Raw genomic sequence first — 115,343 nt, 5'->3', positions numbered from 1 at the left:
TATCGTTGCGGAAGAAGATGGGTTGTGCCTTTAAATGGGGCTTTTGCGCGTTGGCGATCGCCTCGTCTATCAGGTGACGATGGGGTGACTTGGTACATACGGGGTCGGCGGCTTCAGCATCACCAGAAAGCAGGAAAGCCTGGCATCGGCAGCCGCCCAGATCTTTTTCTTTTTCATCGCAGCTGCGGCATGGCTCCTTCATCCAGTCATCGCCACGATATTTATTGAAGGCTGGAGACTCTTCCCACACCCATTTGAGGCCGTTCGCCTTGACGTTGGGAAAGGTCATATTGGGCAGCACACGGGCCGAGTGACATGGCAGCACGTCACCGTTGGCAGTGACAATCATGAACACCTCGCCCCAGCCGTTCATGCATTTTTTCGGGCGGTCGGAGAAATAATCAGGCACAACAAAATAAATCTTCATTTTGTTGCCGACTTTTTTGCGGAATTCATTGGTGACGGCTTCCGCTTCGTCGATCTGTTCCTTGGTAGGCATCAACTGGCTACGGTTGACGAGGGACCAGCCGTAATACTGGGTATTCGCCAGTTCAACGAAATCTGCCCCCAGCGCCTCTGCCATTTCCAGAATTTCCTTGACGTGCTGGATGTTGTAGCGGTGTATCACCACGTTGAGCACCATGGGGTAGCCATGGTCCTTGATCATGGCCGCCACTTTTTTCTTCAGCTCAAAGGTACGGGTGTTGGTGATGAAGTTATTGATCTCTTCAGTGATGTCGTGCATGGAAAGCTGGATATGGTCCAGCCCGCCCTCCTTGAAGGCGCTGATGCGTTTTTCAGTCAGTCCCACACCTGAGGTAATGAGGTTGGTGTAATAACCCAGGCGGCCGGCTTCAGCCACAATCTCCTCAATGTCATCGCGTATCAGGGGTTCCCCACCGGAAATGCCCAGTTGCAATGCGCCGAGTTTGCGCGCATCGCGCAGCGCCTGTATCCACTGCTCGGTGCTCAGCTCGTTCTTGGTGTGCTTGTCATAATCGGTAGGGTTGTAGCAGAAGGCACAATGCAGCGGGCAGCGATAGGTGACCTCGGCCAGCAGCCACAAGGGCTGGGTATTGGTCTTGGAAGCGGCTACGCCGTTGTTCTGAACTTGGGTACTCATGGTTTCTGCTCCTTAACGTAATGCACCTGCCCCAGGTTGCCTAGTTACGTTTTTCCAGCCAGGCTTTTTCTACCGCAAGATCCAGCATTGCTATGATATCGGACTGCAAGTCAGCTACATCGGGGAATGCTTGTTGCAGATCGCTCACGATATCACCGACAGTGCGCTGGCCATCTACACGCTTGATCACTTCACCTGCCCCGCCGTTCAACTTGATCATGCCTTCAGGAAACAACAACACATAGCATTGCTGTGCGTCTTCCCACTGAAAGCGGTAATGACGCGCCAAGGCATAAATATCGCCAGCGGCGACGGTGGCATTATCTTGGTTGTCTGAGATAGTCGACATTATTCTCAACCTTTATATCTGTGGATGCCAACATGATGGCATCGGCAATCACCCAAAGCACGTCCAGCTTGAACTGGAGGATATCCAGCGCTTTTTCCTGCAGCTCGCGGCTCTGGCTAAAATAATCCAAGGTTACGGCCAACCCTTGCTCAACATCACGCCTGGCTTCAGTCAGGCGCTTCTTGAAGTAAATCAGGCCTTCTTCCTTCACCCATGGGTACATGCTGGGCCAGGAGCTGATGCGCTGTTGATGGATATGTGGTGCAAACAATTCGGTCAACGATGAACAGACTGATTCCTGCCATGGACGCTGCTTGGCAAAGTTGACATAGGCATCAACAGCAAAGCGTACACCCGGTGCAACGAACTTGAGTGAAGTGACATCTTCACGGCTCAGGCCAACTGCCTGGCCAAGCTGTATCCAGGCCTCAATGCCACCAACATTATTGGCATCGCCATCATGGTCGATAATGCGCTGTATCCAGCCCTTGCGAATTTCCTTGTCCGGGCAGTTGGACATAATGGCCGCATCTTTTTGGGGGATGCTGATTTGGTAATAAAAACGGTTTGCCACCCAGCACTGCAATTGCTCACGTGTAAGCTTGCCTTCATACATCATCACATGGAATGGATGATATATATGGTAGCCCCTGCCTTTTTCCCGCAGTTGCTGTTCAAACTCTTCACGTGTCCAGGGGGTGTTGCCGATAACAGGTGCATTCATGCTTGGCTCCTAGAGAATAATATCCATGCCATCGTAGGCGACCTCGATACCATGTTTTGTCAGTTCTGCACGCTCGGCAGAATCTTCACGCAGTATCGGGTTGGTGTTGTTGATATGAATCAGCACGCGACGCGCATTGGGGTATCCATCCAGTACTTCTATCATGCCGCCCGGGCCGGATTGCGGGTTATGCCCGATATCTCGCGCCTTCTTGGTCATCAGCCCCATGTCGATCATTTCAGTATTGGTCCAGAATGTGCCATCCACCATGATGCAATCGGCCTGCTCCATCAATGCGGGCAGGTGCGGCTCAATCTCGCCAAGGCCCGGTGCATAGAAAGCTTTCTTGCCATTCTTGATGTCTTCAATCAGCACGCCTATCGTGTCGCCAGGGTGTGGATCATTGCGGTGCGGAGAGTATGGCGGTGCCGCACTCTTGAGGGCCACCGCGGTAAACCTGAGGTTGGGCGCGCCTGCTATTTCAAAAGTGCCCTTGCCGTCTATTGGCACATCATGGCGGTTGATACCGCAATAATGGCCAAGAATATTCAGTAATGGGTTACCAGTGGTCAAATCCTGATAAACCATGTCGGTACAGTAAATTTCACGTTTGACTTGGCCTTCTCTCAGCATCAGGAGGCCGGTAGTGTGGTCAATTTGCGCATCTATCAGCACTATGCCGACAATGCCGCTATCGCGGATAGCGCGGCCAGGCTGTAGAGGACCAAAGTCCTGGATTTGTTGCAGAATATCGGGAGAAGTATTGAAGAGAACCCAGTTGACTCCGTCACCGCTGACACAGATTGAAGACTGTGTACGCTTGCTTGCCTTGATAGTGCCTTTACGCAAACCATCACAATTCGGGCAGTTACAGTTCCATTGAGGAAAACCGCCACCTGCTGCCGATCCTAAAACATGAATATGCATGAAAGCCTTTTCGATTACTCTTGTGTTTCAAAAACCAGCCGGGCTGCCAAAGCACCCCGGCCATTGCAATTTAGCGATTGCAAACGTACATAGTTACTTCAAAACCGAAACGCATTTCAGTTACTTCTGGCTTGGTCCACATGATAAATCTCCTCAAAGTTGATTAAGATTAGAACGCCACAAACATCAGAATACAAGTATCTGTAACGTGAATGCATTGTGCTCGTGCGCAGAAATTGGCAACAGTGCAAAAATACCGAAACTCGCCTCATGATTATCATGAGTCCATCAGCCTGGAATGGCCTTTGATGCAGGCACTCAGGGCTTACAGGACATAAAAAAAGCGCCGTTAAATAACGACGCTTTCGCTTTCATTGCAAAGGTGACCAGATTTCCCCGCACTGTCTGGAAATATGCCAACGCATATCAAGAGGTTACTAAACTCACAGCTCAACCTTGGTTTCTTTCAGTATTTGCGCCAATACATCAAGGAAACGAGAGTTCTCCGAAAACAAGCCGATACTCACGCGCAAGTAATCAGGCATTTCGTAAGCGGCTATTGGCCTCACAATCACGCCATTTTGCAACAACTGCTGGTACACCACGGCAGCGTTGTTCACCTTGAAGCTGACAAAATTGCCAAATGAAGGAATAAAGCTCAGGCCAAGCTCCTGCAGTGCCTTGGTGATCTGCAGCATGCCCGCCTGATTCAACGCACGGGTGCGCTCGACAAACTCTTCATCCGCCAATGCTGCCACTGCTGCAGCCTGTGCCACACTGTTAACGTTAAAAGGCTGGCGCACGCGGTTCATGAGGTCGGCAATTTCCCTGGCTGCCATACCAAACCCCACACGCAGGCCTGCCAAGCCATAAGCCTTGGACAAGGTACGGGAAATCAGCAGGTTTTCAAACTCATCCAGCCAGCTAATCGCCTCAGACTTGAGATCGGCCTCAAGGTATTCATCATAAGCCTCATCCAATATCACCAGAACGCTCTTCGGAACCTGGCCTAGAAAATCCCGCAAGGCTTGTTTACCAAGTAAAGTGCCTGTCGGGTTATTTGGATTGGCAATGAAGACTATCCGGGTTTTTTCCGTAATCGCGGCCAGCATGGCATCCAGGTCATGGCCAAACCCCCTGGCTGGCACGGTCACTCCCGTGGCGCCAGTCGCCTGTGTTACCAAGGCATAAACCGCAAATGCATGTTGGGAATAAACTGCTTCAGAACCAGGCGTGAGGAAGGCTCTGGCTGCGAGTTCCAGAATGTCATTGGAGCCGTTGCCAAATACCAGTTGGCCCGGGTTCAAGTCAAACTTGCGGCAGACGCTGTCCCGCAAGGCAAAGCTGTTGCCATCCGGATAACGGGCAATTTCTTGCAGCGCATCCTGCATGGCTTCGTAGGCTTTGGGGCTGACTCCGAGCGGATTTTCATTGGAGGCCAGCTTGATGATCTGCTCTGGCTGCAAACCCATCTCGCGTGCAAGCTCTGTGATGGGCTTGCCCGGCTGGTAAGGAGCAATGGAACGAATATTGGACGGCGCAAGGTCGCACAGTCTGGTCACGATGATATCCTTTATTAAATAGTATTGACTGCTTGCTTGCTCTCGCGCTTCGCATCATACATGGCATGGTCGGAACGCCTGATGACATCTACCGCGGTAACATCACGATACGGGAAGACACAAACCCCTATACTGGCTGACAAGTCCTTGATTGGCGGCAAGCCATCCAGGATGATGGGGGCGATCAATTGCATGCGCAACTTGTCCGCCAATAACTCCGCTGCTTCCGGTGAGCCGATATCGCGTGCCAGCACAAAGAACTCATCCCCGCCCAGCCGTGCCAGCGTATCAGCATCACGCATGGTGTATTTAAGGCGGGTTGCCACTTCCTTCAAAACCACATCGCCAATTAAATGGCCATAGGTATCATTGATGGGTTTGAACCGGTCCAGATCAATAAACAGGCCCGCGCACAACTGATCATTGCGTACTGAATAATTAATGGCCTGCTCTATCCGGTCCAGCAGCAACTCGCGGTTGGGCAAACCGGTGAGACGGTCATGCAAGGCACGTTCATGTTGCCGATGCCGTTCGTTATCCAGGTCTTTTTCCCGCAGGAACAGCTCCCGGCTCTGCTTTTCAGCCACATAGCTGGCAAAGGCCCCAACCATATTGGCAGCAAGAATGAACACATCGTAGATCAATAGCTGGAGCAATGGCAAAGGACGCAGCTCAAGAAACATGATATTGAACACAACAAACAATATCAGGCCGACCACGCTGGCATTGAAGAACCTCAAGCCGGAGAATGTATAACTCCAGAACAGGATCACAATCAGGCCAGTGTAGTAATAGCTGATGGCCGCCAGTGGCATGAAGGTCAACTGGGCCAGGAGGCCAAGGCCGCTGAATAGCGACACCAACCCCAATAGCAACTGGTTATATTTGATGAATTGTCGGTAAAAGGTCAGGCCAAACACTGCAAAAAACAGCATTACCACCATAGTGCGTATATACCAGACACTGACCACGGCTTCAGGCACAACAAACAGTGGGTCAAGCAAGCCATACAGCATGTACATGATAGCCCCCACCAATAATGCAAGGCGCGAATATCTGCGAAGGCTGGGGATGGCATAAAGCTGATACAGGGCCTCCAGGCGCTCATTCTGGAAGTGGAGTGTCCATTTACGCAACGAGGCTGACCACAACAAGTTCTGACTGATAGGCATGCGACCCTCTGAAGAACAAACTCAGCTAATGGGAATCATCCAGAGCAGGGAGCCCGCTCCAGACTCAAAGTATCATATTACGGCAATTGGATAAGAGCCAAGCACCTTGAGCAAGGAAGCACATTGCTCAAGCTCATATAGGGCCTTGGCAAGCTGCGGATCCTGATAGTGACCTTCAATATCCACAAAGAACACATACTCCCAGATGCCGAGCTTGGACGGCCGGGACTCGAACTTGCTCATATCGATACCATGCTTGGCCAGCGGCGCAAGCAGGCTGACTACCGCACCTGGCACATTCTTGGCTGCAAGCAATAATGAAGTCTTGTCCTTGCCGGAAGGCGCAACCTCGTGATTGGCCAACACCAGGAAGCGTGTCGTATTCTTGGGATCATCCTCAATGTTCTCTGCCACCAGGGCCATATCAAACAACTCCGCAGCACGCTTGCTGGCAATGGCAGCCCCAAAAGGGTCCCGTGCGGCGAGCTCGGCTGCCTGGGCATTGCTGCCAGTGCTGATGCGCTCGACATGGCCAAGGTTGAGATTCAGCCATTCATGACATTGCCCAAGAGACTGGGCATGTGAGTAAACGCGTTGCACCTCATTGCTGGACTCCTTGCCCCTAAGCAGGCAATGATGTACAGACAGGGTGATTTCACCACAGATATGCAAGCTGGTTGTTGTCAGCAGGTCAAGGGTACGCCCGACAGCGCCTTCGGTAGAGTTTTCTACGGGCACCACTGCATAATCAGCGGCACCGGACTCTACCATGCGAAACACTTCGTCAATGGAAATACAGGGCTTGGGAGAGCTCAGTCCACCAAACTGCTTATTCGCAGCCTCTTCGCTGAAGGTGCCCAAAGGGCCGAGGAATGCTACAGCAAGCTCGCGCTCCAAAGCGCGACAGTTGGACATGACACTGCGGAAAATGGCAGTGACTGCCTCGGCAGATAACGGGCCTGTATTTTTATCAAGCAGCCGACGCAACACCTGAGCCTCACGCTCTGGGCGATATATCGGCCCTTCTCCTTTGAGTGCGCCAATTTCACGAGCTAGCGCAGCACGTGCATTCACCAGATCCAGTATCTGCTCATCAATGGCATCAATCTGGTCACGGCAATTTTTTAGTATGTCGCTCATGATTTACACTCTATGCATATATTGTTGCGAATTGGGCACTGCTCCCTGCAGCGCTCTCGTGGCTAGTTCAAGCGTGAGCGCGCTCAAAGCTTTTCATGAATTCAATCAGCGTCTTCACACCTTCGATTGGCATCGCATTGTAAATCGACGCACGCATGCCTCCCAACAGGCGATGCCCTTTTAACTGGAGCAATCCGGCTGCCTGGGCTTGCTTGAGAAACTCTGCATCCAGGGCACTATCCTTCAATGTAAACGGGATATTCATGCGTGAGCGGTTTTCCACCGCTATCGGCGAACTGTAAAACCCGGTACTGTCCAGGTAATCATATAACAGGCCAGATTTCTCGATATTGAGTTTTTCCATCTCGGCCAAACCACCCTTCGCCTTCAACCATTTGAATACCAGGCCGGCAATATAAATGCCGTAGGTCGGCGGTGTGTTGTACATGGAATCGTTATCGGCATGTATCTTGTAATCCAGCATGGTAGGCGTACCCGCAATCGTCTCACCGATCAGGTCTTCACGCACGATCACGATAGTCAACCCTGCCGGGCCAATGTTTTTTTGCGCGCCAGCATAGATCAGGCCGAACTTGCTGATATCGACAGGCCGCGACAGGATATGCGAAGACATATCAGCCACCAGCGGCACCGGGCCTGTTTCAGGCGTCCAGAACATTTCCACGCCGCCAATGGTTTCATTGGAAGTGTAATGCACATAGGCAGCATCGGAATTGAGCTTCCATTCTGATTGCGCAGGCGCATAGGTGTAATTCTTGTCCGCAGAGGACGCCACCACACTCACCTCACAGTACTTGCGCGCTTCTTCTATCGCTTTCTGCGCCCAAATGCCGGTATCCAGGTAATCGGCCTGCTTCTTGCCGCGCAACAGGTTCATGGGGATCATGGAAAACTGCGCGTGAGCCCCACCCTGCAGGAAAAGCACCTTGTAGTTTGCAGGAATACTGAGCAACTCCCGCAAATCCGCCTCGGCTTCCGCGGCAATGCTCATGAACTCCTTGCCGCGGTGGCTCATTTCCATCACCGACATGCCAGAGCCATGCCAGTCCAGCATTTCGTTGCTTGCTTGCTGCAATACTTCTTTAGGCAATACTGCCGGTCCGGCAGAAAAGTTATAGATTTGCGTCATGAATGCTTTATTAAACCTTATTCGGCAACAGTTTCTTGATCAGTGTCTTCGTCGGTTTCAACCACTTTTTCCAGGCCGGAAAGTTTTTCGCCTGCGCCCAGGTTGATCAGCGTGACGCCCTGCGTGGCACGGCCCAGTTCACGGATTTCCTTCACACGGGTTCGGATCAGCACACCGCCTGTTGTAATCAGCATGATTTCGTCATCATCATTCACCAGGCGCGCACCCACCACGACTCCATTACGCTCGCTGGTAGCAATGGCCTTTACGCCCTGGGTACCACGGCCTGAATGGCGGAAATCCGCCAGCACAGTACGCTTGCCATAGCCATTCTCCGTCGCTACCAGAACGGTCTGCTTGTCATCATCCGCAATCAGCAGGGAAATCACCTGCTGCTTGGCTTGCAGTTTCATGCCACGCACACCACGGGCAGCACGCCCCATGGCGCGTACATCTTCCTCATCGAACCAGACCGCCTTGCCACCATTGGACACCAGGACAATATCATTGACGCCATTGGTAACTTCGGCACCGATCAGGTAATCACCATCGTCGAGGTTAAGCGCAATAATGCCGGAACGGCGTGGGTTGGAGAATTCCGTCAGTGCAGTTTTCTTGACAGTACCCTTGGCGGTTGCCATGAAGACAAAGTGATTCTCGTCGAACTCCTTGACTGGCAGGATGGCATTGATCTTCTCGCCATCCTCCAATGGGAACAGGTTGACGATAGGCTTGCCTCGGCTGATCCGGCTGCCTTGCGGCACTTCATAGACCTTGAGCCAATAAACACGGCCGCGACTGGAGAAACATAGGATGTAATCGTGCGTATTGGCAACGAACATCTTGTCGATGAAATCATCTTCCTTGGTTGCCGTTGCCTGTTTGCCACGGCCACCGCGGCGCTGTGCACGGTATTCCTCCAGAGGCTGGGACTTGACATAGCCGGTATGCGAAAGCGTGACCACCACATCCTGTGGGGTAATCAGGTCTTCCAAGGAAAGATCCTGGGCATTATGCACAATCTCGCTGCGACGCTTGTCGCCAAACTGGTTGAGGATGGCAGCCAGCTCTTCAACGATGATTTCTGTCACACGTTCAGACTTGGCAAGGATATCCAGCAAGTCAGCGATAACATCCATGACCTCCTTGTATTCATTGACGATCTTGTCCTGTTCCAGGCCAGTCAGGCGTTGCAAGCGCATTTGCAGGATTTCCTGCGCCTGCACATCGGACAACCTGTAGCCTTCTGGCGTTAAGCCGAAGTCAACCGCCAGGCCTTCAGGACGCGATGCTTCCATGGCTGCACGCTTCAGCATTTCCTCTACAACAGGCGATGTCCAGAGGCGAGCCATCAACTCACGCTTGGCTTCTGGCGGCGTAGGCGCAGCCTTGATCAGCGCAATCATGTCATCCACGTTGGCCAAGGCAACCGCCAGGCCTTCCAGCACGTGCCCGCGCTCACGTGCCTTGCGTAGTTCGAATACGGTACGGCGGGTGATCACTTCACGGCGGTGGCGCAGGAAGGCTTCCAGCATCTGCTTGAGGTTAAGCAAGCGTGGCTGACCATCCAGCAGGGCCACCATATTCATGCCGAAGGTATCTTGCAGCTGGGTTTGCTTGTAAAGGTTGTTAAGTACCACTTCCGGCACTTCACCGCGCTTGAGCTCTATCACTACGCGCATACCCGACTTGTCGGATTCGTCGCGCAGATCGGAAATACCCTCTATCTTCTTCTCATTGACCAATTCGGCGATTTTCTCGACGAAAGTCTTCTTGTTCACCTGGTAGGGCAGCTCATCAACGATCAATGCCTGGCGGTTGCCACGTTCAAGATCCTCAATGTGGGTACGGCCACGCATCACCACTCGGCCGCGGCCTGTGCGATAACCTTCCCTGACTCCTACTGTGCCGTAGATAATGCCTGCAGTGGGGAAATCAGGCGCGGGGATAATCTCTATGAGTTCATCTACCGTCGTTTCCGGGTTCTTGAGCAATGCCAGACAGGCAGCAATCACCTCGTTCAGGTTATGCGGCGGGATATTGGTTGCCATACCCACTGCGATACCGGAACTGCCGTTAATCAGCAGGTTGGGAATACGCGCCGGCATGATGAGGGGCTCGTGTTCGGAGCCGTCATAATTGGGGCCAAAATCCACCGTTTCCTTGTCGATATCCGCCAGCAGCTCATGCGCAATCCGCGCCATGCGGATTTCGGTATAACGCATCGCAGCCGCATTATCGCCATCTACAGAACCGAAGTTACCCTGGCCATCAACCAGCATGTATCGCAAGGAGAAAGGCTGTGCCATACGAACGATGGTGTCATAAACCGCTGTATCACCGTGCGGGTGATACTTACCGATGACATCGCCAACGATACGGGCAGATTTCTTGTAAGCTCGATTCCAGTCGTTGTTCAACTCGTGCATGGCGTAAAGTACGCGGCGGTGAACTGGTTTCAAACCATCGCGCACATCTGGCAAGGCACGACCCACGATCACGCTCATCGCGTAATCGAGGTATGAACGACGCATCTCGTCTTCGAGGCTGATAGGGAGGGTTTCTTTGGCGAACTGATCCATTGTTTGCTATCGGCTTTAAAGTGGCTTAAAGTCTGGGATTCTAGCACGATACGCATGCCAAAGCATGTGTGGATTTAGCCCTTGATTCCACGGGAAAATCTTGTATCTGGCACCTGATACACCTCCTGCATGTAAGGCAGGATTACCCTTTTCGATAGCAAAAATTAATTAGAAATTTGATCTAAGTTGATTTAGGCTATCGCGTCTCAAAGCCTTAACCACTCAAAAGGAGAATCAATATGGCCGTTCTAGTTGGCAAACCTGCTCCCGATTTTACTGCTGCTGCAGTACTGGGCGACAATTCCATCAAGGAAGACTTCAACCTGTCTGCACACATCAAGGGCAAACATGCCGTTATCTTCTTTTACCCACTGGATTTCACATTTGTCTGTCCATCCGAACTGATCGCTTTTGATCACAGACTGGAAGAGTTCACGAAACGTGGTGTTGAAGTCATCGGCATCTCCATTGATTCCCACTTCACCCACCTGGCATGGAAGAACACCTCTGTAGACAAGGGCGGTATCGGCAAGGTTGGCTATCCTCTGGTGGCCGACATCAAGCACGAAATCGTCAAGGCCTACGATGTGGAAGCAGAGGGCGGCGTAGCTTACCGTGGCTCCTTCCTAATCAACAAGGATGGCGTAGTGGTACACCAAGTTGTTAATGACCTGCCACTGGGCCGCGATATTGATGAAATGCTGCGCGTTGTTGATGCCCAGCAATTCGTTGAAGAGCACGGCGAAGTTTGCCCCGCCGGCTGGAAAAAAGGCAAGGCTGGCATGAATGCCTCACCAGAAGGTGTAGCGAAATATCTGGCTGACAACGCAGCATCGTTGTAGGGCCTGACAGCAATAAATAAAAAACGGGATTAAAATCCCGTTTTTTATTTAGCTGGATATTGGATACAAGCAGAAACTAAAACCTACTTGCGTGCCCCGACCGCAATTACCAGCACTCCGGCAATAATCGCAACAATTCCCAACACATTGGGAATGGCCACGTCATTCTCTACCTCGGCCGTAGCCTTCAAAGGCCCGATCTGAGCAACCGTTTCCTCGGTAGTGAAACTGAAGCCTTTATATACAAGGGCAGCAGCGCCAAGTACGATCAACAACACACCCACAATTACAGAAGCTTTCATTGATACTCTCCTCCCAAGGCTAGATTTAGTTAATTATTCGCCAAACTTCTTTCTTGCTTCTGCCAGTGCGTGCTTGATTGCCTCCCATGCTTCGTCGCTGCCTTTTTTCAGCTCCTGCCATGCCTCACCAGCAGAAGACTGCACCTCGGCAAGCTTGACCTTGGCCAGGTCCCGCTTTTCCTTAAGCGCTATCACCTGCTCATCATACTTGATGCGCAATTCGGCATCTGCCTTGCGGACTTTGGTTTCCAGCACGTCAATATCCGCGCTCCACTCATCCAACTGGGCTTTCAGCTTTTCAACATAAGCATCTTTAAGACTCATTGTTCGCTCCTTATCTTTAAAGTTAGTAACCGGCTCTTTATCCCATTATGACAGCTTAACTCAACAATAGTGCGGCTTACAGAGATTTTGCCAGCAATGCCAAGTCCGCCTTGAGGTCTTCAATATGCTCAAGCCCGACAGCAATACGCACCAAGCCATCGCCGATCCCCGCTGCCGCACGGGCTTCTGGCGACACGCGGCTATGGGTGGTGGTGGCTGGATGGGTAATGGTGCTCTTGGCATCACCGAGGTTGGCAGTGATGGATATCATTTTCGTGGCGTCAATCAATTTCCAGGCAGCCTCCTGCCCTCCTTTGACTTCGAACGACACAATCGCACCACCGCTCTTCTGCTGTTTTCTGGCTAGCTCATGCTGCGGATGTGAAGCCAGGCCAGGATAGTAAACACGGGCAACGCCAGGTTGTTGTTCCAGCCAGCTTGCCAATTCCAGTGCATTGCGTGCATGCGCTTCCATGCGGACGTGCAAGGTTTCCAACCCTTTTAGGAACACCCAGGCATTGAATGCACTCATGGTGGGGCCTGCGGTGCGCAAGAAACCATATACCGGCTCCAGAATTTCCTTGCGGCCCAGCACAGCACCACCAAGGCAGCGCCCCTGGCCATCGATATATTTGGTAGCAGAATGCACAACAATATCTGCACCCAACTCCAAGGGCTTTTGCAAAGCTGGGCTGCAGAAGCAATTATCCACCGCAAGCAAGACCCCTGCCTCATGGGCAATATCTGCCAGCAAGGCAATATCGCAGATTTCGGTCAAAGGATTGGAAGGTGTTTCTACAAAAAACAGCTTGGTATTAGACTTGACAGCAGCCTTCCATTCGTCCGGGTTCGTTAATGACACAAAGGTAGTTTCCAAACCCCAGCGCTTGAGAATATTGCTGAACAATTGCACGGAAGTTCCAAAAATACTGCGGGAAGCCACCACGTGGTCTCCAGCAGAACATACTCCCATGACGCAAGCCAGGATGGCAGACATGCCTGATGACGTAGCTACGCAAAATTCGGCACCTTCCAGAGCGGCCAGCTTGTTCTGGAACATGGTCACTGTAGGATTGGTGAAGCGGGAATAAATATTCCCTGGTTCCTGGCCACCAAATCGCGCAGCAGCCTGGGCGGCGCTATTGAAGACAAAGCTGGAGGTCAGGAACATGGCCTCTGAATTTTCGCCATAGGCGGTATGTTCACTCCCAGCACGTACACTAAGGGTCTCTGGATGCCATTGATGATCGCTCATGATGTCTTGATTACCTTCCCGCCCGATATCGGGCCAAATTCCAAATTACGCGGGCATAAAAAAACCCGCTGTAGCCATCAAGCTAAAACGGGTTTCTTGAATCAACTCGCTTTAGCTGTATTTATATGGCGCCCGCAAGCTGAGTAATATGTAAACTCAAATCGGCGCATGTAGGAATATTAGTCCTGATCCAGCCTGAACGTCAAGAACAGGTTAGACAAACTCCTCTTCACGCGATGCAACCAGATTGAGATCCAACTGGGTAATGGAATCGGCAGGTCTTTTCTGCTTTTCCCCATCACCACGGGCGGCTTCAGTACGATTGAGGTAGGCCTCATCAATATCCCCCGTAATATAATTACCGTCAAAACAGGAGCAATCAAATACCTCGATGTCTGGGTTGCTCTTTTGCACTGCCGCAATCAAGGCGTCAAGATCCTGATAGATCAATGCATCCGCACCGATTTCCTCACAAATTTCCTGATCAGTCCGGCCAGTAGCCAGCAATTCATCGCGGGATGGCATGTCGATGCCATAGACATTGGGATAACGTACGGGAGGCGCAGCTGACGCAAAAAATACCTTGTTAGCACCAGCGTCGCGGGCCATTTGCACGATCTGCTTGGAAGTGGTGCCACGCACAATGGAATCGTCCACCAATAGCACGTTCTTGCCCTGGAACTCCATCCCAATGGGATTAAGCTTCTGGCGCACGGACTTCTTGCGAAGTGCCTGGCCTGGCATGATGAAGGTACGGCCGATATAACGGTTCTTGATAAAACCTTCCCTGTAGGTCAGGTCAAGCGCATTTGCCAACTGCAATGCACTGGGGCGACTGGTGTCCGGGATAGGAATCACTACATCAATCTTGAGATCTTTCCATTCGCGGGCAATCTTCTCTGCAAGGCTTTCACCCATATGCAACCGAGTCTGGTAGACAGAGACATTATCGATCACGGAATCAGGTCGTGCCAGGTAGACATATTCAAATATACATGGGGCCAGCTTGGGCGCTACCGCGCATTGACGTGAAAAGAAGTTACCATTCATGTCGATGAAAATAGCTTCGCCAGGCTCAACATCTCGCACCAGGGTAAAGCCAAGCACATCCAGCGCAACGCTTTCCGAAGCAACAATGTATTCAGTGCCAGACTCGGTTTCATGCTTGCCGATCACCAGAGGGCGAATACCATGGGGATCACGGAATGCCAACAAGCCGAAATTGGCAATCATTGCCACCACCGCATAGGCACCGCGGCAACGCTTGTGCACGCCTTCCACCGCCTCAAAGATCATGTCTGTATTTAACACGACATTGTGGGCAGAAGTCTCGATTTCATGTGCGAGTACATTCAACAGCACTTCGGAATCAGAATTGGTGTTGATATGGCGTAGATCCTGCCGGAACATTTCCTGTTTGAGTTGGGCGGAATTGGTCAGGTTGCCGTTATGCCCCAGCACGATGCCAAAAGGAGAGTTGACATAGAAAGGCTGGGCTTCGGCTGCAGATGAAGACCCGGCTGTCGGGTAACGCACATGTGCAATACCGGCATTACCGATCAGGCTGCGCATATGACGTGTCTGGAACACGTCTTGCACCAGCCCGTTGTTTTTATGCATGAAGAAGGTATTTCCATCACAGGTGACAATACCCGCAGCATCTTGTCCACGATGCTGCAACACCAGCAATCCATCGTAAAGCAACTGGTTGACTGGGTTTTTACCGACTACACCGATAATTCCACACATGAAGTGAGCGCCTTAAGAACTAGAATCCGGAAAAAGCTAAATGAGCGGTTGCTCTCAATTTAGTCATATTTAACATGCTTCGCAATATCCTGCGGGAACCAAGGCAACACGGCAATGACCATTGCCTCCAATGGAGCACTGAACATTGCATTTCGCCAGCGTTGGTCTTGTGGCAATGCTGTCAGCCCAGCCAACAACACCAAGATTCCGACAATCATGATGCCTCGCGCCAACCCAAAAATCACTCCCAAAGAGCGATCGAGCCAGCTCAAACCAATTTTTTTGAATATGTGTGAAATTGCAATTGCCAGCAGGCTACAAACCAATAATGAGGACAAAAATAAAATTAAAAAGGCCGCCAGGAATCGTAACTCCTCACTTGGGATAGACTCAGGCAAGAAAGCTGAAAACTCAACCGTATAAAACCTGGCTACAATAAAGGCAACAACCCAGCTGACCAGCGCCAGGACTTCGCGGACAAAACCGCGCATTACGCTTAATAATACAGAAAAACCGATAATACCCAGCACTGCATAATCAAAACCAGTCATTGCTTATTTATTGGTAATGACCATTCCAGACAAACCAACAGCCTTTACCTTAGCCAAGGCCTGCTCCGCAGCTTCACGACTGGCAAAAGGCCCAACCCTTAGCCGGGTTTTCTCTCCGCTCGCCGTGGGAATACTTTCCGTGTGCGACTTCAAGCCCTGGCCCGACAATTTGTCCTGTAAATTCTTAACGTTAATAGGGTCGGAGAATACGCCGATCTGCACCAAAAAGCTACCGCCAGACACTGGCTTTGGTACTGCCTGTTTTCCCATTACAGGTTTGGACGGCTCTGGCTTATGGCCCTCCGGTTTAGGTGATACTGGCTTGGCTTCTGGCTTTTTGATCTCTTTCGCTGGAGCTGGTACCGGCTTGACAGGCTCGATTGCAACAGGCGCCATCGGGCCTGCTTCAGGGTCTTGATCTTCACCTATATCCTGAGGAGATGACAATATGGGTTCGGACACAACCTCTTCTGTAGTTTCTGACGCAGGTGCCACTTTGGAGGTGAATTCCGGCCCATCCTGACTTGGGATATTGATGGCAATTTCCTGAGGAGGAATCTTGGTGCTGCGATCATCCAGCACCATGGGCAATATCGTTACCATCAACAGGACCAGGGCAATCGCACCAACCAGGCGCCGGCGTGCACGTTTCTTGAACTGAAGTTCCTGCTCATTCGTCTGGTCAGAAGCCATCAAAAATCCTACTTAATCTGAGTGAATTACCGCAAGTTCGCCCATTACATCGGCGACGGTGAAAAATGAACCAAAGACAATGATTCTATCATTTTCGCCCGCATCGATACAGGCCTGTCTATAAGCACTAATGACATTCTCATAACCACAGGCCTGAGCATTCTCTTTCGTTGCCGCTGCAATGAAAGCAAGTAGCTGCGCCTGAGTAGCTCCACGCAAATGTCCTACACTTGCAACGTACCAGGCATCGATGTGGGGTGCCATTACACTCACCACGCCGGCTATATCCTTGTCTGCGAGCATTGAGAATACAGCTATGGTGCGCCCCGCAATGGGACGCTGCTGCAAATTCTCAGCCAGGGCAACTGCCGCGTGAGGGTTATGCGCTACATCAAGAATGACCTGGGGGTTTGTGCGGCAGGACTGGAAACGCCCATTCAGGGTAACCTCTTGCAGGCCTTGCCGGATATGAGCAATATTAACTGGCAGAGTTGACTGCATGGCATGCAAGGCATTGATCACGCAGGCGGCATTATTGAGCTGGAAATCCCCTGCCAATGCTGGCAAAGGGAGAGACAGGCTGGCAGCACCGACGCGATACTCCCAACCATCTTCCAGATGACTGGGGGCAAAATCCTGGCCGATACAACGCAGATCAGCTCCTATTTGCTTGGCATAGGTTTTGAGGGATTGTGGTGGATGTTCGTCGCCACAAATGGCAGCGATGCCAGTGCGGAAAACTCCGGCCTTTTCCCGGCCTATGCATTCCCGGTCATTGCCCAGGAAATCCATATGATCCAGATCGATACTAGTCACAATGGTGCAAGCAGGTGTAAAAACATTGACGGCATCCAGTCTTCCGCCCAACCCCACTTCAAGAATGGCCACATCAACTGCCGCTTGAGTGAAATGCCACACAGCTGCCAAGGTACCGAACTCAAAATAAGTCAGCGAGGTATCCCGCCTTGCAGCTTCCACGGCATCAAATGCCTTGATCAGATCGGCATCAGCAATTTCCTGGCACCCAACACGCACACGTTCGCTATAGCGTACAAAGTGAGGAGATGTATAACAGCCCACGCGATATCCAGCAGCGTGATAAACACGCTCCAGCATGGCACAAGTAGAACCCTTGCCATTCGTACCGGCAACGATGATCACAGGAAATGCAGGATCCAGGTTCAGGTGTTTACGCACCAGATCCACACGCTCCAGCCCCATTTCAATAGATGCTGGATGTAAGGCTTCAATATAGGCAAGCCATCCCGCCAGATCAGCGGGAATAGGTAAAGATGGAGTCACAGATAAATAATATGTCGATTAGACAGGGCTCAAAGGAGTACGCATGAAAGCGGTCAGGATGGTTGCCAGCTTATCGCGCATCTCCCTGCGATCAACAATCATATCAATGGCACCATGTTCCAGCAGGAACTCTGAGCGCTGGAAGCCATCAGGCAGGGTCTCTCGCACGGTTTGCTCAATTACACGAGGACCGGCAAAACCGATCAGCGCCTGGGGTTCGGCAATAATGACATCACCAAGCATGGCAAAGCTGGCTGAAACCCCTCCCATGGTAGGGTCAGTCAGTACCGACACATAAGGCAGGCCCGCCTTGCTTAACTGGGTCAGGGCAGCACTGGTTTTCGCCATCTGCATCAAGGAGAAGAGACCTTCCTGCATACGTGCGCCACCACTGGCAGAAACACAAATAAATGGCGCCCTGTTATCAATGGCGGCCTGTACACCCCGGGCAAAACGCTCACCTACTACGGACCCCATGGAGCCACCCATGAATTTGAATTCAAAAGCAGCTGCTACCACTCCTACCGATTTGATGCTGCCCTGCATGACGATGAGGGAGTCAGTCTCTTCCATTTCAGACTGTGTCGCCTTGAGGCGATCAACATATCGTTTACTGTCCTTGAACTTGAGTGGATCAATTGGCTGCACTTCCGCACCAATCTCAAGACGACCTTCCGCATCAAGCAATAGATCCAGACGTGATCGTGCTGAAATACGATTATGATAAGAACACTTGGGACAAACCTCTGCATTACCCTCGAGATCTGTACGGTAGAGCACTGCTTCACATGAAGGACATTTGCTCCACAGACCCTCAGGCACTGTTTTCCGGCTATTTCCCACAGGGCGGTTAATCTTTGGAGGCAGAAGTTTTTGCAACCAGCTCATGGTCTATCCTTTTACGTTAGGTGGATGCGGGGCCATCAACAACCACGCTTCATCTATGGGCTTGCGATTAGTCTATCGCCTGGCGCAGCTCACTAGTGAGCTGCCTGACATTGTTCAACAAGTTAGCTTCATTAGAGCTCTCAATTTCCTGGATCATGCGGCTGCCCACCACAATGGCATCCGCCACTTCTGCAACAGCCTTGGCAGTTGCAGCATCACGCACACCGAATCCAACCCCTATAGGAAGGTCAGTCTGGGTACGAATGGCAGCAACTCGCTCGCCGACCTCTGTGATATTCAAGTTTTGCGAGCCTGTTACGCCCTTGAGCGAAACATAATAAACAAAACCACTGGCCTGCCCCGTAATCATGGAGACACGCTTGGCATCCGAGGTGGGCGATAGAAGAAAAATTGGATCAAGCTGGCGGGATTTGAGCAATCCGACAAAATCCTCGGACTCCTCAGGTGGATAATCCACAATCAATACGCCATCCACGCCAACCTGGTTTGCACGTTCGGCAAACTGTTGCTGGCCCATAGCTTCAACCGGATTGGCATAGCCCATCAGCACAATGGGAGTTCTATTGTCCTGCTGCCTGAATTCCCCCACCATTTCCAGCACGTCACCCAAGCTGACATGGTGGGCCAAGGCACGCTCTGTTGCACGCTGGATAACAGGGCCATCTGCCATCGGATCGGAAAATGGTATGCCCAGCTCGATCACGTCAGAACCGGCTTCAACCAGGGCATGCATCAGGGCAACAGTGTGTTTTGGATGAGGATCACCAGCAGTAATATAGGGAATCAGGGCTTTTTTTCCTTGCGACTTCAATGCCGCAAATGTTGCTTGAATACGTGACATGTATGCTAGAACCAGAATTTATAGGGTAATGCCGGAAAGGCCGGCAACAGTGTTGATATCCTTGTCGCCACGACCAGACAAATTAACCAGCAACGTCTTGTCCGGAGACATGGTAGCAGCCAATTTCATGGCATATGCCAAGGCATGACTGGACTCAAGTGCAGGGATAATTCCCTCGGTGCGGCACAAAGTATGGAAAGCATCCATGGCCTCATCATCAGTGATCGCGACATATTCAGCACGCTTGATATCCTTGAGCCACGCATGTTCAGGCCCAACCCCAGGATAATCCAGCCCGGCAGACACAGAATGGGTTTCGATAATCTGGCCATTGGCATCCTGCATCAGATAAGTACGGTTGCCATGCAGGACACCAGCCGGGCTGTTGGCTGTCAGCGGTGCGGCATGCCTGCCTGTTTCTATCCCATGCCCTGCTGCCTCTACACCGATCAGACGAACATCCTCCACGTCGATATAAGGATAGAAAATCCCCATTGCATTGGAACCGCCACCTACACAGGCGATAATTGCATCGGGCTGACGGCCGGTCATTTCGAGCATCTGCTCCTTGGCTTCTATTCCAATAACCGCCTGAAAATCCCTTACCATCATGGGATAAGGGTGAGGGCCTGCAACCGTGCCAATGATATAGAATGTATTGGAAATATTGGTGACCCAATCCCGCATGGCTTCATTCAAGGCGTCCTTGAGTGTTTTTGAGCCGCTTTCAACCGGGATCACTGTTGCTCCCAGCAATTTCATGCGATACACATTGGGGGCCTGGCGCTTGACATCCTCGGAACCCATATACACTACGCACTCCAGGCCCAGCCGCGCTGCAATCGTTGCTGTGGCCACTCCATGCTGCCCTGCCCCGGTTTCCGCAATCACGCGCGGCTTGCCCATGCGCTTGGCCAACAATGCCTGGCCTATGGTGTTATTGACCTTGTGTGCGCCAGTATGGTTAAGGTCTTCGCGTTTTAGATAGATTTTTGCACCGCCGATTTTTTCGGACAATCTCTGTGCATAGTAGATAGGGCTGGGCCTGCCGACAAAATGCTTCAGGTCATAGGCAAATTCGGCTAAAAACTCAGGATCATGACGATAACGCTCGTACATGACTCGCAACTCTTCCAACGCCTCAATCAGGGTTTCGGCGACAAAAATACCGCCGTAAGGGCCAAAATGACCACGTGCATCCGGCATATCATAAAGCTGCATTGTGTACTCCTCGCATGAATGCGGTCATCTTGACCGCATCCTTGATTCCTTTGGTTTTCTCGACGCCACCGCTGACATCCACTGCATATGGCCGGACCTGACGTATGGCGGCAGCGATATTTTCAGGGGTAAGGCCACCTGCCAGCACTATCGGCAATGGCATATCGGCAGGGATGAGATGCCAGTCAAAAACCTGCCCAGTCCCCCCTGCAATACCTTCTGCATACGCATCCAATAATAGCGCACGTGCATCATTATATTGAGTTGCGTATTGTAGCAAATTTGTCCCGCTCCTGACGCGAATTGCCTTCATATAAGGCAAGCCATAACGACGGCAGTCTGCCGGTGCTTCATCTCCATGGAACTGCAACATATTCAGCCTGATGCGGGATAGTACATGTTCGATCTCAGCCGGCTCAGCATCAACAAACAAGCCGACCACACTGACAAAAGGCGGCAAGGCAGCAATAATCTCACCAGCCTGTTCCAGATCTACGTTGCGTGGACTGGAAGCATAAAATACCAGGCCGATCGCATCAGTACCACTGACTACAGCAGCCAGTGCATCCTCTACGCGGGTAATGCCACATATCTTAACGCGGGTGCGCAATTCATATCCCTGTCATTTAAAGGCGGTAGCCTACATTAAAGATTGAAACATGTCACAAAAATACGAGATGCCGGTAGCATCAATCAATCCCGATCTCAAGCTTGCGGCTTGTCATAGGCAGACCCCAGCGCTCATCGTAGCCGACTCCTGCCAGATATAACCCATCAGGAGCGAAAGTGGGAGGTGATTTGGTACGGTCACGGCTCGCAAGCAACTCCAGCATGAACTCTGGCGCGTACTTACCCTTGCCGATATATACAAGCGCACCCACCATATTGCGGACCTGATGATGCAGGAAAGCATTAGCACAAAAATCAAAGAGCAGACTGCTACCCACAGCTCGAACACCGGCTATATGCATCTGCTTGATCGGTGACTTAGCCTGGCATTCTGCTGCACGGAATGCACTGAAATCATGTTGCCCAAGCAGATAGGCTGCAGCTTGTTGCATAGGTTCAAGACGTAATGGCTGATGGAACCAGCCAGCCTTGCCAGACATGATAGCCGGAGCCACCGGCTGGTTGATAAGCCAGTATTGGTAACTGCGCTGAAAAGCGTCAAATCGTGCGTGAAAACGCTCATCCACCTCTTGCGCCCAAAGAACCCGCAAGCTTGCTGGAAGATGGGCGTTTACTCCGCGCACCCAAGCACTTAGCGGGCGCACAGCTATGGTGTCAAAATGCACGATTTGCGACAGCGCATGCACCCCGGCATCAGTACGTCCTGCAGCAGCCACTCGCACGGCATGGCCTGCCACTTCAGCTAATGCCAACTCCAGCGCATCCTGTACGGCAAGTCCATTCGGCTGACTTTGCCAACCGCAAAAGCCAGAGCCGTCATACTCCAGCCCAAGCGCAAGCCTCGCCAGATTATCCTGTTCAAAACAATGCTTGTTCATACCTATATTCTATCCTTAGCATCTGCCTATAATAAAACCGCATATCCAAAGCACCACAATAAAAAAGCCGGGAACAATCCCGGCTTTCATGAGCAGGCTTTGATTTATGCCAAGTCATCCAGAATAGCCTGAGCCCTTCGTTTCTGGTTGGGCCCGCCTTCTTGCAGAATTTCTTCCAGCAACTCACGTGCACCTTCATTGTCACCCATATCCATATAGGCCGTAACAAGATCCAGCTTGGTGTCTACATCTGCCGACTCTTCAGCATTACTGCCAGTATCAAGGCTTTCAGCGTCTGGATTATCCGCCACATCAAGACTGATGCCGGAAAGATCAATGTCCGCAACAGACCCCGGTTCATCATCCGGTGCATCAATATCAAATTCAGGAAGCACTAATTCATCTGCAGTAGCAGTATTGTCTGCTTGCACACTATCCCCGCCCTCAAGATCAATATCATCAAAATTGAAATGTGGCACGCTGTCGTTCTGCTCCACTGGAGACTCCAGGGTGATCTCCTCAATCTCGCCTGCAGCCTGCTCTATTTCATTCCCTTCCTCAAGGGAAGGCAGTTCCGGGCTTGCATTTTCGATACTCTCGGCATCTGGAGTATCGGTATCGGCACCATCAAAACTGATTTCCGGCAGATCAAAATCTATAGTCGGCAACTCATCGCCGGCTGTTGCAACAGACTCAGCTTGCGCTTCAGGAGCAGGTAACTCGAATTCGGGCAGTTGAAGCTCGGGCAGGTCAAAATCAACTTCCGCGTTCCCGGACTCTAGTTGCGCAACTTGCTTTTCTTCTGCATCCAGGTCAATAGTAGAGAGAGGCTCAGTCTCTGATTCAGCTGCAGAAAGTTCAGGCAAATCGAAATCAGGAATCGAAGCATCCAGCTCTGCAATATCCAATTGCATGCTATTTTTAGCTGCGGGTTCAGGCAAATCCAGGGAGAAATCCATGGAGTTGTCTTCCAGGCCAAAGTCCGTGCCTGCCTTTGCTACACTGCCGGATGCTATTCCAGCATCAGTCTCCCGAGTGGCAGGAATATCAAAATCCAGATCAGGCAAGGATGCGGATGCGTCATCCACAACAGACGATGTAGATAACGCCGGTTCAAATGTCAGGCCAGCATCTAGCGCACCTTCATTATCTTCCTGCTCAGCAGCATCCTGATCACTTGCAATATTCGCGATTGCGGCACCAGCTACTGCAGCACCGGCCAGGGACAAGGCAGCCGAATCAAGTTCGTCCACCTTGCTGAAATCACTGGCACTCAGCTTGCCAGCACCAGTTGTTCCAGCTGCAATAGTTGCTGGCTTGGAATCTCGGTCTGCTGTATAGAGTGGATTATTAGGCTCCAGCTTGTGCCCCATCTCGGCCACTTTAGCCCAGATCGGGTCCGAAGCGCCCAGCGTGGTATAGATTTCACCAGCTACAGTCTCAAATGCTGAAGCATCATTGCGCGCAGCATAAATTTCCAGCAGCTTGACATGCAATTCGTGACGCTGAGGCTCCTTGACAATAGCGTCTTTGAGAATCTCTTCCGCCTGGGCGTCCCGTCCATACGCCATATACACTTCGGCTTCAGCGATAGGATCGACATCATGGGTATCGATCATACCCCCAGTGTTCTGCGAAAAATCGGTCAGGAAAGAGGTATCGCCTGTATTGATGGTCGCACCAGCAGTATTGCCAAATACGGTATTTGCCTTCAGGCCACCCGAGGTTTGAATGCCTTTTTCAAAGCTATCCAGCTCTCGCTTGCGCTTATTACGCATAAATAGCCATGCTCCAAGCAGCAGGACAAGCGCGCCACCCGCCAGCGCAGGAAGCAAAGGATCATCGCCAAAAACCTCATCCACAAGACTTGTGTCCTCCGCTACCGAAGGAGGCGGGGCCACCACTGCAGGCTTTTTGGCTTCAGGGGCAGCGGCTGGCTCTATCTGTGGCGCCTCACCAGGCTCTTCTGTGGCAGGCGGATTCACTTCAGCTTCGGGCTTTTCTTCTGCTGCAGGAGGCGCTTCTGCTGGCTTGGCCTCGACTGGCGGTGCTGGTGCTGCATTATTGTTTTGTAGGTTAGCGAGAGATTGGTTCTTGATTGCCAACAGTTTCTGCATGTCGGAAATCTGCTTTTCCAGCATTGCAGCTCGTTCAGAGGCTTCAGCCAAACTCTTGTCTTTAGCTGTCAACTCTTCCTGCAAGGCATTCAGTCTGTCCTGCTCTGCCTTGATCCCCTTGGCATCGCTACGGGAAAGCTTGACGACGTCACGAGGGCCGTTATCGGCTGGTGCTGCCTGGTCAGTCGCAGCCGCGGAAATTCTGCCGGATGCAGATTGAGAACTAGTATCTGTAGAAGCTGTAGATTCAGCAGCCAATCCAGCTAGACGGTTGCGATACGCGTTCCAATCAGAGGACTGTATCCGCACTTCCCTGTTTGCCTGTTCCTGACTGATTGCCTGTAGCTCCGTGGCATCAGGAACGCGAAGAATTTGCCCGACCTTGAGGCGATTCATGTTCTTGCCAGCAAAGGCATCTTCATTGGCACGATACAAGCCCACCAACATCTGGTCCAGGCTCACGCCTTCAACCTGGTTCTGTTGTGCAATAGCGCTCAGGGTATCACCGCGCACTGTGGTATGACTTGCCGAAGCTGGCTGTGGTTGCGGCTGGACTTGGGGTGCAGGGGTCGGCTTTCTTGCTGCATTGTTACGTGCGGAATTGTTGCCGTTTGCATTATTGGCTGGGGCCGGAACTGCTGCCTGAGGGCCTGGTGCAGCAGCTGGGGTTGGCGGCAATTGCACGCCATTGTATACCTGGGCCTGATTGTTATTGTATCCAGGAGGATCCAGCAACACTGTGTACTCGCGAAGCAAACGCCCGGTTGACCAGTCAACCTGAATCAACATATCAAGAAACGGGTCGCTGACTGCCTGACGAGTGCTCAGTTTCAGCACAGGCGTCCCGTCGGTACGCCTGGCGACCTCTACCTTGATGGAGCCATGCAATGCCGTACGTTCCACCCCTTGAACGCTGTAGGCTTCTTGCGGTGCAATACTCGCGTTTAAAGAGGCAAGCTCATCAGGGGTGGTTGAAAGCAATTCAATTTCGGCGGATAGCGGTTCACCTAGCCCTGATGTAACAGTCAATCTACCTAGTCCAGCAGCCCCTGCAGCAACTGGCATCAATGCCAATAATACCGCGAGTGTAACCCCCTTTAATTTGGACTTGTGCACCATTCCACCCTTATCAACTTTAAATAGCATTATTAAATTAACATCAATCAGTTACAGTTTCAAGCTGATATAAAACTTTACATTTCTAATGCTAGTTGCAGTGATGATCAAGCTTCGACAAGAATCCGCAGCATGCGACGCAACGGTTCCGCAGCGCCCCACAACAACTGATCCCCCACTGTGAATGCAGACAGATACTCTTCGCCCATGCTCATTTTACGCAGGCGTCCCACGGGCGTACTCAAGGTACCTGTCACTGCCGCAGGACTCAACCGGGCCATAGTCACCGCACGCTGATTGGGGATCACCTCGGCCCAGTCATTTGCTTCGGCAAGCATGCTGTTGATCTCGTCCAGTGGCACGTTCTTTCTAAGCTTGATAGTCAGTGCCTGGGAATGGCACCTCATTGCTCCTATTCGGACACAAAGACCGTCAATTGGCACTGGGGAAGACTCACGGCCCAGTATCTTGTTGGTCTCGGCCTGTCCCTTCCACTCTTCCTTGCTCTGCCCATTACCCAGGTCCTTGTCTATCCAGGGAATCAAGCTACCAGCCAGTGGCGCACCAAAGTTCTCGATTGGGAAACTGGTATCACGCAGACTCTCTGCCACCTTGCGATCTATCTCCAGGATGGCAGACGCAGGATCGGCCAACAGGCCTTCAATCCCGGCGTGGATCACGCCCATTTGCCTGATCAGCTCGCGCATGTTTTGCGCACCGGCGCCGGAAGCTGCTTGATAGGTCATGGAAGTTGCCCATTCCACCAGGTCAGCCTTGAATAACCCACTCAGTGCCATCAGCATCAGGGAAACCGTACAGTTGCCTCCTATCCAGTTGCGTCCGCCGTTCGCCAACGAGTTTTTGATCACATTCAGGTTGACCGGATCGAGAATGATCACGGCATCTTTTTCCATGCGCAATGTGGAAGCGGCATCAATCCAGTGCCCAGCCCAACCCACTGCACGCAGGAGAGGGAAGATGTCAGTGGTATAGCCGCCGCCCTGACAGGAAACAATAATGTCCATGGCCTTCAGTTCGGCAATATTTTTTGCGTCTTTCAGGGGTGGTGTATCCCGGCCTATAGCAGGCCCCGCTCCACCAACTTGCGAGGTGGTAAAAAATACTGGTTCGATGTCATCGAAATCTCGCTCATCACGCATACGTTGCATGAGCACAGAACCCACCATGCCGCGCCAGCCGACAAAACCCACTCTAAACATTATCTCGTCCTGATCTTTTTAAATATGATTTATCACTCTACTCAGCCATCACAACGCTGCCACTACTGCATCGCCCATTTCACTGCACTTTACCTTACGCGTGCCTTCTGTCCAGATGTCCGCTGTACGATAGCCGTCTGCCAGCGCCTTTTTGACGGCAGTCTCGACACGCGCTGCATTGACTTCATCATTGAAGGTATAACGCAACATCATGGCGGCAGACAGGATGGTCGCCAATGGGTTGGCGATATCCTTGCCTGCAATGTCAGGCGCGGAGCCGTGGCTAGGCTCGTACATGCCCTTGTTGTTCTGATCCAGCGAAGCGGATGGCAGCATGCCAATGGAGCCAGTCAGCATGGAAGCCTCATCAGAAAGAATATCACCGAAAATATTACCGGTAACCATCACGTCAAACTGCTTTGGCGCACGGATCAGCTGCATCGCCGCGTTATCCACATACATATGGCTGAGTTCGACATCCGGATATTCCTTGGCCACCTCTATCATGACCTGGCGCCAAAGCTCTGTCGTTTCCAGCACGTTGGCCTTGTCCACGGAACAGACCTTCTTGTTGCGTTTCTGCGCAATGCCGAACGCTACATGGGCAATACGGCGGATTTCGGACTCGTTGTAGCGCATGGTATTGATGCCTTCTCGCTCGCCATTTTCCAACGTGGAAATGCCGCGTGGCTGGCCGAAGTAAATGTCGCCGGTCAGCTCGCGCACGATCATGATATCCAGTCCGGCCACTACTTCAGGCTTGAGGGTGGAAGCCGAGGCCAGTTCTGGATAAAGCAGCGCCGGACGCAGGTTGGCGAACAGATTGAGTTCCTTGCGGATACGCAGCAGACCGCGCTCAGGACGTTGGTCGCGAGGCAGCGTATCGTACTTCCAATCGCCCACGGCCCCCAGCAATACGGCATCAGACTCCTTGGCTAGTGCCAGCGTTGCCGCAGGCAGCGGATCGCCCGCGGCTTCATAGCCTGCACCGCCGATAGGCGCTTCCTGCAATTCCAGGTTGATATTCAGTGCATTTAGCACCTTCACTGCTTGCGCAACAATTTCAGGACCGATGCCGTCACCCGGCAATACTGCAATCTTCATAAAGGAATTTCCAGATTCTTAATTGAATAATTAATTGAAAAGCCAGGGCTGGGCCTGCTTGCGCTTCGCTTCAAACGCCTTGATTTCGTCGACATGCTGCAAGGTCAGGCCGATATCGTCGAGGCCGTTCAACAGGCAATGCTTGCGGAAAGCATCGACTTCAAAGGCATAAGACTGGCTATCCGGCGTGACTACGGTCTGCGTCTCAAGGTCGATGACCAGCTTGTAACCTTCGGTGGACTCAACCGCCTTGAACAGGGAATCAACGATTTCCGCTGAAAGAGTAATCGGCAGTATGCCGTTCTTGAAGCAGTTATTGAAAAAGATGTCGGCATAGCTGGGCGCGATGATCGCTCGAAAACCAAAATCCAGCAAAGCCCAGGGTGCGTGCTCGCGGCTGGAGCCGCAGCCGAAGTTCTCACGTGCCAGCAGCACGCTGGCACCCTGGTAGCGCGCCTGGTTCAGCGGGAAATCCGGGTTGAGCGGGCGCTTGCTGTTATCCATGCCGGGTTCGCCATGGTCAAGGTAGCGCCACTCGTCAAACGCATTGGGGCCGAAGCCGGCACGCTTGATGGACTTGAGGAACTGCTTGGGAATGATGGCGTCGGTATCGACATTGGCGCGATCCAGCGGCACCACTAATCCGTTTAACTGAGTAAATGCTTGCATAATGTTCTGACTATTTGGTTGATCTTTGAATGGCTTCGCCGGCTTTTTCAATATCCTTGCCGACCCCGTGAACGGTATTGCAGGCCGTCAGCGGCAATGCCGCCAGGCAGAACACAATGATGGCAATCCTTCGCTTCATACTGGCCCTTAATTCAACAACAGGCGCACATCAACGAAATGGCCAGCCACTGCCGCTGCTGCAGCCATTTCCGGGCTTACCAGGTGGGTGCGCCCACCCGGGCCCTGGCGGCCTTCAAAGTTACGGTTGGAAGTTGATGCACAACGCTCGCCAGGCTCCAGCCTGTCTGCATTCATGGCGAGGCACATGGAACAACCTGGCTCGCGCCATTCAAAACCGGCCTCCTTGAATATCTTGTCCAGCCCTTCCTGCTCGGCTTGTGCCTTGACCAGCCCAGAACCGGGCACCACCATCGCCAATTTCACGTTGGCAGCCACATGTTTGCCTTTTGCCACAGCAGCAGCCGCGCGCAAATCCTCGATACGTGAATTGGTGCATGAACCGATAAACACCTTGTCGATATTGATCTGGTCAATCGGCGTATTCGCCTCCAGTCCCATGTATTGCAGAGCACGCTCAATACCGCCACGCTTGGTCGGATCTGACTCCTTGGCGGGATCAGGCACGGAGCCGTTGATCGCAATCACCATTTCAGGCGAAGTGCCCCAAGTCACCTGAGGCTCTATCTCTTCAGCCTTCAGTTCCACAACCGCATCAAACCTGGCACCTTCATCACTATGCAAGGTGCTCCAGTAAGCCACAGCCGCATCCCACTGCTCCGGCCTGGGGGCATAAGGACGGCCCTTGACGTAGTTGATGGTTGTCTCATCCACCGCGACCATACCGGCGCGTGCGCCAGCTTCGATCGCCATATTACAGAGCGTCATGCGCCCTTCCATGCTCAAGGAACGGATAGCAGAGCCGGCAAACTCAATCGCGTAGCCGGTACCGCCAGCAGTACCGATTTTGCCGATGATCGCCAACGCAATATCCTTGGCCGTCACGCCATGGCCCAGTTTGCCTTCCACCCGCACTTGCATTGCCTTGGATTTTTTCTGCACCAGGCACTGCGTCGCCATGACATGTTCGACTTCGGACGTACCGATACCATGGGCCAATGCACCAAAAGCGCCGTGCGTACTGGTGTGCGAATCGCCGCACACCACCGTCATGCCTGGCAAGGTCGCCCCTTGCTCCGGACCCATGACATGGACGATACCCTGGCGTACATCCCCCATCTTGAACTCAGTCACGCCAAAATCGGTACAGTTCTGATCGAGGGTTTCTACCTGCAGGCGGGAAATCGGGTCGGCAATCCCATGGCTACGATCTGTCGTAGGCACGTTATGGTCAGGCACTGCCAGCACAGAGTTGATACGCCAAAGCCTGCGGCCAGCCAGCTTCAGGCCTTCAAAAGCCTGAGGACTGGTCACTTCGTGTACCAGGTGGCGGTCGATATAAATCAGCGCAGTGCCGTTTTCCTCACGCACCACATGGGAATCAAATAATTTGTCGTAAAGCGTTCTTGCTGACATAGGGTCTTTCTAACGAATGCTGCTTCCAAAATTCTTTTAACGTTTCACCGCGCAAAAGGTTTAGTCACGGAAATTGCCAAACTGCAAGGGGAAATCCGTCACAGACTTTTTAACAAAGGCAATCGCGTCTTGCAGCACATCACGCTTGGCACCGGACACGCGCACCTCATCGCCCTGTATGCTGGCCTGCACCTTGAGGCCGCTATCCTTTAACAGCTTGACGATTTTCTTTGCCAGCTCGGTATCGATGCCCGCCTTGATCTTCAGCACCTGCTTGACCTTGTTGCCGGAAACCTTCTGCACATCCTGATGGTCAAGACGCTTGGCGCTGTCAGCCTCCTTTTTCTCCATGGCAGGTAGCAAGATGGCCTTGATCTGGTCCAGTTGGAAATCAGAATCGCCATGCAAAGTCAGCAAGCTGTCTTTTTCATTGAGCTCAACAGCTGCACTGCTGCCCTTGAAGTCGTAACGGTTTGCTATGGTACGGCTGGATACGTCCACTGCATTTTTCAACGCAACCATATCCACTTCTGAAGAAATATCAAATGAAGGCATTGTCAGTTCTTCCTTTCAACTCATTTCATGCTTAGCCAAAAGCAATAAGCACCAATGGCTGGCCTGATAATGTAAACCTGAATTTAAAAACGCACCGCGGTCCTGCTTGCGTTGCGTATTGATCGCTCTTCCAACTATCCACAGGCTTGAAACTGGCCTGTACACCCATGTTTTACTCAAAATGGCAAACGTAATCCAGTGTTTCAGTGGTTTCAATATCGAAACTGGAATTACCCGGCACGGTAAACTTTTCACCAGCCTGATAGGTCTTCCATTCTGTTTCACCCTGCAGGCGCACTCTGCAGACGCCACCATTGATTTCCATCAGCTCAGGCGATCCGGTATTGAATGTCAAGCTGCTTGGGAAAATCACCCCTACCGTAGCACGGGTACCATTCTGGAACAGCACGGTGTGGCTCACACACTTGCCGTCGAAATAAATATTCGCCTTTTTCTTGACGCTGACATGATCAAACTGGGCCACAATAAATCTCCTGAATTCTCGTTATATACTCAACACTGGAGTGCTTAATGCACTGCCATATTACTTCTTGTTCCGCAGATTGCCTGCAATGCGCATGCGCAAGGCATTGAGTTTGATGAAACCGCCTGCATCGCGATGGTCATAAGCACCCGCATCATCCTCAAATGTTGCAATCGTTGAATCAAACAATGAATCCGTCTTGGAATCACGGCCAGTCACAATCACATTGCCCTTATACAGCTTGACCCTGACCCAGCCGTTGACAGTCTGCTGTGTATGATCGATCAGCGTCTGCAGCGTCACGCGCTCAGGACTCCACCAGTAACCGTTGTAAATCATGCTGGCATAGCGCGGCATGAGATCGTCCTTGAGATGGGCCACTTCGCGGTCCAGCGTGAGGGACTCAATCGCACGGTGTGCCTTGAGCAGGATGGTGCCGCCCGGGGTTTCATAGCAGCCGCGTGACTTCATGCCCACATAGCGGTTTTCCACCAGGTCCAGCCTGCCTATGCCATGCTTGCCGCCCAAACGGTTGAGCTCGGCCAACAGTTCATGCGGTTTCAATGCCTTGCCATTTAAAGAGATGGGGTCGCCATGGCGATATTCAATCTCCAGGTACTCCGCCTCGTCCGGTGCATTTTCCGGCGATACGGTCCAGCGCCACATATCCTCCTCAGCCTCGGCAGCCGGATTTTCCAGGTGGCGGCCTTCATAGGAAATATGCAGCAGGTTGGCGTCCATACTGTACGGGCTGCCGCCTTGCTTGTGCTTCATCTCGACTGGGATGCCGTTCTGCTCGGCATAGGCCAACAGCTTTTCGCGGCTCAGCAGGTCCCATTCTCGCCAAGGCGCGATGATCTTGATGTTTGAATCCAGCGCATAGGCGCCCAACTCAAACCGTACCTGGTCGTTACCCTTGCCGGTCGCGCCATGAGAGATAGCATCGGCATTGGTTTCATGGGCAATCTCGATCAGGCGCTTGGCAATCAATGGACGTGCGATCGAAGTCCCCAGCAGGTATTCGCCTTCATAGACGGTATTGGCGCGGAACATGGGGAAGACGAAATCGCGCACAAACTCTTCGCGCAGGTCATCAATATAGATTTCCTTGACGCCAAACTTCTTGGCTTTTTCGCGTGCAGGCTCAAGCTCTTCGCCCTGGCCGATATCTGCAGTAAAGGTCACGACTTCACACTGGTAAACATCCTGCAACCACTTCAGGATCACCGAGGTATCCAGGCCACCGGAATAAGCCAGTACGACTTTTTTCACATCACTCATTTAGCTGTTTCTTTCTCTATAAATCCAGTTCAATACTGCCAGTTAAACCCTGCCCAGCAGCAGGTATTCCATCAAGGCCTTCTGCACATGCAAGCGGTTCTCGGCTTCATCCCATACCACGGACTGCGCACCGTCTATCACTTCTGCCGCGACTTCCTCGCCGCGGTGCGCGGGCAGGCAATGCATGAACAAGGAATCCTTGCCGGCAATGCGCATCATATCGGCGTCAACCTGCCAATCCTGGAAGTCCCGGCGGCGCTCCTCGTTTTCCGCCTCAAACCCCATTGAAGTCCACACGTCAGTGGTCACCAGGTCGGCGCCTCGCGCGGCTTCCATCGGGTCTTCAAATTCCTCGTAATGATCGGTGCCGTACAGGTTGGCCCGCTCCGGCTCCACCTCGTAACCCGGCGGGGTGGAAACGTGCACGTTAAAATCAAATACTTCCGCCGCCTGCAGCCAGGTGTTGCATACATTGTTGGAGTCGCCGATCCAGGCCACCGTCTTGCCCTTTATCGGGCCTCGATGCTCGATAAAGGTGTAGATATCGGCCAGGATCTGGCACGGATGGTATTCATTGGTCAGGCCGTTGATCACGGGCACGCGCGAGTTTGCGGCAAAGCGCTCGATGATCTCCTGCTCAAAGGTACGGATCATGACGATGTCGCTCATGCGCGAAATCACCTGCGCCGCATCCTCCACCGGCTCACCGCGGCCAAGTTGGGAATCGCGGGTATTCAGGTAAATCGCGGAGCCGCCCAACTGCTGCATGCCGGCCTCAAATGAAAGGCGGGTACGGGTGCTGGCCTTCTCGAAGATCATCACCAACGTGCGGTCGCTCAAGGGCCAGTATTGCTTATAGCTCTTGAACTGTTCCTTGATCCAGCGAGTGCGATCAAAGATATGATTCAGCTCGTCACCGGTCAGGTCGTTTAGTTGTAGAAAATGTTTGATTGCCATAGGTTTTATGGTTCCGGCCTTACTGGGCGAGGAACTTCTTTATTAAAGGAGTCAGGATATCCACCACCTGTTGCGCTTCCTGCTGGGTCATTACCAGTGGTGGGAGCAAGCGAATGACCTTGTCAGCCGTCACGTTGATTAATAGCCTGGCTTCCAGTGCCTGCTTGACCAGCTCGACGCAGGGACGATCAAGTTCTATCCCGATCATCAATCCTGCATTACGAACAATGGTAACACCAGCAACACCGGCAAGCGCCTCAACAAAAGCCTCGCGCATCCAGTCACCCAGCTTCTCAGCATGAGCCAGCAGCCCATCCTGCTCGATGATGTTAATCGTGGCAATACCAGCAGCCGAAGCCAGCGGATTACCGCCAAACGTTGATCCGTGCTTGCCATAAGTGAACACTTCAGCGGCAGCGCCATGTGCGAGACATGCACCAATCGGCACGCCCGAACCCAGCCCCTTGGCCAGGGTCATGACATCCGGGATGACCTGGGTATGCTGGAAGGCAAACCAGGTGCCGGTCCGTGCTACACCGCTCTGCACTTCATCCAACATCAACAGCCAGCCATGCTCATCACAAACATTGCGTAGACCCTGCAAATATCCTGCAATATCCTTGGGCACATTAATGCCGCCCTCACCCTGGATAGGCTCCAGCAATACTGCCACCACATTGGGGTTGTGTGCCGCAACCTGGCGCACTGCCTCCAGGTCATCAAACGGCACCCGGATAAATCCGCTCACCAAAGGCTCAAAACCCGCTTGTGTCTTGCGGTTGCCAGTTGCGGACAATGTCGCCAGCGTCCGGCCATGGAATGCTCTTTCCATCACGATGATTTCAGGATTCTCAATCCCCTTCTGATGGCCATACAAACGAGCCAGCTTGATGGCAGCCTCATTGGCCTCACAACCGGAGTTACACAGAAACACCTTATCCATACCGGAAATGGCACACAGCTTGTCAGCGAGATCGGCTTGCTCAGCAATACCGTACACATTGGAAACATGGATCAATCGACCGGCTTGTTCGCTGATAGCGCCGACCAGGCGCGGATGGGCATGGCCCAAGCCATTCACAGCGATGCCAGCCAGTGCATCAAGATAACGATTGCCTTCTTTGTCCCAGAGCCAGACGCCCTCGCCCTTGGCAAAGGTGACAGGTTGACGGGCATAAGTATTCATCAAGTGTTCGGACATTTGCAGTATTCAGTCTCAAAGGTTAGGTCAAGTTAAAGCTCAAAAACAAAAACGGCGGCACCAGCCGCCGTTTACAGCATTTTCCGGCGGTTTAGTACGCAATAAAGGCGCGCTTGCGCAGCAATCGAATCGCTGTCAGCGTGGCCAGACCAATATCCTCTTTGCGTATTGCCTTCATATGCACTCACCAGTTTAGAATCCAAAGGGCTTCTTTCAAAGGAAACCCCACATACACTGCCAGGAAAAGCCTTGACTGCTTATCCAAGTCAGCTGAAAAACCTTGTACATCAAGGGGTCGAGAGTAGCGCAATTCCTGATTTTAGGCAAGAATCCAGCAGCTTTTTGCTACGAGCCGAACTTGGCGAAACACCATCTTAAATTAAAGCCATGGGTTTTAAAAACATCAAGTTTCGGGCAGAATGCAATGTTGGCTTAAATTTAATGCACTAACCACCTTCATCCCTATGGTATCACTAGCATCCGTTACCACTCTACCCAGCAAGGGGCACAGTCAGCAATTCGGTACCCAATTGCCTGTATCCTGGTACACAGATCCAGCTGTTTACGCATTGGAAGCGCAACACCTGTTTCCTGCTGCCCCCAAGTATATCGGCCATGAGCTCATGGTGCCAGAAACCGGCAGTTACCATGCCCTGGAATGGATGGATAACGCCAAGGCGCTCATACGCAATACAACTGGCATAGGGCTCATCAGTAATGTGTGCCGCCACCGCCAGGCAATCATGCTCAAAGGCAGAGGAAAAACCAAGAATATCATCTGTCCGCTGCACCGCTGGACCTACAGCACTCAAGGCGAATTGCTTGGCGCGCCACACTTTGACCAGAATCCCTGCTTACACCTGAATAAATCCACTTTGCAGAACTGGGGTGGGCTGCTGTTTGAGAGCAAACGCGACATTGCCCAGGATCTTAAAAGCCTGGGCTGCAAACAGGACTTTGACTTTACCGGCTATATGCTGAACCGGGTCATGGTGGACGAGTACAACTTCAACTGGAAAACCTTTATCGAGGTATATCTTGAAGATTATCACGTTGGCCCCTTCCACCCCGGCCTGGGCAATTTTGTAGACTGTGAAGAACTCAACTGGGAGTTCGGCGACTGGTACAGCGTGCAAACCGTTGGTGTACACAAGGCGCTGGGAAAATCCGGTTCGCTCATCTACCAAGAGTGGCAAGAACAAGTCCTGAAATATGGCAAGCAGCAACAGCCCAAGTACGGCGCGATCTGGATGGTCTATTACCCGTTTCTGATGATAGAGTGGTACCCCAATGTACTGGTGGTTTCGCACATCATTCCACGTGGCCCTGATGCCTGTACCAATGTGGTGGAATTCTACTATCCAGAAGACATCGCCCTGTTTGAGGAAGAATTTGTCGCAGCTCAACAGGCCGCCTATACCGAAACCGCCATTGAGGACATGGAAATTTGCCAGCGCATGCATGATGGCCGCCGTGCCTTGGCATCACAGGATGTTGATGAACGCGGGCCATACCAACACCCGATGGAAACCGGCATGCAGCATTTCCATGCATGGCTGCATAGGCAGCTTGATCCATACATAAAACACCCCGGCTGATTACAAGCCAACCCCAACATGGCAACTACAGGCATGTCTCCGCAACAAGCAGAGTGATGCCCTTGTTGCCGGGCTTCAAGAAATGGACATATTTTGAACATACCCAAACTAGGCAGCTTATGGATGTTGGTAGCCGCCTTTTTCTTCGCCATCATGGGGGTGCTGGTCAAAATAGGCGCTGAAAAATTCAGTAGCGCAGAATTGGTGTTTTACCGCTCATTGTTCGGCCTGGTGTTTATTCTGGCAGTCACCCATTACCACGGGCTCTCATTGAAAACCTCGCTCATCAACACCCATATGAAGCGTGCCATACTCGGTTTTGCCTCACTGATCTGTTTCTTTTTTGCCATCAGCGAGCTACCCCTAGCCACGGCGATTACGCTCAATTACACATCGCCGCTCTTCCTGGCCATGGCAATGCCGTTCATGCTCCATGAGAAACCACGCAAGATATTGATCCTGGCGGTGATCATCGGTTTTATCGGGGTAGCCTTATTGCTCCAGCCCAGCCTGCATATTGATGAGCTGATCGCCGGTGCCATAGGGTTGCTCTCTGGCGCCATGGCAGGCGTTGTTTATGTCCATGTCACCCAGCTCGGCCGGGCAGGCGAGCCAGACTGGCGTACTGTGTTTTACTTCACACTGGTTTGCACAATAGGCGGCGCGTTATGGATGCTGTTCTTCCATTTCACGCCACTGGCATGGTCAGACCTGCCATTACTGCTGGGCATAGGCATAGTGGCCACCATTGCCCAATTGGCATTGACGCGTGCCTACCGCACGGGCAATCCGTTGGTGGTGGGCAGCCTGGCTTACACTACCGTATTACTTGCCAGCCTGTTTGGCATTGTGCTGTGGAATGAAACCCTATCGCCTGATCGTTGGCTGGCAGTCGGATTGATCATTCTGAGTGGTATTATCAGCGTACGCGCCACACCAAGACAAAATAAAGGTTAAACTTTCCATTTCAGCGTCCGTTGAAAGAATATGAGCAGAAAAGTCGCAACCCCTCAAGCACCGGCAACCTTGGCTATCCTGATAATCTCAGCCTGCCTGGGCGGCTGCATGGGAGGGCCAATCGCCCAGCAGGTGGCCTCCTCATTGCTCATGCGGGCTGCGGATAAAGCCACTTCAGATGCTTATGAAGCCCACCTGCTACAAAGCCCCTACCAGCAACAACTCCCAAGGGACTCTCAAGAAACACAAGCCTCCATTCCCGGTCACACCAGCGCCAGTAATACATCTGCAGAACTTCAACCACAATTCAGCAAATACTGGACCGCATTTCTCAATACCGGCTTCACACCAATCACGCCGCTAGAAGAATCCCTACCTGAATCCCTGCCTGCAACAGATCACCCCCAGGCGCCAGAAAAACAAAGCATAGAGAACATTGCTGCGAACCAGCTATTGAACGTAGAAATCTGGAGCACAGTGATTGGCGATGAGAAACTGACGCTACTTGAACAGGCGCGCCTGAAAGGCAGCAAGCTACCGGCTAAAAACGAATGGCCAAGCTGGCAATTGGCGCTGGGCGCCGCAAAGAGCGCCCCTGAAAACCCGTTGATATTCCTGGTTCCACCTGAATTTGGCCGCATGACCAGCGGACAGGAATTGATTGTGGAGCTAGCCGCCGACGGCGAGCTTGGCATGGCGCGCTACAGCTTGCAGCCTGCTTCCAGGATTCAGCAGGCCATCAACCAGCCGCATTAAGGATCGATCAGCCCTGATCGCATCGCAATCAACGCAATCTCGGCAGAGTTGCTCGCCCCAAGTTTTTGCTTGATGTTATAAAGGTGGGTTCCTACCGTGCGTGGTGAAAGGCATAGCACGTCCGCAATATCATTGGTAGTCTTGCCTTTGGCCAATGCCATGAATACCTCAAACTCTCGATCAGACAGCACATCCACCGGGTTCTGCTGGCCTGAAATCTGCTGGATGGCCATTTGTTGCGCCACGTTGGCCTCAAGATACATCTTGCCGCCTGCCACCGTGTGTATGGCCTTGATCAACTCCTCTGCCGCACTGCGCTTTGTCAGATACCCCATGGCTCCGGCGTTGAGCACCCGCTTGGGATGGACAGAATCCTCATGTGCCGACAGCACCAGGATACGCGCCCCCTCATCCTTTGCCCGTATCCGGTCGATTGCCTCCAGGCCGCCGATGCCAGGCATGGTGATATCCATCACAACCACATCCGGCTTGTGTTCCTGGTAAAGCTTGATGCTTTGCTCACCACTCTCGGCTTCTGCCACCACGCTAATGGCCTCATCAGACTCCAGCAAAAGCTTGAAGCCCATGCGGACTACCGCATGGTCGTCTACCAGCATTACTTTGATTGTTGCGCTCATAAATTCTTTATCTCGGGAATCATCACGGAAATAGTGGAACCCTGGCCGGGAATGGAATCAATATTGAATGCCCCATACAGTGCTTGAGTGCGCTCGCGCATACCCAACAGGCCGAAATGACGGCTTTGATCAACATTGCACATGCTCATCCCCAGCCCGTTATCCTTGATTGAAAGCATGAGGTTACCATTTTCAAGCCGTGTAAGGCTGATATCAATGACAGTTGCCTGCGCATGGCGCAATGCATTAGTCACCGACTCCTGCACAATCCGGTAAAGATTGATATTCAGACTCTCACCCAGCAAGTCCAGACTGCCGGACAGCTCAAGATTGAACTTGATATTGGGATTCTGCGCCTGCCAGTCAGCCACCGCATCCTGCAAGGCTTCTGACAACCCGAGATTATCCAGCGAGCCTGGGCGCAGATGGCGAATGATATTGTGCATGCCGTCATAGATATGATTGGCTGCAGACACTATTGTCTGTGCACTGGCTTCTATGCTCGGCATTTCAGTCCGGGTTTTATTGGCAATGGCTACGGCAAAAGTCTTGATGGCCGTCACATATTGCCCAAGCTCATCGTGCAGCTCACGCGCAAGACTGCGGCGCTCATCTTCGATATGGCGCTGGATCAGGTGCGTCAATTGCCGGTTTTCTTCCAGCTTGCGCGCGGTTTCCTCCGCCAGCTTGCGCTCTGTAATATCGCGCATGCTGCAGATTTCACCAATTACCTCACCGGTATTAGGGTCCATCAATGGTGCCGCCGAAAGCGAGACATCCAACAGCTTGCCATCGCGTGCTATACGCTGGGTATCGTAATGCTCTACCCTGTCACTGGCCGCAATAGCCTCAAGGTTGCGTGCCAGCTCACTTTCGTGATCTGGGGGTATTAACAGCCTCGCCGACTTGCCTATGATGTCTTCCGGAGCATAACCGAACATTTGCTGGGCTGCAGGGTTCCAGAACGAGATATTTCCATCCAGATCATGGATCATGATGGCATCTGCCGTTTGCTTGACGATCAGTGCCAGCCTCCGATTTTCTTCAGTACTGGCCCGCAGGGATTCACCCATGAGATTGAAATTCTGCGCAATTCTTGAGAATTCCGGCACTTTGAAACGAGGCAGCCGCACGGACAGGTTGCCCTGCTCCACCTTGGAAATTGCCTCCAAGATATCATCAGCAGGCTTCAGCCAATATCCCAGCATCCAGTAGATCATGCCGTTCAGCACAATAAAAAAACCAAACTCTATCCACAACAGGTTCTTGAAAGAGCTCCAGGATTCACGGATCGCCCCCGCAGCATCAGAAGCCACTACCAGCATACCGAACCTTATGCGGCGGGACACCACTTCAGGCTCGGGCTCCACCATGCGGGCAAACCACTTTGGCGGTATTTCATCAGCCCGGTAAGTGGAAGGCGGTGACTGGTACATCAACTCCCCCTGGGCATTGTAGAGAAAAATCTCGCTGCTGCGCACATGCCCCAGCGACTGCAAAAAAGTATGCATCACATCATGCGTATACCCCCACTCAGGGTTTTGCCGCGAATTGATAATGACCGTATCCAGCAACTGCACCGTCACCCGGGTTGCCGCTTCCACACTCTCTTCAGTTGAGATGCGCATCCCCTTGATCACCACATACCCCACCGCCAGCATCAACAAGAGCAGCAAGGTGGTGATCAACAGGTTAAACCGAACTCGTAAACTCATAAGTTATCCAATGGACTGGCAACGCCTCGGCCACCTTTATTCAATACATGAGTATAAATCATCGTGGTACTCACATCAGAATGCCCCAAAAGCTCCTGCACCGTGCGGATATCGTAGCCGCTTTCCAGCAAGTGGGTAGCAAAGGAATGTCGCATGGTGTGCGGTGTCGCCTGTTTGGTCAAACCGGCATCCACAACCGCCTGCCTCATAGCACGCTGTATCGCTTGCTCCTGCATATGATGCCTTCTGGTTTTGGGTGATTCATCATCGTTCGTGCGAGGATCAACGGATAACCTGGCAGCGGGAAAAACATATTGCCAAGCCCAGTCTCGTGCAGCATAGGGATATTTTTTGCTGAGCGCATCAGGCATATATACAACCCCGTACCCCTCACTCAAATCTTTCTCATGCAACTCCTTGACCCGCTTCAAATGCGCCTGCAACGGCTTGATCAAAGACACCGGCAAAACCGTTACCCTATCCTTAAACCCCTTGCCATCACGAATCAGGATTTCCTTGCGGGAAAAATCCACATCCTTCACCCGCAATCGCAACGCCTCAAGCACGCGCATCCCTGTCCCATAAAGCAAACTTGTCACCAGATGATTAGTGCCTTGCAACCGCCCCAATATCCTCTGAACCTCATCCTGGGTAAGCACAACAGGCAACCGCTTCGGCACCTTGGCACGCTCAACATTATCAAGCCAGGGCAACTCTACTCCCAACACCTCTTTATACAAAAACAACAATGCACTTTTCGCCTGGTTCTGCGTTGAAGCAGACACCTTGCCCTCAACTGCAAGATAGGTCAGAAACCGCTCAACCTCAGCAGCGCCCAAATCCCTGGGATGCCGCTTGTCAAAATGCAAAATATACCGTTTAATCCAATCCACATAAGCCTGCTCGGTACGGATGCTGTAATGCTTGAGGCGAATTTTCCCACGCACCTGTTCAAGCAGTTTTGGAGGCCCAGATTTTGACGTATTCATATTTTAAATTTAGGACGTACTAAAAATAATCAAGACTATGATTCTAATCAATCACTCATTGAAACAATATAAGACAAATATCCTTTTGACGCAAAATAAAGCGTCAAATAGGATGTCTACTTTACGTTAGGCGGCATAGGGGGTGTGATGGCTGACCAAAGTCCAGATAAGCAAAGACAACTCGCGGTTAAGATCGCTTCGTCGGCAAACGCTACCGAGAAGGAAGCGATCCGCATTTGGATTGAGCAGTTATTGCAGCTTAAAGCCACCGACTTGCCCGTCGCCCAGAAAGCCAAACAAGCTGTTTCACTAACTGCCAGCAGCAAGGTTGTACTTCCAACAGTCAAAATCATCGCTCGGGAGACAAAGCGGTTGGCTTGGGATGATCGCGGGCTCAAAGGCAGGCTGGGCCTTGGCGGTGCCGCGGTCGGTGTTGCGCTATTTGGTGGCCAGGGTGCAGGCATCGCCGCACTTGGCACAGCAATTGGTGTTCCGTTATGGGTTGTTTTTGGTGCGGGCGCGGCGTTCTTGGGTGTTCTGTATGAAGAAGTTACCGGCAAAAAGCCTCCGGCTAAGACTACTTACACAGTCATTGACGCTGAGCGGAAAGACCCCGAGGATGCCGCCTAACAATTCGTTCAAGCCGATGCCGCTTCGCGGCACGGCTTAACTCAAGCGTTAGCCATTACTCGAAATCATGAACCGTCTACTTGAGATTGGATTTCAGCCCGCTGGTCACTGGTTCCTAGCCGAAGGAAAACTAAAGTTCGACCTCACTCGAAATGCGACGCAGACGAATATCCTCTACGCTTTTGTATGCGATGCAGAAGTGATGTATGTGGGCAAAACTATCCGAACGCTTGCAGCCAGAATGGCAGGCTACAAAACACCAGGAAAAACTCAGACGACGAACATAAATAACAACCAAAGAATCCTTGAATTACTTGAGCATGGAGCGGTCATTGAAATACTTGCATTACCTGATAACGGCCTTCTGCACTACGGGAAATTTCATATCAATCTCGCCGCCGCACTTGAGGATGACATCATTCGCAAGCTCGATCCACTATGGAATGGTGGCAAGCCCGAAAAGATTACGGATTCAGAAACCGAATCTCCGCATATTCTGCAGGAATTGACCTCCACTCCTGCAGAAACTTTTAGCTTCATTCTACAGCCCACATACTACCGCTCAGGGTTCTTCAATGTAGGAGTATCCTCGCAGAAGTATATTGGCGCTGACGGCGAGACGATAGAGATATTCTTGGGTCAAGCTATCTCACCGATTCTTGGCACAATAAACCGCAGAGCTAATACCAATGGCACACCCAGAATTATGGGAGGCACAGCAGTGCGAAATTGGTTTCAGAAGAATGCAAAAGCCATGGACCGTATTGGCGTCCAAGTTCTTTCTCCAAATTCTATACGCCTATCAATAAACGGCTAACCAATCAATCAACCGGACTTGCCTTCGGCAAGCCGGTTATCTCAAACATTAGCCATAATTAGAAAGTTGTGAATGAACTCTACTAGAGAATCAAATGCTCCCGCCGACTCCGTATGGAACTACAGTGCTATTGCTAGAGATTTTGTTGTAAACGTAGAGCCAATGAGCACTAAAATCAAAATCGAAGAGCTATCGAATTTATTGAAAATGGTAAAGCATAGGGCCGAACTTTCAGTTTTAGAAAATCTAAATCTTCCCACTCACGAGCTTGCTGTAAAAGCACGCGGAGAAATCAAAGCAGTTAAAAATGAAATCACTTTTCACAACCATTTATCTTTACATGCAACCGATATAGATTTAGAAATCTAGTTATGGCTAACCCATCATTCAAGCGGGACGCCTAACGGCGCCCCTTAATTCAACCGTTGAGCATCAAAACCACGAGTAATTGAAAGGATATGTGTATGAAAAAAATAATTGTTTCTGCTTTGTTATCTTTGGCTTCCACTTTTACTCAAGCCGAATCAAAAGCCGATATTGTGTGTTCATATGCGCCAAGCCAAAGCGAGGTGGTAAAAAATATATCTGCGTCAGCTGGTGGAGCAGGAGCAACAGCACTCGCCATTACACAGGCTACAGGGCTAACTGCTGTCGCTCATAGCAGTGGTGCATACATATTTACAGGCTCAAGCGGTTATGTTGCAGGCACGCTTGGTGGCGCTGCCGCTGCTCCTGTAATTATCGGTGTTAGCATTGCTGTTGGTACGGTAGCAGGAACCGTTGAACTACTTTGCACCCCAAAAAATCATCCTGAATTCACAGCTAAGGTCATGGATGCCTCAAAGGAGTTTGTCCGTAGGTCAAAAACTCACTTAGATACTGCATCAGACAAAATTGCCGAAGCAAAAGAAAATGCAAAACCTGTTATTTCAAAGGCCACTGTAGTTCTCAAAGACACTGCCTCGAATGTTTTTAATTACGCATCCCGTGCCACCATTAATAACGAGTTTTAAAGCTATGCCCAACCCATCCATCAAGTGGGACGCGCTAAAGCGCGCCCCTTATGTCAAACGTTAGGCATCATCTGAGTTTCTTTACACCAAGTTACTAGAAAGAGCGCAATGACGAAGTTTCTATCTCTGATTGGTGCAATCGCCATTGGCGCAATTGGCATGTGGCTTTTTGGTAAAAGCTCGCCGCCTCCGCCACCACCTCAACCACCGCTAATGTCGCTTGAACAGATGGGCCATTTAGTAACAGTGAAGGTCAATTACGCGAACGTACTTGAGTTTACGCAAAAGATCACCCAAGACATTCCTTGGACACAATGGGAGTTGCGCTTTGGTGCAACTAAGGTCCTTCTGGTGGCACGTGGTGACTGTCTGGTTGGCACAGATTTTCGATTGGCCAAGTACCTTGAGGTCAACAAAGACTTGAGATCTGCTCTTCTAGTGTTGCCTGAACCGAAGGCAATCTCTGCGCGTGTCAGTCACGATCCGCAGGAGAAAGGCGGCTCATATTTCTATGCAGTTACGGGTACCGGTATTGAACCAATCATCCCTGGATCAGCCAATCGTATAAAAGCAATTGACTTGGCATTGGAAGCAGCCCAAAAGGACATATCTCGAGTTTGTAGTGGCCCCGATGTACTTGCCACGGCAAGGAAGAATGCAGAGACGACTCTCTTGCCGGCTTTCTCAGCAATCGGTTGGAAAGTCAGCATTCGCTGGACTAAATGAACATCGGCTGGGTGGAATGATGCCCAACCCATCCATTAAGCAGGACGAGCTAAAGCTGCCCCTTATGTCAAACATTGGACACACCTCGGGCTTTATCGGAAAGCAATAATAGGAACCAGCATGAACAATCCAATCGCAATCATTGGTGCAGGGCTCGGTGGCCTGACACTTGCGCGCGTCCTCCATATCCACGGTATTGCGGCAACGATCTACGAAGCGGAAGCCTCGGCAAACGCGCGAGCACAGGGAGGCTTGCTTGATATCCACGAAGACAATGGGCAACTCGCGCTTAAGGCGGCAGGCCTTTTCGAGAAGTTCCTTGGCCTCATTCTTCCCAGCGAGGATGCAAAGCGGGTTGTCGACAAGGATGGTAACGTCTTGCTTGATAAACCCGGCAACGGCAACAGTGGCCGACCGGAAGTGGATCGAGGAGAGCTACGCCGGATGCTGATTGATTCACTCCCTGCCGACACGATTCGCTGGGGGCATAAAGTCACCGCGGTGTCTTCGCTCGGTGGAGGGCGGCATTCAGTAAACTTCGCATCTGGCTCCACGTTGACAACCGATCTCCTCGTAGGTGCCGACGGCACTTGGTCAAGAGTTCGTCCGCTTCTTTCCGGGGCGAAGCCTGCCTATATCGGTACGTCATTCATTGAGACTTACCTCTTCGATGGCGACACGCGCCACAAGGCCAGCGCGGATGCCATTGGCAGTGGCACGCTGATGGCGGTTGCGCCGGGCAAGGGCATTCTGGCGCATCGCTATGCCAATGGAACCCTGCATACCTACATAGCCTTGAACAAGCCAGAGGACTGGCTTGGCCGCATTGATTTCTCCAATTCCGTGACGGGCTTGGCACAGGTCGCAAAAGAATTCGATGGCTGGGCTCCACAGCTGACCGCGCTCATCACCGATGGTGAGACTGATCCTATCCTTCGCCCCATTTATGCGCTTCCGGTCAATCACCGATGGGATCGCGTGCCCGGAGTAACATTACTCGGCGATGCGGCGCATTTGATGTCGCCGTTCGCAGGCATTGGCGCCAACCTTGCGATGTACGACGGCGCAGAACTCGGGAAAGCCATTGCCGCGAATCCAGATGATATTGAAGCAGCGCTCGCCATCTATGAAAAGAACCTCTTTCCCCGGAGCGCTTCTGCCGCTGTAGAGTCTGAGCAAAACTCCAAGATGTTTTTCGGCGACAATGCGCCTCAGAGCGTGGTTGACTTGTTCACCCAATACCTGCCGGACAGGTGATTACCCGGCACATGACTAATAATTCATTCAAGCCGACGCCGCTTCGCGGCGCGGCTTAATTTAGGCGCTATGCCCCCAAAGGAAACCTGCCACATGAAACCACGAATCACCGTCCTTACAATCGGCGTTGACGATCTTGAAGCGTCGTTGCGCTTTTACCGTGATGGGCTTGGCTTTGCTACCGAGGGCATCGTAGGTAAAGAATTCGAGTACGGGGCTGTTGTATTCATTGACCTGCAAGCCGGCCTTCGTTTAGCCCTCTGGCCTCGCAAGAGCATTGCCCATGACACAGGGCTTGTAGCAGGCCCCGCCAGCCCTATCGAAATGACTTTGGGCCACAATGTATCCTCAAAAGCGGAGGTTGATGCTGTTATGGCAAAAGCCACCTCGGCAGATGCTACCATCGTCAAGCCTGCGCATGACACGTTTTGGGGCGGCTACTCGGGCTATTTCCAAGACCCGGACGGACATCTCTGGGAGGTTGTCTGGAACCCGCAGTGGTCGGAGTGAGGCAAGGGACATAACAATTCATTCAAGCCGAACCCGATTTACGGGCCGGCTTAATTCAACCGTTAGGAGTGTTTTAATGAAAATTCTTGGGAACATGCCAAGTTCGTGGAATGTAAAATGGTGGGCACGCCTGCTGGCGCTGTTGTTTCTCTTCGCTCTCAGTGTAGCCACTTGCGGAGTCATTCGTGCGTGGCTGCTTTCCGGAAGCCTGCCTTTTTCCTTTCCAGGTTTCATGTCAGCATTTTTATTTAGCTACATCGCTTTAACCATAAGCTGGGTTGGCGTTACTGGCAAGGTGCCAAAATTCTTTCCCATCGGTGCACTAAAGTGGCCATTTTTCGCGCACCGCTCCTAACGCGGCACTCAAACGGATTGCCTTTGGCAGCCGCTAATCTTAGTCGTTAGGCATCTCAATCCATGGTAAACCTACTTATGTCTCTTAATACCTTGAATCAACAGTTCGCATTCTTGCGCGAGATTGACCGACTGAAGAATGTGATTCGACAATCGCCACTACTTGACCGTAGCCGGAGAGAGAACAGCGCGGAGCATTCTTGGCACCTCGCCGTTTATGCATTGATCCTGCGGGAATATGCCGCTGCACAAGTCAACCTGGAACGGGTAATCCAGATGCTCCTGATACACGACATTGTTGAAGTGGACGTGGGAGATACACCAATCCATCACGTATCCTCAGGCGCATCACAAGCCGAGCTGGAAGCAAGCGCCGCAGTGCGCCTCTTTGGCATGATCCCGGGTGAGCAAGGGGCCGCCTTGTTGGTACTCTGGCGCGAGTTCGAACTTGCAGAGTCGAACGACGCGAAATTCGCCAAGGCCCTTGATAGAGTGCAACCCCTCCTCGTGAATGTAAGCACAGGCGGCGGCACCTGGAAGGAAAACAGCGTTACACTCGAACAAGTCCTTCAGCGGTATGGTCCCACCATTGCACGTGGCTCACCGACCCTATGGACTGCCTGCGAGGCGTTGGTACGTGAACACTTTGCAGTACAAGACGGGAAGAGAGGAATCGCCAGCGATGCCTAACAATCCATTCAACCCGATGCCGCTCCGCATAGCGGCTTGACTCAGGCATTAGCCACTTTCGAGGTGTAATTAACAAAAATGACTATTGGTAGCCAAAAAGATGTCGACGGAATATTAAGCGCAGGTCGAGTGGTCGCCATCGTAAGAGACGCGATGCTAAAGGCCCTTGAGCCGGGAATGACGACAGCGGAACTGGATAGGTTAGGAGCGGATTTGCTGGATCAATTCGGAGCGAGATCCGCCCCGAGAATGGTTTATGACTTTCCTGGCGCGACTTGTATCAGCATCAACGAGGAGGCCGCTCACGGAGTCCCCGGCTCTAGGGTGATCTATGCTGGAGACATCGTGAACATAGACGTTTCAGCAGAGCTGAACGGCTATTTCGCAGACACTGGCGCTACTCAAGTAGTGCCACCAATATCGAACACGAAGGCGCGATTGTGTCACGCGACCCGAGTAGCGCTTGAACGGGCCATGTCTGAAGCACGAGCTGGAGCACCCATCAATAGAATTGGCAAGGCTATTCAATCTGTAGCCATATCACATCGACTCAAGGTGATCACTAATCTTGCCGGTCACGGCATTGGTCGATCTTTGCACGAGGAGCCGGAAGGCATCGTCAGTTACTATGATCGTGGTGATCATCGACGATTACAGGTAGGTCAGGTCATTGCTATTGAACCTTTCCTTTCAACTCGAAGCACCGCTGTTCACGAAGCTGCGGATGGGTGGACGCTTGTAGGCGATTCGCAAAACCTATCCGCCCAGTATGAACATACAATTATTGTCACCAAGAGCGATCCGATCGTGGCGACTCGCTCCGTTGACCACAGTTAATAAACGCCTGCAGAGTGACTCGACGAACGTTAGCGGCAAACTGAATCAACCACTTAGCTACATGTGAAATTCAAGCTAAGTTACCCATTGAGGTTCGCCAGTTGCGGGCGTGTTGCAAACGGTAAAGACAATAGTCGTTGTTCTTCGTCGCTCCGCTAAGGTTGTTTTTACAAGTTCCGGACTGCTTGCTGGCCGGTTATGTTTTAAATTTGCGCGTTGATGCCGTTGTTCATGTCCGTCAGTGAGAGTACGGGGGTCCATGCCATATTATGCGATAGGTGATGTATGCGAAACTTGCTTGATTTTAGTTCTGGCTCGGCAATTCTGATGACATTGCTGATCCTGGCATTGACGTCTGTGATAGCGGTCGGTATCCGGCTTATTTTTATGCAGACTTTTCAGCGCCGGCGTGAGCGTGAAAACCGTCAGATCAACGAACGATTAAAGGTACTTATCGCAGCTTACAAAGTGCTGGGCGGCTCCTTTACTGGTGAGCTGGTGGTTGATCCTGCCCATTTACGTGATTTGCGGCAGTCTGCTGATACGGAGGAGGATTTGAACACCCTTGCCAGTGCTTCCGAGCGCCGCAGGCGTATCCGCGATGCGGTTGAAACGGCACTGTCAGATGTGGTTTTACTCGGCACAGAAGAACAGGTTCTGCTGGCAGCACAGGCTGCTAACGATATGGTGGCAGGGAAAAGTATCGAAACTGCCGCACTGGTGGTTTCATTGCGTAATTTTATTCGCCAGTCTTTGGATTTAACACCCATTCCGGCAGGCATCACCGTCCCTAGTCAAGGGCCAATACGCATTGTTGCAGGCGGTAACAATAGTAAACGAAGCGGCGAGCCTGGTGGTAAAGGTGGCGGTGGAAATAGCGGCGGCGGTGCTTCTGGCGGCATTGCACTGACTGATAACAGCCATAACAGCGAAACACCCTGATATAGATATCGTTTATGCTGGAAAGTATGCAGGCAACAGTGCTTGTTGGCATGCAACCGCTTCAGCGCGAGATACTGAGCCTCGCATCACAATACACTGACTGCATGCCGCCACCTCTACGAATGCATATCAACAAAGCCTAACATCCTAATCCAACGGACTATACAATATTCGTATCCCGACCCTATGCTGAACATCACGTTGAAAGGAGAATGACTCATGTCTACTGGCACTGTGCGATTTCACCGCGTACTCCGTAGCCCTCCGGAGCGCGTCTATCGGGCGTTTCTGGATGCCGATGCAATGGCAAAGTGGTTGCCGCCATATGGCTTCACGTGCAAGGTTCATCACCTGGATGCAAAAGTTGGCGGAACTTTCAGGATGTCGTTCGCGAATTTCAATACCGGGAACGGACACGCTTTCGGTGGTGAGTACCTTGAGCTTGTTCCCAACGAACGCATTCGTTACACGGATAAATTCGATGACCCGAACTTGCCTGGGAAAATGCAGGTAACAGTAGTTTTAACGAAAGTTTCCTGCGGAACGGAGATTAATATCGTACAGGAAGGGGTGCCTGAAGTTATCCCCGTCGAGATGTGCTACCTCGGTTGGCAGGAGTCTCTCGCACAACTTGCAAATCTTGTTGAACCTGAAATTCCGGGTTAGCAAGATGCTGCCTAAACATTCGGCCAGGAGGGACTCCCCGCCGGCAAGTCGGATAACCATACTTCTAAAGCGAGCATATGAGCCGCCTGCGCCAATCGACGGATTCCGGATTCTGGTGGACAGGTTGTGGCCCAGAGGGGTGGCCAAAAGCTCGGCGCGCATTGATCTCTGGCTCAAGGAGGTTGCCCCGACCACAAGCTTACGAAAATGGTTCGGTCACGATCCATCCAAATGGGCTGAATTCCAAACGCACTATTATGCTGAACTGGCCCTAAACCCAGATCCTGTCGCAAAAATCATTGAATTGGCCAACAAGAAGGTTATTACGCTGATCTATGGCGCCAGAGATACGGAATACAACCATGCGATCGTGCTCAAGTCATATGTTGAGAAAACGAGAAAGCATTCCCAAAATCCGCCTCAAGAGGCCTAACAATACATTCAAGCCAGCTGGCTTCGTTCGTCCTTGATCAGGCTACCAGTCATGAGGCCGAGGCTACTCTGTTATTAAGGTGTGGTCCAAATCCTGGTGCGTGTGCTTCAATACCTCCGCCGAATGGCACGCGTTGCGTTCGCAGATCAATTTATTTATCACTCGACCATGCATGTGTCTTGCTTCTGCCATTTGCATGATCCTGCCCTGGCTGTCTCATCGGCTCAAACTCAGCAAATGTTGGCTACCACGCCAGCTGCGATAAGATAAAACGCCCATCCACACAACAGCAGAAACAAGACCCAGCCATTTTCAATATTCCCTTCCAGCCCATATAATCCTCCTCATGAACAAACATAAAGAATTACTCAATCTGGGCATAGCCACGGTCGTTGGTACAGTGCTTGGCATTGCGCTTGAAAACCTGGGGTTGGGGATTGCTGTTGGCATTGCGCTGGGCATTGCTTTGTCATTCCTCAACAAGCCTGACAAAGATTGAGCCTTTGGCATCCATCCTTCCCATTGTCCTTAAACCTTTGATTCTCCAATCATGACACGTACCACTCCCCTGCTGTTCGCCTCTTTACTGCTAGCCGGCCTGCTCATCCTTTCCGGCCTCCGGCCTTATGACCGGCTCACATGGTTGATGGAGGTTATACCTGTCATTCTCGTCCTGCCATTATTATGGATTACCTACCCGCGCTATCCATTGACAACTTTGCTCTATGTGCTGATTTTTGCTCATGCGCTGGTGCTGATGCTGGGAGGCGCCTACACCTATGCCCGCGTGCCGCTGGGTTTTGAAATAGCCCAGTTTCTAGAGCTGGAACGCAACCCTTATGACAAGATCGGGCATTTTATACAAGGATTTGTCCCCGCCATTGCCGCTCGTGAAATCCTGTTGCGCGGCGGCTATGTCAAAGGACGCAAAATGCTGGTATTTCTGGTGGTTTGCGTAGTGCTGGCAATCAGCGCCAGTTACGAGTTGATTGAATGGGCCGCTGCGCTCATCATGAATCAAGGGGCAGAAGAATTTCTGGGCACGCAAGGAGATCCTTGGGATACGCAATCCGATATGTTTTTTGCATTGATTGGTGCTGTCAGCTCGCTCGCATTGCTCTCTCGGTTGCATGATCATGAACTGGCAAAACTGCATCAATAGGTCATAAATCCAGGCCCTGCATCCAGCATTTGAAAGAATAAGATGAAGTTTAAAGCCACGCTCGCCTGCCTTGCTTTGGTCATGGTGATCCATACGGAAAGTATCGCCGCGCCAGGCGTGCCCAAACCACTCGCCGCGCAAATTGACCATCTGGTCAGCTTGCTCAGTGACGGCGATGCAGTTGGCTATCCAGAAGCCATTCAATTTCAGGCGCTGAACACCCACCCTTCCCAAGAGGTTACCTTGGCCGTATTCACTGTTGAGGGATTTGGCGGAGGAAATAACTTCAGGCAATACCTTGCCGCATTTAGCCTGGAAAAAACGACTACGGGGCAGCCGCATTATTCCTTGATAGATGTGATGCCGATTGGCGCTGGCGGCTGGCGTAGCATCAATAGCCTGCATGCCAGGCTCATAGGCGAAACAAAAAATGGCGGTTCAATTTTCACGATTAAAGCACTTGAAAATATTTCTGATGACGCGCCTAATTTTCCCAGCAAAAAGGTAATTCTCAAGTTTGTGCTTGAAAATTCACGGCTAAAGGAATTGAAGTAAACATCATATTCATCATGCACTCTATGCCTGTAGCACTTAGATGCAGTATCCACAAGGAAATAAGCCCATGTCCTTATCAAATGCACAAAAAATCGCCATTTTTGATCGTATCTGGGATGAATATGTAAAAACCCATGGACTGGGCGGCATGGCAAAAGGTGACTTCGATGCATTATTACTCTGGGAATACGCCAAGGCTACACAAACTATCGATGCTTTTGCCTTGAGCTCTGTTTTCAAGATTCGAGAATCAAGAGCCAAAAGCCTGCTGGATAGTGCCTCCATCAAGTTCGACCAGATAGAGGAAGATGCAGCCTGGTCGCAGTTGCTCAACGGCCTGCAGGATGTAGAGTTCCTCGTGGAAAGCATGGAACGCGGCCAGATGCGTTTTCACCTCAAAACCCCTCTGCTATTCCGCCATCTGCAAAACCAGGCACGAGCCATGGATGATAGCTTTGCCTTCAACACCGCCTCCGAATATGTGACTGGCAATTTGCGGACGCTTTACCGCATCCTGGACGCCAGTTGGGAGGAGCATGCTTACGGCTTATCCTGGCAAGGTGAAAAACTGATGCAGGAACGCGAAAAAATCAAGAAAATCATAGGAAAAATAGGCCAGAACATCAAAAGCAACCATCTGCAGGAGCTGAAATCACTCAAGAAGTCCAGCCTGCCCGGCATCATCGAGTATGGCAGCCGGCTTTCCGGGATAGGCCGCTTTATCAAGGATTTGGTGCAGATCATTCATCAAGCCAGCTAGCTGCCAGCAATGTGAGCCATTGCCGGGCTCTCCATTGCAAACACATTCAGGTACATCCCGAACTGTGTTGTACCTGTAAAACTTACCCCCTGCCATATCTGCAGCAGCAAAATCCCCAGTCAGCCTTTGCCAAGCTGGAAATGCATAGCTGTTCAACGGGTGCACATCCAGTGCCTTGAACCAGCAATCCAACATGCCGCCCCTCCAAGTTGCAAGCTCCCCATTCCAGGCAGCAGACTTTCCTTGTTGTACCAGCCCTTTGCTCCTGAGCCTGTCCTAGTCCCTTATAAACAATCAATCCTGAATGAAATACCCATGATATGAAATGGGTTGACACATCAATATAAATAAAGATAATACAAATCATTCTTATTTTTATTATATTAAATAAAAGTAGGAAATGCATTGGTAGATCTGCTGTTGTTGCGGTTCTGCCAATGATCTTCCACAACAAGGCTTTTATTGGAAAAGCCCTGTGTTTTTTATCAATAGGGGAATTAAAAATGAATGTAGGAATCGCCCGTTTCATCGCTGGTGCCAGCTTGTTTGCCATCGCCACTATCGCCCACGCCAACACCACTAACGATGCGTTTATTGACGTTGCCAACTCCGTATCTTTTGACGGATGGAATCAGCTCAACCGCAACCGCGTTGACACTGATGGCAATGCAAACCCTCTGACCTCGGCTCAACTTGCTGCTGGGACTGCTGGCAATGTCACCGGCTCTGGTGACGCGCTGCTTACACTGATCTCGGGCAGCCACTATCCAGCTGGCGCTGGCTTGTACGGTGGTCCATCCACGTTTACTTTCACTGACAATACTGTAGATAACGCAGCAACATCACTGGTATTTCAAGGCATTATCAATGACTTCAGCGCAATCATGGGCGGTGGTGATATCAGCTTCACTCTGAGCTATAACGGTGGCTCACAAAACATTGCTGGCAATCTGGTTGAGTTTGTCAACACCGATGGTATTAGTGATTACTATCAGTATACTTGGGACTTCTCGAACCTGGGTGAGACTATCAGCTCCTACACCATCAACTTTGGTATCGGGTATTCCCAACTATTGGCATTCCAGATTGACCAGGTCGCTGCCGTACCAGAACCTGAAACCTATGCCATGCTGATGCTGGGTCTGGGCATCATGGGCTTTGCAGCTCGTCGCCGTAGCAACCCCAGGATCTAAATTTTTAGCATACTTGTAGTTACCGAAGCACTGCTTGCAGTGCTTCTTTCATTTTTACCTTCCAGACTCTTTATTCCCCATCAGTATTGCACCTGAACAATCAGGTTAAAATACGGCCTTGCTGACACTTTCAGGTACATAACATCAATGTGGTCCGATCTATTCATGGGGCTAGGCGCCGTTGGCTTGATGCTGCTTGGCATAGACTGGATGACAAACGGCCTGAAAACCGCTGCTGGTCCCAGCTTCATGCAATTGCTACAACGCTGGACAGGCAGGCCATGGCAAGGCGTTTTCATCGGTGGGCTAAGCACGCTGGCCGTGCAGTCATCCACCGCCATTACAGTCACCACGATCGGTTTTGTCAATGCGAACATCCTGTCTTTGTCAGCGGCTGCATTTGTTATTTACGGCAGCAACCTCGGCAGTTCATTAAGCGCATGGGTAGTGGCATGGCTGGGCGGCAACTTCAAGCTGGACAATATGGCACTGCCGATACTGGGCATTGCCGTGATGCTGAAACTCTTCAGCAAACAAAGCCGCAGAAAAGGGATGGGTGAAGCTCTCACGGGCTTTGCCCTGCTTTTTCTGGGCCTGGGGTATCTCAAGACCAGTTTCGATGCCACGTTCATCAATATAGATTTCAGCACGCTCACCAGTCTTGGCGTATGGGGCATATTGCTTTCAACCCTGGCGGGGATTCTGCTGACTGTTGTCATGCAGGCATCGCTGGCAGTGGTTGCCCTGGTGATTACTGCGGTATCCACTGGCGCAGTGCCCCTGGAAATTGGGGCCGCCGTTGTCATTGGCTCCAATATAGGCACAACCTCTACCGCCTTATTGGCTACCATGGCGGCAACGGCCAAGGCAAAGCGGCTGGCAAGCCTGCATGTGCTGTTCAACCTGCTGACAGGTATTGTCGCGTTGCTGCTGTTGAAACCTTTGCTCTGGGGCATCCAAGAGATAGGCCTGCTGTTATTCAATGACACACAACCGCAATTTATCCTGGCCCTGTTTCATACCTTGTTTAACCTGCTTGGCGTATTCCTGATGTACCCATTGACGCCAGCCCTCATCAGGTGGCTGGATAGCAAGTTCAGGACCGCAAGTCATTTGGCATCATTCAGCCTGGATAGCTCCAGCCTCGCCATTCCAAGCCTGGCAATCAGGGCAATGAGCATGGAGGGCTTACGCACCGGACAGCTGATCGCAAGACAAGCCCTGAGCATGGCGGAAAAGAGCGGGCTCGATCAGCAATTACAGGAAGATACACAGCAGTTATTGCAGAACCTGCATCAATATACGGCGAAACTAGCCCAGCAGAGCCTTTCGGCTGAAGAAGCAGAACGATTGAATGTGCTGGTGCAAAACCAGTTGCGGCTGTCCATGGCATTGCAATTGCTCCCTGCCCTGTCAAAGCATCTTGGGCGGGATGACCAGGCATTCGTGCTGGAAATTCCTTATTGGCAGACTGTGATCAATACCAAGCTTCCTGAGGAAACGGCTAACATGCATCATGCATATAAAGAACTGGTGCAACAACGACAACTGAAAAAACAGCATATTCTTGAGCAGGTGCTGCATGCCAGTCTTGCCAACGACTCCGGTGGTGACAACTTGCTGAGGTTGGCAGAAGCACGGAGATTCAATCAACAGCTTACCAAGGCCATTCTGGCATTCAGTTCGCTGCAGTCCAATTATGACCACGGCCAACAGCAAGAACATGAATTATCAGAAGAAGAGCTGCTGGAAGAAAACCTGGGAACTGGAACCCAGTGACTTAGCAGCGGCCTAGGCCACCCTCAGCCGCCACAGGGATGTCACCTCTGCGGCGCGCGCCATATGCAGGGGATCCGACTTGTCTGAGGCGCGAGAATGGCGTGGCTTGATGTCAGTTTTATCCACTACCTGTAACCCGGCACCAGCAACCATCTCCACCAACGCTTCACGCGTCCGTAACCCCAGGTGCTCGGCAATATCTGACATGATGAGCCAGCCTTCCCCTTCTGGCTCGAGATGTTCTGCCACTCCATTCAGGAAGCCCTTGAGCATAATGCTATCGGGGTCGTAAATTGCATATTCAATGGCCGCATTCGGGCGGGCTGGCAACCAGGGAGGATTACATACAACCAATGGTGCACGACCTGCAGGAAACAAATCGGCCTTGATGACTTCAACCTGTCCAGCCAACCCCAGCATCTGCATATTCTCACGTGCGCAGGCGAGAGACCTGTCGTCCTGATCAGTGGCAATCACATGCTTGATCCCGCGCTTGGCCAGCAAGGCGGCCAGTACTCCGCTACCGGTACCAATATCAAATGCAAGGGTCAATGCAGGCAATGGTGCATCCGCAATCAAATCCACGTACTCACCTCGCACCGGTGAAAAAACACCATAGTGCGGATGTATGCGTGCGCCCAAGGCTGGCACCTCCACCCCTTTCTTTCGCCACTCATAGGCGCCGATCACGCCAAGCAACTCACGCAGCGACACTACCGAAACCTCATCGGCATTGCCATAAGCTTGAATGCAGGCCTGATGCGCGTCAGGAGCACGGCGTAGCTTGATGCTGTAATCCTTTTCCAGGGCAATCAACAACATGCCCAGCACGCGCGAACGTTGAGCCTGTGCCTGGCGGTTAAGGTGGAAAGCCTCGGCAGGGACGGAAGATGTTTTTGCCGGCTTGCGGTCTATGCGCCTTGCAATCGCCTGCAACAACTGGCGTGCGTTCTGAAAATCGCCACGCCATAACAGGGCCGTGCCTTCACATGCCAGCCGATAAGCCACGTCAGCCTTCATGGCATCATCAGCAATCATCACTTTGGCCGGCGGCTTTGAGTGGTTTTCCGAGCGCCAGATGGCAGAACACGTTTGCCCATTTTCCTGCCATTGCATCAAAGGGATGATCTTCAAATCGTCAGTCAAAATAGAACTTTCCTGATGGCTATACCGTCATTAAACTGCAAGTATTAAAAATAATATGAATATCCGGTCAGCATTAGAACATGGAATAGCTTACCCTACATGATCGGATGCCCCTTTCCGTATTACCAGATAAAGGAACCCTGCTCATGCAACGTATTATTCTACCGGCCATGCTGGCCATTTCGTTGAGCGCTTGCGGCGATATTGCAAAACTCCCAGTTTCATCAGGCATGGGCCCTAAACCAGAATTGCCGGAGCCAAGAAGCACACTGATCCCGACAGTAAACGTCGCTGAAGCCATTGGCTGGTCTGGCAATACATTACCGTACTCTCCCGAAGGCACTGCCGTGAATGCGTTTGCCAAGGACCTGGATCACCCGCGCTGGCTATATCAGCTTCCCAATGGGGATGTATTGGTGGCTGAAAGTAACAGTCCTCCAAAGGGCGATAATGGATTCAGCCTGCGTGGCTGGTTTGCTGGAAAATTCATGAAAAAGGCCGGCGCCGGCACTGAAAGTGCCAACCGCATCACCCTGCTGCGAGACACCGATGGCGATGGCGTGGCAGACCAGCGTTCAATCTTCATCGAGAATCTTCATTCCCCCTTCGGCATGACATTGATCGGCAATACTTTTTACGTGGCCAATGCCGATGCCGTGGTGACATTCCCTTATGTGGAAGGCGCCACCAACATCAACACGCCGCCCACCACCCTAGTTGACCTGCCTGGCCTGCCGCTCAACCACCACTGGACAAAAAACCTGATTGCCAATAACGACGGCAGCAAGCTTTATGTCACTGTCGGCTCCAACAGCAATATCGGGGAGAATGGCATGGAGATCGAGGAGGGTCGCGCCGCCATCTGGGAAGTCGATGCAAAGAGCGGTGAACATCGCATATACGCTTCCGGCCTGCGCAATCCCAATGGACTTGCCTGGGAACCCGATAGCGGCAGCCTGTGGGTTGCGGTAAACGAACGTGACGAAATTGGCAGCGACCTGGTGCCAGACTATATGACCTCTGTACAGGATGGCGGCTTCTATGGCTGGCCATACAGTTATTACGGCAATTATGTCGATGTTCGTGTCCAGCCCCAAAAACCCGAACTGGTCGCGAAAGCCATTGCACCCGATTATGCGCTCGGGCCGCATACCGCCTCACTAGGGCTGACAGCAGCCAAGGGCAACGCCCTCCCACCACAATTTGCCAATGGCATGTTTGTTGGCCAGCATGGATCATGGAACCGTAAGCCCCATAGCGGCTATAAGGTCATCTTTGTACCTTTTGAAGCAGGAAAGCCCTCAGGCAATGCCATTGATGTGCTGACAGGTTTCCTCAACCACAAGGGCGAAGCCCAGGGCCGGCCTGTAGGCGTGTTGGTAGACCAGAAAGGCAGCCTGCTGGTAGCTGATGATGTAGGCAACACGATCTGGCGTGTCAGTGCTGCCAACACATCAAAAAACTAATCACAATCCTGAATTAACACCAAGAATTTTTCCCGACATGTCAGGCACCCCTGCACAGGGCTTGCCTGACATTTTCATCGCATGCTCTAATCTGCCATCGCCAGCTGGCCACATGCCACCTGTCCTCTATACTGCATTACCCACCGGGATCATGAAAATGGCAAAATTGTTTGCAATACTGCTTTCCATCTGTACATTGCTAAGCATGCACCCAGCGCATGCTGCCAAAGAGGCTAAAGATGAAGCGCGTGAGGCAGCCACCAGTTTTTATCAGGACTATGCTGCGTTGCAGAAAACTGACAAGGTCGTCGGCCTGCCCAACATGGCGCAACTAGATGCTATTGCACAACACCTGATTCCCAAGCTCCACCGTATTTTCTATATTGCCCTGCGTGAACAGCACCGCTGCAGGAACCGCGATAAAACAACACCATGGACTACCGGTGATATCTTCACCTCCAGCGACGAAGGCTTCACCAGCTTCACTATTGACCCAAGCTTCCCCAACCAGTTTGGCCGCCAGTCTTCTGTACATTTCAAATTGGAACAGAATGGCAGCACCAAAACATGGACGGACGAAGTCATCCTGCGCAAGGAGAATGGTCAATGGATGATCTACGACATTGAATACCACGCACCTTTTGCTGAAAAGAAAACCGGAAAAAGCCTGCAATCCATTATCGACAAGAATCCTGCATGCTAGAATAATGCCTGTACTCGCCAGCTGGCACTTGAATCAGCTGGGTATCTTTTAGAGATCAGGTAAACGGTTCCACCATTGATTAAGCATTTCAAGGGGCTAGCACTTGCAGCAAACTAGCCCCGCAACGCCTCCAAGCTCTTTTGCATCCTATCTCGCCTCCTCTGCCGAGGCACTATTTGTAGCGCTTGACGAACGCGATCCCTATACCTACCAGCATTGTGACCGGGTATCCATGCTGGCCCTGGAGCTTGGAATTGAGTGCGGACTGACTCAGGCCGAACTGGATGTCCTTCGCATTGGCGCCCGCTTTCATGACATCGGGAAGATTGGTATTCCTGACCATGTGCTGCTCAAACCGGGCGCCCTCAACGCTGAGGAGTGGGCTATGATGAAAATGCATCCGGTCAAGGGCGAACGGCTGTTCCGCAACACATTGCACCCACAAGCTGACATGGTTGCGGATATCATTCGTCACCATCATGAGTGTTTCAATGGCAGCGGCTACCCTGACGGCCTATCAGGCAACCGGATTCCGCTGGCCTCCCGAATCTTGCTGATTGCAGATGGTTACGATGCCATGAGCACCGCCCGCCCTTACCATCATGGCCGGAGCCACCAGGAAATCATGAATATCATGGCGGATGAGGAAGGCATAAAAACCGACCCTGACCTGATAAAACGGTTCATGTGTGTCATAGAACGAAGTCCGGCAAGAACAGATTGAGGCCGCTAGGCTACAAAGACTTCCTGCCATAAGTTGCGCACCGCTTCCACCTCATCCTTCACTTCGTCCAAAGGCACACGGGCCTTGCTTTCTCCTTGCAGCCTGATGGCATGCTGGCGGCGCCTGTAATCACGGTAGGCCTTGGCTGCCAACTGCGCATGCCCCAGCCGGATCAAACCAAGCTGGCCAAGCATCTCCAGCAAGGCAATATTCCCCAGGTTTCTGGTCAGTTCAGGGTAAACCGCTGCATGCGCCAACACCAGGTATTGCACAATAAACTCGACATCCACGATCCCGCCACTATCATGCTTGAGGTCGAACAGCTCACCATGATTGGGGTGGGCTCCATGCATTTTTGCGCGCATGGAAACCACCTCCTCGCGTAATTTCAAAAGGTCCCGAGGCTGGGCGAGCACATCCTGGCGTATTTGCTCAAATATTTCGCCAATCTGCTGATTACCGGCACTGAAACGCGCACGCGTCAGTGCCTGGTGTTCCCAGACCCAGGCTTTTTCCTCCTGGTAAGTACGAAACGCCTGCACCGAACTCACCAGCAAACCGCTGGCACCGTCCGGGCGCAACTGCATATCGGTTTCATAAAGCGTTCCCGCAGAGGTCATACTGCTCAGCCAAGTATTAATCCGTTGCCCCAGCTTGGCATACACTTCGCCGGCCTCTGGCGCTTCATCATCATAGAGAAAAATGATATCCAGGTCAGAAGCATAACCCAGCTCTTTGCCCCCCAGCTTGCCATAGCCAATCACGGCAAACAGCGGCATATCCCGATGACGGTTGCGTAATGCTGGCCAAATAGCCTTGATAGCTACATCCAGGATGATGTCTGCCAAGGCACTCAGGTAGTCTGACAGGGTTTCCAATGACAGCTCGCCAGCTACATCCTTGGCGGCAAAACGAAATACAGCGGCATGTTTGAAGTGCCGCATTTCATCCATTTGCCGCTCCACATCACCATGCAGCTCAAGAATGCGGCGCTCGAGATCCACATGCATGGCAGCAAAATCAGGGGCCGCATAAAGATTGCGTGTATCCAGCAATTCATCCAGTAGGATGGGATGTTGCGACAGGTATTGGGCCAGCCAGGGGCTTGCGCCCACAATCCGGATCACCAGGGTCAGTGCGGCCGGGTATTCTGCCAGCAAAGCGAGATAGCTGGCACGACGGCAGATACTGTCCAGCAAGTCTGCAACCCGCATTAACACTACATCGGGATGAGGCTCCTGCCCTGCCTGATTCATTGCCATGGGCATCAATGCATCGAACCGCTGCCGGCTCAACTCGGGCAGCTGCTTGTATCTTGGACTGTCATGAAAACTCATGACCTTACGCAGGGTATCTTCTGGCTCCGCGTAACCCAGCCTGGTCATCAGAGCCACCGCATCCTGTCCTGTCATCAATCCCAGCCAGAGTCCTGTCACATTCATTTCCTGTGGCGCTTCCCCGGAATTCACTTCCTGTGGATCGGTAAAGACCTCATCAAAATGATGCTGTACTTTGGCCCTATGTTGCTCCAATGCAGAAACAAACTCTCCCCAGCCGGAAAATCCCATACCCAGTGCGATGCGGGCGCGCCCTTCATCTGCGTGGGGGATATCCTGCGTCTGGGTATCTTCCATATATTGCAGCCTATGTTCCAGGTTACGCAAAAAGATATAGGCAGCGCTCAGCTCGCTGACAGTGTTCTTTGGCAACAGTGTTTTTTCCTGCAGCAGGTTCAGCACTGACAACGTAGGCCTGACCTGCAGGCTGGGATCGCGCCCGCCGCGTATGAGCTGGAATACCTGGGCAATAAACTCAACTTCGCGAATCCCGCCTCGGCCCAGCTTGATGTTGTCATGCATATCCCGGCGATTGACATCACGCTGGATCTGCACCTTGAGGTCACGCATGGAAGCAAAGGCGCCAAAATCCAGGTACTTGCGGAAAACAAACGGGCGCAGCAGATCACCCAGGTTCTGGCCCGGGCCAGCCACCACCCGCCCCTTGATCCAGGCATAGCGCTCCCACTCGCGGCCCTGGTTCTGGTAATACTCTTCCAGCATGGCAAAACTGCAGGCCAGCGGCCCTTCAGACCCATATGGCCGCAACCGCATGTCCACACGGAATACAAACCCGTCCTCTGTAATCTCGTCAATGGCAGCTATCAAGCGCTTGGCAAGCCGGGTAAAGAAATCCATATTGCTGATGGACTTGGCGCCGTTGGTTTCACCATCCTCCTCAAATGCAAAGATCAGGTCGATATCGGATGACACATTAAGCTCATAGCCGCCAAGCTTGCCCATGCCCACTACAATAAACTCCTGACGCTGGCCACTTTCCTCACCGATAGGGCTGCCAAACATGGCTTCCAGCCATGGGGTCAAGTGCAACAAGGCATGCTGCAACGTCACCTCGGCCAGTGCGCTCACCACATGTATGACCTCACCCAGGTCTGCCAGGCCATTGAGATCACGCACAATCACGCGCAGGATCACGCACTGGCGCAGCTTGCGCAATACTCGCTTGAGCGAAATATCATCGCTGACTTCCTGTTTATCCAGCCAGGCCCGCATGGCATCTGCTGTCCATGCCTCATGAACCTGCTCCATCAACTCAGGTAAAAGGGCTTCATCCCCAGTCAATAATCGCTGGACGAACGGACTGCAGCGTATGGCATGCAATAAATATTGCTCTTCCGTACTCTGGGCAGTGTTTTCTTGCAAAATCTGTGATAGTTTGCGCATCTGAAATTGTTAATGAAATGTTATTATTGGTTTCTTAGAAGTCCATTAAATGGCTGGCAAGAAGGTCACAGCCTAACTCATTATAGTGTTTTGGAGGAGTATGTATGTCGTCGATTGAATCCGTGCTGACGGAAAGACGTGTTTTTGCGCCGCACGATGCATTCCGGCAAGCCGCCACGGTGTCAGGCATGGAGGGCTACCTGGCATTGTGCCAAGCCGCGGAGCAGGATTACACCGGCTTCTGGGCCGAACTGGCCCGCAATGAGATTGACTGGCATACCCCCTTCAGCGAAATCCTGGATGAGTCGCAAGCTCCTTTCTACCGCTGGTTTGCTGATGGCACCCTGAATGCATCGCACAACTGCATAGACCGCCACCTTGCCACCCGTGGTAACAAGACTGCACTGATCTTTGAAGCAGATGACGGCACCGTCACCAATATCACCTATAAAGAGCTACATCAGCGTGTATGCCGGTTCGCCAATGCCTTGAAAAAGCAAGGCATTGGACTGGGCGATCGCGTCATTATTTACTTGCCCATGAGCATTGAAGCCATCGTCGCCATGCAGGCCTGCGCGCGCATTGGCGCCATCCATTCCGTCGTGTTTGGCGGCTTCTCCGCCAAGAGCCTGCATGAGCGCATTGTGGATGTAGGCGCCAAGCTTATTATTACTGCAGATGGCGGTCTGCGTGGCGGCAAAGCTGTGGCACTAAAGGGAGCGGTTGACGAGGCCCTCGCGCTAGGCGGTTGTGACGGTGTGGAAAAAGTCATCGCCTATCAGCGCACTGGCGTTGAAATCATCATGAATCCGCAGCGCGACCTCTGGTGGCACGAGGTTGAAGCCGCTGAAAATGATTACTGCGAACCCACCTGGGTCAGTGCCGAACATCCCCTGTTCATCCTGTACACATCCGGCTCAACCGGTACCCCCAAGGGCGTCCAGCATTCTACTGGCGGCTATCTGTTGGGCACCATCATGAGCATGAAGTGGGTCTTCGACCACAAGGCAACCGATATTTTCTGGTGTACCGCCGATGTAGGCTGGATCACCGGCCACAGCTATGTGGCCTATGGCCCGCTCGCCTTGGGCAGCACCCAGGTGGTGTTTGAAGGCATACCCACCTATCCCGATGCAGGCCGCTTCTGGAAAATGATAGAACAGCATAAGGTCAGTATTTTCTATACTGCGCCCACTGCCATTCGATCCCTGATCAAACTGGGTGGGGACTTGCCCAATCATTATGACCTTTCAAGCCTTCGCTTGCTGGGCACTGTAGGGGAGCCGATCAATCCCGAGGCCTGGATGTGGTATCACAAGGTTGTGGGCAAGGAGCGTTGCCCGATTGCCGATACCTGGTGGCAAACCGAAACAGGTTCACACATGATTGCGCCGCTGCCCGGTGCCATCCCTGCCAAACCAGGTTCCTGTACCCGCCCGCTTCCAGGCATCATCGTTGATATCGTTGAGGAAGATGGAACCCATATCGACGGGACAGGCGGCGGCCTGCTGGTCGTGAAGAAGCCGTGGCCCTCCATGATCCGTAACATCTGGGGCAATCCAGAGCGCTTCAGGAAGGCCTATTTCCCCGAGGAACTCAAGGGCTTGTACCTGGCCGGCGACTCTGCGCACCGCGACGAGGACGGTTATTTCTGGATCATGGGCCGCATCGACGACGTGCTCAACGTCTCCGGCCACCGTCTGGGCACCATGGAAATCGAGTCGGCACTGGTTGCCAATCCGCTGGTGGCCGAAGCCGCGATCGTGGGCAAGCCCCACGACATCAAGGGGGAATCCATCGTGGCCTATGTGGTGCTCAAGGGCGAGCGCCCTGAAGGCGATGCCGCCAAAACCATCGCGGCGCAATTACGCGACTGGGTAGGCAAGGAAATCGGCCCGATTGCCAAGCCGGATGAAATCCGCTTCGGCGAAAACCTGCCCAAGACCCGCTCCGGCAAGATCATGCGCCGCCTGTTGCGCTCCCTGGCCAAAGGCGAGGAAATCACCTCGGATATTTCCACGCTAGACAACCCGGCTATCCTGGAACAATTGAAACACTCCACCATATAGGCGATCAGCAATAGACATGGATAGCTGGCGCCTTTGCGACCAATGGCAGCACCTGCGCTCGGTTTTCGGCTCGATTGACCAGATATTCAATCTTACCGGACAGCAGATCAGCCATAACCTTGGGTTTTCTGAGGTCGTCTTGGTGGAGGCGGAAGGCCGGCAATATTATGTCAAGCGTTACTATGCCGCGGGCAAGGGTATCCGCTACTTTATCGGCACACCACGCATCGAGCGCGAATGGCAGAACCTCCAGCGCTTCGATACCTGGGGCATTCCCACTTCGCAGCTGGTTGCCTACGGCATGGAATACCGCCATGGAATCTTCCATCGCGGCGCCTTGGTCACAGCTGCAATTCCGCATAGTACAGATCTGGTCACCCTGGCCCGAAACTGTGATCCACACCTGCAGGATAAAAAATGGGTCAACAGCGTCAGCCACCAACTGGCCGCTATCGCCCGGACGCTGCACTCACAGCGCTTTATCCATGGCGACTTGAAATGGCGGAATATATTGGTGGGCGACGACGCAAAAGTTTTTCTGATCGACAGCCCATGTGGCAGAACCTTGCCGCACGGCTTGCTGCAATACCACATCGTCAAAGAGCTGGCCAACATAGACCGCAATGCCAAGCAATATGGCCTGAGGCGCAGTCAGCGTTTACGCTTTTTCCTGCAGTATTTGGGGCAATCCATCCTGAGTCACAATGCAAAAAGGCAATTGCGCCGGATACTGGCTTACCGTTTCCGCCGTGATGAAGCCAAGCAGAAAATGCTGGCAAAGCTGCAACAACTATGACTGCTGCTTGGCCAACGCCTGCTGGTAGATATTGACCGCGCGCGTCCCAAGCTTGCAGAACCCCAGGATCGGGATCGGCAGGCTGGGTAGCAGCCCGGCCAACTCGTCCACCTGGGCATAAGTCAACTGGCCGGGCACCACAGGAACATGCACGTACTGGAGGCCATTGGCTTCGGCAGCCTGGCGGATTTCCTCGCTGCTGGGCTGCTCGGCACCGCCCTCGCCATCCGGGCGATTGTTGATGATGGTTTTGAAGCCGGCGGCAGCGGCCTCGGCTACTTGGTCAACTGTCAATTGCGGACAACTGCTGAACTGCTCGCTGATGGTCTTGGTGGTAAGCGTCATCTTTCCTGTATTTCCTCATGTAAGGTAATGCCCAATATACCACAGGAGGCGCAGCCTCCTTGGTATCGGCCTGAGATCAGGACGCCAGCTCCTCCGCGTAGTTATAGCTCAGCGGCCATTGCCAGTGGGCTGAGGCAGGGTTGGTCAGCTGGCGCAGATGCTCGGCAATACGCTCGATCAATGCCGCATCCTGTTGCGGATCAAGACCGTGGTAGGGTTTGCCATGATAGTCGCCGCTGAAAGCCAGCACATCCGCAACGGAGGCGTTTGCCTCGAACAAGGCCTTGATGCGCTGGCACTCCTTGTCCTCGGGCGTGATGAGGCGCAATGAATACAAAATGCCCAGCGCTGCGCCAAACTCCAGCATGGGGGTTTGAATACCATGGCGGGAAGCCAGCTCGATGCTGCCCATGATGCGCTCCTTGCGTTGCAGCTTGCGCAGCGGGTCGCGCCCGATGCGGCGGCACGGGTCCTTGAACGAAGCCTTGCAACGCGCGATGAAGCTGTTGACGAACGAGGTGTTGATGTATTCCGCCAGTGCCGGGTTTTCCTGCAGCATGGCGGGCTTGATCTCGTTGTTCACCAGGCGTTTCACCAGCATGACGACGCGCTCGTCCCCCATGCCCTGCCCGATGGTCTGGTAGCCCAGCAGGCTGGCATACCAGGCAATGATGGCATGCGTGCCGTTCAGGAGCCGGTTCTTGATCGCCTGGATCTCGGCAATGTTGTCCACCGTCTGCACCTGGCGCAAGCGTTCCAGTATCTTGCCCCCCTTCTTGGCGTAGAGCAGCATGTCGGGACCGCTTTCAAACAAGGTGACCCCCAGTTGGTCCAATGCCCGGTTGAGATGCGAGGCATGCCGCAACTGGCTCACGATCTTGCCCAGCCCCGGCTCGGCCAGGAGGACGGATTCCTGGTGCATAGGCGCCACACTATCGCCAGGCGCCAATGCCTTTTGCTGGGTGTGCTTTTCAAAACTAGCGAAATTAATCCTCGCCTGCTTCAAGAGAATTTCTTTCGGTATTTTTGAAACCATACGGTTGACCACCGTTTCAGTAAAACATGCCATATCCATGATCGCTTGAATATCGTGTCCGGCCACCAAGGCTTGCATCGCTTCTTTCACATGTCGCCGCACAAATGCTGCACCGCCGACCTTGTTGAGAATCACCAGTATCGTCAGCGGCTTGGCATTGTGCTGATAACGCGCCGCCAGGCCCTTGGCAATCAGGCCGGCCTGCTGCTTGATGGCAGATTCAGGTAGACACAGGCCAACAATCTCGGAAATTGCATACATGTCGCACACCGCCGACTCATCCGCCATGTCGATCAGGCGGATGCGGTCTATGGTCTGGTGGAAAGCCAGGTTACTGTAGTGCACGTCGTACTTGCCAAACGCATTGACCAGGCTGCGCAGGGTCGTATTGTTGCTTGCGCCGATGATTTCATAAGGCCGGGTATAGCCGTCCCAATGCGAGAATATCTGCGCCAGGTAACCACCGCCCATGGCGCCGAAGCCATGGATGCCCGCCCGCATGTTGTTGATGGTTTGCGGGAACGCATCCGTCAATTTGGGCTTGGGGAGATTGGGCGTAAACCTGATCAGGTCGGCAAGGAAATCCGGCATGCGGTCGTAAGCCTGGTAAGCCAGCTGCTTGATTTCAGCCCGTGGCTCCTTGATATCCTTCACCAAAATAGGCAAGCCGCCCGCACCTGAGGCAGAACGCAAGCCATTTTCAGAATCCTCGAACATCAGGCAATGCTCTGGCAGGCAATTCAATTCATTGGCAGCCGCCAGAAAAATCTCCGGATGTGGTTTACCCTGCTTGACCTCATCGCCACACACCGTGATATCAAAATATTTCATGACATTGGCATTGATCAGGTACTCCTCAGCAATCGCACGGCGACTAGAAGTCGCTACTGCCATCAACAAGCCATTGCGTTTGAGCCGCTCCAGGATTTCATACAAACCGGGCTTCACTGGCACCCCATGCTTACGCACATGAGCAAGCTCCAGCTCATCGGCACGCTTGCGTATAGATGCATAAGGATATTCTTGACCGTATTGCTGTTTGGCTAGCTCCTCTGCTTTTCTGGCGCTCAGGCCGAGCGAGCCCAAGAGGATGTCTTCACTGATTGCCTGGCCAAACAACTCAGCCGAGGCTTGCTTGATAGTGGTAAATCGAAGACGCTCGGTATCGAACATCGTGCCATCCATATCAAAGATGGCGGCGTGGATGAGTCTTTCCTTGAAAATCATTAAAAATCCTTAACACTAACTGACTGATTTGTGAGGTTCACCTCGAGTGTGAAATGAATGATGACTTTTTTACCATAACATATTTTTTTCATCTTTTTGGCCAGTTTGGCCTTTTGATTCAACCCCATGCGCTGAGAATCACACAAAATTCGGCAGGAACCTAACAACCAATAAATATGCTTATTTGTAGGACTGATGCGACATTGGCGCCGATCAAGAGGGAAATAAGCGAGGGAAAATTTTGGGAAGATTGACAGCGTAATAAAAAATATCACTGAGTGAAATTCAGCGCCAAAGGGCAGTACGCTAAATACACACAGCAAGCGCTGATTAACTTTATCAGCACGGCTGCTTGATCTCAGCAAGATTCTGCTGGAACTGGTTTGTAACCTGCTGTGCCCTATTATGATCAACTCATGCGGAACATAGCCTAATCAAAAGTTGTCTTTGAATAAGATTAGGACTAGATTGCCGTGACAGCAGAAGCAGCCCCCCGCAGGATAAAACCAAGAAAGGAACCCCATGATCTTCAGGCAGCTTTTTGATGAGGAGTCCTCAACCTATACCTACCTGCTGGCAGATGATGAAAGCCACGAGGCCTTGTTGATTGATCCTGTGGATGCAGGCCTGGAGCAATACCTGCAATTGCTTGATGAATATAACGTGGTGCTCAAGTACTCGCTTGAAACCCATGTACACGCTGACCATATCACTGCGAGTGGCATGTTGCGCGAAAAAACCAATACGCTGACCGGCATAGGCAGCCGCTGCAATGCATTGCCAGCCGACTTGCAGTTACAGCATGCTGACCAACTGCGCTTCGGCAACCATATCATCAAGGTACTTGGCACACCGGGACATACCGTGGGAAGTGTGAGCTACCTGGTTGATGACCGCGTATTTACCGGAGACTCGCTCCTGATCAATGGCTGTGGCAGAACAGACTTCCAGGATGGGGACGCTGGAACACTATATGACAGCATCACACAACAACTATTCAGGCTGGATGAGGAAATTCTGGTTTATCCAGGACATGACTACAAAGGTTGCCGCGTCAGCTGTATAGGCCAGGAAAAAGCCATCAACCCACGCCTGGCAGGGAAAACCCGCGATGAATTCATTGCCATCATGGACAATCTCGACCTGCCAAAACCGGAATTGATTGATATCGCCGTCCCAACCAATCGTAAACTGGGTATCGAAGCATTGCCCCATGGCTGATGCAATGCCACCCTGTATCGCTCAATCCAGATTAAAACAAGGAATAAAGCATGGATGATTTGATTAAATATCTACGGGAACAAAAAACCTTCAAAACCCATACCAAGGAAGAGCTTGAGTTTATCGATACCATTAAATTAAAACAGGTGACCTTGCCTGAGGGGAGGCTCATCGTAAAGGAGAACACCTCCTCGCCTCAACTCTTCACCTTGCTTGATGGCTGGGCGTATCGTCACAAGACACTCAAGAATGGCAACCGGCAGATTCTGAACTTCCTGTTACCGGGAGATATCGTAGGGCTTCAGCAAAACCTGCTGGACAATACCTCAAGCAGCGTTCAAGCATTAACTCCGGTGACATTATGCGAACTGGACAAGAACAAGTTATGGCAACTGTATGAACGCCATCCTGCCCTTGCCTATGACATCACCTGGCTGTGTGCGCAGGAAGAACATATCGTAGATGACAACCTGATGAATGTTGGAGCGCGCATTGGATTGGAAAAAGTCGCCATGTTGCTGCTTCATCTCTATAAGCGTTACAAGGCTATTTACCCCATCCCAGGCAAAACCATTCCTTTCCCGTTGACCCAGCAGGAAATCGCGGATTCCCTGGGGCTATCGCTCGCACATACCAACAAGACCCTGCGGAAACTGGAAAAACTGGGCCTGCATAGCATCAGCAATAACGCCCTGACCATCTTTGACGAAAAAGTGCTGGCAAGCGTAGCCGATTATTTCTATATGCCAGTCAAGCAGAGGCCGCTACTGTGCTGAATCGCCCAAATCATCCCAGCCGAAACTGGTCCATTCCTTGCCAAACTTGAATGTCAAACCCCCAGCATGCGCCAATGTTTGAAGTGCATGCTGATCAATGATTGCATGATTGAGCTGAAAACCCTGACGTTGCTTGACTGCATAAAGTGGATGAGTAATTTCCACACAAACCGAACGTGGCTCTTTCTGCTCCAGCCGTAATGTAACCGGCTCGCTGATATGGTCCTCGAAATAGCAAAGCAAGCCTAGCCAGGCATAGAGAAAAGGCTGCTGCCTCATCTCCTCAATATCAAGAACATCGCCGGGCACATAATCTATCTTGATATTGCGCAAGGCGAGCGGCGCGGTCATCAGCTTAATGCCCAATTGTATGATCTCGGCAGGAGTCGCCATTGCCTTTGCTGTGCTTTCCCAGATCTGCAGGGCACGAATACCCAACACAGCCTCTTCCAATTGCTGATCTATACGGGCTACCTGTTCATTCAGGACTGCCTTGCCAATATCGCCTTTAGCCAGGGTACGCTTGATGATGGCTGCACTCATACGCGCGATCGAAATCGGCCCAACCAGGCTGTGCCGCAAACTGGGAAATACCCGCATGAATATCTCATGCTGGATACCCATTACCGCCCAATCCTGCATTTGGTCCTGCCCCGCTAAAGAAGCCTTCACTGATTCAACCTTCCCTTGCATTTAGAAGGACTCCAGAACGCGCTCCAGACTGGCAAGGTCCACAGGTTTTTCCAGATAGAAATCAAATTGCTGACTGTCCTGTGCTCCTGTTAAGTCAGAGGCTGCATAACCCGTTACGGCGACAAACTTAAGCTGACGCGCAGACTCGCCCAAGCTCGCCCGCAACTTCCCGATGAGTTCAAGCCCAGAAATATCAGGCAAGTTAAGGTCCATAAATAGGATGTCATAGGGTTTTGCCTTTAGCGCCATTTCCACTTCATGGCCATTCATAACGTAATCAGCCTGATGCCCCAGCATCTCCAGCAGTTCCTTAAAGGTTTCTGCAGCAGCCTGATAATCTTCTACGATGAGTACATGCCGACTTTGTTGGCTGGTTAATTGCATGATTTAGGTCCGCTGCCACGGTATGCTGACATTAAAAACAATTGCATTTCCATGATATTGATATGCGATTTCGCCGCCATGTCCCTTGCCAATTTTATGCGCAATATACAATCTCAAAACTTAGCGCCTTCTTAAGATTATGTTCATTAAACATGAACTGGCACCTGAATGTCCAAAACAAGATACGAGCCAGCGCATCATGGATGATAAACCGGCATTATGAACACTGATATTGAATTGGTCATTACTCTCGCTCATTCTCCGTTCCAAACCACAGCCAGACTCTCCAAACAAGATGCTGAAACAAAACATGTTTAGCCCCCGACTGCACGCTCCAGCATCCGGCCTTTATCGCTTCCCAAGGATTATAGGGAAATCATTTACCGCCTGATATGAGTTTTCACATAATGCTGAGCTTGGTTAATGCGTCAAATATTTGGTGGAAATCTTCCGTTTCAACCTGCAGCCCACATCATGATAGTGCATGGATAAATGCCTGCCTGTTAAATAGGCGATAAATAACCGCGGAATATCAGGCACAAAAAGGTAAAATAGCGCTTTTGCTTAGCCATTCAACTTTAAAATATATGTCCAGCTTCAACCAAGAAATCCATCGCCGCCGTACATTCGCCATCATTTCCCACCCGGATGCCGGCAAAACCACACTGACAGAAAAACTACTGTGGTTCGGTGGCGCCATCCAGGTCGCAGGTGAAGTCCGTGGCCGCAAAGCTGCCCGCCATGCTACTTCTGACTGGATGGAGCTGGAAAAACAACGCGGCATTTCCGTCACTTCATCGGTAATGCAGTTCCCATACCGGGACCACATGATCAACCTGCTGGATACACCAGGCCATGATGACTTTTCGGAAGACACCTACCGGACATTGACCGCAGTTGACTCTGCCGTCATGGTGATCGACTCTGTCAACGGCGTGGAAGCACAAACCATCAAGCTGCTGAACGTTTGCCGCATGCGTGACACGCCCATTCTCACCTTCATCAACAAACTGGATCGTGAATCCAGGGCACCCATAGAACTGCTGGATGAAATCGAGTCAACGCTGGGCATGCAATGCGCCCCCATGACCTGGCCTATCGGTATGGGCAAAAGCTTCCGCGGCGTGTATCACTTGTATAACGATACGATCTCGTTTTTTGACCCGCACGCAGAGAAAGGCACGTCGGAAACCATCAAGGGCCTGGACAATCCTCGCCTGGACGAGCTGATAGGCTCACAGGCCGATGATTTACGCGTAGACGTGGAACTGGTACGCGGCGCCTCCAACGTATTTGATAAAGATGCTTACCTTACCGGCAAGCAAACTCCGGTCTTCTTTGGCTCCGGTATCAATAACTTTGGCGTGCAATCCTTGCTGGATGCCGTGGTTGAGCTTTCCCCTGCCCCGCTTCCACGCGATACTGCCAGCCGCAGCGTAGCCCCGTCGGAAGAAAAATTCTCCGGCTTTATATTCAAGATACAAGCGAACATGGATCCCAAGCACCGTGACCGCATTGCGTTCCTGCGTGTCTGCTCCGGCCGTTTCGAGCGGGGGATGAAAATCAAGCAGGTTGCCAGCGGCAAGATACTTGCAGTCAACAATGCCATTACCTTCATGGCCCAGGACAGGAACACTACGGATGAAGCCTATGCCGGTGACATCATTGGCATACCCAACCACGGCACCGTCAAGCTGGGTGACACCTTCAGCGAAGGCGAGGAACTCAAATTCATCGGGATTCCGTCATTTGCCCCGGAATTTTTCCGCCGGGCACGGCTGAAAAACCCGCTCAAGATGAAACAGTTGCAAAAAGGGCTGCAGCAACTTGCTGAAGAAGGCGCTTCACAACTATTCCGCCCCTTGTTGAGCAACGACCTGATCCTGGGTGCTATCGGCACCTTGCAGTTCGACGTGGTAGCTCACCGGCTGGAACATGAGTACGGAGTAGATGTGGTATTTGAAAGCTACGATTGCTCAACCGCCCGCTGGCTGCGTGGCCCTGAGGCCGATCTCAAGGCGATTGCCGACAAGTACGGCTTTAACGTGGCGCTGGATGGCAACGAGGAGTACGTTTACCTTGCGCCCAACCGGGTCAACCTGCAAATGGCGCAGGAACGTTACCCAGAGCTGCAATTCCTCGAAACCCGCGAGATTTTCTAGGGAATACCTGCTTGAAAGCCTTGGCCCCGGACAACCTATGCGCCTGCCACAGCGGCCAGCCGTATTGCCGTTGCTGCGGGCCATGGCATCAGGGGGAAAATGCGCCCAACGCTGAAAAGCTGATGCGCTCCCGCTATGCTGCCTATGCCATGGGCCTGGAAGACTACCTGCTGAAAACCTGGCATCCTGCTACCCGCCCTGCTGTTTTAAAACTGGAGGATGAGAAATCCATCAAGTGGCTCAGCCTTCAGATTATCAGGCATGAAGAAACTGAACCGGATCACGCACTGGTAGAGTTTATTGCTAGATATAAAATCAATGGCAAGGCAGAAAAACTGCATGAAATAAGCCGGTTTATCTGCAAGGCGGGGCATTGGCTATATGTTGATGGCGATTTTGTTGAACCCTGATTTTTTGTTGACCACTGACTCATGAACATACTCTTCATCCATCAGAATTTTCCCGGGCAATTCCGCCATATTGCGCAATCCCTGATCGATGAAGGCAAACATCAAGTACTCAGCCTGTGCGAAACGCATGCGCCAGGCATGGCTGGAGTACAGCGCTTGGAATACAAGCCCGCACGCGCGGCAACCGAGGGGGTCCATGCTTACCTGGCACCGGTTGAGGGACATGTCATCCGCGGCCAGAGCGTGGCCAGGGCATTGCTTCAGCTCAAGGAGCGAGGCTACCAGCCGGATATCATCGTAGCCCACATGGGCTGGGGGGAAGCCATTTATCCCAAGGATATCTATCCAGATACACCGTTACTGACCTTTTTTGAATTTTTCTACCAGACCGATGGGGCGGATGCCGGTTTTGACCCGGAATATCCGCTGGTACTGGATGACTATTTGCGCATCCGCACCAAGAACATCACCAACCTGCTATCTCTCCATGCGGCCGACATCGGCATCAGCCCGACTGCCTGGCAGCGCAATCTTTACCCTCCGGAATACCGCGACAAGATTCGTTTGGTCCATGAGGGTATCAATACCGAGGCAGCAGCACCTGACCGTAGTGCCTGGGTGCGTCTTGGGTCAGGCTTGACGTTGACGCGGGACGACGAGGTCATCACTTATGTATCACGCAACCTGGAGCCGTACCGCGGCTTTCATATATTCATGCGGGCCTTGCCTGAAATCCTCAAGCGTCGCCCCAACTGCCAAGTGCTGATTGTAGGAGGGAACGATGTGAGCTATGGCCGCAAGCTGCCAGACGGGCAGACCTATCGCGCCCAACTGCTGCAAGAAGTTCAAGGCATAGACCAAAGCCGGGTGCACTTCCTGGGCAAACTGCCATACCAGCAATACCTGCGTGTGCTACAGGTTTCTTCAGCGCACATCTACCTCACCGTACCTTTCGTACTGTCATGGTCCATGCTGGAGGCCATGTCAGCCGGATGCCTGGTAATCGGCTCACGCACCGCGCCAGTGGAGGAGGTCATTACCCATGAGGAAAACGGGCTGCTGGTGGATTTCTTCTCCATCCATGAAATCGCCAATGCGATTGACCGGGTATTCACGGCCCCGGACAGACTGCAGGCAATGCGGGATGCTGCCCGTGGAACGATTATTGAGCGTTACCCGCTATCCACAGGTATCAAGGCCTACCGCGAGCTGTTTGAAGAAGCCATGGCCCCGACTTCCGGACAACCTTAAGCCAGCGGCAGCAATATCTCCACGCGCAAGCCGCCTGCAGTGCGGTTCTGTATATTGATCAGCCCGTTATGCAAATCCAGCACTTGCTTGGTGATTGCCAGCCCCAACCCATGGCCAGTCACATTCCCTGAACTGTCAGCCCGATAGAACGGCTGGAAAATGTTATCCAGTTCCGATTCGGGAATACCCCCGCCATTATCCATAATCACCAATGACAGCTGTTTGCCGCTCAATGCCGTTTCCAGCACCACTGCACTGTAATCAGGGCTGTATTTGATGGCATTGCGCAACACATTTTCAATGGCACGATAAAGCAGGTCAGGTTGCGCCTCTATCTCTGCATCCGCAGAAATATTGCTGTGAATATCAATATTCTTGGCTGTTGCCTCGAATCTCGCATCGTCAATCACGCTATCCAACAATTCACCCAGCATGACCTTTTCTTTCTTGATTGCAATGACTCCAGACTCAAGCCTTGAAAGTTCCAGGACCTCTCCAAGCAGTTTGTCCATGCGCATGGATTCCATCTCTATGCGGTCCAGTGTGGAATCCAGCTTTTCTGGGCTTTGCTTGGCCAACCCGATACCGACCTGCAAGCGTGCCAGCGGTGAGCGCATTTCGTGCGAAACATAATGCAGGAGGCGTTTCTGCCCTTGCATCAAGGTATCCAATTGCTCAGTCATGCGATCAAAACTGCGGCCGAGGTCTGCCAGTTCATCACGGCGCCGCCCCATCGCAGGGCCAATCCTGGCCTTGAGGTTGCCGGATGCGACCCGGTCAAAAGCGTTACGCAAGCCCTTGATAGGCTTTGACACATACCAGGCTAACAGTCCTGCAAATAAGAGGCTGGCAATAAAACCGACCCATACTGGCGTCCACGGGAACATAGGCCCCCCAGGCCCGCGCCTGGGACCCGGAGGCCCTCCCATCATGCCTGGAGGCCTATCAGACCGCATGCTTTCTTCTGCTGGAGGCATAGGGCCGGGATGCATGCCATGAGCAGGAACGAATAAATGATAAACCTTGCCACCGGGCGTTGTACTTTCCCGAACGGCGCGACGGTCTTTAATATTAGCCAATTCATTTTGCATACGTATGGAAATTGGACGCTGCAATAATTCCAGGCCTTCAGGATCCACTGCATAGACCTGGGGTATAGGCTTTTGTGACCACTGCAACAACAGATTCAGCAATGCCTCCTCGCCCCCGTGGTGCAGGGTTTCGGCAGCAGCATCAATCAAGGCCATGGAGGTGGGATTGGTACGGATTTCACGCTCAAGCCGCTGACTGTCCTGATGGGCGGAAAACCAGAAAAACAGGCTGACCCCAATAATGGAAGTCATCTGGGCAAGAAAAAAGAAGAAAAAGAACTTCCAGAACAGCCTGCCCATGTCTACTCTTTAATCAACTGGTAACCCATGCGGTAAACAGTCTGTATACATTGACGCCCATCGGCCATGGTACCGAGTTTCTGGCGTATGCTGCTAAGGTGTACATCTATCGTCCGGTCAAAGCGGGACAGCGGCCGCCCCAGGCCTATGGTGGATAGGTCACTCTTGCTCACTACCCTTCCGGCCTGCCTGACCAGTACTTCCAGCAAGTTGAACTCAGTACTGGTCAGGCTGACAGGTTTTCCAGCCCACTCCACCAAGCGGCGCTCAGGCCAGATCACCAGCTCACCCACAGCAACCTGCGCCGGCTGGCTGATGGCAGAAGGCGCAATCCGGCGAAGAATTGCCCGGATGCGCGCCACCAGCTCACGCGGGGTACAGGGTTTGGGCACATAATCATCAGCCCCCAGCTCCAGTCCGACAATACGATGCTCATCATCCCCTTTGGCGGTCAACATCAGGACAGGGACATTGCTGCCCGCACGTATGCGTCGCAATACTTCTATCCCGTTGAGCTTGGGCATCATCACATCCAGGACTACCAGTGTGGGAGACAAGGATTCCGCATAAACAATCCCGGTTTCGCCATCATGAGCACACTCGACCTCAAAGCCTTCCTGAACCAGGTACTCCTTGATCAGGTTTACCAGCTCCACATCATCATCTATCAACAATACTTTAGTCATAGGGCAATCTAATGGTATCCAAATCTATGGTTGCCATGATATCGGCTCCCGCCTGATGGCAGAACATACAGGCATCAACATTTACCTTTCTTTACCCATAGTTAACAGCAGTTTACAGGCCAGAAAAGCAAAATTTCACCACAACAACAAACGATATGAAAGGCAAACCATGAAACCACTTAACGTCCACCTAAAGCAACTACTCGTCATTACCGGGCTACTTTTAATGACATTCAATCTGGCACAGGCTGAACCGGGCACGCTCCCTGCCCATGGCCATGATGCTCCTCCCTATATTGACGGCCATCAAAACAACCCTGGTTTTCCCGGGCTACCGCCGCATTTCTCTTCAGTTGACCTGACCGAAGCGCAACAGGACAAGATATTCGATATCCTGCATGCACAGGCTCCTGCAGTTCGTAATAACTTCAAGCAGCAGCACAAGTTGCGCGAGGCCTTGGTCAAGCTGGGTGATGCGGCTGATTTTGATCAGAAAAAAGCCAGGATATTGGCAGACCAGCTGGGCAAGCTGATTGCCGACTCGATTCTAAACCGTGCTGGCACCGAGGCCAGCATAAAAGCCCTGCTCACCCCGGATCAACTGGCCAAGCTGGAACAGGCCAAGGCACATATCCATTTCCATCACGACCCCCGCCCGCCCATGATTGGAAGAAACCTCGGGGAACTTCTGCCCCCGCACTAGGTCACGTTTATATGATTTGAATATTGGCAACAAGGGGCAGGCATCGTTTGCCCCAGCATGAAACTCAGGAATTCCGGTCATGCATAGTATCAGAGAGGCGATGCTGATACTGAACACACCCGAATAAAGGAGATCATCATGATTAGCCCGATCAGCGCCATAGAGGCAAATGCCTCAGCCATCAACAGCCCGTTGAATACCAGGCCAGCCAACATCAGCAACGGCAGCCCTGCCAACCTGCAATCAGTATTGAACAATCTGCAGAGTGCCAATGTACCCGCACAGGAGCAGGCAACGCTGACAACACAGGCGAATGCAGTGAGCACCCTGACTGTCAATACCAATAACTTGGTAAGCCAATTGAACAGCCAGCTTGATACCCTGAGAGTGGAAAGCGGTCTTTCCTCGCTTGAGTTTGAAGAAGCGGACATCAACCTTGACGGCCGAGTCAGTCTTGGGGAGCAGCTAGCTTTCCAGCAAAACCAGCAGACAGCTGCACTGATTGATGCAGCCAACCGGGACAGGGCTGCCCTTCAAGTCAATTTCGCTGAAAACCCCGCACTGCAACAAAGCCTGCTGGATGCTGTGTATACCAGCACTACCGTGACCCGCAGTACAGCCGCGCTTTCAACCAGCGCATAAGCGGGATAGATCAACCACCCTAAGCCCCTGCCGGGGCTTGTGCATATTGTACTTACGCAAACCCTTTCTGCGGATTTACACAGCTTTACCCCACTTTACACCTTGCGCCCGAAAAATCCGGGCATTCTATTCGTTAGCAATGTCAGGCGGGAAAGCACCTCCCGGCTAACCACGAGAGAACAAGGAGAACATCATGATCAGCAGCATCAGCGGCAGTGCATCACAAATCGCCAGCTCGATTTTCAGCAAGATTGACACCAGCAACAAAGGCTATATTGAACAGTCTGACCTGCAAACAGCGTTTAACAATATTGATAGCTCAGACAACGGCGCCAACATTAACGAATTGTTCAGCAGTCTAGACAGTGACAGCGATGGCAAATTGACCGAAAGTGAATTGAGCGATGGCGTCAGTAACTTGCTGAGCCAGCTCAACAGTCAGTTTGATAGCTCGCGTGTACAAGGCGGCATGCCGCCCCCTTCCCCACCGCAGGGTGATGAAGAGGATGAAGGGTATACCCAGGATGAGCTGGAAAGCATTGCTTCCAGCACTTCAGACAGCAAGCTTTCCAGCCTCATGAGCAACGTCGCTGCCAATTTCGAGGCTGCAGATACCAACGAGGATGGAAAGGTAAGCGCAAAGGAAGCCATGGCTTATGAACAAGCGCAGCAACAGCAGGGCAACAGCAATCAAAGCCAGGCAACACAAGGGCAAAGGGAAAACAATATAGATTTTCAGATCAGCCAGTTGATCACTGCCTACAGCAATTCAGAGCAGAACAGCAGCTCGCTTTCGCTTGCTGCCTGAATCCAGTTTATAGCCTAGGCAGCACGGAGGCGCTGCCTATTCGCTGGCAAATGCTTCACACAGCATACTAAGCAAGGCTCCAAGCATAGGAATCAGCTCCTCCTTGTCAAATGGGGCTTCTTCATCCGTAGCCGCAATCACAAAAGCCACCAACACTTTCTCCAGATCCTGGCGGTAATTCATCCAGTGCTCTGACTCCGCATCGCCTATCAACTGGTACTTATGGCTGCCAGACTCAATGATCTCCGCCAGCTCTTCATTTCCCAGCTCGGAAAACAGGGAGCGGGCAATTGTCAGGGCAGCAGTCTTATAATCAGGCTCAATTCCCTCCTCACCCAATGGCAAGGTCAGGTAGGTGTAGACCAGCATGGCGTAAGCCTGGTACACCGCCAGCATGTCGAAATTCTCGACCCGCTCATCAGCCGGTGAACGGCCAGCCTGCTTGATGGCGCGGAAGGCGATATAACAGGCAAGGTAGGTAGCGGCCTCAAGCACGCCGTAATCTTCCAGGTTGGCACTGGGAGGATCACTATCCGCAGTACGTGCCTCATTCAGGCAAAGTACGTAAAACACGACGAGACGCTTGGAATAAGTGAAGTCCATATTGATCCTTTTTGCTTTTTGATGTCCTGAGTACCGTGCGTAGACGTCAGGACTAATTGATTTCCGGAAAGGCTTCCAACTGCTCCTGCAGTTCCAGCCAACGCTCCTCAGCCTGGCTGATGGATTGCGCAAGCTCGGCCTGGCGCCTTAGCAGACTTTGCAGTTTGCTCTTGTCCGGGTCCTGATAAAGCTCAGGAGCCGCCAGCGCCTGATCCAGTTGACCCTTTTCCGGCTGCCAGGCAGCTATCTTCTTTTCCAGTTGCTCGGCTTCCTTCACAATCGGGCGGCGCTGTACCAAGCGTGCCTGGCGATCCGCCTTGCCCTGGGCCCAGGCGTTCTTGCCAGCGGCCGGCTGGCTTTTTTCTTCTGCTGCCTTTTCCTGCTGGCGCTGCTCAGCCAGCCAGCTCTTGTAATCATCCAGATCGCCGTCAAAGTTCTCGGCCTTGCCATCAGCTACGAGCAAGAAGCGGTCGCAGCTGGAGCGCAATAGCGACCTGTCATGAGAAACCAGCACTACGCCACCCTGGTAATCCTGCAAGGCCAGCGTCAACGCATGTCGCATTTCAAGATCCAGGTGGTTGGTAGGCTCATCCAGCAATAGCAGGTTAGGCCTGGTCCAGATCAACAGTGCAAGGGCCAGCCGTGATTTTTCGCCGCCAGAGAAAGCACCACATGGACTGGTTGCCATCTCGCCACGAAAATCAAAGCCGCCAAGATAATTGCGATGCTCCTGTTCACGGGTCTGGGGGTCAAGGCGCAGCATATGCTGCAAAGGGGACTCCTCGGGGCGCAGCTGTTCCAACTGGTGCTGGGCAAAATAGCCGACATTGAGTTCCTTGCCTTCCACGCGCTTGCCCTGCAACGGTGACATATTGCCAGCCAGCAGCTTGATCAGCGTGGATTTGCCAGCCCCGTTGCGGCCCAGCAGCCCTACGCGCTCACCCGGGCGTAATGTCAACATTATGCGCTTGAGAATTGCATTGTCCTGATAGCCGGCATCGGCCTCATCTAGTACCAGCAAAGGATCAGGTGCCGCAACCGGCTCCCGGAAACCGAAACTGAACGGGCTATCCACATGGGCAGCACTAATCAGCTCCATGCGCTCCAGGGCCTTGATCCGGCTCTGCGCCTGCCTGGCCTTGGTGGCCTTGGCACGGAAACGGTCAATGTAACCCTGCAAATGGGCCACTTCGCGTTGCTGGCGCTCATAATTCGATTGCTGCTGCGCCAACCGTTCCGCGCGTTGGCGCTCAAAATCTGAATAGCCACCCCGATAAAGAGTCAGTTTCTGTTGCTCTATATGGGCAATATGATTCACGATGGCATCAAGAAAATCACGGTCATGGGAGATCAACAACAAAGTACCGCGGTAATCCTTGAGCCAGTTCTCCAGCCAGATCACGGCATCGAGATCCAGGTGGTTGGTCGGCTCATCCAGCAATAGCAAGTCTGAACGGCACATGAGCGCCCGGGCCAGATTGAGGCGCACACGCCAGCCACCAGAAAAGTCCGATACCGGCCGTTGCAGGTCGGCGGTACTGAACCCAAGGCCATGCAGCAATTCAGCAGCACGGGCACGAGCGGAATATCCCTCAATCTCCCCGAGCCGGGCATGCAATTCACCAACAGCCTCACCACTGCCCTCGGCTTCTGCCTGGCGCAGGGCAGCTTCTACCTGGCGTAACTCAACATCGCCATCCAGGACAAACTCAATGGCTGCATCGCTCAAGGCCGGAGTTTCCTGCGCAACATGCGCAATAGTCCAGTGCTGGGGGATATCCAGGTCGCCAGACTCGGGATGCAATTCCCCCCGCAACATCGCAAATACGCTGGACTTTCCTGCACCATTAGCGCCGGTCAAGCCAACCTTATGGCCAGGATGCAACTGGAAGGATGCGCCTTCAACCAACAGCTTGATGCCGCGCGCAAGATTAATATTTTTTAGTTGGATCAATGCTTTTCACTCAAAACTGAATAACCCGCTTTAACATCTGCCACACGATGCCATTACGAAAAACGTCATTGTAAGCCATCCATGGCTGCTTTCGTGCCTAAAAGCCTGTTCCGGGCGTTTAAGCGTTGACCAATAGCCAAGCCAATGAAATACTCTTGCTTACTTATAAAGAATGTTCCCAAAGGCACAAGTCATGCGGTTTCAGGCCGGTGACGCTGCAATGAAACAATATGGTTAAAAAGTCCCTGCTTTGGTGTTACCGTGCCACACTTGCCGCGCTCTGGTTCATCATCATTGCGTTTTCCCTCATCGTGCTCAGCCTGCGTTATCTGATATTACCCAATGTGGGCGAATATCAGTTGCGCATTACGCAAATGGTCAGCGATGCGGTTGGCCAACCGGTCACCATCGGGAAAATCCACGCAAGCTGGAATGGCCTCAACCCAAGGCTGAGCTTGCACAATATCGACATTTACGACCATGAAAACCGCGTGGCACTTTCATTGGACCATATTGAAACCAGCCTTTCCTGGCTTAGTATCCCTTTGCTGGAGCCCCGCTTCTCCTCGATTGTTATTTATGACCCGGCATTGACTATACGACGTGAAACCGATGGCACGGTCTACATCGGGGGCATTCCCACTGGTGGCCCATCCAAGCCCCAGTTCAATAACTGGCTGCTACGCCAGTCGCGCATCGACATCAGCAATGCCACCATCACCTGGCAGGATGATCTGCGCAAGGCCCCGCCCCTCACACTAAACCAGCTTAACCTGCATATTGAAAGTCCAGCCTGGGAAAGCCTGGTTGGCCATCATCGCTTTGGCCTGCAAGCGCAACCCTCTGCCGGATCATCCCAGGCCATTGATTTACGAGGCAATTTTTACGGCAAGGATGTCAGCAAATTCGAACATTGGCGCGGCACCCTCTATGCCCATGCCGAAGGCACCAATATTGCAGCATGGCGCCAATGGCTGCCCCATCTGATAGATATCAGGCAAGGGTACGGCGCAGCACAATTGTGGCTGGAATTCTCCGATGGAGAGGCCAAGCAGCTGACAGCAGACGTCATCTTGGACAAAGTGGTGAGCCGTGTTCTGAAGAACCAGCCTGAGGTCTATCTTGACAAGCTTTCAGGCAGGCTGACCTGGACAAAGCATAGCGATGGCCAGGAGCTGGGCGCTGAGAAGCTCAAGATAGCAACCCCCAGTGGCCTGGATATGCAAAGCGGCAACGTGGTCATCCGCGAACGCAAGCAAGGCAACAAGGAAACACTGGAAGGCAAGATGACACTGGATGAGGTTCAGCTGGAATCAGCGCACGCCCTTGCAGCTTATTTCCCTATCCCGGCCAAAACCATGCAGACCATGGCAATCATCCAGCCGGTAGGCACCTTGCGTAAATTCAATCTGGAATGGCACAGCAACGGGGGCTTCCCGGAAACCTACAAACTGCAAAGCCAGTTCAGCGAGCTGGGCATGCAGCCTTACGAACATATACCTGGATTCAGCAAACTCTCAGGCACGATAGACGCCAGCGAAACAGGCGGCACACTGATCCTTAACGCCAAAAATGCTGAAATCGACCTCAAAGGCATCATGCGCTGGCCATTGCCCGCTGACAAACTCGGTGGCCAGATCAAATGGCAGAACGCTCAGGGCAAGACTGAAGTACGCGTCAACAACCTGGCCATTTCCAACAAACACCTCGCGGGTGCCATCAATGCCAGCTTTCTGAACAATCATGTAAAAGGCGGCATGCTGGAGCTTGTTGCAAAGTTCAACCGCGTGGACGGGCAATATGCACGCTTCTATTACCCGCTGGTACTAGGTGAGCAAACCATACACTGGCTGGATAGCTCTATCCACGCAGGCAAGAGCGAAGATGTTAGCGTCATCATCAAAGGCCATCTGCATGACTTTCCATTTGACGGCAACAAGAATGGCCTGTTTCAAGTCAAGGCCAAGATTCATGATGGCGAGCTTGAGTTCGCCCCGGGCTGGCCAAAAATTGAAAAAATTGCTTTGGATATGTTGTTCCAAGGCAATCGCATGGAACTCAATGCCACCAGCGGCAACACACTTGGCACACAGATTATCAAGAGCAAAGTGCTGATTCCCGCACTGGATTCGCATCAGCCCATTCTCACCGTCATCAGTGAAGGACAAGGCCCTATCAACAATGGTATCCAATACCTCAACAACAGCCCATTGAAAGACATTACGGGCGGCTTTACCCAAGACCTGCAAACCAGCGGCAATGGCAAGCTTAACCTGAGCCTGACAATTCCATTGCATGATACCGATGCCACCAAGGTCAAGGGCACCTACACCATTGCCAACGGCACACTCAGCAGCGCTGATGTTCCCGAACTCAGCCGGATCAACGGCAGGCTGGAGTTCACCGAATCAATGCTACGGGGACAGAACCTCAACACATGGATTTATGGTGGTCCGGCTATTGTCAATCTCAACTCCGATAAGAACCGCACTATCCGTATCAATGCCCGGGGACGCGTGACCGATGCCGGGCTGCGTGCAGGTTTCGGGCCTGGATTCTCGGATCGCATTTTTGGTACCGCTGATTGGTATGGCGATATCAACATTGGGCAAAACCAGGCTGACATTTCCATCCGTTCATCACTGGCAGGCATGACATCGAGCCTGCCGTTTCCAATGAACAAGAGCAGTGATGAAAAAGTCCCGCTGAAAATAGAGAAAAAACAACCAAATCCACAGCAGGATACGATCAGTATCAACTACGGCAATATGGTAGGTGCCAAATTTCTACGGACCAAGCAAAACGGGGCATTGGTGCTGGAACGCGGCGATATCGCGTTCAACACCCTTGCGGAGTTCCCGCAACAGCCCGGCTTGACGGTGCATGGCACGATAGACCACCTGGATTTAGATGAATGGCGCGCGCTGTCAGAACGTTCCATTAGCGGGAACTCGAACCCTGGCAATAGTTCTAGCCCTAATAATATGAATATCAGGAAAATCGACCTTGCCGTCACCAAGCTTGATGTTTTTGACCGCCGGATCAATGATCTCAAACTAATAGCCAATGCCATCAAGGGCGGCTGGCAAATGAATGTGCAGAGCCAGGAAATGAGTGGCGATATCCAGTGGCAAAGCCAGGGAAATGGCAAAATCATCGCCCGCCTGAAACGCCTGGCATCTCCCTCTTCCACTCCAGATACGGCCATGTTGCGCACCCAGGGCAAGTTCAGCCAACAAGCGACTGCCACAGAATATCCATCACTGGATATCGTGGCTGACAGCTTTGAATTCGGTAAAAAGAAACTGGGCAAGCTGGAACTGCTGGCTAGCGAGCAGGATGATGACTGGAGCATAGAGAAATTGCGCATCAGCAATGCGGAAAGTGAATTAGTGGCAGAGGGAGAATGGCATAACTGGAAGCGCGCCCCGAATACGCGGCTTAACATCAACTGGAAAATCAATGACGTAGGTCAGACGCTCGACCGTTTTGGTTATCCAAACACAATAAAAGGCGGCAGCGCCAACCTGAATGGCCAGCTTAAGTGGCCTGGCAGCCCTCATGAGTTTGAAACCACCCTGCTAAGCGGCAACCTGCAGCTGGATGTACGCAAGGGCCAGATCCTGAAGATACAACCCGGCGTCGGCCGCCTCTTCAGTGTACTGACATTGCAGAACTTGCCGCGCCGCCTCACTTTTGACTTCCGCGATGTCTTCAGTAGCGGCTTTGCCTTCGACAAGATCGGGGCCAATGTCAAAATCGATAACGGCATCATGCGCAGCGATGACTTCCGCCTAGAAGGCCCTACCGCATTGGTGGAAATGAAAGGGGAGACCAATTTGCAGAAAGAAACCCAGCACCTGCGCGTCAAGGTCACCCCTTACATCAGCGACAGCCTGTCCATTGCCGCACTTGCAGGCGGGCCAGTGGTCGGTGCGGCCACTTATCTTGCCCAGAAGCTGTTAAAAGACCCCTTAAACCAGTTTGCCGCCTCTGAATATGAATTTATCGGCACCTGGGATAACCCGGTGGAGGTGAAGGCAGAGGGAAAACAAAAAAATAATGACCCAGCGAGCACTCCGCTAGGAAGATAAATGCAATAAACAATAGGCACAATTAGTCAGACCAACCGTCCGGAAACCAAGTCAATGGCCATAAAATCAGGTGACAAAGTCACAAAAACAAAAAATTCCAAAAACACTATTCCCGGCATTCATAGAATTGCCGCCATCCAGATGGCATCAGGCCCTTATGTGTCTGCGAACCTTAGCGAGGCAGAGCGCCTGATTGAGATTGCCGTCAGCCAGGGGGCAAAACTGATTGCGCTACCTGAGTATTTCGCCATCATGGGGCTCAAGGACACCGATAAGGTAGCAGCGCGGGAAAAAGAAGGATCAGGCCCCATCCAGCGATTTCTTTCCAAGACCGCCAAGAAACATCAGATATGGCTGATTGGTGGCTCGGTACCACTGGCAACGGAAAACCCGGATAAAGTGCGTAACGCCTGCCTGGTTTACGATGACAAGGGCAAACAGGTCGCCCGTTATGACAAGATCCACCTGTTCGGTTTTGATCTGGGCAATGAGCATTACAAGGAAAAAAACACCATAGAAGCAGGTGAAGAAGTTGTGACAGTGGACACCCCTTTTGGCAAGCTGGGCCTTTCCATTTGCTATGACCTGCGCTTTCCCGAGTTGTATCGCGCCATGGGTGAGGTAGATATCATTGCCATTCCATCCGCATTCACCGAAACCACCGGGAAAGCCCACTGGGAAAGCCTGGTCAGGGCACGGGCGATAGAAAACCTGTGCTATGTGCTGGCGCCGGCACAGGGCGGCTATCACGCTTCTGGTCGTGAAACACATGGCAACAGCATGATCGTCGATCCCTGGGGCGTGGTTCAGGATAGATTGCCACGTGGCTCAGGCATCGTGATTTCATCAATCAATACCGCTTACATGCAGAGCCTGCGTAAAAGCCTGCCTGCGTTGAAGCACCGTACGTTGTGATAAAGCGCACAAGGCAAATATGTCATTGATCCGGGTTGAAAAACCATATTAAGGCCCAAGATAACAGGTCATACCGCATCAAATTACAGAAAATGCTTAGCCTTGGGCCGCAAAACGGCTGCTATGATAATCAATAGTTGTTCCTGAATTACTTTTAAGAAAAGCCAGCCATGAAACCCGATACCTTGCCGACCGCTTCAAGCCCTGCCGAACACTCTCACTTCAGCACTGCGAGCAACACCCTGCTTGCACCTACCGGGCTGGACGTGGGCCACATACAGAGCGTAATCGGCAGCATCATGTCGCACAAGGTGGATTATGCCGACCTTTACTTTCAGTACAGCCGGGCGGAAAGCTGGGGCTTGGAAGAAGGCCAGGTAAAGTCCGGCAATTTCAGCATTGACCAAGGCGTGGGTGTGCGCGCAGTGAGCGGGGAGAAAACCGCTTTTGCCTACTCGGATGACATCAACCTTCCCGCCCTGCAGCAGGCAGCCAATGCCACACGTGCCATTGCAGCCCTTGGCTCAGAGCAACAAGGACAGATTATCCAGCAGGTACAGGCTCCGCAGCTGTACCTGCCGCAAGACCCGATTGCCTCGCTAAGCGCAGAAGCCAAGGTAAAACTGCTTGAAAGACTGGAGCTGTTTGCACGCAAGGCAGATTCACGCATCACCCAGGTTATGGCCTCGATTGCCGGGGAATATGAGGTAGTGATGGTCGCCCGTCACGACGGCGTCATGGCAGCAGATGTCAGGCCGCTGGTTCGCCTGTCGATCCAGGTGATTGCCGAACATAACGGCCGCCGCGAGCAAGGCTCGGCTGGTGGCGGTGGACGTTTTGACTACAGCTATTTCACCGATGAAGTATTACAGGACTATGCACAGAAAGCCGTGCACCAGGCGTTGGTCAACCTGGAAGCGCGCCCTGCTCCTGCAGGCAGCATGACAGTGGTACTTGGTGCAGGCTGGCCTGGCATCCTGTTGCATGAAGCCATTGGCCATGGACTGGAAGGCGACTTCAACCGCAAGGGCAGTTCTGCATTCAGCAATGCCATTGGACAACAAGTCGCAGCCAAGGGCTTGACCGTGGTGGATGACGGCACGATTGCCGATCGTCGCGGCTCACTCAATGTGGATGACGAGGGCAACCCTACCCAGCGTACAGTGCTGATTGAAGACGGCATCCTGCGCGGCTATCTGCAAGACAGCCTCAATGCCCGCCTCATGGGCATGGCGTTGACAGGCAATGCCAGGCGTGAGTCGTATGCCCACATCCCGATGCCTCGCATGACCAATACCTACATGTTGAATGGCAACATGGCACCGGAGGAAATCATCAAATCCGTCAAGAAGGGCTTGTATGCCGCCAATTTTGGCGGTGGACAGGTAGATATCACCAGTGGGAAATTTGTATTTTCTGCCGCAGAAGCCTGGATGATAGAAGATGGTAAGCTCGCCTACCCTGTCAAGGGCGCTACCCTGATTGGCAATGGTCCGGATGTGCTGACTCGTGTTTCCATGATAGGCAATGATATGGCGCTGGATAGCGGCGTAGGTACCTGCGGCAAGGAAGGGCAAAGCGTTCCTGTGGGTGTTGGCCAGCCCACATTGCGTATAGATGGCTTGACGGTGGGCGGAACGGTTTAATATGATGGCATGGAAGGTTACCACCTAACAGCAGCATTGAAGTCCCTCTTAACGAAAGGAACCGAAATGGCTACACCCAAAAGCACTACAGTCAAGAAAACCACGTCTATCGACACAAACCTGGCCGCAAAACCTGCCGCAGCAAAAAAAACCGCAGCTGCCAAAGATAAGGCCACTGCCGCCAAGTCTGCAAAGGCCTCCACAAAAAGCATCAAGTCAACGAACAAGATCAGTCCTGAAGAGCGCTATCGCATGGTAGAGGTAGCCGCTTATTTCCTCGCTGAACGCAATCATTTTGCGGGAAACCCTGTTGAATACTGGAGCGCAGCAGAAGCCCAAATTAGCAGACTTCTGGCTAAGTAACCCCGCAATACTGCAGCCAACCCACTGTATTAGCGTGCATAATCCATCGCTGAACATGCTGTCAGCCATGGATTATGCATATAGATAATAAAACCACTGTCATCAATGCAACATAGCCGCGTATCACCGCTAGCGGCTATAATATGCCGCTTATTCAATATGTAACGGCAATCTCATGCAGTTTTCCCTGCCTGTTCCGGCACCTGGCCATACAACCCGCATCAACCCGCTTGTCCCCGGCACCGATAGCCTGGCGCTTGCACAATTGGCGCAACAACGTTTAGCAGAGTCGGCCAAGACACCATTGGTGGTGATTACAGCCAGTGCATTTGATGCACAGCGGCTACTGGAGGAAATTCCGTGGTTTGCACATGAGTTGCGCGTATTCATGCTGCCGGATTGGGAGACTCTGCCCTACGATCATTTTTCCCCTCATCCGGACCTGATTTCCGAGCGCCTGGCAACGCTGTACCAGATGAGCCAGAACGCCTGCGATGTGATTCTGGTACCGGCCTCCACCGCACTCGTGCGCTTGCCTCCCCACGCTTATCTGGCGGCACACACCTTCATGCTGAAAAAAGGCCAGAGGCTGGACCTGGAAGCACTGCGTACCCAATGTGCTAATGCAGGCTATCACCATGTCAGCCAGGTCATGAGCCCTGGAGAGTTCAGTGTGCGGGGTGGGCTCGTCGACTTGTTCCCCATGGGCAGCGCCCTGCCTTACCGGCTGGACTTATTTGATGAAGAGATCGAAACCATACGTACCTTTGATGTCGATACCCAGCGCAGCCTGTACCCTGTTGGTGAAATTCGCCTGCTCCCGGCACGCGAATTTCCACTGGACGAAAACGGCATTTCCCGCTTCAGGCAGAATTTCCGTGAAACTTTTGAAGGCGATCCTTCACGCAGCCGAATCTATAAGGATATTTCCAAGGGCCTCGCCAGTGGCGGCATAGAGTGGTACTTGCCATTATTTTTCGAGCAATCCTCAACATTGCTTGATTACGTACCCAAGGATGCAGTGCTTTGCCTGCATGGCAACCTTGACACTGCGGCTCAGGCATTCTGGCTGGATGCACAGTCGCGTTACCGCCAGCTGGCCCATGATCCCGAGCGCCCCATCCTCAAGCCGGAAGCATTGCTGATCAAGGCCGATGAGTTTTTCGCCCAGAGCCATGCCTGGGCACGCATCCAGTTCACGCTGGATCCAGACAAGAAGCTGCCTGCATTGGAGGTGGATCGCCGGGCTGAAAAGCCATTGCACAAGCTGCAGGATTATATCCGCCGTTTCAAGGGACGCATCCTGATCACGGCAGAAAGCCTGGGGCGCCGGGAAACAATGGCCCAGTTGTTTACCGATCACAACATCACTTACCAGACCTGTGATAGCTGGGCAGCGTTTGAACAGGGTGAAGATGATGTCATGCTGGGCATCAGTCCATTGCACGGAGGTTTTGAATCCAAACGGATTACCGTTATTACCGAGGCTGAACTCTACGCCAATACCGTGCGCCAGCAACGGCGTCGCGACAAGGAAAAGCAGCGCAATACCGAGGGCATGCTCAAAGACCTGTCCGAGTTGCGTGAGCACGATCCCGTGGTACACGAGCAGCATGGCGTGGGACGCTATCGCGGGCTGACCAATATTGACTTTGGCGAGGGAGAGACCGAGTTCCTGCTGCTGGAATATGCCGGCGATGACAAGCTCTATGTGCCGGTGTCCCAGCTCTTCCTGATTTCTCGCTACTCTGGAGGCCCGCCGGAATCTGCGCCATTGCACCGGTTGGGCAGCGGTCATTGGGAAAAGGCCAAGAAAAAGGCATTGAAGCAAATCCGTGATACCGCCGCCGAGCTGCTCAATCTCTATGCCCAGCGAGCAGCACGTAAAGGCCATGCCTTCAAGTTGGGACTGCATGATTACGAAGCGTTTGTGGAAGGCTTCCCGTTCGAAGAAACCACAGACCAGCTGGCAGCCATTGAAGCGGTGATCAACGACATGCAATCCGGGCGCCCCATGGATAGGTTGGTGTGTGGCGATGTCGGTTTCGGCAAGACGGAGGTAGCATTGCGCGCTGCATTTGTCGCCGTCATGGGCGGCAGGCAGGTAGCGGTATTGGTGCCGACCACGTTGCTTGCGGAGCAGCATTACAACAATTTCACCGACCGCTTTGCCGAGTGGCCGATCAAGATTGCAGAAATTTCCCGTTTCCGCAGCGGCAAGGAACAGGCAGAAGCACTCAAGGGTTTGCAGGATGGCAGCATTGATATTGTCATTGGTACCCATCGCCTGATCCAGAAGGATATCCACTTCAATAACCTGGGCCTGGTGATCCTGGATGAGGAACACCGTTTTGGCGTGCGTCAGAAAGAACAGCTCAAGGCCATGCGCGCCGAGGTGGATGTACTGACCCTGACCGCAACGCCCATTCCCCGTACATTGTCCATGGCCATGGAGGGACTGCGCGAATTTTCCGTAATCGCCACGCCGCCGCAGAAACGCCTGGCAATCAAGACCTTTGCCACCAACTACTCCGAAGGCATCATCCGTGAAGCAGCCATGCGCGAATTCAAGCGCGGCGGCCAGGTTTACTTCCTGCATAACGAAGTAGATACCATCTTTGTCATGAAGGAAAAACTGGAGCGCATTCTGCCAGAAGCACGCATAGGCATTGCCCACGGCCAATTACGTGAGCGCGAGCTGGAACACGTGATGCGTGATTTCTACCAGCAACGCTTCAACCTGCTGCTGTGCACCACCATTATTGAAACCGGGATCGATGTCCCCACAGCCAATACCATTATCATGAACCGCGCCGACATGTTCGGCCTTGCCCAGCTGCACCAGCTGCGCGGCCGCGTCGGACGCTCTCACCACCAGGCTTACGCCTACCTGCTGACCGATCCTGACCGCAACATCACGCCACAGGCGCAAAAACGCCTGGATGCCATCCAGTTGCTGGAAGACCTGGGCGCAGGCTTCCACCTGGCCATGCATGACCTCGAAATCCGCGGCGCAGGCGAACTGCTGGGCGATAACCAGAGCGGTGAAATGCAGGAAATCGGCTTTACGCTTTATTCCGAAATGCTGAGCCATGCGGTCAAACGCTTGAAGGAAGGCAAGGAGCCAGACCTTTCGGCGCCACTGGGCGTGACGACTGAAATCAACCTGCACACGCCTGCCCTGTTACCCAGCGATTATTGCCCGGACGTGCATGAACGGCTGGTGCTTTACAAGCGCCTGGCCAACTGCAACGACGACGATGATCTCGACACCATGCAGGAAGAACTGATAGACCGCTTCGGCCTGTTGCCCGAACAGGGCAATGCCCTGATGGCCTGCCATAGGCTGCGTATCGCCGCCAAGCCACTGGGCATCAACAAGATTGATGCCAGCGACTCGGCCATACAACTTCATTTTGCCCAAAGCACCGAGCTGGATCCGGCCAAGCTGATTGCCCTGCTGCAGCGTGACCGCCGCTGCCGCATGAATGGCCCGGACAAGCTTCGCATCACCGTACAATACGTGGATATTGCACAACGCACAGACTTCATCAAGAACCTGCTCAGGGAGCTCTCTTAACATGCTGGAAAAACTAATTGCTGCTGTTGCTGCCTGGATCATGGGGATTATTTCAACCATGGGCTACGGCGGTATTGTCCTCCTGATGGCAATTGAATCCGCCTGCATCCCACTGCCCTCGGAAATCATCATGCCATTTGCCGGATTCCTTGTATTCAAGGGGGAAATGACCCTGTGGGGAGTGGCTCTGGCAGGTGCGGCAGGATGTGTGCTTGGTTCCATACCTGCTTATTATCTCGGCATGTTTGGAGGCCGCCCGCTGGTGGAGAAATACGGAAAATGGGTACTGATTTCACATCATGACCTGCATCTGGCCGACCGCTGGTTTGCAAAATATGGCGACATCATTATTTTCATCGGGCGTCTGTTGCCAGCTGTACGGACCTTCATTGCTTTTCCCGCCGGGGTTGCGCGCATGCATCTAGGCAAGTTTATTGCCTATACCTTTGCGGGCTCATTACTCTGGTGCTATCTGCTCGCCTATGCCGGCATGAAGTTTGGCCAGCACTGGGAAAGGCTGGAAATCTACTTCCATCAATTCCATATCGTACTCGTGGTTGCTGGGATGATTTTTGCAGTGTGGTATATCCGCCGCCACTTCAAGGCAATTCGCCGCCTGCATTAAGGATTATAGAAAACAAAAAAGACAAAGGGCGTGGGTAATACAACCCCACGCCCTATGCCTCCTCTATCCCCCCCGGGATTCAGACGGTACAGACCTTATCGGTCATTCAATGCTTTCCTGCGACGTACACTTACCATGCCAATCACAAGCAAACCGGACAACAATAAAGCGTAGTCATGTGGCTCAGGCACGGCAGCTGTCACACCGGCAAACAATGGCGAATCAACTGCAGCAAAGCCACCATTGCCAAGCGTCACGGAATTGTTCCAGTTATTGGCGACCACAGTACCGTTCAGGTTGCCGGAACCTGGGTTGATAGTGGCATTGACTGCCAGAATACTGGCATTCAATGTGACAGAATTGATCGTCACACTCGTGGCTTCATAGAAATTGAACAGCACATTGTAGCTGCCCAGGTTTTGCCATTGCCAGCCCAGCGTTGCAGAATCACCTGCCACGTTGAATATCAGGGTCGTGCCAGCAGCAATGCTGCTGAAAGTCAGGTTATTGAAGCTGGAGAACTCACTGGCATCCAATGAAAAATATTCAACATTGGCACCGGAACCAGTAAACACCTTGCTGTTCTGGTTATATTGATCCAGAGCCGCATAACTGCCAGTGGCACCTACATGGGAGAGCTCACTAGAAAGGCTGGTCAAGTAAGTCTTGGCTGCAGCAAAATCCACGGGTGCAGCAGTAGTGGCTGCAGTATCTACATGCCCTGAAATAGTGTAGCCCTGAGAAGCACTATTGGTTCCACCTATCCAGGCGTTGCCATTGACACTTCCGCCCCAAGGGGTTTGAGCTAAATTTCCACCAATCACAAGGCTATAGGCATTAGCCTTGTTGTTGGCAATGCTATTACCGTTCAGATTCGCGTTACCGCCAATGGCCAGCGCACCAGACACCGAATTACCGGATGTCGTGTAATCACCAAACACAAAAGCGTTGTAGTTGCTGGCTACCCCCAGATCTATCGTACCTGCTGCTGCTGGAGCAGAGATCACTGCCAATACTGCCAACAAGCCTAATTTCGTTTTCATCGTTCCCACTTTCTATTTAAGTTTAATCACAACAGGTTTCGTTTGATTACTAATAAGCAACTCATATACCAATTGTGCCAACGCATTACAAACCCTCTTCAAAAAGTTCATAAAATAATTAATTTTTATTAATATTCAATTGCTTAAAAATAATCCACCATCAGTAAAAAATGGCATGAACACATACGTAACAAGCTTGGTCACTGACAAAACTTCCACATGATTAACAAAATTTTGACAGTTCATGTCATTTTTTCGTCAATGTCGACAGCGCAAAATAAAGGCACGATCAATCATCGAGCCTGTTATCCCCATCAAGCGATCAACGCGGCAATTCGCATAAACGCCCCAGGGACATAAAATAAACCGCGATCCTGATCGGCAAGCCCTCACCTGCAAATAATGTGGCATAAGCTTCAAGCTGTGTCCTATATACCTCTGCTGCCTGGCTGATTGCCGCCATCTCTGCACCTGCTAGGAATCTGGTGGATTTGTAATCAATAATCCAGCGTTCGCCATTATCTATAAAAGTACGGTCCACCACCAGATGCCTGATGCCAGTCTCATCCATGGTACCCATGGCAAGCTCGGCTGCGGCTGTGCCACGCGGCTTCAATACCCAACGGCCATCCTCGCTCTGCAAGGTCAACTGCAGCAATTGCAAGGCTTGAGCCGCGCCATCCTGCGCAGCCGCCATATCATGGCCTTGTTGCGCCAACCAGCGTGACATCGCTGACTGCAACCTGCCTAGAGATGAAGACCAATCATCCAAGGACCTGGCATTACCAGTCGCGGCTATCATCTCGACATACCGATGTACCAATGTACCAATATTGGCTTCCAGGCTCACAAAACTGGTCACTGCGGCCTGGTCTTCATTCATCTGGTGCGGCTGCAATGCTTGATGCCTGGCATCATTAAATATCGATGGGACTCGGGGCCGCACCATACGCATCATTTGTGGCGTGAAATCTTCAATCGCAAGGCTAGCTGGCTTGTCTGATGGTGCGTGTTGAGGCCAGTTTTCTGCCGCATTGAGGAAATCGGCTGCGACATTTGGCCACAATAAATCCAGGAAGGTACCGCTCGCAGGCTTGACTTCGCCTTTGCTGTTGAGCGAAACCGTGCCCAGCAGATGCAGTGTCCGTTCCGTACGTGTAGCTGCCACGTAAAGCACACGTGCATCCTCATTATCTGCACGTTCTTTTTCCAGCAGTTTCAGGTAGCTGTAAGGAGTGACTTCATCTTTCGCCATTGCGCCCTTAGGGATGAATGGCGCTGCCACCAGCTCGATGCTGACGCCATGATCAGTTTCAACTGCAACCTCTTCCCATAAAAGCAATGAGGTTTCATTGCCGCCGGTCTTGCGTTCCAGGCCAGGCAGGATGACTGTATCAAATTCCAGGCCCTTGGATTTGTGTATGGTCATGAACTGCAACTGGCCGTTCGCTTCAATGTCTGGTGCAGCGTATAGTTTTTCCACTTCCTGGCTCAGTCTATCCAGCGTTAACTGCCCCTGACTATCCAACCTGTCCACCAACTTGAAATATGCCTGCACATCAACAATATCGGCGGCTTCCCACAGGCATCGGGCACCTCCCAGCATCAACCATGTACTTTCCAGCCAGCGGCTGGCCGGCAACCTGCCTTGATGTGCCAGCGACTCTGCCAGCACTTGGCGCAGGTGCAAGGCACGCTGCTGCCCATCAGCGCTCATCGCCTGCAACTTTTGCTCATCCATGAGCAATGACCAGATAGTGCGATCCCTGTCACCCGCTGCCAGTATATGCATATCCGCCAGGCTCAGGCCGCACCAGGGCGCACGCAATATGGCCAGCCAGTTGACGCGATCGGCTCGCTGGAACAGGGCATGTGTCAGTGCCAGCAGATCCTGTACACCCTGGCGACCGGCCAGGGACTCAATCTCCACCGCCTGGAAACGCAGGTCTGCATGATGTCGCCGTATCTCCGCCACCAGGTTTTCCAGGTGGGTACGGGCGCGAACCAGCACCGCAATGCGGCGCGCCGGATATTGCGCCCATTCATTGCGGATGATCTCCACGATTTTTTCAGCCTCGCGTATACGGACAGACTCGGTATCTTCGTCCTGACCGGCAATGATGGGGTGCACATGTATCCCGGTATCAGCCTCATGCTCACGCGTGGCGACAAATTCCCTGTAACGGATGGCACCTTGTACCACGCTGTCACGAGCAGGGAATACCCGGTCAAACGTCTTGTTGATCCAATCAATGACCGGCGGACATGACCGGTTGTTGCGGCACAATTGCAGTCGTTGCAGGTACAGGTCACCTATGCCTTCCTGCGCCACTTCCAGGAACAAACCCACGTTGGCCTTGCGGAACCGGTAGATAGACTGCATGGGGTCCCCTACGGCAAACAGGGTACGCCCATCGCCAGGCATCCAGCCTTGCGTCAGCCGCTGCAGCAATTTGACCTGGCCAGGGCTGGTATCCTGGAACTCATCCACCAATAGATGCCGTATGCTGTAATCCAGCCTGAGTGCCAGCTCCGTGGGTGCACCTTCACTATCTTCAAGTGCTTGCAGGGCACGTTGGGAAATCTCGACAAAATCCACCTCCCCCGTCTGCTGGAACACCAGCCACAACTGGGCCACCGCCAGCTTGAGCAACTGCGCCAACGCTGCCACCATCTGCCAGCTTTCCTCATCATGGCGATAAGGCAGGCAGCGCAGACGGGCTAGGGCTTTTTCAGCACCGGCTGTCGCATACAGGGTATCCATCACTGAAGCCAGCTGTTCCTTGAATGGCTTGGCTTCAGGGGTTGGTGGGAAGCCATTCTTGACATTGACCGTTTTGCGCAGATTGCCACTTCCTGTCAGCAGCAGGTCTCCCAATGCATTCCAGACTGGCAACGCCTGAGCGGTAGCGGGTACCGGGGTTTCCCAGTCTCGCAACAATGCGACAGGCGCCTCGCAAGGCAAATTGCCCGCAGCAAACCTGGCAACAGGCATTAATACATGTTGCAACCGCTGGTCCAGCACCTGTGCCGCGGCTTCGATATCCTGCGTAATCAAATGCTGCAAGGCCAGCTCTGCCGCCTGAGGCGCATCCTGCCGGCCGGCATAATCCAGCCACTGGTCACGCTTGCCCAGCATGTTGATCAGCAATTGCGTCAGTTTCTGTACATCGTTGTCCACGTAGCGCAAAGCCTGGCGTACAGCATCTCCCACTCCTTCTTCATCCACCAACGCCAATGTACGCTCAGCAGCTGCCTGGTAATGGCTGCTGGCATCATCGCTCACCGCGGGCTGGCTGCCAAAGCGGCTGAGTAGGGGCATCTGGCGGGCAAGGTGGCTGCTGAGCGAGTCTATGGTAAAAATGCGCAGGCGCGATGGGGTTTCCAGCAACTGCCAGTCCAATGATGCAGCATGCTGCAATGCCGATTGGCCCAGCTTGAAGGTCAACTGCTTATGTGGTTGCTCAGGCAGGATGCCACTTGCCGCCATCAGCAGGCTGTCCAGTACGCGCGCGCGCATTTCTGCAGCCGCCTTGTTGGTGAAGGTGATCGCTATGATTTCTTCCGGTGACTGCACAGTGGTCAAGAGACGCAGGAAACGCTGTGTCAACAGCTCTGTCTTGCCCGCTCCTGCAGGTGCCTCGACGATAAACGACTCCAGGTCCAATGCGCGCTGACGGCTACGGCTGTCCTCCCCCAACAGTAATTCCTGTTCAATCATTGCATGCCTCCGCCCTGGATTGCTGCCGCTCAAACTGCAAGCGCCGTTCCGGTATCCGCAACAGGGGCAGAACCTCACAATAAGCCAGTTGTTTTTCATCGCTGAAGCGCACGCTGGCTTCCCCGCTTTTCAGCTCCTCCACAATAGCAGTCAGGCTGTTGCGCCAGTGCTCGAGCACTGCATGCCAGTCAGGGAAATCTGATTCAGGGAACAATTCGCGGGCCTTCTTTTCCTCCAAGCCAGGCACGGCGGGCAAGACCACGTCAGCAGCCAGTCCGGCAAAAGCATGTTCTGCCGTCTTGATCATGGCAAAACAGATGGCGGCGATCTCGCCATCCCCTTCCGCATCTGACAGGGCAAAAGCGGCATAAACCGGCAGTTGCGGCTCGGTAATCCGTTTTTCAGCCCAGTTCCTGGTATCAGGTTTGCGCCCGGTTTTGTAGTCCATGATGATACGGCGCCCATCCGCCAACAAATCTATGCGATCTATCACCAGCGTGATATCCACGCCCTCGATCTGCACTTGCTGCTTTTGCTCGTTTGCCAGCACCTTGAAATCTACATCGCGGGTTTTCTCGAACTGCAACCAGGCTCCCACTAGCTTGATCAGGCGCTCGCTCTCCAAAGCAATAAACACACTGGTCAAAGGTTCATCGCAAGTCTTGGCAAAGGTCTCAAGCCCCGCTTCTACTGCCGCCTTCAGCGCCATTGTCAATGCCTGCTCATCCATCGCGTGCAACTCGGCCAGTCCGCGTCCCCGCCAGAAATGCTCCAATACACAATGCACCAGAGTGCCACGTTCGGCAGCATCCAGGCCATTGACCGGGGCCTTCAATGCACGCGCATGCAAGCGATATTGAAAATAAGCCCAGGCAGGGCAAATCGCTTGTGCCTTGAGCAAGCCGGTACCCCCGGATACATGCTCGCCCTCACCGACTGCCGGGGCGCGATGGTCATCAATAAACTCCAACTCACTGGATTCCACCATGGCAAGACGCTCTGCCAGAGTCGCCACTTGCGGCAGCTCGATATTAAGCAGGGGAATATCCATGACCATGGGGCTGGGGCGAAGCTCTCGCTCGCCCTCTTTCTCCGCACTGGAAAAAATCACCTCCCGCGCGCTATGCAGCAAGCGCTGGTGAATGATGGCGGCAAATTCAGCCTGTACAGTGCTGTCGGCATTGGGCAGACCTGCGCTGCGCTGCATGGAAGCGGGCAATAGAGGATTGGGCCTGGGCGGCGGTGGCCAGACATGATCATTCATACCCATCACCCATAAGCCATCCAGCGGCTGGCTGGCGCTTTCCAGCATCCCCATCACCTGCAGTTGCACGCTGCCCTCGGCTTCCGGCTGAAATATCTGCTCCCGGCATAACTCATTCAGCCGGGCAACGGCCTCTCCCACTTTCATCGGTTTCAGCAGTACATCCAGCGTCGCCAAGGCCTGCAATGCCTTGTCAAAAGCCTTGATTGCCTGGTACTCGAAGCTGGAACGGCTGCGCTGCCCAGGCCATGCCAGTGCATCCAGCACCTCGCTTATAGCGCTGGCCCAGGCAGAAGGAAGTTGCTGCCTAGGCTGGGCCTGCAACATACTGATGGCAGACTGCATGTGCAATTGCAACTGTTTCAGCTTGAGGGGCTTGCCGCCTTCCGCTGCCTGCCTCACAAACTTGAGCAGACGGGGTATGGTAATGGAAAGCGGCAGCCACTCCCGCATGCGGGCGTCGAGTTGCGCGCGCGCATCACCTTCGCTCAATGCCGCCGACCAGTACGGCTGGTGCAGCAAACTGGAAAACGCCTGCTGCTCTATCTTGTATTGGGTAAAAAATCTCAGCAGGGCCAATGCGGTCTGCACCACTGGTTGGCTATCAAGCGGCAAACCCAGCGAAAAATCATAATCGCGAGGTGCTTCAACCAAGGCTGGACGCACCCACGCCGGGTGCAACACATCATCCAGCAGGCTGGCAATGCTATTGCGCAAGGTCGCCAGCTCTGGCACCACCATTCCTAGCCTTGCCCTGGGATTCTGCTTCAACTGTGCGGCTGCCCAGCCCACAGCAGCACGACATTCCGCAAACTGGTCTGCCAGGATGACTCGCCCACTATTGCCAGCATCCGGCAGGCCCGTATGGTATCGATGCCATCGGACACCACGCCCAGCAAGCACTTCCTGCAAATGCCTCATCTGTGGCGTGACCCGGTCAAAACCGGCAAAATACATTTCCGCTGGCAGAACGCCCAAGCCTCGCTCCAGCATGTTGACCTGCCAATCAAAATAGCGCGGCGCTTCCAGCCAGCCGCTTTGCATGCAACGTACCCGGAATTCCTGCCGCCAGGTCAAAAATTGTGCAGTTTCGTCACTCTGCGCAACATCGGGAGCAGGCAGCTCCCACTCAATCAGCAAGCGGTTGGCCTCCTGGGCTGCCAATGCCAGCCCCTTGATATCAAAAAGCTCCTGCAACACTTCATGGGACAAGCTATCTGCAATCACCTTCTCCCACAGCATGCGCTCCTGCAGGTTACTCAACATGCCCGCTGGCGTTTGCTCAAGGTCTAGCTCTCCCATCAACAGGGCTTGATCAAATAGTGCGTCCAGCCATTGGTTGACGGTCACAGCAGGCAATGAAGGCCATTGCTTCAGGCCTATAGCGCTTTTCGCATTGTCATGGTCAAGCTTCAAGGCACGGACCAGGCGTGCGGTTGCACAAACAATCAAGCTGTCAGTGCTCATGAGCAACACCGGATTGGATTGCAAGAGGAACAGCGTTGGGGAATGCGTGTAAGGGAGATCATCCTGCCAATTTTACTGCATTCGGGGCAGATACCAAGCCTGATGATCCTGAATCAAGATCAAACCATGCGGACTGTAAGGGAGGCCATTATCTGCCGCACTTCTTGCTTATCCGCCGCAATAAATGGCTGAATACGCGCTCGCAAACGCCTGGATGGGCACACAGGAACAATATCCAAAGTCACTGCTCAACAACAGATTGACGATCCAGATGCCGAAATATTCGCTGGCCTTGCCGGCGAAAACCACCGGGGTTTGATTTTCCCCGCTCATCATTGCTCCCTTGACTCAATATTATGGAGTTTGGCTGTTATTTGATTTGCCCATATTTGAGAAAACTGCCTTGATGGGCAAGCTGAGCTTAGCGCAAAGATAATTGCCCTGCCAAAGGATTTTCTCCCAGGCAGCATCGCCGCTTGACAGACCGCCTGCGGCCCCCTACCGTGCCGCTCTATGGCAGATCAGAAAAACTACATTACTCCCGAAGGTTATGCCAGGCTCAAGGCCGAGTTCGAGCAACTCTACAAAGTTGAACGCCCCAAGGTGGTCAGCGATGTTTCCTGGGCCGCGAGCAATGGTGACCGTAGCGAGAACGGTGATTATATTTACGGCAAGAAGCGTTTGCGCCAGATTGATTCGCGCCTGCGCTTCCTCATGAAGCGCATGGACATTGCTGTGATGGTTGATCCAAACACCCAGCAGGATCTGGAAAAAGTCTATTTTGGCGCTTGGATTGAGCTTTACTCGCTGGAGCGTGACAGTGAACATCATTACCGCATCGTAGGCCAGGATGAGCTTGATCCTACCAAGGGTTATATCAGCTGGATATCCCCCCTGGCGCGCGCCTTATTGGGCAAGCAACCCGGTGATGTCGTACGGGTGCAGACCCCTGCCGGAGAAGAAAGCTACGAAGTGGTGGACGTCAGTTATCACTCCCCGACAGAGGATTGACGGGAGCAATGCCCAAGCAGTGGGATATTTTCTGCCGGATCGTCGATAATTTCGGCGATATCGGCGTTTGCTGGCGACTGGCGCAGCAACTTTATCGTGAACATGGCATGCAGGTAAGGTTGTGGATAGACGACCTGGCTGTTGCAAATCGCCTGCTACCCAACCTGGATGTACAGTTGCCGCAACAGGTGCTGGACGGCGTCACCATTGCACACTGGACGGCCGATTTTGCATTCGATGGCGTTGCCGAGGTAGTCGTAGAAGCCTTCGCCTGCGAGTTGCCCGAAAGCTATGTGCAGGCGATGGTGGCAAAGCCGCCCGTCTGGATCAATCTGGACTATCTCAGCGCGGAAGCCTGGGTGGAAACTTTTCATCTGCAACCCTCGCCTCATCCCAGGCTGCCACTGAAAAAAACCTTTTTCTTCCCCGGCTTCACGGAACACACTGGCGGCCTGCTACGCGAACACGACCTGTTAACCCGCCGCGATACCTACCAGCAGTCCGTAGTCTCGTCAGAACAAGAATTACGCGTTTCGCTGTTTGCTTACCCGCAAGCGGAAATTGCCTCCCTGCTGAGTGCCATGGCCGGAAGCGAGCGTCCAGTGTTATGCCTGATCCCCGAAAGCAGCCTGTTGGAACCGGTACGCCAGTTTTTTGGCGATGCCTCCTTGCAAGCAGGTGAAACGCGAACGCAGGGCGCACTTACCGCCAGCATCCTGCCTTTCCTCAGCCAATCCGGTTATGACCAGCTGTTGTGGTCGTGCGATCTCAACTTTGTACGTGGTGAGGATAGTTGGATCCGTGCGGTCTGGGCGGGCCGGCCTTTTGTCTGGCAGCCCTATGTGCAGGCTGAAGATACCCATATCATCAAACTGCAAGCCTTCCTTGAATTTTTCCTGCCAGAATTGGAAACCGAAGCGGCAGGTATCTGGCACGCCTTCCACCACGGCTGGACGCGCATGCAGCTTGCGCCCGACAGCTGGCGTCAACTGACGCACGCCCTGCCTGCCATCCGGCAGCATACTGCCAAAAAGGCGCAAACCCTTGCTGAACAAGTAGATATGGCATCTCAACTGATTATTTTTGTGAGAAATTTTCAACAATCTCAGGTATAATGCGCGACTTTTTACACTTTACCCTTTTTAAGTCCCAGGACATCACATGAAAACAGCTCAGGAACTTCGCGTAGGCAACGTATTTATGGTAGGCAACGACCCTATGGTCGTGCTGAAGGCCGAATACAGCAAATCGGGCCGCAACTCCTCCGTGGTCAAGATGAAATTCAAGAATCTGCTCACCGAATCCCCCAGCGAAGCGGTCTACAAGGCCGATGACAAGTTTGATGTAGTGGTGCTGGAAAAGAAGGAAGTGACTTACTCCTACTTCGGCGATCCAATGTATGTATTCATGGACAGCGAATACAACCAGTACGAAGTTGAAGCTGAAACCATGGAAGACGCACTGAAGTTCCTGGAAGACGGTATGGAATGCGAAGTGGTGTTCTACAACGGCAAGCCCATCTCCGTTGAACTGCCGAACTCCGTCGTGCGCGAGATCACTTACACCGAGCCGGCCGTCAAGGGCGACACCTCCGGCAAGGTGATGAAGCCAGCCAAGATCAACACCGGTTTTGAACTGCCCGTACCGCTGTTCTGTGACATCGGCGACAAGATCGAAATCGATACCCGCACGCTGGAATACAAGAACCGCGTGAAGTAAGACCGGTCGACCGTATTGAAAAGGGAGCATCCACTCCCTTTTTTATTGAGCCCTGCTAGAGCCTGTTGACGATCTTTCCATGAGGTACGCATGGCTGCAAAACGTGTCCGGTCAAGGCGCAGTCCGCAGGGAATGCTCATTGCCTTACCAAGGGCTGCAACGCAGAGCGGGCGCGTTTTGGGGCCATGCCCTCTGGGTTGTCCCGGCAGCTGCTGCTGTGTTGCAAATCCTCGCCGGGCAATGAACCCGTTTGCGGTTTGCATCACTTACACTGCCGAAACAACGGACCTGATGAAAAGATCGTCAACAGGCTCTTACAACAAATCATGCAACCGGAAACTCAGGGGCTGCCCTTGTATCTCGGCCTGGCGGATTGCCTGCGCCAATAGCTGGTCAGCCTTGACCGGCCCCAGGGCTTCGCACATCACGACATAAGCCTGGTTGATGAACAATCGCAGCAGGTCGAGGCTGTAGCTGTGAGTCAATGCGGCGCTATGGCCTGCCAGCCATTCATGCAATACTTGCTGGCGCACGCCTTCAAACTTTTGCTTGTCGAGCTGCTGCAACAGACGGTTGCGAACCGCACCCTGCAATGCCGGCTCAACAAGCAATAGCATGGCTTGCAGCAGGATGGCGAACATGCTGGTTTTATCATCTGCGCTTAGGCTTGTCGTGCGTTGCGCTGTTGCCACATCGCCCGGCTGGGTGCCCGGATCCGGCAGCAATTGCCTCTCCGGCAACTCCATGGCGCCGATCACGGCACGCAGCATCTGGCCGCGTTGTGCCTTGAGCGCCGGCCGTGTGCAGCATTTCGCAATGAACCCGCTCAGGGCAAATACTGGCTGCCCGGCATACTCCCGCTCCCATAACGCCACTGCAGGCAGCAACTCCTCATCGCTGAGGAACGGCCTGAGCCCGGTAAGGATTGCGCGGCGGCGTAACACGATATCCATAGATCAACTCAGAGCCGGTTGAGCTGCTGGACATGTTCGCGCTGGTAGGCAGCATCGCGGTTGAACTCGGGATAGCCCACCTCGTCATGTTCCGTGATGTCCAGCCCGCGCTGTTCGTGCATGGTGCTGACGCGCAAGCCGATCGTGCGTGCCAGCAGCCCATACATCAGCAACGCGCTGAGGAAGACCCAGACAAAAGCCACGGCCACCCCGATCAATTGCACGATGACCTGGTTGAGGTCAAACATATTGCCCTTGAGGAACAAGCCGGCCGCAATCGTGCCCCATACGCCGCTGAAGCCGTGCACGGCCACCGCGCCCACCACGTCATCCAGCCTTAATTTTTCCAGCGCCCACACCCCGAACATCGTGACGATCCCGCCCATGAAACCGGTCAGGACCGCATACGGTACATCCATGCTGGCGCAACCCGCCGTAATCGCCACCAGGCCGCCCAGGCTGCCATTGACCACATAGGCCATCAGCACCGGCTGGCGCATGGCCAGCGTAGTCAGCAATGCACCCACCGCGCCTGCGGAACCGGCCATATGCGTATTCAGGAGAATCGGGCCGATCTCGGCGCCTGCCGCCAGCGTGCTGCCGCCGTTGAAGCCGAACCAGCCGAACCAGAGCAGGAAGCCGCCCATCGCCACCAAGCCGAGGTTATGTCCCGGGATCATGTGCACCTCGCCCTTACTGCCGAAACGCCCCAGCCTCGGACCAAGCACCATGATCCCCGCCAACGCGCACCATGCCCCGACCGAATGCACCACTGTGGAGCCGGCAAAATCGATGAAGCCCATCTGCTTAAGCCAGCCATGCTCATTCCAGGCCCAGCTGCCGAATACCGGGTAGATCAATGCCATAATGCCGCAAGCCCCCAGCAAGTAGGCGACGAAACTCGTGCGCTCGGCCATGGCGCCGCTCACGATCGTCGCTGCCGTCGCCGCGAACATCACCTGGAAAAACAGCATGCTGGCGCTCCAGTCGTCGCCGTAGGCCAAGGCGAAATGGTCCGTGCCGATCCAGCCGCTGGGATTGCCGCCGAACATCAGGCCATACCCGACTAGCCAGAACAACAGCGCCCCCACAGCCAGATCCATGTAGTTCTTCATCATGACATTCACGGCATTCTTGGCGCGCGCCATGCCGCTCTCCAGCATGGCGAACCCGGCCTGCATCATGAATACCAGCGCGCCGGAAATCGCCACCCAAACGCTATCCATGGCCTGCGCCTGGGATGCACCATCGCCTGCGGAGACTGCTGTGATACCAAGAAAGTAAAGACAGAAAAAAGCGGATAGTGGGAACAGGAATATTTGCATGGCGGCTTCTTATGGTTGTTCGCGGTTTGCGGATTACCCGAGCAAAAGCACGAAAAATGCCAGCCACAGCCTTTGCTGCTCTATCGGCTCTCTACCGCATGCTGAATGCCGTTATTCGTTTCCGCCGGCGATATCCGGACGCCGCGGCTTTCGCTGATAGCCGATGACCTTGCGCCTGGGCGGCTCGGGCGCCCTTTCCAGCATCGCCTGCGTGCGCATTCCAGCGCCTGCAATCAATGAGGTAATCAGCTCCGCCTCAGGCAGGTTATGCCAATATTTTTTCGGCATCTCCTTTTGCATGGCCTTGAGCTTGAGGCGCGCGGGATTGAAAATATGCCGGTAATAGCTCATCCACAGCGCCTCGCCGGCATCCTCTGCGGGCAGCGCCCCTGGCTTGCCTCCCGGCAGGAAATGCAGCATGTTGCCGTCCCAGCGCATGCCCATGCGCGGGCTCATGATGGTCCAGTCCATCGCGGCAAAACGCCCGATGAAGAAAGGCGCGATCGCCGCCATGATGTGGTGCTCCGGCTCGAACCAGGCAAGATAGCGCGGCCGGCCTTCCACCATCGCTTCCCGGAAACGGACGAACGCCGTCATTTTGTGCATATCGCGCCGCACGGCCTTGGTCATGGCATTCAGGCGGGCAACATCGGCATCCCCTGCCAGCCTCATCAGGCCGCGCTCCTGCTGCAAGCGCCATAGCACCCGGTACAGCAGGCCAAAACGCTCCGGCGCACAATGCAGAATCACGGACCGCACGAGCTCGACGAATTGGCGCGGCACCATCAGGGACCTGCCCTCGGCAGGAATCCCCGGTTGACCGGCGAATATGTTTGGCGGCGCAATACCGGCATTGTTTTCTTGATCCACAATGGAGGATGGCGCAGCAGGCAGGTTCGTTGCGTCGTCCGCCATTGCAAAAAAATCTGCCTGAACCGCCGCATCCCGTGCCGGCCCCACGTACCAGTCCACCTCCTGCGGAGTGATACCGTGGGCAATCAGCCGGCGCGCCGCAGCGCGCCAGCCTTCGATGTCGGTTTCATCCTTGAGATAAATGTTGTGCATGAGGGCTCTAGATGAACAATCCCAACTGCTGCGGGGCTGCATGCGTGTCCTTGAGCCGTACAGGCAGGCTGGCCGCATCCAGCGTCGCGCCGGGATGATGGTCCGGCAGCTGGATAAACGGCAGCATGCGGTTGATCGGGGCGCGCATGTGCACCAGGTCATCCAGCCGCACTGCGCGCACGCGGCGGGCTGCCAGGATGCGCTGCACGTTGCGCACACCCAGACCCGGCACGCGCAGCAATGTGGACTTGGGCGCGCGGTTAAGGTCGACGGGAAACATGGCACGGTTCTGCAACGCCCATGCCGTCTTGGGGTCCATATCCAGCGCCAGCATGCCTTGTTCGCCGGTGATGATTTCATGCGATTCGAACCCATAGAAGCGCATCAGCCAATCCGCCTGGTACAGCCTGTGCTCCCGCACCAATGGCGGCGACTGCAATGGCAAGGCCGGGCTCGCATCGGGGATGGGGCTGAACGCGGAATAATAGACGCGCCGCAAGCGGTAGCGCCCATACAGGTCGGCGCTGGTGCTGAGTATCGTCCTGTCGTCCGAGGCATCCGCCCCGACGATCATTTGCGTGCTTTGCCCGCCCGGGGAAAACTTAGGCGGGCGTTTGCCGCTGACAGTCTTGTCCTTCCCCGCATCGATCCTCTCGCGCAGCCGCGCCATCGAAATGCGGATGGCCGCGCCGTCCTTTTCCGGCGCCAGCGCAGACAGGCTGGCTGCCGTCGGTAGTTCGATATTGATGCTCAGCCGATCCGCATAGCGCCCTGCGCGCGCCAGCAAGTCCGGGTCGGCATCCGGGATGGTTTTTAAATGGATGTATCCGCGGAAGCCATGTTCTTCGCGCAGGATGCGCGCCACTTCGACCACCTGCTCCATGGTGTAGTCCGGGCTCTGGATAATGCCCGAGCTCAGAAACAAGCCCTCGATATAGTTGCGTCGGTAAAACGCCAGCGTCAGCTGCACCACTTCGTCTATGCTGAAGCGCGCCCGCGGCACATTGCTGCTGACACGGTTGACGCAGTAGACACAGTCATACACGCAAAAATTGGTCAGCAATATTTTCAACAGGGAAATACAGCGGCCGTCCGGCGCGTAGCTGTGGCAAATCCCCGTGCCCGTGGTCGAACCTATGCCTTTGCCGTCCCGCGAGTTGCGCCGCTCGGTGCCGCTGGAGGCGCACGAGGCGTCGTATTTGGCGGCATCGGCCAGTATTTCGAGTTTCCGTTTGACCTGCATCGGCATATTGTACGTTCGTACAGTAAGTTTGCCTACCACCTGGCTAGCTGCCCACTTTGGAGAAGGAAAATTAAAGATCAATGCCAACCGCCATAGCGGGCATGATAATTGCTGCCATCAATGCAGGCATCACTATAAGAAAGCAAAGCATGACAACCGCAAACCACAACATCCCTGCCATGAAGCAAAGCATGAGCAGCCTCAACCGCTATCGCGAATCGTTGCAGCAACTGCAAAGCACCTGGGACAACCTGTCCCTGCTCAGCCAGCTTTCCGGCACAGGTACCGACATGAGCGAAACGCGCCAGGCCTTCGGCAAGGTCACGACCGACGTACTGGACAGCCTGGCCCAGGAAACCCTCAACAAGACCATCACCGCGATCACGGCAAAAGCCCAGGTGGCAGTGGACATTGTGGTGCGCAACCTGTTCGAGCGCACGGCGGATATCGGCTTTCTTTCCACTGACGACAACCTCAGCAACTTCCTCGACAAGCACCTGACGGGCAGTGCCGACGAGGATGACTACATGCTGCTGCGCGAGCGCTTCAGCGAGTATGTCCAGAAGTACTCGGTGTACTTCAATGTGATCCTGCTTGATGCAAGCGGCAACATTTTGGTGCAGCTGGATGAAGACAACCCGGCCAGGCAATCGCACGATCCCCTGATCAAGGAGGCCCTGCATTCCGACGAACCCTATATCGAAGTGTTCCGTCACAGCGATTTATCGCCCAGGCAGGATTCCAGCCTGATCTATGCCCGCAGGGTATGCCACGATGACAGCGATACCGCGCTGGGCGTGCTCTGCCTGTGTTTCAGGTTCGAAAATGAAATGGACGGCATTTTCAAGGACCTGATCCGCAAGAACGAATGGTGCGTGGGCTTGCTGCTGGACGAGAGCGACCGGGTCGTCGCCAGCAGCGACCACTACCAGATTCCCCTGGGCGCCCCGCTGGAGCATGCCCAGGGCCAGGACTGGATACTCACGCGTTTCGCCGGCAGGCTTTATCTTGCCGTCACGCGTGAAACCAAGGGCTACCAGGGCTACATGGGCCCAGGCTGGCGCGGCCATGTGATGATCCCGCTTGAGCATGCCTTCGAGGACAATGTCGCCAACATCATTGCCGGCATCGACAGCAAGCTGCTGAAGAAGGTCATGCGCAGCCCGCTGTTGTTCTCGGCGACATTGCTGGGCATTCCCAAGCAGGCCGCCACCATCCAGAGCAAGCTCAACCAATCGGTATGGAACGGCAATATCTGGCAAAAGCGCGACGCCAGCCACAATGCGCAGCAGAACAATTTCTCCAAGATGTTGTTGTGGGAAATCAGCAATACCGGCTTCAAGACGCAGAACGTGGTGGAAAAGACAGTAGCCGACCTCTACCAGACCGTGGTGGCCGTGATGCTGGAAAACTCCCGCTTCTTTGCATCGCTGGCAGTGGACATCATGGACCGCAACCTGTACGAACGCGCCAACGACTGCCGCTGGTGGGCATTGACCGCGACGTTCCAGCGCCTGCTATCCCAGCCGGAACTCAGCATGCAGGAGAGAAATGCGATCACCAAGGTGCTGGTCTACATCAACAAGGCCTACACGGTATATTCCAACCTGGTCGTCTTCGACCGCCACGGCTGTATCGTGGCGGCCTCCAACCCGGCCTATCAGCGGCTGGTAGGCGAAACCATCACTGCCGACTGGGTCAAGGCGGCATTGCAATTGCGCCATTCGCAAGACTATGTCGTGTCGGATTTCGAGCCCAGCCCGCTCTATGGCAACCAGCCCACCTATATTTATGCCGCCGCCATCCGCCACCAGGAACAGACCGTGGGCGGCATCGGCATCGTGTTCGACAGCACGCCGCAGTTTTCCGCCATGCTCGCGGACGCCCTGCCCCGTAGTGCGGACAACGATGTCGTCAAAGGCAGCTTCACGCTCTACGTGGATGAGAAATTGCGCGTGATCTCATCCACCTCGCGCGATTTTGCCGTCGGCAGCCACTTCACCGTGCATCCGGAGCTGTGCAAGCTGGCGCCGGGAAGCACCGGCTTCGATATCGCGCTCTACAACGGCAACTACTATGCCGTGGGGGCGCGCGCATCGGCCGGGTACCGCGAATACAAGGGTGCCGGCGACAGCTACGAGAACCACGTGACCGCGCTGATCTTCATCCCGCTGGGCAAGGCCGCCGACATCAATGCCATGATAGATTCGGAAAACCTGCTGCAGCAAAACCAGTTCAAGCCGGCAAGCAACCAGGCCGCCGCGGCAGATGCCGAAGAATACGCCACGTTCTACATCGGCAAGCACTGGCTCGGCCTGCCCGCCTCGCACATTGTCGAGGCGGTCCAGGCCAACAACATCAAGCCGTTGCCCGATACGTCATCGGTGCTGGAAGGCATGCTCAAGCACGAGGACAACGTCGTGCCAGTGCTCAACCTTGCCCGGCTTACCGGCATAGACTTCCAGCCGCCCGAGCAGGACAAGCAGATCGTCATTGTCCAGGCCGGCCCCAAGCTGCCCAAGTTCGGCCTGATGGTGAGCGCACTGGGAGAAATTCCGGCGATTGCCCCTGCCGATATAGAATCGCTTTCATCCCTGTTCGCCACCGTCAACATTCCGGCAGAAGGTATTGCCAAAGTCATGACGGATAATGGCGAAAACCTGCTGATCCTGCTTTCAGCCGTCAACCTGATCACCCGTATCAGCGATGCTGTCCAGCAAATCAATGCGCGAAGCGCAACCGGGCATGTGATTGAAAATAGAGAGGATGATCTACTGGAAGAGGCAGCCTGAATCGGCCCGTTGTGAACTTGTAGGGATAGAACACAATGACCAACTAACCGAGCGAGCCTAGCCATGGCTCCCATCTGACTGCGCCGAGCAGCGGAGCTTTTAGCGGAGAAAGCCTTGCAGCATGTCTCAGCGATAACGAGTTCTGCAAGGCCCGCTGAAAGTGAGCAGCACAGGGGATGTCGCGGACAGCTGGGTCGCCTTTTGGCTTCACCGAAACTTCGTTTTATTTGGTTCCGTTTCTTTTGGCGAGACAAAAGAAACGGACTCGCCCGGCAAGGCGAAATCCATCTTCTCGCAGTAGAGATATAGCCTGAGTAAATTTAAAGTGCAGTCAGGGATACACCCAAAATAATTTGGTTAAGCAATCCGGTAAAAGTAATGGTTGTAACTGCGTGAGGACGCTTTTCGCTTGCCAGCGAGTATCTTTATTTTGCTTCGCCAGCTATCCAGCCTTCAAGTTCCTCATCTTGCTCGTCGCCAGCGCTGCGGCGGCCGTACGGGTTTCCACACCCAGCTTGGCAAACACATGCTCCATATGTTTGTTCACTGTGCGCGGACTGGTGCCGAGAATGTCGCCGATATCGCGGTTGGTCTTGCCCTTGATTGCCCAGTACAGCACTTCAGATTCACGCTGGGTCAGGCCGAAAGTGCTCATCAATGCCTCGATCTGTGCGGCATCAGATTCCTCGCGCAACAGGATAATCCATTGCTCTTCGGCATTCAGGTCGCCCGCTGAGAAAATCAGCCGCCCGCTGCCTTGCACAATCACCAGCGGATTGGCATCCGCATGGCTGTCCAGCGGTAATCCGGCCAGCCATTTCAACAAGGGACTTGGCGTATGGGTCTGCGGATCTATTTCTGCGTCAGTGAAATATCGCTGCATCCAGCTCCTTGCCAAGGGTGTCTGCCAGACGATACGGCCCGAAACCGGCAGGATGGCGATCGCCGCCTGACCAAATGCATCCAGTGCGCCACGGGTCTGGTGCATCTGTTTTGAGGCCTGGAGGTGAGTAGTGATCCGCGCCAGCACCTCCACTGTCCGGATAGGCTTGGTGACGTAATCGGTGCCGCCTGCAGCAAATCCCGCTACCACATGTTCAGACTCGGTCAGCCCCGTCATAAAAATCACCGGGATATGGCGCGTATTGAGATTGGCTTTAAGGCGTGCGCACACCTCAAAGCCATCTATCCCGGGCATGATGGCATCCAGCAGGATAATATCGGGCCGCGCCTCCTCTGCGCGTGACAAGGCAGCTTCGCCATTATTGGCTACCAGTACCATGTAACCTGACTCGTCCAGCGCATCATGCAGTACGGCCAGATTATCAGGCACATCATCCACAATCAGGACAACCGCTGTTTCTTTTCTAGTCTCCATCATTCACTTCTTCCAGCATTTTTTTCATGGCATCCAGCTCAAACTGCCGTGACAATTTCTTCATGGCAGCCACAAACAACTCGTAGCGCTGATCATGGCCAATTTCATCCAGTTTTCGTGAAATACCACGCACATATCCAACTTTCACCAAGGCCATCAACTCATCCAGCTGTGCCTGCTCAGGCAATACCAGCTTTGTATTCTCCAACATATCCACGGACGAGAAACCCACGGCAGGCGCAATGATCTCGGTGACCCACTCCAGCTTGAGCTGTTCGCCTATCCAGGCGAGCAATTCCATCACGTTGACCGGCTTGACGATAAAATCGCTGGCCGGGATACCCGCGGTATTCTCCAACCCCTTGTCAAAGGCATTGGCCGAGACAATCGCAATCGGCACGTCGGACTGGTGCACCTTGCGTATCATGTAGCTGGCCTCCCAGCCATCCATGTCCGGCATGGCGAGGTCCATGAGAATCACATTGGGCTTGAACTCGGTATAGACCTGCAGGCACTCGCGACCATTGGCAGCCTCGGCCACCTCGAAGCCCAGTGGTTGCAGGATGCTCTTGAGCAGCTCACGGTCCACCTGCTCGTTGTCCACCACCAGTACCCTGCGGCGCGGCCCCTTGTATGCCACGGGCATGGGCATGGAAGCGGTCTCGATATCCTCCGCCACCCTGACCTGGGAAAGGAACAAACGGATATTGAACTTGCTGCCCAGCCCTGGCGTGCTGCTTAACGTGAGTTGACCGCCCATGAGCTCGGTCAGCATTTTGCTGATGGTGAGCCCAAGGCCGGTGCCGCCGATATTGCTGTTGGCTGCGGCAGTACCGCGCGCAAACGGCTCGAAAACCTTGTCGATCTCATCCGGCGCAATGCCGGGGCCGGTGTCCTCTATGCTGATGTTAAGCATCTCGCGCGCATAGTGCAGCTTGAACGAGACTCCCCCGTGGCGTGTAAATTTCACGGCATTGCCGAGGATATTGATAAGTATCTGGCTCAAGCGCTTCTGGTCGATACGCACCACCTTGGGCAACTCGCCATGCAGTTCATAATGAAAACTGATGCCCTTGTTGCGCGCCTGCAGCTCGAACATGCTCACCAGCTGCTGGATGAATTCCGGGAAACGCACGAGGCGCAGGTCGAAAGTCAGCTTGCCGCTTTCTATACGGGCAATATCCAGCGTGCCTTCGATCAGCGACAACAGGTGCTCGCCGCTGCGGCGGATCACGCGTATGGACTGGTGCCGGTTTTCCGGGATGGTCGGGTCGTTGTCCAGCAATTGGGCATAGCCCAATATGCTGTTGAGCGGCGTTCTCAGCTCATGGCTGATCCCTGTGATATAGCGGCTCTTGGCCTGGTTGGCCTGTTCCGCCACCTGTCGCGCGCGTTGCAGTTCGGCATCGGTCTGCCGGTGCAGCACGATTTCGCGCTGCAGCAGGTTGGTCTGGCGGTTGGACTCTTCCTGCGCAACGCGACGGCTTTCCGAGGTCAGCACAATCCACCATGCAATGATGCCACTGGCGAATGCCAGCGCAGCAAATATCTTGAGATACCCAAGGCGCAGTTCTGGTAACAAGGCCTCCTTTTCACCCGTCATGGTGAGCGACTCATGGAAATAGATCAGGCCAAACAATGCACTCAGGAACGCGAGGGTGACTGCCATCAGCAACAGGTAATGTCCCAGGCCGTTCTGCAATACCTCGGTCCAGGCATCGGGCAGAACCCGCCGCATGATGCCCTGCCACTGGTTCTCTATGCGCCCATGAGGCTTGCAGACATCGTTGCAGCGGGCATCCAGCGAACAGCACAGGGAGCAAATCGCCCCTTGGTAAGCCGGGCAATGCGCCATATCATCCACTTCATAATCCCGCTCGCAGATACTGCAACGCTGCACGCCGCTGACGGGCTTGTAGCTCACTGGCTTACGGGCAATGTAGTACTTGCCCTTGGTCAGCCATGCAATCAATGGCGACACCACCAGGGCTGTGCCCAGTGCAATAAAAGCGGAAAAAGCCTCCGCCTCTATGCCGAACAATCCAAAAAATGCTGCGACCGAGAGCATGGAGGCAATCACCATGGCCCCCACCCCTACCGGGTTGATGTCATAAAGATAGGCACGGCGGAACTCTATGCCCTTGGGACTCAGGCCAAGCGGCTTGTTGATGACAAGGTCTGCCACCACGGCAGTGATCCAGGAGATCGCTATGTTGGAATACAAACCCAGCACTTGTTCCAGCGCCTGGAACACATCCATTTCCATGAGGATGATCGCAATCATGGCATTGAACACCACCCAGACGACACGGCCAGGGTGGCTATGTGTTAGGCGGGCAAAGAAGTTGGACCAAGCCAGCGAGCCGGCATAGGCATTGGTCATGTTGACCTTCATCTGGGAAATCACCACGAACAGCACGGTCACAGCCAAGACAACTTGCGGGTTGGAGAACACCTGCCCGAAACCGGCAAGGTACATCTGGTTTGGATTGACCACCTGCTCAAATGACTGCATGCCTTCAAACGCCAGGTATGCCAGCAAGGCACCTCCCAGCATCTTCAGCATACCCAGGGATATCCAACCCGGTCCGGCAACAATCACGCCGAAATGCCAGCGAAAGCGGTTTTCCCGGGTTTTCTCCGGCATGAACCGCAGGAAATCCACCTGCTCGCCTATCTGCGGAATCAACGCCATGCCCACCGCCATGGCGGTACCGAACATCAACCAATTGAATTCATTGTCATATCCCGACTTGCCGGCGAAAGCAGTCAGGCGGTCTATCACGCCCGGATCCTTGTAGATAATGAAGATATAGGGCAATGCCAGCAACACAAGCCAGATCGGCTGGGTGATCATCTGGATGCGGCTGACCAATGTCACGCCATGCGTGACCAGGGGCACAATCACCAGCGCGCTCACCAGATAGCCTGCATATAGCGGCAGGTTGAAGTAAAGCTCCAGCGCATAGGCCATGATGGCAGCCTCCAGCGCAAACAGGATGAAGGTAAACGAAGCATAGACAAAAGAAGAAATGGTGGAGCCTATGTAACCAAAACCAGCGCCGCGCGTGAGCAGATCCATGTCCAGACCGAACTTGGCGGCGTAGTAGCTAATGGGCAAACCGGTCAGGAAAATCACCAGAGCAATCGCCATGATTGCCCACAGCGCATTGGTAAAGCCGTAATTGACGGCCAAAGTGCCGCCTATGGCCTCCAGCACCAGGAAGGAGATGGCGCCAAATGCAGTATTGGAAACGCGAAAGATGGACCACTTGCGGAAAGAGCGCGGGGTAAACCGCAAGGCATAATCTTCCAGTGTTTCGTTGACGACCCAGGTATTGTAGTCACGGCGCACCTTGACAATACGCTGCGTCGGCTCCATCACCTCGGCGGGTTCACTCAGCTCTTTATAGTTGTTGGCCAGGACGCTCATGCAGCCTCATCATACGTATTCCGGTTTTGCTTTATCACCTTGCTTTCAGCAAGTTTCGAGCCAGATACGCACTAAAACAATGCAGGCCTACTATTGGGATCCAACCCCCATGTAAACCAAGCCACTAGAGAAAATGAAGCATCAATGCAAGCTAGCGTCACGTCACCATGATATAGGCACCCAGCACCACCATGGTGCATCCGAAAAGCGTATGCACTGCTTTCGGCAAACGTAAGGACGAAAGCATCAACCCCGCAGCATGCAGCAATGCGGTTGCAACCAGCATGCCCAGCATGACCGCCATACCA

The 115,343-nt window shown here is 53.1% G+C and carries 103 protein-coding genes (2 of these 103 running past the window's edge); 46 read left to right on the top strand and 57 right to left on the bottom strand.

The features are described from left to right. The 10 genes from pqqE to gyrA form a co-directional block, all read right to left on the bottom strand. On the bottom strand, positions 1–1,123 hold the 5' portion of the coding sequence (pqqE, locus tag LG200_RS04395) for a pyrroloquinoline quinone biosynthesis protein PqqE (RefSeq protein ID WP_226756372.1). 68 nt of this gene lie to the left of the window's left edge; the window shows 1,123 of its 1,191 coding nt (coding positions 1–1,123); it begins with the start codon at positions 1,121–1,123; the stop codon falls past the left edge of the window. Between the two features lie 40 nt (positions 1,124–1,163). Further along, entirely contained in the window at positions 1,164–1,472 is a 309-nt protein-coding gene (pqqD, locus tag LG200_RS04390) for a pyrroloquinoline quinone biosynthesis peptide chaperone PqqD (protein ID WP_226756371.1), read from the bottom strand. Then, on the bottom strand, positions 1,444–2,196 hold the full coding sequence (pqqC, locus tag LG200_RS04385) for a pyrroloquinoline-quinone synthase PqqC (RefSeq protein ID WP_226756370.1): 753 nt from the start codon (positions 2,194–2,196) through the stop codon (positions 1,444–1,446). The genes pqqD and pqqC overlap by 29 nt, the downstream gene beginning before the upstream one ends. 9 nt (positions 2,197–2,205) lie before the next feature. Continuing rightward, positions 2,206–3,123 carry a pyrroloquinoline quinone biosynthesis protein PqqB gene (gene pqqB, locus LG200_RS04380; RefSeq protein ID WP_226756369.1) on the bottom strand — a complete coding sequence of 306 codons (918 nt, stop codon included), beginning with the start codon at positions 3,121–3,123 and terminating at the stop codon, positions 2,206–2,208. 70 nt (positions 3,124–3,193) lie between these two features. Then, entirely contained in the window at positions 3,194–3,265 is a 72-nt protein-coding gene (gene pqqA, locus LG200_RS04375; RefSeq protein ID WP_081774944.1) for a pyrroloquinoline quinone precursor peptide PqqA, read from the bottom strand. 301 nt (positions 3,266–3,566) lie between these two features. Further along, positions 3,567–4,685, bottom strand: a complete 1,119-nt coding sequence (hisC, locus tag LG200_RS04370; RefSeq protein WP_226756368.1) for a histidinol-phosphate transaminase — start codon at positions 4,683–4,685, stop codon at positions 3,567–3,569. 14 nt (positions 4,686–4,699) lie between these two features. After that, a complete protein-coding gene (locus tag LG200_RS04365) occupies positions 4,700–5,857 on the bottom strand; it encodes a GGDEF domain-containing protein (protein ID WP_226756367.1) in 1,158 nt (385 codons plus the stop codon). Between the two features lie 72 nt (positions 5,858–5,929). After that, complete coding sequence (gene pheA / locus LG200_RS04360) at positions 5,930–6,997, bottom strand: prephenate dehydratase (protein WP_226756366.1); 1,068 nt, start codon at positions 6,995–6,997, stop codon at positions 5,930–5,932. Between the two features lie 67 nt (positions 6,998–7,064). Beyond that, positions 7,065–8,147, bottom strand: coding sequence for a 3-phosphoserine/phosphohydroxythreonine transaminase (serC, locus tag LG200_RS04355; protein WP_226756365.1), 1,083 nt, complete (start codon positions 8,145–8,147; stop codon positions 7,065–7,067). Between the two features lie 17 nt (positions 8,148–8,164). After that, a complete protein-coding gene (gene gyrA / locus LG200_RS04350; RefSeq protein WP_226756364.1) occupies positions 8,165–10,729 on the bottom strand; it encodes a DNA gyrase subunit A in 2,565 nt (854 codons plus the stop codon). 239 nt (positions 10,730–10,968) lie between these two features. On the opposite strand from gyrA, the gene LG200_RS04345 reads away from it, so the two are divergent. Further along, positions 10,969–11,571, top strand: a complete 603-nt coding sequence (locus LG200_RS04345; RefSeq protein WP_226756363.1) for a peroxiredoxin — start codon at positions 10,969–10,971, stop codon at positions 11,569–11,571. 83 nt (positions 11,572–11,654) lie between these two features. On the opposite strand, the gene LG200_RS04340 is transcribed toward LG200_RS04345, so the two are convergent. The 23 genes from LG200_RS04340 to LG200_RS04230 form a co-directional block, all read right to left on the bottom strand. Then, positions 11,655–11,873, bottom strand: coding sequence for a hypothetical protein (locus LG200_RS04340; RefSeq protein ID WP_226756362.1), 219 nt, complete (start codon positions 11,871–11,873; stop codon positions 11,655–11,657). 33 nt (positions 11,874–11,906) lie between these two features. Further along, positions 11,907–12,197, bottom strand: a complete 291-nt coding sequence (locus LG200_RS04335; RefSeq protein WP_226756361.1) for a sll1863 family stress response protein — start codon at positions 12,195–12,197, stop codon at positions 11,907–11,909. A 76-nt stretch (positions 12,198–12,273) separates the two neighbouring features. After that, the gene (locus tag LG200_RS04330; protein WP_226756360.1) at positions 12,274–13,452 is read right to left on the bottom strand and encodes an O-succinylhomoserine sulfhydrylase; all 1,179 of its coding nucleotides are present in this window, start codon (positions 13,450–13,452) and stop codon (positions 12,274–12,276) included. A 213-nt stretch (positions 13,453–13,665) separates the two neighbouring features. Continuing rightward, positions 13,666–15,201, bottom strand: a complete 1,536-nt coding sequence (gene purF / locus LG200_RS04325) for an amidophosphoribosyltransferase (RefSeq protein WP_226756359.1) — start codon at positions 15,199–15,201, stop codon at positions 13,666–13,668. Positions 15,202–15,260: 59 nt separating this feature from the next. Continuing rightward, a complete protein-coding gene (locus LG200_RS04320) occupies positions 15,261–15,752 on the bottom strand; it encodes a CvpA family protein (protein ID WP_226756358.1) in 492 nt (163 codons plus the stop codon). A 3-nt stretch (positions 15,753–15,755) separates the two neighbouring features. Then, positions 15,756–16,445, bottom strand: a complete 690-nt coding sequence (locus tag LG200_RS04315) for an SPOR domain-containing protein (RefSeq protein ID WP_226756357.1) — start codon at positions 16,443–16,445, stop codon at positions 15,756–15,758. A 12-nt stretch (positions 16,446–16,457) separates the two neighbouring features. Then, positions 16,458–17,747 carry a bifunctional tetrahydrofolate synthase/dihydrofolate synthase gene (gene folC / locus LG200_RS04310; RefSeq protein ID WP_226756356.1) on the bottom strand — a complete coding sequence of 430 codons (1,290 nt, stop codon included), beginning with the start codon at positions 17,745–17,747 and terminating at the stop codon, positions 16,458–16,460. 18 nt (positions 17,748–17,765) lie between these two features. Then, a complete protein-coding gene (gene accD / locus LG200_RS04305; RefSeq protein ID WP_226756355.1) occupies positions 17,766–18,635 on the bottom strand; it encodes an acetyl-CoA carboxylase, carboxyltransferase subunit beta in 870 nt (289 codons plus the stop codon). 67 nt (positions 18,636–18,702) lie between these two features. Further along, positions 18,703–19,497, bottom strand: a complete 795-nt coding sequence (trpA, locus tag LG200_RS04300) for a tryptophan synthase subunit alpha (RefSeq protein ID WP_226756354.1) — start codon at positions 19,495–19,497, stop codon at positions 18,703–18,705. A gap of 18 nt (positions 19,498–19,515) precedes the next feature. Next, on the bottom strand, positions 19,516–20,718 hold the full coding sequence (trpB, locus tag LG200_RS04295) for a tryptophan synthase subunit beta (protein WP_226756353.1): 1,203 nt from the start codon (positions 20,716–20,718) through the stop codon (positions 19,516–19,518). Then, the gene (locus LG200_RS04290; RefSeq protein ID WP_226756352.1) at positions 20,705–21,328 is read right to left on the bottom strand and encodes a phosphoribosylanthranilate isomerase; all 624 of its coding nucleotides are present in this window, start codon (positions 21,326–21,328) and stop codon (positions 20,705–20,707) included. Before LG200_RS04290 ends, trpB begins: the two co-directional genes overlap by 14 nt. A 79-nt stretch (positions 21,329–21,407) precedes the next feature. Further along, positions 21,408–22,226, bottom strand: coding sequence for a tRNA pseudouridine(38-40) synthase TruA (gene truA / locus LG200_RS04285; RefSeq protein WP_226756351.1), 819 nt, complete (start codon positions 22,224–22,226; stop codon positions 21,408–21,410). A 104-nt stretch (positions 22,227–22,330) separates the two neighbouring features. Next, the gene (locus tag LG200_RS04280) at positions 22,331–25,489 is read right to left on the bottom strand and encodes a FimV/HubP family polar landmark protein (RefSeq protein ID WP_226756350.1); all 3,159 of its coding nucleotides are present in this window, start codon (positions 25,487–25,489) and stop codon (positions 22,331–22,333) included. Positions 25,490–25,566: 77 nt separating this feature from the next. Then, positions 25,567–26,679: an aspartate-semialdehyde dehydrogenase gene (gene asd / locus LG200_RS04275; protein ID WP_226756349.1), complete on the bottom strand. Its 1,113-nt coding sequence runs from the start codon at positions 26,677–26,679 to the stop codon at positions 25,567–25,569. Between the two features lie 48 nt (positions 26,680–26,727). Then, positions 26,728–27,783 (bottom strand): 3-isopropylmalate dehydrogenase, encoded by a 1,056-nt coding sequence (leuB, locus tag LG200_RS04270; RefSeq protein ID WP_226756348.1) that lies wholly within the window; start codon positions 27,781–27,783, stop codon positions 26,728–26,730. Positions 27,784–27,813: 30 nt separating this feature from the next. After that, the gene (leuD, locus tag LG200_RS04265; RefSeq protein ID WP_226756347.1) at positions 27,814–28,452 is read right to left on the bottom strand and encodes a 3-isopropylmalate dehydratase small subunit; all 639 of its coding nucleotides are present in this window, start codon (positions 28,450–28,452) and stop codon (positions 27,814–27,816) included. A 10-nt stretch (positions 28,453–28,462) separates the two neighbouring features. Beyond that, positions 28,463–28,591, bottom strand: coding sequence for an entericidin A/B family lipoprotein (locus LG200_RS04260; RefSeq protein WP_226756346.1), 129 nt, complete (start codon positions 28,589–28,591; stop codon positions 28,463–28,465). 8 nt (positions 28,592–28,599) lie between these two features. Continuing rightward, on the bottom strand, positions 28,600–30,006 hold the full coding sequence (gene leuC, locus LG200_RS04255; RefSeq protein ID WP_226756345.1) for a 3-isopropylmalate dehydratase large subunit: 1,407 nt from the start codon (positions 30,004–30,006) through the stop codon (positions 28,600–28,602). Between the two features lie 60 nt (positions 30,007–30,066). After that, a complete protein-coding gene (locus LG200_RS04250; RefSeq protein ID WP_226756344.1) occupies positions 30,067–30,561 on the bottom strand; it encodes a YajQ family cyclic di-GMP-binding protein in 495 nt (164 codons plus the stop codon). A gap of 172 nt (positions 30,562–30,733) precedes the next feature. Further along, the gene (gene ppnP, locus LG200_RS04245) at positions 30,734–31,045 is read right to left on the bottom strand and encodes a pyrimidine/purine nucleoside phosphorylase (RefSeq protein WP_226756343.1); all 312 of its coding nucleotides are present in this window, start codon (positions 31,043–31,045) and stop codon (positions 30,734–30,736) included. Between the two features lie 60 nt (positions 31,046–31,105). Beyond that, entirely contained in the window at positions 31,106–32,326 is a 1,221-nt protein-coding gene (locus LG200_RS04240; RefSeq protein WP_226756342.1) for an argininosuccinate synthase, read from the bottom strand. A gap of 42 nt (positions 32,327–32,368) precedes the next feature. Then, entirely contained in the window at positions 32,369–33,283 is a 915-nt protein-coding gene (argF, locus tag LG200_RS04235) for an ornithine carbamoyltransferase (RefSeq protein ID WP_226756341.1), read from the bottom strand. Positions 33,284–33,302: 19 nt separating this feature from the next. After that, complete coding sequence (locus tag LG200_RS04230; protein WP_226756340.1) at positions 33,303–34,484, bottom strand: aspartate aminotransferase family protein; 1,182 nt, start codon at positions 34,482–34,484, stop codon at positions 33,303–33,305. A gap of 464 nt (positions 34,485–34,948) precedes the next feature. Here LG200_RS04230 and LG200_RS04225 point away from each other — a divergent pair, with 464 nt between their 5' ends. From LG200_RS04225 to LG200_RS04215, 3 genes are all read left to right on the top strand, one after another. Further along, positions 34,949–36,082: an aromatic ring-hydroxylating oxygenase subunit alpha gene (locus LG200_RS04225; protein ID WP_226756339.1), complete on the top strand. Its 1,134-nt coding sequence runs from the start codon at positions 34,949–34,951 to the stop codon at positions 36,080–36,082. Between the two features lie 93 nt (positions 36,083–36,175). Continuing rightward, on the top strand, positions 36,176–37,039 hold the full coding sequence (locus tag LG200_RS04220) for a DMT family transporter (RefSeq protein ID WP_264193804.1): 864 nt from the start codon (positions 36,176–36,178) through the stop codon (positions 37,037–37,039). 30 nt (positions 37,040–37,069) lie between these two features. Next, a complete protein-coding gene (locus tag LG200_RS04215) occupies positions 37,070–37,795 on the top strand; it encodes a hypothetical protein (protein WP_226756338.1) in 726 nt (241 codons plus the stop codon). On the opposite strand, the gene LG200_RS04210 is transcribed toward LG200_RS04215, so the two are convergent. Genes LG200_RS04210 through LG200_RS04200 form a run of 3 tightly spaced genes read right to left on the bottom strand, consistent with a single transcriptional unit; the run spans position 37,792 to position 41,137 of the window. Then, positions 37,792–38,433: a response regulator gene (locus LG200_RS04210; protein WP_226756337.1), complete on the bottom strand. Its 642-nt coding sequence runs from the start codon at positions 38,431–38,433 to the stop codon at positions 37,792–37,794. The two genes, LG200_RS04215 and LG200_RS04210, sit on opposite strands and share 4 nt — an antisense overlap. Beyond that, positions 38,430–40,148, bottom strand: coding sequence for a PAS domain S-box protein (locus LG200_RS04205; RefSeq protein ID WP_226756336.1), 1,719 nt, complete (start codon positions 40,146–40,148; stop codon positions 38,430–38,432). Before LG200_RS04205 ends, LG200_RS04210 begins: the two co-directional genes overlap by 4 nt. Beyond that, positions 40,145–41,137, bottom strand: a complete 993-nt coding sequence (locus tag LG200_RS04200) for an integron integrase (protein ID WP_226756335.1) — start codon at positions 41,135–41,137, stop codon at positions 40,145–40,147. Before LG200_RS04200 ends, LG200_RS04205 begins: the two co-directional genes overlap by 4 nt. Before the next feature lie 147 nt (positions 41,138–41,284). Between LG200_RS04200 and LG200_RS04195 the strand changes: the two genes are divergently transcribed. The 19 genes from LG200_RS04195 to LG200_RS04105 all read left to right on the top strand — a co-directional run bounded on the left by LG200_RS04195 (position 41,285) and on the right by LG200_RS04105 (position 55,461). Next, positions 41,285–41,767, top strand: a complete 483-nt coding sequence (locus tag LG200_RS04195) for a hypothetical protein (RefSeq protein ID WP_226756334.1) — start codon at positions 41,285–41,287, stop codon at positions 41,765–41,767. Between the two features lie 67 nt (positions 41,768–41,834). Continuing rightward, entirely contained in the window at positions 41,835–42,584 is a 750-nt protein-coding gene (locus tag LG200_RS04190) for a GIY-YIG nuclease family protein (protein WP_226756333.1), read from the top strand. A gap of 72 nt (positions 42,585–42,656) precedes the next feature. Beyond that, positions 42,657–42,953 (top strand): hypothetical protein, encoded by a 297-nt coding sequence (locus LG200_RS04185; RefSeq protein WP_226756332.1) that lies wholly within the window; start codon positions 42,657–42,659, stop codon positions 42,951–42,953. 95 nt (positions 42,954–43,048) lie between these two features. Further along, positions 43,049–43,597, top strand: coding sequence for a hypothetical protein (locus LG200_RS04180; RefSeq protein WP_226756331.1), 549 nt, complete (start codon positions 43,049–43,051; stop codon positions 43,595–43,597). 108 nt (positions 43,598–43,705) lie between these two features. Then, positions 43,706–44,323, top strand: a complete 618-nt coding sequence (locus tag LG200_RS04175) for a DUF4230 domain-containing protein (RefSeq protein ID WP_226756330.1) — start codon at positions 43,706–43,708, stop codon at positions 44,321–44,323. A 120-nt stretch (positions 44,324–44,443) separates the two neighbouring features. Further along, the gene (locus tag LG200_RS04170; protein WP_226756329.1) at positions 44,444–45,580 is read left to right on the top strand and encodes an FAD-dependent oxidoreductase; all 1,137 of its coding nucleotides are present in this window, start codon (positions 44,444–44,446) and stop codon (positions 45,578–45,580) included. A 93-nt stretch (positions 45,581–45,673) separates the two neighbouring features. Further along, the gene (locus tag LG200_RS04165) at positions 45,674–46,090 is read left to right on the top strand and encodes a VOC family protein (protein WP_226756328.1); all 417 of its coding nucleotides are present in this window, start codon (positions 45,674–45,676) and stop codon (positions 46,088–46,090) included. A gap of 76 nt (positions 46,091–46,166) precedes the next feature. After that, entirely contained in the window at positions 46,167–46,445 is a 279-nt protein-coding gene (locus LG200_RS04160) for a hypothetical protein (protein WP_226756327.1), read from the top strand. A gap of 62 nt (positions 46,446–46,507) precedes the next feature. Continuing rightward, positions 46,508–47,134: an HD domain-containing protein gene (locus LG200_RS04155; protein ID WP_226756326.1), complete on the top strand. Its 627-nt coding sequence runs from the start codon at positions 46,508–46,510 to the stop codon at positions 47,132–47,134. A gap of 78 nt (positions 47,135–47,212) precedes the next feature. Continuing rightward, a complete protein-coding gene (gene map / locus LG200_RS04150; RefSeq protein ID WP_226756325.1) occupies positions 47,213–47,971 on the top strand; it encodes a type I methionyl aminopeptidase in 759 nt (252 codons plus the stop codon). Positions 47,972–48,298: 327 nt separating this feature from the next. After that, on the top strand, positions 48,299–48,913 hold the full coding sequence (locus LG200_RS04145) for a hypothetical protein (protein ID WP_226756324.1): 615 nt from the start codon (positions 48,299–48,301) through the stop codon (positions 48,911–48,913). Between the two features lie 219 nt (positions 48,914–49,132). Further along, positions 49,133–49,579 (top strand): SRPBCC family protein, encoded by a 447-nt coding sequence (locus tag LG200_RS04140; protein ID WP_226756323.1) that lies wholly within the window; start codon positions 49,133–49,135, stop codon positions 49,577–49,579. Positions 49,580–49,583: 4 nt separating this feature from the next. Then, entirely contained in the window at positions 49,584–50,012 is a 429-nt protein-coding gene (locus LG200_RS04135) for a DUF488 domain-containing protein (protein ID WP_226757299.1), read from the top strand. A 346-nt stretch (positions 50,013–50,358) separates the two neighbouring features. After that, on the top strand, positions 50,359–50,511 hold the full coding sequence (locus tag LG200_RS04130; RefSeq protein ID WP_226756322.1) for a hypothetical protein: 153 nt from the start codon (positions 50,359–50,361) through the stop codon (positions 50,509–50,511). A 51-nt stretch (positions 50,512–50,562) separates the two neighbouring features. Continuing rightward, positions 50,563–51,174 carry a DUF2238 domain-containing protein gene (locus LG200_RS04125; RefSeq protein ID WP_226756321.1) on the top strand — a complete coding sequence of 204 codons (612 nt, stop codon included), beginning with the start codon at positions 50,563–50,565 and terminating at the stop codon, positions 51,172–51,174. Between the two features lie 42 nt (positions 51,175–51,216). Continuing rightward, positions 51,217–51,729, top strand: coding sequence for a hypothetical protein (locus LG200_RS04120; RefSeq protein ID WP_226756320.1), 513 nt, complete (start codon positions 51,217–51,219; stop codon positions 51,727–51,729). A 67-nt stretch (positions 51,730–51,796) separates the two neighbouring features. Continuing rightward, positions 51,797–52,489 (top strand): hypothetical protein, encoded by a 693-nt coding sequence (locus LG200_RS04115; RefSeq protein ID WP_226756319.1) that lies wholly within the window; start codon positions 51,797–51,799, stop codon positions 52,487–52,489. Between the two features lie 503 nt (positions 52,490–52,992). After that, positions 52,993–53,682: a PEP-CTERM sorting domain-containing protein gene (locus LG200_RS04110; RefSeq protein WP_226756318.1), complete on the top strand. Its 690-nt coding sequence runs from the start codon at positions 52,993–52,995 to the stop codon at positions 53,680–53,682. A gap of 147 nt (positions 53,683–53,829) precedes the next feature. After that, complete coding sequence (locus LG200_RS04105; protein ID WP_226756317.1) at positions 53,830–55,461, top strand: Na/Pi cotransporter family protein; 1,632 nt, start codon at positions 53,830–53,832, stop codon at positions 55,459–55,461. A 12-nt stretch (positions 55,462–55,473) separates the two neighbouring features. Here LG200_RS04105 and LG200_RS04100 read toward each other — a convergent pair whose 3' ends face one another. Further along, a complete protein-coding gene (locus LG200_RS04100) occupies positions 55,474–56,577 on the bottom strand; it encodes a methyltransferase (RefSeq protein ID WP_226757298.1) in 1,104 nt (367 codons plus the stop codon). A gap of 176 nt (positions 56,578–56,753) precedes the next feature. Between LG200_RS04100 and LG200_RS04095 the strand changes: the two genes are divergently transcribed. The 3 genes from LG200_RS04095 (at position 56,754) to LG200_RS04085 (ending at position 59,500) form a co-directional block, all read left to right on the top strand. Further along, complete coding sequence (locus LG200_RS04095) at positions 56,754–58,073, top strand: PQQ-dependent sugar dehydrogenase (protein WP_226756316.1); 1,320 nt, start codon at positions 56,754–56,756, stop codon at positions 58,071–58,073. A 157-nt stretch (positions 58,074–58,230) separates the two neighbouring features. Continuing rightward, a complete protein-coding gene (locus tag LG200_RS04090) occupies positions 58,231–58,776 on the top strand; it encodes a DUF3828 domain-containing protein (RefSeq protein WP_226756315.1) in 546 nt (181 codons plus the stop codon). A gap of 103 nt (positions 58,777–58,879) precedes the next feature. Further along, positions 58,880–59,500 (top strand): HD-GYP domain-containing protein, encoded by a 621-nt coding sequence (locus LG200_RS04085; RefSeq protein ID WP_226756314.1) that lies wholly within the window; start codon positions 58,880–58,882, stop codon positions 59,498–59,500. Between the two features lie 5 nt (positions 59,501–59,505). On the opposite strand, the gene glnE is transcribed toward LG200_RS04085, so the two are convergent. Further along, a complete protein-coding gene (gene glnE, locus LG200_RS04080) occupies positions 59,506–62,241 on the bottom strand; it encodes a bifunctional [glutamate--ammonia ligase]-adenylyl-L-tyrosine phosphorylase/[glutamate--ammonia-ligase] adenylyltransferase (protein WP_226756313.1) in 2,736 nt (911 codons plus the stop codon). Between the two features lie 104 nt (positions 62,242–62,345). Between glnE and acs the strand changes: the two genes are divergently transcribed. Together acs and LG200_RS04070 are read left to right on the top strand one after the other, a co-directional pair. After that, positions 62,346–64,310 (top strand): acetate--CoA ligase, encoded by a 1,965-nt coding sequence (gene acs / locus LG200_RS04075; protein WP_226756312.1) that lies wholly within the window; start codon positions 62,346–62,348, stop codon positions 64,308–64,310. A 16-nt stretch (positions 64,311–64,326) separates the two neighbouring features. After that, positions 64,327–65,106, top strand: coding sequence for a lipopolysaccharide kinase InaA family protein (locus LG200_RS04070; RefSeq protein ID WP_226756311.1), 780 nt, complete (start codon positions 64,327–64,329; stop codon positions 65,104–65,106). Here the strand turns inward: LG200_RS04070 and LG200_RS04065 are convergent. Continuing rightward, positions 65,101–65,451, bottom strand: coding sequence for a TIGR01244 family sulfur transferase (locus LG200_RS04065; protein ID WP_226756310.1), 351 nt, complete (start codon positions 65,449–65,451; stop codon positions 65,101–65,103). The genes LG200_RS04070 and LG200_RS04065 overlap by 6 nt on opposite strands. Positions 65,452–65,527: 76 nt before the next feature. After that, positions 65,528–67,714 (bottom strand): bifunctional mannitol-1-phosphate dehydrogenase/phosphatase, encoded by a 2,187-nt coding sequence (gene mtlD / locus LG200_RS04060; RefSeq protein ID WP_226756309.1) that lies wholly within the window; start codon positions 67,712–67,714, stop codon positions 65,528–65,530. A 525-nt stretch (positions 67,715–68,239) separates the two neighbouring features. On the opposite strand from mtlD, the gene LG200_RS04055 reads away from it, so the two are divergent. Beyond that, positions 68,240–68,935 (top strand): MBL fold metallo-hydrolase, encoded by a 696-nt coding sequence (locus LG200_RS04055; protein ID WP_319004552.1) that lies wholly within the window; start codon positions 68,240–68,242, stop codon positions 68,933–68,935. A gap of 50 nt (positions 68,936–68,985) precedes the next feature. Further along, positions 68,986–69,711: a Crp/Fnr family transcriptional regulator gene (locus tag LG200_RS04050; RefSeq protein ID WP_226756307.1), complete on the top strand. Its 726-nt coding sequence runs from the start codon at positions 68,986–68,988 to the stop codon at positions 69,709–69,711. On the opposite strand, the gene LG200_RS04045 is transcribed toward LG200_RS04050, so the two are convergent. Together LG200_RS04045 and LG200_RS04040 are read right to left on the bottom strand one after the other, a co-directional pair. Continuing rightward, positions 69,700–70,404, bottom strand: coding sequence for a hypothetical protein (locus tag LG200_RS04045; RefSeq protein ID WP_226756306.1), 705 nt, complete (start codon positions 70,402–70,404; stop codon positions 69,700–69,702). The two genes, LG200_RS04050 and LG200_RS04045, sit on opposite strands and share 12 nt — an antisense overlap. Beyond that, positions 70,405–70,788: a response regulator gene (locus LG200_RS04040; RefSeq protein WP_226756305.1), complete on the bottom strand. Its 384-nt coding sequence runs from the start codon at positions 70,786–70,788 to the stop codon at positions 70,405–70,407. A 587-nt stretch (positions 70,789–71,375) separates the two neighbouring features. Here LG200_RS04040 and LG200_RS04035 point away from each other — a divergent pair. From LG200_RS04035 to LG200_RS04025, 3 genes are read left to right on the top strand one after another with little or no spacing between them, the layout of a single operon-like run. Continuing rightward, positions 71,376–72,950 (top strand): peptide chain release factor 3, encoded by a 1,575-nt coding sequence (locus LG200_RS04035; protein ID WP_226756304.1) that lies wholly within the window; start codon positions 71,376–71,378, stop codon positions 72,948–72,950. Positions 72,951–72,961: 11 nt separating this feature from the next. Then, on the top strand, positions 72,962–73,360 hold the full coding sequence (locus LG200_RS04030; protein ID WP_226756303.1) for a YchJ family protein: 399 nt from the start codon (positions 72,962–72,964) through the stop codon (positions 73,358–73,360). A 21-nt stretch (positions 73,361–73,381) separates the two neighbouring features. Continuing rightward, positions 73,382–74,611 (top strand): glycosyltransferase family 4 protein, encoded by a 1,230-nt coding sequence (locus tag LG200_RS04025; protein ID WP_226756302.1) that lies wholly within the window; start codon positions 73,382–73,384, stop codon positions 74,609–74,611. Here LG200_RS04025 and LG200_RS04020 read toward each other — a convergent pair. After that, positions 74,608–76,002, bottom strand: a complete 1,395-nt coding sequence (locus tag LG200_RS04020) for an ATP-binding protein (protein ID WP_226756301.1) — start codon at positions 76,000–76,002, stop codon at positions 74,608–74,610. The genes LG200_RS04025 and LG200_RS04020 overlap by 4 nt on opposite strands. Before the next feature lie 2 nt (positions 76,003–76,004). Further along, a complete protein-coding gene (locus LG200_RS04015) occupies positions 76,005–76,688 on the bottom strand; it encodes a response regulator transcription factor (protein ID WP_226756300.1) in 684 nt (227 codons plus the stop codon). A 169-nt stretch (positions 76,689–76,857) separates the two neighbouring features. Between LG200_RS04015 and LG200_RS04010 the strand changes: the two genes are divergently transcribed. From LG200_RS04010 to LG200_RS04000, 3 genes are all read left to right on the top strand, one after another. Next, the gene (locus LG200_RS04010; protein ID WP_226756299.1) at positions 76,858–77,391 is read left to right on the top strand and encodes a Spy/CpxP family protein refolding chaperone; all 534 of its coding nucleotides are present in this window, start codon (positions 76,858–76,860) and stop codon (positions 77,389–77,391) included. 138 nt (positions 77,392–77,529) lie between these two features. Next, complete coding sequence (locus LG200_RS04005; protein ID WP_226756298.1) at positions 77,530–78,033, top strand: hypothetical protein; 504 nt, start codon at positions 77,530–77,532, stop codon at positions 78,031–78,033. 193 nt (positions 78,034–78,226) lie between these two features. Next, complete coding sequence (locus tag LG200_RS04000) at positions 78,227–78,841, top strand: EF-hand domain-containing protein (protein WP_226756297.1); 615 nt, start codon at positions 78,227–78,229, stop codon at positions 78,839–78,841. A 36-nt stretch (positions 78,842–78,877) separates the two neighbouring features. On the opposite strand, the gene LG200_RS03995 is transcribed toward LG200_RS04000, so the two are convergent. Both LG200_RS03995 and LG200_RS03990 read right to left on the bottom strand, forming a co-directional pair. After that, positions 78,878–79,444, bottom strand: coding sequence for a hypothetical protein (locus LG200_RS03995; RefSeq protein WP_226756296.1), 567 nt, complete (start codon positions 79,442–79,444; stop codon positions 78,878–78,880). 52 nt (positions 79,445–79,496) lie between these two features. Continuing rightward, positions 79,497–81,398 (bottom strand): ATP-binding cassette domain-containing protein, encoded by a 1,902-nt coding sequence (locus LG200_RS03990; RefSeq protein ID WP_226756295.1) that lies wholly within the window; start codon positions 81,396–81,398, stop codon positions 79,497–79,499. Between the two features lie 230 nt (positions 81,399–81,628). Here LG200_RS03990 and LG200_RS03985 point away from each other — a divergent pair, with 230 nt between their 5' ends. The 6 genes from LG200_RS03985 (at position 81,629) to LG200_RS03960 (ending at position 92,621) form a co-directional block, all read left to right on the top strand. Next, positions 81,629–85,492, top strand: a complete 3,864-nt coding sequence (locus LG200_RS03985) for a YhdP family protein (RefSeq protein ID WP_226756294.1) — start codon at positions 81,629–81,631, stop codon at positions 85,490–85,492. A 54-nt stretch (positions 85,493–85,546) separates the two neighbouring features. Beyond that, complete coding sequence (locus LG200_RS03980) at positions 85,547–86,407, top strand: carbon-nitrogen hydrolase family protein (protein ID WP_226756293.1); 861 nt, start codon at positions 85,547–85,549, stop codon at positions 86,405–86,407. A gap of 170 nt (positions 86,408–86,577) precedes the next feature. Next, positions 86,578–88,053 carry a metalloprotease TldD gene (gene tldD / locus LG200_RS03975; RefSeq protein WP_226756292.1) on the top strand — a complete coding sequence of 492 codons (1,476 nt, stop codon included), beginning with the start codon at positions 86,578–86,580 and terminating at the stop codon, positions 88,051–88,053. 66 nt (positions 88,054–88,119) lie between these two features. Continuing rightward, complete coding sequence (locus LG200_RS03970) at positions 88,120–88,416, top strand: DUF2934 domain-containing protein (RefSeq protein WP_226756291.1); 297 nt, start codon at positions 88,120–88,122, stop codon at positions 88,414–88,416. 175 nt (positions 88,417–88,591) lie between these two features. After that, positions 88,592–91,996 carry a transcription-repair coupling factor gene (gene mfd, locus LG200_RS03965; protein WP_226756290.1) on the top strand — a complete coding sequence of 1,135 codons (3,405 nt, stop codon included), beginning with the start codon at positions 88,592–88,594 and terminating at the stop codon, positions 91,994–91,996. A gap of 1 nt (position 91,997) precedes the next feature. Further along, positions 91,998–92,621 (top strand): DedA family protein, encoded by a 624-nt coding sequence (locus tag LG200_RS03960; RefSeq protein WP_226756289.1) that lies wholly within the window; start codon positions 91,998–92,000, stop codon positions 92,619–92,621. A 95-nt stretch (positions 92,622–92,716) separates the two neighbouring features. Here the strand turns inward: LG200_RS03960 and LG200_RS03955 are convergent, their stop codons facing one another. From LG200_RS03955 to LG200_RS03940, 4 genes are all read right to left on the bottom strand, one after another. Next, positions 92,717–93,664: a choice-of-anchor A family protein gene (locus tag LG200_RS03955; RefSeq protein WP_226756288.1), complete on the bottom strand. Its 948-nt coding sequence runs from the start codon at positions 93,662–93,664 to the stop codon at positions 92,717–92,719. Positions 93,665–93,986: 322 nt separating this feature from the next. Then, positions 93,987–97,385: a UvrD-helicase domain-containing protein gene (locus LG200_RS03950; RefSeq protein WP_226756287.1), complete on the bottom strand. Its 3,399-nt coding sequence runs from the start codon at positions 97,383–97,385 to the stop codon at positions 93,987–93,989. Beyond that, positions 97,378–100,116 carry a PD-(D/E)XK nuclease family protein gene (locus LG200_RS03945; RefSeq protein WP_226756286.1) on the bottom strand — a complete coding sequence of 913 codons (2,739 nt, stop codon included), beginning with the start codon at positions 100,114–100,116 and terminating at the stop codon, positions 97,378–97,380. The genes LG200_RS03950 and LG200_RS03945 overlap by 8 nt, the downstream gene beginning before the upstream one ends. A 168-nt stretch (positions 100,117–100,284) precedes the next feature. After that, entirely contained in the window at positions 100,285–100,449 is a 165-nt protein-coding gene (locus LG200_RS03940) for a DUF898 domain-containing protein (protein ID WP_226756285.1), read from the bottom strand. Between the two features lie 180 nt (positions 100,450–100,629). On the opposite strand from LG200_RS03940, the gene greB reads away from it, so the two are divergent. The 3 genes from greB to efp are packed head-to-tail and all read left to right on the top strand — an operon-like array spanning position 100,630 to position 102,846. After that, a complete protein-coding gene (gene greB, locus LG200_RS03935) occupies positions 100,630–101,127 on the top strand; it encodes a transcription elongation factor GreB (RefSeq protein WP_226756284.1) in 498 nt (165 codons plus the stop codon). Positions 101,128–101,135: 8 nt separating this feature from the next. Beyond that, positions 101,136–102,242 (top strand): elongation factor P maturation arginine rhamnosyltransferase EarP, encoded by a 1,107-nt coding sequence (gene earP, locus LG200_RS03930; protein ID WP_226756283.1) that lies wholly within the window; start codon positions 101,136–101,138, stop codon positions 102,240–102,242. Positions 102,243–102,288: 46 nt separating this feature from the next. Next, positions 102,289–102,846: an elongation factor P gene (gene efp, locus LG200_RS03925; RefSeq protein WP_226756282.1), complete on the top strand. Its 558-nt coding sequence runs from the start codon at positions 102,289–102,291 to the stop codon at positions 102,844–102,846. 314 nt (positions 102,847–103,160) lie between these two features. On the opposite strand, the gene LG200_RS03920 is transcribed toward efp, so the two are convergent. The 4 genes from LG200_RS03920 to LG200_RS03905 form a co-directional block, all read right to left on the bottom strand. Next, positions 103,161–103,799: a hypothetical protein gene (locus LG200_RS03920; protein ID WP_226756281.1), complete on the bottom strand. Its 639-nt coding sequence runs from the start codon at positions 103,797–103,799 to the stop codon at positions 103,161–103,163. A gap of 8 nt (positions 103,800–103,807) precedes the next feature. Then, on the bottom strand, positions 103,808–105,124 hold the full coding sequence (locus LG200_RS03915; RefSeq protein ID WP_226756280.1) for an ammonium transporter: 1,317 nt from the start codon (positions 105,122–105,124) through the stop codon (positions 103,808–103,810). 111 nt (positions 105,125–105,235) lie between these two features. Further along, complete coding sequence (locus LG200_RS03910) at positions 105,236–106,189, bottom strand: TIGR03915 family putative DNA repair protein (RefSeq protein ID WP_226756279.1); 954 nt, start codon at positions 106,187–106,189, stop codon at positions 105,236–105,238. Positions 106,190–106,196: 7 nt separating this feature from the next. Continuing rightward, positions 106,197–107,438 (bottom strand): putative DNA modification/repair radical SAM protein, encoded by a 1,242-nt coding sequence (locus LG200_RS03905; protein WP_226756278.1) that lies wholly within the window; start codon positions 107,436–107,438, stop codon positions 106,197–106,199. Between the two features lie 74 nt (positions 107,439–107,512). Between LG200_RS03905 and LG200_RS03900 the strand changes: the two genes are divergently transcribed. Further along, positions 107,513–110,224 carry a chemotaxis protein CheW gene (locus tag LG200_RS03900; RefSeq protein ID WP_226756277.1) on the top strand — a complete coding sequence of 904 codons (2,712 nt, stop codon included), beginning with the start codon at positions 107,513–107,515 and terminating at the stop codon, positions 110,222–110,224. Positions 110,225–110,666: 442 nt separating this feature from the next. On the opposite strand, the gene LG200_RS03895 is transcribed toward LG200_RS03900, so the two are convergent. The 3 genes from LG200_RS03895 to LG200_RS03885 form a co-directional block, all read right to left on the bottom strand. Then, positions 110,667–111,605: a response regulator transcription factor gene (locus LG200_RS03895; RefSeq protein ID WP_226756276.1), complete on the bottom strand. Its 939-nt coding sequence runs from the start codon at positions 111,603–111,605 to the stop codon at positions 110,667–110,669. Further along, entirely contained in the window at positions 111,592–115,035 is a 3,444-nt protein-coding gene (locus LG200_RS03890) for a hybrid sensor histidine kinase/response regulator (protein WP_226756275.1), read from the bottom strand. The genes LG200_RS03895 and LG200_RS03890 overlap by 14 nt, the downstream gene beginning before the upstream one ends. A gap of 157 nt (positions 115,036–115,192) precedes the next feature. Further along, a protein-coding gene (locus LG200_RS03885) for a HupE/UreJ family protein (protein WP_226756274.1) crosses the window boundary here: on the bottom strand, positions 115,193–115,343 show its end. The gene runs 410 nt beyond the window's last position; only the last 151 of its 561 coding nucleotides appear in the window; its start codon lies off the right edge, out of view — the gene reads right to left on this strand; the stop codon is at positions 115,193–115,195.

Origin of the sequence: Methylobacillus caricis, from assembly GCF_020532705.1 — a bacterium.
Taxonomy (GTDB): domain Bacteria; phylum Pseudomonadota; class Gammaproteobacteria; order Burkholderiales; family Methylophilaceae; genus Methylobacillus; species Methylobacillus caricis.
The sequence above is the reverse complement of the archived record's forward strand: the minus strand, read 5'-3'. Positions and strand labels throughout refer to the sequence as shown.

What these genes read in the sequence shown, in the direction of transcription:
- LG200_RS04155 (WP_226756326.1), top strand. Translation starts at nt 46,508, where the DNA reads ATGGTAAACCTACTTATGTCTCTTAATACCTTGAATCAACAGTTCGCA.
- LG200_RS04165 (WP_226756328.1), top strand. Translation starts at nt 45,674, where the DNA reads ATGAAACCACGAATCACCGTCCTTACAATCGGCGTTGACGATCTTGAA.
- LG200_RS04330 (WP_226756360.1), bottom strand. Translation starts at nt 13,452, where the DNA reads ATGAGCGATCATCAATGGCATCCAGAGACCCTTAGTGTACGTGCTGGG.
- LG200_RS04100 (WP_226757298.1), bottom strand. Translation starts at nt 56,577, where the DNA reads ATGCAATGGCAGGAAAATGGGCAAACGTGTTCTGCCATCTGGCGCTCG.
- LG200_RS04240 (WP_226756342.1), bottom strand. Translation starts at nt 32,326, where the DNA reads ATGAGTGATGTGAAAAAAGTCGTACTGGCTTATTCCGGTGGCCTGGAT.
- LG200_RS04020 (WP_226756301.1), bottom strand. Translation starts at nt 76,002, where the DNA reads ATGGGCAGGCTGTTCTGGAAGTTCTTTTTCTTCTTTTTTCTTGCCCAG.
- LG200_RS04160 (WP_226756327.1), top strand. Translation starts at nt 46,167, where the DNA reads ATGAAAATTCTTGGGAACATGCCAAGTTCGTGGAATGTAAAATGGTGG.
- greB (WP_226756284.1), top strand. Translation starts at nt 100,630, where the DNA reads ATGGCAGATCAGAAAAACTACATTACTCCCGAAGGTTATGCCAGGCTC.
- LG200_RS04315 (WP_226756357.1), bottom strand. Translation starts at nt 16,445, where the DNA reads ATGGCTTCTGACCAGACGAATGAGCAGGAACTTCAGTTCAAGAAACGT.
- asd (WP_226756349.1), bottom strand. Translation starts at nt 26,679, where the DNA reads ATGTTTAGAGTGGGTTTTGTCGGCTGGCGCGGCATGGTGGGTTCTGTG.
- tldD (WP_226756292.1), top strand. Translation starts at nt 86,578, where the DNA reads ATGAAACCCGATACCTTGCCGACCGCTTCAAGCCCTGCCGAACACTCT.
- LG200_RS04210 (WP_226756337.1), bottom strand. Translation starts at nt 38,433, where the DNA reads ATGAGCGCAACAATCAAAGTAATGCTGGTAGACGACCATGCGGTAGTC.
- LG200_RS04050 (WP_226756307.1), top strand. Translation starts at nt 68,986, where the DNA reads ATGGATGATTTGATTAAATATCTACGGGAACAAAAAACCTTCAAAACC.
- glnE (WP_226756313.1), bottom strand. Translation starts at nt 62,241, where the DNA reads ATGCGCAAACTATCACAGATTTTGCAAGAAAACACTGCCCAGAGTACG.
- LG200_RS03955 (WP_226756288.1), bottom strand. Translation starts at nt 93,664, where the DNA reads ATGAAAACGAAATTAGGCTTGTTGGCAGTATTGGCAGTGATCTCTGCT.
- LG200_RS04320 (WP_226756358.1), bottom strand. Translation starts at nt 15,752, where the DNA reads ATGACTGGTTTTGATTATGCAGTGCTGGGTATTATCGGTTTTTCTGTA.
- LG200_RS04005 (WP_226756298.1), top strand. Translation starts at nt 77,530, where the DNA reads ATGATTAGCCCGATCAGCGCCATAGAGGCAAATGCCTCAGCCATCAAC.
- LG200_RS04260 (WP_226756346.1), bottom strand. Translation starts at nt 28,591, where the DNA reads ATGAAGCGAAGGATTGCCATCATTGTGTTCTGCCTGGCGGCATTGCCG.
- LG200_RS04040 (WP_226756305.1), bottom strand. Translation starts at nt 70,788, where the DNA reads ATGCAATTAACCAGCCAACAAAGTCGGCATGTACTCATCGTAGAAGAT.
- mtlD (WP_226756309.1), bottom strand. Translation starts at nt 67,714, where the DNA reads ATGATTTTCAAGGAAAGACTCATCCACGCCGCCATCTTTGATATGGAT.
- leuB (WP_226756348.1), bottom strand. Translation starts at nt 27,783, where the DNA reads ATGAAGATTGCAGTATTGCCGGGTGACGGCATCGGTCCTGAAATTGTT.
- LG200_RS04000 (WP_226756297.1), top strand. Translation starts at nt 78,227, where the DNA reads ATGATCAGCAGCATCAGCGGCAGTGCATCACAAATCGCCAGCTCGATT.
- LG200_RS04115 (WP_226756319.1), top strand. Translation starts at nt 51,797, where the DNA reads ATGTCCTTATCAAATGCACAAAAAATCGCCATTTTTGATCGTATCTGG.
- leuD (WP_226756347.1), bottom strand. Translation starts at nt 28,452, where the DNA reads ATGCAAGCATTTACTCAGTTAAACGGATTAGTGGTGCCGCTGGATCGC.
- LG200_RS04120 (WP_226756320.1), top strand. Translation starts at nt 51,217, where the DNA reads ATGAAGTTTAAAGCCACGCTCGCCTGCCTTGCTTTGGTCATGGTGATC.
- LG200_RS04110 (WP_226756318.1), top strand. Translation starts at nt 52,993, where the DNA reads ATGAATGTAGGAATCGCCCGTTTCATCGCTGGTGCCAGCTTGTTTGCC.
- LG200_RS04195 (WP_226756334.1), top strand. Translation starts at nt 41,285, where the DNA reads ATGGCTGACCAAAGTCCAGATAAGCAAAGACAACTCGCGGTTAAGATC.
- LG200_RS04145 (WP_226756324.1), top strand. Translation starts at nt 48,299, where the DNA reads ATGACATTGCTGATCCTGGCATTGACGTCTGTGATAGCGGTCGGTATC.
- LG200_RS04125 (WP_226756321.1), top strand. Translation starts at nt 50,563, where the DNA reads ATGACACGTACCACTCCCCTGCTGTTCGCCTCTTTACTGCTAGCCGGC.
- efp (WP_226756282.1), top strand. Translation starts at nt 102,289, where the DNA reads ATGAAAACAGCTCAGGAACTTCGCGTAGGCAACGTATTTATGGTAGGC.
- LG200_RS03945 (WP_226756286.1), bottom strand. Translation starts at nt 100,116, where the DNA reads ATGAGCACTGACAGCTTGATTGTTTGTGCAACCGCACGCCTGGTCCGT.
- LG200_RS04365 (WP_226756367.1), bottom strand. Translation starts at nt 5,857, where the DNA reads ATGCCTATCAGTCAGAACTTGTTGTGGTCAGCCTCGTTGCGTAAATGG.
- LG200_RS03895 (WP_226756276.1), bottom strand. Translation starts at nt 111,605, where the DNA reads ATGATGGAGACTAGAAAAGAAACAGCGGTTGTCCTGATTGTGGATGAT.
- LG200_RS04135 (WP_226757299.1), top strand. Translation starts at nt 49,584, where the DNA reads ATGCTGCCTAAACATTCGGCCAGGAGGGACTCCCCGCCGGCAAGTCGG.
- LG200_RS03980 (WP_226756293.1), top strand. Translation starts at nt 85,547, where the DNA reads ATGGCCATAAAATCAGGTGACAAAGTCACAAAAACAAAAAATTCCAAA.
- LG200_RS04025 (WP_226756302.1), top strand. Translation starts at nt 73,382, where the DNA reads ATGAACATACTCTTCATCCATCAGAATTTTCCCGGGCAATTCCGCCAT.
- LG200_RS03950 (WP_226756287.1), bottom strand. Translation starts at nt 97,385, where the DNA reads ATGATTGAACAGGAATTACTGTTGGGGGAGGACAGCCGTAGCCGTCAG.
- acs (WP_226756312.1), top strand. Translation starts at nt 62,346, where the DNA reads ATGTCGTCGATTGAATCCGTGCTGACGGAAAGACGTGTTTTTGCGCCG.
- LG200_RS04215 (WP_226756338.1), top strand. Translation starts at nt 37,070, where the DNA reads ATGAGCAGAAAAGTCGCAACCCCTCAAGCACCGGCAACCTTGGCTATC.
- LG200_RS03995 (WP_226756296.1), bottom strand. Translation starts at nt 79,444, where the DNA reads ATGGACTTCACTTATTCCAAGCGTCTCGTCGTGTTTTACGTACTTTGC.
- serC (WP_226756365.1), bottom strand. Translation starts at nt 8,147, where the DNA reads ATGACGCAAATCTATAACTTTTCTGCCGGACCGGCAGTATTGCCTAAA.
- LG200_RS04065 (WP_226756310.1), bottom strand. Translation starts at nt 65,451, where the DNA reads ATGACGCTTACCACCAAGACCATCAGCGAGCAGTTCAGCAGTTGTCCG.
- LG200_RS04190 (WP_226756333.1), top strand. Translation starts at nt 41,835, where the DNA reads ATGAACCGTCTACTTGAGATTGGATTTCAGCCCGCTGGTCACTGGTTC.
- LG200_RS04090 (WP_226756315.1), top strand. Translation starts at nt 58,231, where the DNA reads ATGGCAAAATTGTTTGCAATACTGCTTTCCATCTGTACATTGCTAAGC.
- trpB (WP_226756353.1), bottom strand. Translation starts at nt 20,718, where the DNA reads ATGCAGCTTTATGATATGCCGGATGCACGTGGTCATTTTGGCCCTTAC.
- LG200_RS03960 (WP_226756289.1), top strand. Translation starts at nt 91,998, where the DNA reads ATGCTGGAAAAACTAATTGCTGCTGTTGCTGCCTGGATCATGGGGATT.
- leuC (WP_226756345.1), bottom strand. Translation starts at nt 30,006, where the DNA reads ATGTCAGCAAGAACGCTTTACGACAAATTATTTGATTCCCATGTGGTG.
- LG200_RS04130 (WP_226756322.1), top strand. Translation starts at nt 50,359, where the DNA reads ATGAACAAACATAAAGAATTACTCAATCTGGGCATAGCCACGGTCGTT.
- LG200_RS03905 (WP_226756278.1), bottom strand. Translation starts at nt 107,438, where the DNA reads ATGCCGATGCAGGTCAAACGGAAACTCGAAATACTGGCCGATGCCGCC.
- LG200_RS04200 (WP_226756335.1), bottom strand. Translation starts at nt 41,137, where the DNA reads ATGAATACGTCAAAATCTGGGCCTCCAAAACTGCTTGAACAGGTGCGT.
- LG200_RS04070 (WP_226756311.1), top strand. Translation starts at nt 64,327, where the DNA reads ATGGATAGCTGGCGCCTTTGCGACCAATGGCAGCACCTGCGCTCGGTT.
- truA (WP_226756351.1), bottom strand. Translation starts at nt 22,226, where the DNA reads ATGAACAAGCATTGTTTTGAACAGGATAATCTGGCGAGGCTTGCGCTT.
- LG200_RS04280 (WP_226756350.1), bottom strand. Translation starts at nt 25,489, where the DNA reads ATGCTATTTAAAGTTGATAAGGGTGGAATGGTGCACAAGTCCAAATTA.
- LG200_RS04340 (WP_226756362.1), bottom strand. Translation starts at nt 11,873, where the DNA reads ATGAAAGCTTCTGTAATTGTGGGTGTGTTGTTGATCGTACTTGGCGCT.
- LG200_RS04015 (WP_226756300.1), bottom strand. Translation starts at nt 76,688, where the DNA reads ATGACTAAAGTATTGTTGATAGATGATGATGTGGAGCTGGTAAACCTG.
- purF (WP_226756359.1), bottom strand. Translation starts at nt 15,201, where the DNA reads ATGTGTGGAATTATCGGTGTAGTCGGTAAAAACCCAGTCAACCAGTTG.
- LG200_RS04045 (WP_226756306.1), bottom strand. Translation starts at nt 70,404, where the DNA reads ATGCAAGGGAAGGTTGAATCAGTGAAGGCTTCTTTAGCGGGGCAGGAC.
- LG200_RS04345 (WP_226756363.1), top strand. Translation starts at nt 10,969, where the DNA reads ATGGCCGTTCTAGTTGGCAAACCTGCTCCCGATTTTACTGCTGCTGCA.
- argF (WP_226756341.1), bottom strand. Translation starts at nt 33,283, where the DNA reads ATGGCAATCAAACATTTTCTACAACTAAACGACCTGACCGGTGACGAG.
- LG200_RS04335 (WP_226756361.1), bottom strand. Translation starts at nt 12,197, where the DNA reads ATGAGTCTTAAAGATGCTTATGTTGAAAAGCTGAAAGCCCAGTTGGAT.
- LG200_RS03890 (WP_226756275.1), bottom strand. Translation starts at nt 115,035, where the DNA reads ATGAGCGTCCTGGCCAACAACTATAAAGAGCTGAGTGAACCCGCCGAG.
- pqqB (WP_226756369.1), bottom strand. Translation starts at nt 3,123, where the DNA reads ATGCATATTCATGTTTTAGGATCGGCAGCAGGTGGCGGTTTTCCTCAA.
- earP (WP_226756283.1), top strand. Translation starts at nt 101,136, where the DNA reads ATGCCCAAGCAGTGGGATATTTTCTGCCGGATCGTCGATAATTTCGGC.
- LG200_RS03920 (WP_226756281.1), bottom strand. Translation starts at nt 103,799, where the DNA reads ATGGATATCGTGTTACGCCGCCGCGCAATCCTTACCGGGCTCAGGCCG.
- LG200_RS03900 (WP_226756277.1), top strand. Translation starts at nt 107,513, where the DNA reads ATGCCAACCGCCATAGCGGGCATGATAATTGCTGCCATCAATGCAGGC.
- LG200_RS03985 (WP_226756294.1), top strand. Translation starts at nt 81,629, where the DNA reads ATGGTTAAAAAGTCCCTGCTTTGGTGTTACCGTGCCACACTTGCCGCG.
- accD (WP_226756355.1), bottom strand. Translation starts at nt 18,635, where the DNA reads ATGAGCTGGTTGCAAAAACTTCTGCCTCCAAAGATTAACCGCCCTGTG.
- map (WP_226756325.1), top strand. Translation starts at nt 47,213, where the DNA reads ATGACTATTGGTAGCCAAAAAGATGTCGACGGAATATTAAGCGCAGGT.
- LG200_RS04185 (WP_226756332.1), top strand. Translation starts at nt 42,657, where the DNA reads ATGAACTCTACTAGAGAATCAAATGCTCCCGCCGACTCCGTATGGAAC.
- pqqC (WP_226756370.1), bottom strand. Translation starts at nt 2,196, where the DNA reads ATGAATGCACCTGTTATCGGCAACACCCCCTGGACACGTGAAGAGTTT.
- LG200_RS04170 (WP_226756329.1), top strand. Translation starts at nt 44,444, where the DNA reads ATGAACAATCCAATCGCAATCATTGGTGCAGGGCTCGGTGGCCTGACA.
- LG200_RS04230 (WP_226756340.1), bottom strand. Translation starts at nt 34,484, where the DNA reads ATGTCCGAACACTTGATGAATACTTATGCCCGTCAACCTGTCACCTTT.
- LG200_RS04095 (WP_226756316.1), top strand. Translation starts at nt 56,754, where the DNA reads ATGCAACGTATTATTCTACCGGCCATGCTGGCCATTTCGTTGAGCGCT.
- mfd (WP_226756290.1), top strand. Translation starts at nt 88,592, where the DNA reads ATGCAGTTTTCCCTGCCTGTTCCGGCACCTGGCCATACAACCCGCATC.
- LG200_RS03915 (WP_226756280.1), bottom strand. Translation starts at nt 105,124, where the DNA reads ATGCAAATATTCCTGTTCCCACTATCCGCTTTTTTCTGTCTTTACTTT.
- LG200_RS03970 (WP_226756291.1), top strand. Translation starts at nt 88,120, where the DNA reads ATGGCTACACCCAAAAGCACTACAGTCAAGAAAACCACGTCTATCGAC.
- LG200_RS03910 (WP_226756279.1), bottom strand. Translation starts at nt 106,189, where the DNA reads ATGCACAACATTTATCTCAAGGATGAAACCGACATCGAAGGCTGGCGC.
- gyrA (WP_226756364.1), bottom strand. Translation starts at nt 10,729, where the DNA reads ATGGATCAGTTCGCCAAAGAAACCCTCCCTATCAGCCTCGAAGACGAG.
- trpA (WP_226756354.1), bottom strand. Translation starts at nt 19,497, where the DNA reads ATGTCACGTATTCAAGCAACATTTGCGGCATTGAAGTCGCAAGGAAAA.
- LG200_RS04175 (WP_226756330.1), top strand. Translation starts at nt 43,706, where the DNA reads ATGACGAAGTTTCTATCTCTGATTGGTGCAATCGCCATTGGCGCAATT.
- LG200_RS04105 (WP_226756317.1), top strand. Translation starts at nt 53,830, where the DNA reads ATGTGGTCCGATCTATTCATGGGGCTAGGCGCCGTTGGCTTGATGCTG.
- LG200_RS04180 (WP_226756331.1), top strand. Translation starts at nt 43,049, where the DNA reads ATGAAAAAAATAATTGTTTCTGCTTTGTTATCTTTGGCTTCCACTTTT.
- LG200_RS04205 (WP_226756336.1), bottom strand. Translation starts at nt 40,148, where the DNA reads ATGAGTTTACGAGTTCGGTTTAACCTGTTGATCACCACCTTGCTGCTC.
- pqqD (WP_226756371.1), bottom strand. Translation starts at nt 1,472, where the DNA reads ATGTCGACTATCTCAGACAACCAAGATAATGCCACCGTCGCCGCTGGC.
- LG200_RS04035 (WP_226756304.1), top strand. Translation starts at nt 71,376, where the DNA reads ATGTCCAGCTTCAACCAAGAAATCCATCGCCGCCGTACATTCGCCATC.
- LG200_RS03940 (WP_226756285.1), bottom strand. Translation starts at nt 100,449, where the DNA reads ATGAGCGGGGAAAATCAAACCCCGGTGGTTTTCGCCGGCAAGGCCAGC.
- LG200_RS04225 (WP_226756339.1), top strand. Translation starts at nt 34,949, where the DNA reads ATGGTATCACTAGCATCCGTTACCACTCTACCCAGCAAGGGGCACAGT.
- LG200_RS04140 (WP_226756323.1), top strand. Translation starts at nt 49,133, where the DNA reads ATGTCTACTGGCACTGTGCGATTTCACCGCGTACTCCGTAGCCCTCCG.
- LG200_RS04250 (WP_226756344.1), bottom strand. Translation starts at nt 30,561, where the DNA reads ATGCCTTCATTTGATATTTCTTCAGAAGTGGATATGGTTGCGTTGAAA.
- pheA (WP_226756366.1), bottom strand. Translation starts at nt 6,997, where the DNA reads ATGAGCGACATACTAAAAAATTGCCGTGACCAGATTGATGCCATTGAT.
- LG200_RS04010 (WP_226756299.1), top strand. Translation starts at nt 76,858, where the DNA reads ATGAAACCACTTAACGTCCACCTAAAGCAACTACTCGTCATTACCGGG.